102 protein-coding genes, 5 tRNA genes and 1 pseudogene (2 of these 108 cut by a window edge) are annotated in these 115,343 nt (G+C 53.3%); 76 read left to right on the forward strand and 32 right to left on the reverse strand.

Translation table 11 applies throughout. The features are described from left to right. Window positions 1-226, forward strand: partial view of an HtaA domain-containing protein gene (locus N24_RS02745; protein WP_096454122.1) — the final stretch only. 653 nt of this gene lie to the left of the window's left edge; only the last 226 of its 879 coding nucleotides appear in the window; the start codon falls outside the window, past its left edge; the stop codon is at window positions 224-226. Next, on the forward strand, window positions 227-1,090 hold the full coding sequence (locus N24_RS02750; RefSeq protein ID WP_096454124.1) for an HtaA domain-containing protein: 864 nt from the start codon (window positions 227-229) through the stop codon (window positions 1,088-1,090). A 105-nt stretch (window positions 1,091-1,195) separates the two neighbouring features. On the opposite strand, the gene N24_RS02755 is transcribed toward N24_RS02750, so the two are convergent. The 3 genes from N24_RS02755 to N24_RS02765 form a co-directional block, all read right to left on the reverse strand. Continuing rightward, a complete protein-coding gene (locus tag N24_RS02755; RefSeq protein ID WP_096454126.1) occupies window positions 1,196-2,002 on the reverse strand; it encodes an LmeA family phospholipid-binding protein in 807 nt (268 codons plus the stop codon). Window positions 2,003-2,324: 322 nt separating this feature from the next. After that, the gene (locus tag N24_RS02760) at window positions 2,325-3,140 is read right to left on the reverse strand and encodes a methyltransferase domain-containing protein (RefSeq protein WP_096454128.1); all 816 of its coding nucleotides are present in this window, start codon (window positions 3,138-3,140) and stop codon (window positions 2,325-2,327) included. Then, complete coding sequence (locus tag N24_RS02765; protein ID WP_096454130.1) at window positions 3,141-3,644, reverse strand: DUF2505 domain-containing protein; 504 nt, start codon at window positions 3,642-3,644, stop codon at window positions 3,141-3,143. A gap of 24 nt (window positions 3,645-3,668) precedes the next feature. On the opposite strand from N24_RS02765, the gene N24_RS02770 reads away from it, so the two are divergent. Continuing rightward, window positions 3,669-4,775 (forward strand): UDP-N-acetylmuramate dehydrogenase, encoded by a 1,107-nt coding sequence (locus N24_RS02770; protein WP_096454132.1) that lies wholly within the window; start codon window positions 3,669-3,671, stop codon window positions 4,773-4,775. Next, entirely contained in the window at window positions 4,768-5,415 is a 648-nt protein-coding gene (locus N24_RS02775; protein ID WP_096454134.1) for a DUF1801 domain-containing protein, read from the forward strand. Before N24_RS02770 ends, N24_RS02775 begins: the two co-directional genes overlap by 8 nt. A gap of 275 nt (window positions 5,416-5,690) precedes the next feature. Here the strand turns inward: N24_RS02775 and N24_RS02780 are convergent, their stop codons facing one another. Further along, the gene (locus tag N24_RS02780) at window positions 5,691-7,397 is read right to left on the reverse strand and encodes a long-chain-fatty-acid--CoA ligase (RefSeq protein ID WP_096454136.1); all 1,707 of its coding nucleotides are present in this window, start codon (window positions 7,395-7,397) and stop codon (window positions 5,691-5,693) included. Between the two features lie 89 nt (window positions 7,398-7,486). Here N24_RS02780 and mshA point away from each other — a divergent pair, with 89 nt between their 5' ends. The 5 genes from mshA to N24_RS02815 all read left to right on the forward strand — a co-directional run bounded on the left by mshA (window position 7,487) and on the right by N24_RS02815 (window position 12,971). Next, window positions 7,487-8,767, forward strand: a complete 1,281-nt coding sequence (mshA, locus tag N24_RS02785) for a D-inositol-3-phosphate glycosyltransferase (protein ID WP_096454138.1) — start codon at window positions 7,487-7,489, stop codon at window positions 8,765-8,767. An 18-nt stretch (window positions 8,768-8,785) separates the two neighbouring features. Beyond that, a complete protein-coding gene (locus tag N24_RS02790; protein ID WP_096454140.1) occupies window positions 8,786-9,532 on the forward strand; it encodes a phosphoglyceromutase in 747 nt (248 codons plus the stop codon). Between the two features lie 10 nt (window positions 9,533-9,542). Next, entirely contained in the window at window positions 9,543-10,781 is a 1,239-nt protein-coding gene (locus N24_RS02795; RefSeq protein WP_167382004.1) for a sensor histidine kinase, read from the forward strand. Then, window positions 10,781-11,479, forward strand: a complete 699-nt coding sequence (locus N24_RS02800) for a response regulator transcription factor (protein ID WP_096454144.1) — start codon at window positions 10,781-10,783, stop codon at window positions 11,477-11,479. Before N24_RS02795 ends, N24_RS02800 begins: the two co-directional genes overlap by 1 nt. Before the next feature lie 610 nt (window positions 11,480-12,089). Continuing rightward, on the forward strand, window positions 12,090-12,971 hold the full coding sequence (locus N24_RS02815; RefSeq protein WP_096454150.1) for a hypothetical protein: 882 nt from the start codon (window positions 12,090-12,092) through the stop codon (window positions 12,969-12,971). Here N24_RS02815 and N24_RS02820 read toward each other — a convergent pair. Together N24_RS02820 and N24_RS02825 are read right to left on the reverse strand one after the other, a co-directional pair. Further along, window positions 12,964-15,534 carry an ABC transporter permease gene (locus tag N24_RS02820; RefSeq protein ID WP_096454152.1) on the reverse strand — a complete coding sequence of 857 codons (2,571 nt, stop codon included), beginning with the start codon at window positions 15,532-15,534 and terminating at the stop codon, window positions 12,964-12,966. The two genes, N24_RS02815 and N24_RS02820, sit on opposite strands and share 8 nt — an antisense overlap. Before the next feature lie 117 nt (window positions 15,535-15,651). Next, window positions 15,652-16,557, reverse strand: a complete 906-nt coding sequence (locus N24_RS02825; RefSeq protein WP_096454154.1) for a hypothetical protein — start codon at window positions 16,555-16,557, stop codon at window positions 15,652-15,654. Between the two features lie 33 nt (window positions 16,558-16,590). On the opposite strand from N24_RS02825, the gene N24_RS02830 reads away from it, so the two are divergent. The 5 genes from N24_RS02830 to N24_RS02850 all read left to right on the forward strand — a co-directional run bounded on the left by N24_RS02830 (window position 16,591) and on the right by N24_RS02850 (window position 20,114). Further along, window positions 16,591-17,520, forward strand: coding sequence for a Ppx/GppA phosphatase family protein (locus N24_RS02830; protein WP_096454156.1), 930 nt, complete (start codon window positions 16,591-16,593; stop codon window positions 17,518-17,520). Between the two features lie 27 nt (window positions 17,521-17,547). Continuing rightward, window positions 17,548-18,375, forward strand: coding sequence for a hypothetical protein (locus N24_RS02835; RefSeq protein WP_096454158.1), 828 nt, complete (start codon window positions 17,548-17,550; stop codon window positions 18,373-18,375). Between the two features lie 61 nt (window positions 18,376-18,436). Next, window positions 18,437-19,249 (forward strand): pyrroline-5-carboxylate reductase, encoded by an 813-nt coding sequence (proC, locus tag N24_RS02840; protein ID WP_167382005.1) that lies wholly within the window; start codon window positions 18,437-18,439, stop codon window positions 19,247-19,249. Window positions 19,250-19,498: 249 nt separating this feature from the next. After that, entirely contained in the window at window positions 19,499-19,690 is a 192-nt protein-coding gene (locus N24_RS02845) for a helix-turn-helix domain-containing protein (protein WP_003855509.1), read from the forward strand. 322 nt (window positions 19,691-20,012) lie between these two features. After that, entirely contained in the window at window positions 20,013-20,114 is a 102-nt protein-coding gene (locus N24_RS02850; protein WP_003855542.1) for a 30S ribosomal protein bS22, read from the forward strand. Window positions 20,115-20,339: 225 nt separating this feature from the next. Here the strand turns inward: N24_RS02850 and N24_RS02855 are convergent, their stop codons facing one another. Together N24_RS02855 and N24_RS02860 are read right to left on the reverse strand one after the other, a co-directional pair. After that, window positions 20,340-22,139: an IS30 family transposase gene (locus N24_RS02855; RefSeq protein ID WP_096454162.1), complete on the reverse strand. Its 1,800-nt coding sequence runs from the start codon at window positions 22,137-22,139 to the stop codon at window positions 20,340-20,342. A gap of 129 nt (window positions 22,140-22,268) precedes the next feature. Further along, window positions 22,269-23,336: an HAD-IB family hydrolase gene (locus N24_RS02860; protein ID WP_096454164.1), complete on the reverse strand. Its 1,068-nt coding sequence runs from the start codon at window positions 23,334-23,336 to the stop codon at window positions 22,269-22,271. Window positions 23,337-23,504: 168 nt separating this feature from the next. On the opposite strand from N24_RS02860, the gene N24_RS02865 reads away from it, so the two are divergent. From N24_RS02865 to N24_RS02880, 4 genes are all read left to right on the forward strand, one after another. Beyond that, a complete protein-coding gene (locus N24_RS02865) occupies window positions 23,505-23,741 on the forward strand; it encodes a glutaredoxin family protein (RefSeq protein WP_167382006.1) in 237 nt (78 codons plus the stop codon). Between the two features lie 88 nt (window positions 23,742-23,829). Beyond that, window positions 23,830-25,221 (forward strand): glutamyl-tRNA reductase, encoded by a 1,392-nt coding sequence (locus N24_RS02870; protein ID WP_231911058.1) that lies wholly within the window; start codon window positions 23,830-23,832, stop codon window positions 25,219-25,221. 1 nt (window position 25,222) lies between these two features. Next, window positions 25,223-26,131, forward strand: a complete 909-nt coding sequence (gene hemC / locus N24_RS02875) for a hydroxymethylbilane synthase (protein WP_096454170.1) — start codon at window positions 25,223-25,225, stop codon at window positions 26,129-26,131. Between the two features lie 135 nt (window positions 26,132-26,266). Next, the gene (locus tag N24_RS02880; RefSeq protein ID WP_231910844.1) at window positions 26,267-26,620 is read left to right on the forward strand and encodes a hypothetical protein; all 354 of its coding nucleotides are present in this window, start codon (window positions 26,267-26,269) and stop codon (window positions 26,618-26,620) included. Between the two features lie 689 nt (window positions 26,621-27,309). Here N24_RS02880 and N24_RS02885 read toward each other — a convergent pair. Beyond that, window positions 27,310-28,194 (reverse strand): LysR family transcriptional regulator, encoded by an 885-nt coding sequence (locus N24_RS02885; protein WP_096454172.1) that lies wholly within the window; start codon window positions 28,192-28,194, stop codon window positions 27,310-27,312. Window positions 28,195-28,467: 273 nt separating this feature from the next. Between N24_RS02885 and N24_RS02890 the strand changes: the two genes are divergently transcribed. From N24_RS02890 to N24_RS02905, 4 genes are read left to right on the forward strand one after another with little or no spacing between them, the layout of a single operon-like run. Beyond that, window positions 28,468-29,889, forward strand: a complete 1,422-nt coding sequence (locus N24_RS02890) for an MFS transporter (RefSeq protein WP_096454174.1) — start codon at window positions 28,468-28,470, stop codon at window positions 29,887-29,889. Then, window positions 29,889-31,745, forward strand: coding sequence for a dehydroshikimate dehydratase QsuB (gene qsuB / locus N24_RS02895; RefSeq protein WP_096454176.1), 1,857 nt, complete (start codon window positions 29,889-29,891; stop codon window positions 31,743-31,745). The genes N24_RS02890 and qsuB overlap by 1 nt, the downstream gene beginning before the upstream one ends. Before the next feature lie 60 nt (window positions 31,746-31,805). Next, entirely contained in the window at window positions 31,806-32,237 is a 432-nt protein-coding gene (aroQ, locus tag N24_RS02900; RefSeq protein WP_096454178.1) for a type II 3-dehydroquinate dehydratase, read from the forward strand. A gap of 20 nt (window positions 32,238-32,257) precedes the next feature. Next, a complete protein-coding gene (locus N24_RS02905; protein ID WP_096454180.1) occupies window positions 32,258-33,109 on the forward strand; it encodes a quinate/shikimate dehydrogenase (NAD+) in 852 nt (283 codons plus the stop codon). 4 nt (window positions 33,110-33,113) lie between these two features. Here the strand turns inward: N24_RS02905 and N24_RS02910 are convergent, their stop codons facing one another. The 4 genes from N24_RS02910 to N24_RS02925 all read right to left on the reverse strand — a co-directional run bounded on the left by N24_RS02910 (window position 33,114) and on the right by N24_RS02925 (window position 37,548). Further along, window positions 33,114-33,389 (reverse strand): ribosomal protein bL12, encoded by a 276-nt coding sequence (locus tag N24_RS02910; protein WP_096454182.1) that lies wholly within the window; start codon window positions 33,387-33,389, stop codon window positions 33,114-33,116. Window positions 33,390-33,815: 426 nt separating this feature from the next. Beyond that, window positions 33,816-34,856 carry an ABC transporter ATP-binding protein gene (locus tag N24_RS02915; RefSeq protein WP_096454184.1) on the reverse strand — a complete coding sequence of 347 codons (1,041 nt, stop codon included), beginning with the start codon at window positions 34,854-34,856 and terminating at the stop codon, window positions 33,816-33,818. Continuing rightward, a complete protein-coding gene (locus N24_RS02920; protein ID WP_167382007.1) occupies window positions 34,857-36,464 on the reverse strand; it encodes an ABC transporter permease in 1,608 nt (535 codons plus the stop codon). Between the two features lie 7 nt (window positions 36,465-36,471). Continuing rightward, complete coding sequence (locus tag N24_RS02925; protein WP_096454186.1) at window positions 36,472-37,548, reverse strand: ABC transporter substrate-binding protein; 1,077 nt, start codon at window positions 37,546-37,548, stop codon at window positions 36,472-36,474. A 697-nt stretch (window positions 37,549-38,245) separates the two neighbouring features. Here N24_RS02925 and N24_RS02930 point away from each other — a divergent pair. The 19 genes from N24_RS02930 to N24_RS03020 all read left to right on the forward strand — a co-directional run bounded on the left by N24_RS02930 (window position 38,246) and on the right by N24_RS03020 (window position 60,004). Further along, entirely contained in the window at window positions 38,246-40,030 is a 1,785-nt protein-coding gene (locus tag N24_RS02930; protein ID WP_096454188.1) for a bifunctional uroporphyrinogen-III C-methyltransferase/uroporphyrinogen-III synthase, read from the forward strand. 25 nt (window positions 40,031-40,055) lie between these two features. After that, entirely contained in the window at window positions 40,056-40,481 is a 426-nt protein-coding gene (locus N24_RS02935) for a DUF3806 domain-containing protein (protein WP_167382008.1), read from the forward strand. Window positions 40,482-40,559: 78 nt separating this feature from the next. Then, entirely contained in the window at window positions 40,560-41,579 is a 1,020-nt protein-coding gene (gene hemB / locus N24_RS02940) for a porphobilinogen synthase (RefSeq protein WP_096454192.1), read from the forward strand. 30 nt (window positions 41,580-41,609) lie between these two features. Next, entirely contained in the window at window positions 41,610-42,194 is a 585-nt protein-coding gene (locus N24_RS02945) for a hypothetical protein (RefSeq protein WP_096454194.1), read from the forward strand. Between the two features lie 35 nt (window positions 42,195-42,229). Then, window positions 42,230-42,742 carry a hypothetical protein gene (locus tag N24_RS02950; protein WP_096454196.1) on the forward strand — a complete coding sequence of 171 codons (513 nt, stop codon included), beginning with the start codon at window positions 42,230-42,232 and terminating at the stop codon, window positions 42,740-42,742. A gap of 72 nt (window positions 42,743-42,814) precedes the next feature. Then, the gene (locus tag N24_RS02955; protein WP_096454198.1) at window positions 42,815-45,451 is read left to right on the forward strand and encodes a heavy metal translocating P-type ATPase; all 2,637 of its coding nucleotides are present in this window, start codon (window positions 42,815-42,817) and stop codon (window positions 45,449-45,451) included. Between the two features lie 122 nt (window positions 45,452-45,573). Next, window positions 45,574-46,650 carry a uroporphyrinogen decarboxylase gene (hemE, locus tag N24_RS02960; RefSeq protein WP_167382009.1) on the forward strand — a complete coding sequence of 359 codons (1,077 nt, stop codon included), beginning with the start codon at window positions 45,574-45,576 and terminating at the stop codon, window positions 46,648-46,650. Between the two features lie 15 nt (window positions 46,651-46,665). Continuing rightward, window positions 46,666-48,048, forward strand: a complete 1,383-nt coding sequence (locus tag N24_RS02965; protein WP_096454202.1) for a protoporphyrinogen oxidase — start codon at window positions 46,666-46,668, stop codon at window positions 48,046-48,048. Window positions 48,049-48,146: 98 nt separating this feature from the next. Beyond that, the gene (gene hemL / locus N24_RS02970) at window positions 48,147-49,460 is read left to right on the forward strand and encodes a glutamate-1-semialdehyde 2,1-aminomutase (protein WP_167382010.1); all 1,314 of its coding nucleotides are present in this window, start codon (window positions 48,147-48,149) and stop codon (window positions 49,458-49,460) included. Further along, window positions 49,457-50,065 (forward strand): histidine phosphatase family protein, encoded by a 609-nt coding sequence (locus tag N24_RS02975; protein WP_096454206.1) that lies wholly within the window; start codon window positions 49,457-49,459, stop codon window positions 50,063-50,065. Before hemL ends, N24_RS02975 begins: the two co-directional genes overlap by 4 nt. A gap of 6 nt (window positions 50,066-50,071) precedes the next feature. After that, a complete protein-coding gene (locus N24_RS02980) occupies window positions 50,072-50,695 on the forward strand; it encodes a TlpA family protein disulfide reductase (RefSeq protein ID WP_096454208.1) in 624 nt (207 codons plus the stop codon). After that, a complete protein-coding gene (locus N24_RS02985) occupies window positions 50,696-51,502 on the forward strand; it encodes a cytochrome c biogenesis CcdA family protein (protein ID WP_096454210.1) in 807 nt (268 codons plus the stop codon). A gap of 33 nt (window positions 51,503-51,535) precedes the next feature. Continuing rightward, window positions 51,536-53,161, forward strand: coding sequence for a cytochrome c biogenesis protein ResB (locus N24_RS02990; RefSeq protein WP_096454212.1), 1,626 nt, complete (start codon window positions 51,536-51,538; stop codon window positions 53,159-53,161). A 60-nt stretch (window positions 53,162-53,221) separates the two neighbouring features. Then, window positions 53,222-54,220: a c-type cytochrome biogenesis protein CcsB gene (ccsB, locus tag N24_RS02995; protein ID WP_167382159.1), complete on the forward strand. Its 999-nt coding sequence runs from the start codon at window positions 53,222-53,224 to the stop codon at window positions 54,218-54,220. Window positions 54,221-55,193: 973 nt separating this feature from the next. Continuing rightward, a complete protein-coding gene (locus N24_RS03000; RefSeq protein WP_096454216.1) occupies window positions 55,194-55,997 on the forward strand; it encodes an ABC transporter permease in 804 nt (267 codons plus the stop codon). Between the two features lie 34 nt (window positions 55,998-56,031). Further along, window positions 56,032-57,069: an ABC transporter substrate-binding protein gene (locus N24_RS03005; protein ID WP_096454218.1), complete on the forward strand. Its 1,038-nt coding sequence runs from the start codon at window positions 56,032-56,034 to the stop codon at window positions 57,067-57,069. Between the two features lie 7 nt (window positions 57,070-57,076). Beyond that, complete coding sequence (locus N24_RS03010) at window positions 57,077-57,856, forward strand: ABC transporter ATP-binding protein (protein WP_167382011.1); 780 nt, start codon at window positions 57,077-57,079, stop codon at window positions 57,854-57,856. Between the two features lie 33 nt (window positions 57,857-57,889). After that, the gene (locus tag N24_RS16320; protein ID WP_167382012.1) at window positions 57,890-59,536 is read left to right on the forward strand and encodes an aminopeptidase P family N-terminal domain-containing protein; all 1,647 of its coding nucleotides are present in this window, start codon (window positions 57,890-57,892) and stop codon (window positions 59,534-59,536) included. A gap of 9 nt (window positions 59,537-59,545) precedes the next feature. Continuing rightward, window positions 59,546-60,004, forward strand: coding sequence for a RidA family protein (locus N24_RS03020; protein WP_096454220.1), 459 nt, complete (start codon window positions 59,546-59,548; stop codon window positions 60,002-60,004). Window positions 60,005-60,012: 8 nt separating this feature from the next. Here N24_RS03020 and N24_RS03025 read toward each other — a convergent pair whose 3' ends face one another. Then, window positions 60,013-60,366: an ArsR/SmtB family transcription factor gene (locus N24_RS03025; protein WP_096454222.1), complete on the reverse strand. Its 354-nt coding sequence runs from the start codon at window positions 60,364-60,366 to the stop codon at window positions 60,013-60,015. 89 nt (window positions 60,367-60,455) lie between these two features. Beyond that, the gene (locus N24_RS03030) at window positions 60,456-60,761 is read right to left on the reverse strand and encodes a hypothetical protein (RefSeq protein ID WP_096454224.1); all 306 of its coding nucleotides are present in this window, start codon (window positions 60,759-60,761) and stop codon (window positions 60,456-60,458) included. Between the two features lie 94 nt (window positions 60,762-60,855). On the opposite strand from N24_RS03030, the gene N24_RS03035 reads away from it, so the two are divergent. Beyond that, on the forward strand, window positions 60,856-61,191 hold the full coding sequence (locus tag N24_RS03035; protein WP_231910846.1) for a DUF4229 domain-containing protein: 336 nt from the start codon (window positions 60,856-60,858) through the stop codon (window positions 61,189-61,191). 35 nt (window positions 61,192-61,226) lie between these two features. Here the strand turns inward: N24_RS03035 and N24_RS03040 are convergent, their stop codons facing one another. Continuing rightward, complete coding sequence (locus tag N24_RS03040) at window positions 61,227-62,123, reverse strand: 1,4-dihydroxy-2-naphthoate polyprenyltransferase (protein WP_096454226.1); 897 nt, start codon at window positions 62,121-62,123, stop codon at window positions 61,227-61,229. 178 nt (window positions 62,124-62,301) lie between these two features. Between N24_RS03040 and N24_RS03045 the strand changes: the two genes are divergently transcribed. Then, the gene (locus N24_RS03045; RefSeq protein WP_096454228.1) at window positions 62,302-63,168 is read left to right on the forward strand and encodes a glycosyltransferase; all 867 of its coding nucleotides are present in this window, start codon (window positions 62,302-62,304) and stop codon (window positions 63,166-63,168) included. On the opposite strand, the gene menE is transcribed toward N24_RS03045, so the two are convergent. From menE to N24_RS03100, 11 genes are all read right to left on the reverse strand, one after another. Continuing rightward, on the reverse strand, window positions 63,165-64,295 hold the full coding sequence (gene menE / locus N24_RS03050) for an o-succinylbenzoate--CoA ligase (protein ID WP_096454230.1): 1,131 nt from the start codon (window positions 64,293-64,295) through the stop codon (window positions 63,165-63,167). The two genes, N24_RS03045 and menE, sit on opposite strands and share 4 nt — an antisense overlap. 60 nt (window positions 64,296-64,355) lie before the next feature. After that, entirely contained in the window at window positions 64,356-64,763 is a 408-nt protein-coding gene (locus tag N24_RS03055) for a DoxX family protein (protein ID WP_096454232.1), read from the reverse strand. Between the two features lie 84 nt (window positions 64,764-64,847). Continuing rightward, window positions 64,848-66,410, reverse strand: a complete 1,563-nt coding sequence (locus tag N24_RS03060; protein WP_096454234.1) for an aldehyde dehydrogenase (NADP(+)) — start codon at window positions 66,408-66,410, stop codon at window positions 64,848-64,850. Continuing rightward, on the reverse strand, window positions 66,407-67,357 hold the full coding sequence (locus tag N24_RS03065; protein WP_096454236.1) for a 5-dehydro-4-deoxyglucarate dehydratase: 951 nt from the start codon (window positions 67,355-67,357) through the stop codon (window positions 66,407-66,409). The genes N24_RS03060 and N24_RS03065 overlap by 4 nt, the downstream gene beginning before the upstream one ends. Before the next feature lie 93 nt (window positions 67,358-67,450). Continuing rightward, window positions 67,451-68,332 carry a LysR family transcriptional regulator gene (locus N24_RS03070; protein ID WP_096454238.1) on the reverse strand — a complete coding sequence of 294 codons (882 nt, stop codon included), beginning with the start codon at window positions 68,330-68,332 and terminating at the stop codon, window positions 67,451-67,453. A 15-nt stretch (window positions 68,333-68,347) separates the two neighbouring features. Continuing rightward, window positions 68,348-68,665 (reverse strand): DUF3349 domain-containing protein, encoded by a 318-nt coding sequence (locus N24_RS03075; protein WP_096459650.1) that lies wholly within the window; start codon window positions 68,663-68,665, stop codon window positions 68,348-68,350. 86 nt (window positions 68,666-68,751) lie between these two features. Further along, the gene (locus tag N24_RS03080) at window positions 68,752-69,504 is read right to left on the reverse strand and encodes an amidohydrolase family protein (RefSeq protein ID WP_096454240.1); all 753 of its coding nucleotides are present in this window, start codon (window positions 69,502-69,504) and stop codon (window positions 68,752-68,754) included. A 3-nt stretch (window positions 69,505-69,507) separates the two neighbouring features. Continuing rightward, window positions 69,508-69,927 carry a thioesterase family protein gene (locus tag N24_RS03085; protein ID WP_096454242.1) on the reverse strand — a complete coding sequence of 140 codons (420 nt, stop codon included), beginning with the start codon at window positions 69,925-69,927 and terminating at the stop codon, window positions 69,508-69,510. Further along, complete coding sequence (locus tag N24_RS03090; protein WP_096459653.1) at window positions 69,924-70,505, reverse strand: TetR/AcrR family transcriptional regulator; 582 nt, start codon at window positions 70,503-70,505, stop codon at window positions 69,924-69,926. Before N24_RS03090 ends, N24_RS03085 begins: the two co-directional genes overlap by 4 nt. A gap of 133 nt (window positions 70,506-70,638) precedes the next feature. Beyond that, window positions 70,639-70,902, reverse strand: coding sequence for a hypothetical protein (locus N24_RS03095; protein WP_096454244.1), 264 nt, complete (start codon window positions 70,900-70,902; stop codon window positions 70,639-70,641). Next, window positions 70,902-72,128: an inorganic phosphate transporter gene (locus N24_RS03100; protein WP_096454246.1), complete on the reverse strand. Its 1,227-nt coding sequence runs from the start codon at window positions 72,126-72,128 to the stop codon at window positions 70,902-70,904. Before N24_RS03100 ends, N24_RS03095 begins: the two co-directional genes overlap by 1 nt. A gap of 408 nt (window positions 72,129-72,536) precedes the next feature. Here N24_RS03100 and N24_RS16195 point away from each other — a divergent pair, with 408 nt between their 5' ends. Next, window positions 72,537-72,692: a hypothetical protein gene (locus tag N24_RS16195; RefSeq protein ID WP_157736389.1), complete on the forward strand. Its 156-nt coding sequence runs from the start codon at window positions 72,537-72,539 to the stop codon at window positions 72,690-72,692. 206 nt (window positions 72,693-72,898) lie between these two features. Here the strand turns inward: N24_RS16195 and N24_RS03105 are convergent, their stop codons facing one another. After that, a complete protein-coding gene (locus N24_RS03105) occupies window positions 72,899-73,858 on the reverse strand; it encodes a 1,4-dihydroxy-2-naphthoyl-CoA synthase (RefSeq protein ID WP_096454248.1) in 960 nt (319 codons plus the stop codon). An 11-nt stretch (window positions 73,859-73,869) separates the two neighbouring features. Beyond that, a complete protein-coding gene (locus N24_RS03110) occupies window positions 73,870-74,151 on the reverse strand; it encodes a 4a-hydroxytetrahydrobiopterin dehydratase (RefSeq protein WP_096454250.1) in 282 nt (93 codons plus the stop codon). 29 nt (window positions 74,152-74,180) lie between these two features. Here N24_RS03110 and N24_RS03115 point away from each other — a divergent pair, with 29 nt between their 5' ends. The 7 genes and pseudogenes from N24_RS03115 to N24_RS03145 all read left to right on the forward strand — a co-directional run bounded on the left by N24_RS03115 (window position 74,181) and on the right by N24_RS03145 (window position 81,491). Further along, window positions 74,181-74,786 (forward strand): peptidase E, encoded by a 606-nt coding sequence (locus tag N24_RS03115; protein WP_096454252.1) that lies wholly within the window; start codon window positions 74,181-74,183, stop codon window positions 74,784-74,786. Window positions 74,787-74,809: 23 nt separating this feature from the next. Then, complete coding sequence (locus tag N24_RS03120; RefSeq protein WP_096454254.1) at window positions 74,810-75,826, forward strand: o-succinylbenzoate synthase; 1,017 nt, start codon at window positions 74,810-74,812, stop codon at window positions 75,824-75,826. A 10-nt stretch (window positions 75,827-75,836) separates the two neighbouring features. Further along, the gene (gene menD, locus N24_RS03125) at window positions 75,837-77,468 is read left to right on the forward strand and encodes a 2-succinyl-5-enolpyruvyl-6-hydroxy-3-cyclohexene-1-carboxylic-acid synthase (protein WP_096454256.1); all 1,632 of its coding nucleotides are present in this window, start codon (window positions 75,837-75,839) and stop codon (window positions 77,466-77,468) included. Further along, on the forward strand, window positions 77,469-77,900 hold the full coding sequence (locus N24_RS03130) for a DUF3592 domain-containing protein (protein WP_096454258.1): 432 nt from the start codon (window positions 77,469-77,471) through the stop codon (window positions 77,898-77,900). Between the two features lie 126 nt (window positions 77,901-78,026). Beyond that, the gene (locus tag N24_RS03135) at window positions 78,027-79,274 is read left to right on the forward strand and encodes a glycosyltransferase family 4 protein (protein WP_096454260.1); all 1,248 of its coding nucleotides are present in this window, start codon (window positions 78,027-78,029) and stop codon (window positions 79,272-79,274) included. Window positions 79,275-79,465: 191 nt separating this feature from the next. Next, window positions 79,466-80,768 (forward strand): annotated as a pseudogene (locus N24_RS03140) (amino acid permease). A 36-nt stretch (window positions 80,769-80,804) separates the two neighbouring features. Continuing rightward, window positions 80,805-81,491: a demethylmenaquinone methyltransferase gene (locus N24_RS03145; protein ID WP_096454262.1), complete on the forward strand. Its 687-nt coding sequence runs from the start codon at window positions 80,805-80,807 to the stop codon at window positions 81,489-81,491. Here N24_RS03145 and N24_RS03150 read toward each other — a convergent pair. Next, on the reverse strand, window positions 81,488-82,753 hold the full coding sequence (locus N24_RS03150; protein ID WP_096454264.1) for a geranylgeranyl reductase family protein: 1,266 nt from the start codon (window positions 82,751-82,753) through the stop codon (window positions 81,488-81,490). The two genes, N24_RS03145 and N24_RS03150, sit on opposite strands and share 4 nt — an antisense overlap. Before the next feature lie 142 nt (window positions 82,754-82,895). Here N24_RS03150 and N24_RS03155 point away from each other — a divergent pair, with 142 nt between their 5' ends. The 11 genes from N24_RS03155 to rplA all read left to right on the forward strand — a co-directional run bounded on the left by N24_RS03155 (window position 82,896) and on the right by rplA (window position 90,404). Then, window positions 82,896-83,948 carry a polyprenyl synthetase family protein gene (locus N24_RS03155; RefSeq protein ID WP_096454266.1) on the forward strand — a complete coding sequence of 351 codons (1,053 nt, stop codon included), beginning with the start codon at window positions 82,896-82,898 and terminating at the stop codon, window positions 83,946-83,948. Between the two features lie 85 nt (window positions 83,949-84,033). Continuing rightward, a tRNA-Tyr gene (locus N24_RS03160) sits at window positions 84,034-84,116 on the forward strand. Window positions 84,117-84,297: 181 nt separating this feature from the next. Beyond that, a complete protein-coding gene (locus N24_RS03165; RefSeq protein ID WP_157736390.1) occupies window positions 84,298-86,097 on the forward strand; it encodes an IS30 family transposase in 1,800 nt (599 codons plus the stop codon). A gap of 411 nt (window positions 86,098-86,508) precedes the next feature. Next, window positions 86,509-86,581, forward strand: a tRNA-Thr gene (locus tag N24_RS03170). 212 nt (window positions 86,582-86,793) lie between these two features. Then, window positions 86,794-86,866: transfer RNA gene (locus N24_RS03175), tRNA-Thr, on the forward strand. A gap of 37 nt (window positions 86,867-86,903) precedes the next feature. Next, a tRNA-Met gene (locus N24_RS03180) sits at window positions 86,904-86,975 on the forward strand. Between the two features lie 96 nt (window positions 86,976-87,071). Continuing rightward, window positions 87,072-87,144: transfer RNA gene (locus N24_RS03185), tRNA-Trp, on the forward strand. A 262-nt stretch (window positions 87,145-87,406) separates the two neighbouring features. Further along, on the forward strand, window positions 87,407-87,739 hold the full coding sequence (gene secE, locus N24_RS03190; protein WP_096454270.1) for a preprotein translocase subunit SecE: 333 nt from the start codon (window positions 87,407-87,409) through the stop codon (window positions 87,737-87,739). 219 nt (window positions 87,740-87,958) lie between these two features. Then, on the forward strand, window positions 87,959-88,864 hold the full coding sequence (gene nusG / locus N24_RS03195) for a transcription termination/antitermination protein NusG (protein ID WP_096454272.1): 906 nt from the start codon (window positions 87,959-87,961) through the stop codon (window positions 88,862-88,864). Between the two features lie 267 nt (window positions 88,865-89,131). Continuing rightward, window positions 89,132-89,566, forward strand: coding sequence for a 50S ribosomal protein L11 (rplK, locus tag N24_RS03200; RefSeq protein ID WP_096454274.1), 435 nt, complete (start codon window positions 89,132-89,134; stop codon window positions 89,564-89,566). Between the two features lie 127 nt (window positions 89,567-89,693). Continuing rightward, window positions 89,694-90,404, forward strand: coding sequence for a 50S ribosomal protein L1 (rplA, locus tag N24_RS03205; protein ID WP_096454276.1), 711 nt, complete (start codon window positions 89,694-89,696; stop codon window positions 90,402-90,404). A gap of 46 nt (window positions 90,405-90,450) precedes the next feature. Here the strand turns inward: rplA and N24_RS03210 are convergent, their stop codons facing one another. Continuing rightward, entirely contained in the window at window positions 90,451-91,965 is a 1,515-nt protein-coding gene (locus N24_RS03210) for a PucR family transcriptional regulator (RefSeq protein WP_096454278.1), read from the reverse strand. A gap of 143 nt (window positions 91,966-92,108) precedes the next feature. Here N24_RS03210 and gabT point away from each other — a divergent pair, with 143 nt between their 5' ends. The 11 genes from gabT (at window position 92,109) to N24_RS03270 (ending at window position 110,804) form a co-directional block, all read left to right on the forward strand. Continuing rightward, window positions 92,109-93,455, forward strand: a complete 1,347-nt coding sequence (gene gabT, locus N24_RS03215) for a 4-aminobutyrate--2-oxoglutarate transaminase (RefSeq protein WP_096459656.1) — start codon at window positions 92,109-92,111, stop codon at window positions 93,453-93,455. A 1-nt stretch (window position 93,456) separates the two neighbouring features. Then, on the forward strand, window positions 93,457-94,818 hold the full coding sequence (locus N24_RS03220) for an NAD-dependent succinate-semialdehyde dehydrogenase (protein ID WP_096454280.1): 1,362 nt from the start codon (window positions 93,457-93,459) through the stop codon (window positions 94,816-94,818). 48 nt (window positions 94,819-94,866) lie between these two features. Next, window positions 94,867-96,111, forward strand: coding sequence for an aromatic amino acid transport family protein (locus tag N24_RS03225; protein ID WP_096454282.1), 1,245 nt, complete (start codon window positions 94,867-94,869; stop codon window positions 96,109-96,111). Between the two features lie 714 nt (window positions 96,112-96,825). Further along, complete coding sequence (locus tag N24_RS03230) at window positions 96,826-98,259, forward strand: phytoene desaturase family protein (RefSeq protein ID WP_096454284.1); 1,434 nt, start codon at window positions 96,826-96,828, stop codon at window positions 98,257-98,259. 10 nt (window positions 98,260-98,269) lie between these two features. Then, the gene (locus N24_RS03235) at window positions 98,270-98,875 is read left to right on the forward strand and encodes an SIMPL domain-containing protein (protein ID WP_096454286.1); all 606 of its coding nucleotides are present in this window, start codon (window positions 98,270-98,272) and stop codon (window positions 98,873-98,875) included. A gap of 298 nt (window positions 98,876-99,173) precedes the next feature. Continuing rightward, the gene (gene rplJ, locus N24_RS03240; RefSeq protein WP_096454288.1) at window positions 99,174-99,689 is read left to right on the forward strand and encodes a 50S ribosomal protein L10; all 516 of its coding nucleotides are present in this window, start codon (window positions 99,174-99,176) and stop codon (window positions 99,687-99,689) included. 76 nt (window positions 99,690-99,765) lie between these two features. Continuing rightward, a complete protein-coding gene (rplL, locus tag N24_RS03245; protein WP_003854210.1) occupies window positions 99,766-100,152 on the forward strand; it encodes a 50S ribosomal protein L7/L12 in 387 nt (128 codons plus the stop codon). A 538-nt stretch (window positions 100,153-100,690) separates the two neighbouring features. Beyond that, a complete protein-coding gene (locus N24_RS03250) occupies window positions 100,691-101,665 on the forward strand; it encodes a DUF3068 domain-containing protein (RefSeq protein WP_167382013.1) in 975 nt (324 codons plus the stop codon). 402 nt (window positions 101,666-102,067) lie between these two features. Continuing rightward, a complete protein-coding gene (rpoB, locus tag N24_RS03255) occupies window positions 102,068-105,565 on the forward strand; it encodes a DNA-directed RNA polymerase subunit beta (RefSeq protein ID WP_167382014.1) in 3,498 nt (1,165 codons plus the stop codon). A gap of 82 nt (window positions 105,566-105,647) precedes the next feature. After that, complete coding sequence (locus tag N24_RS03260; RefSeq protein WP_096454292.1) at window positions 105,648-109,649, forward strand: DNA-directed RNA polymerase subunit beta'; 4,002 nt, start codon at window positions 105,648-105,650, stop codon at window positions 109,647-109,649. 372 nt (window positions 109,650-110,021) lie between these two features. Next, a complete protein-coding gene (locus N24_RS03270) occupies window positions 110,022-110,804 on the forward strand; it encodes a helix-turn-helix domain-containing protein (RefSeq protein WP_096454296.1) in 783 nt (260 codons plus the stop codon). 418 nt (window positions 110,805-111,222) lie between these two features. Here N24_RS03270 and N24_RS03275 read toward each other — a convergent pair whose 3' ends face one another. Further along, the gene (locus tag N24_RS03275; protein WP_096454298.1) at window positions 111,223-111,918 is read right to left on the reverse strand and encodes a DUF1707 SHOCT-like domain-containing protein; all 696 of its coding nucleotides are present in this window, start codon (window positions 111,916-111,918) and stop codon (window positions 111,223-111,225) included. A 333-nt stretch (window positions 111,919-112,251) separates the two neighbouring features. Between N24_RS03275 and rpsL the strand changes: the two genes are divergently transcribed. The 3 genes from rpsL to fusA form a co-directional block, all read left to right on the forward strand. Next, window positions 112,252-112,620: a 30S ribosomal protein S12 gene (rpsL, locus tag N24_RS03280; protein ID WP_053544129.1), complete on the forward strand. Its 369-nt coding sequence runs from the start codon at window positions 112,252-112,254 to the stop codon at window positions 112,618-112,620. Between the two features lie 6 nt (window positions 112,621-112,626). Further along, on the forward strand, window positions 112,627-113,094 hold the full coding sequence (gene rpsG, locus N24_RS03285) for a 30S ribosomal protein S7 (protein ID WP_096454300.1): 468 nt from the start codon (window positions 112,627-112,629) through the stop codon (window positions 113,092-113,094). Between the two features lie 344 nt (window positions 113,095-113,438). Then, window positions 113,439-115,343 carry the 5' portion of an elongation factor G gene (gene fusA / locus N24_RS03290; protein WP_096454302.1) on the forward strand. The gene runs 225 nt beyond the window's last position, so only the first 1,905 of its 2,130 coding nucleotides appear in the window; its start codon is at window positions 113,439-113,441; the stop codon falls past the right edge of the window.

A 115,343-nucleotide genomic window follows, 5' to 3' on the forward strand; every position in this document is an offset into this window, starting at 1 on the left:
CACCTTGAACCTCACCAATGAGGTTGTTTGTGACGCACCTGAAGAGCCAGAAGAGCCAACTGATCCTGAAGAGCCAACCGATCCTGAAGAGCCAGGCGAGCCAAGCAACGGCAGCAGCAACGGTGGCATCCTCGGAATCCTGGGAATCCTTGCAGCACTGGGTGGCGTTGGCGCAGTTGTGTACAACTACCTGGTCTCCACCGGAGTTATTGCAGCGTTCAAGTAAATGAATCGCTTTTCTAACGCCTTATTAGCAGCCTCTGTCGCGGGGGCTGCTTTGGCCATTCCAGCAGCAACCGCGACTGCAGCAGAAGATGCTGTATGTTCCTACACTGGTCAGGTAGATTGGAACGTCCGTGATTCCTTCAACAGCTACCTTTTGGGAAATATCGCTAATGGCAGTGCCTACAAGCATAAGGGCGGACTGGATGTTCGGGACGGCGTCCAAACTGACGGACATGCCCGCACCCCGAGCTTAAGCTGGCCTGTTGATTCAGTGACCCCAACAGAGGTCTCTACCACAGGTGGGGTGCACTGGACTGGGCACAACCTGTACAACGGCGACGATGTCACTCAGGTACCAGACAACTTCACTTTGGATCTAGACTTCTCCAACGTGACGGTCGAAGTCGATGGCACTTCGGGTCGATTGTTGGTGGATTACGTCTCCAGGGAATACATCGACACTAAGACTCTTGGTGATTTCCAATCGGGTGAACAAGCTGAGCTGGGCACTATTTCCTTTGCCAAAGCCCCTGATTTCACCTTAAGTTCCGTTAACGTCACAGGTGATGTGTCGTTGACTGCTGCGGGTGTCAGTGTTTTCGGTGGCTTCTATGGTTCAGGGGAGCAGTTGGCTCCTTTGACACTGAATCTGACTGCACTAGATGGATGTGGAACCACTCCAGATCCAGAAGAGCCAGAAGAACCAGGCAACCCCATCGAGCCGGACCCTGCAGGATCATCTACTGATGTAAGCAGCAGTAACTTTACTGATCTTCTCACTCAGGTGCTCTCCATTGGTTCCATGATCGGAATGGTGGGCTTGATAGGCACCATCATCAACTACTTCATTCAAAGCTTCGTTTAAAAATGATGGTTGATAGAGTTCGTTAACTCACTGATCAAATAATAATGTCGTTGCCCTCCAAGTGATTGGAAGGCAACGACATTCTATTTAGGGGGGCAGCTTAACCTACTGGACTGATTCCAACGTCTGGACGTTAATCTTCTCACCAGTCAAAGTGACGTTGATGCCACCGTCTGCAACGTCGATGGTTTGGATCTGTAGGCCGCCGGCTACTTCTTGGATGGAAGACTGCACAGCGTCGGTAAGCATTTGGCTTACTTCATCCGGAAGCCCGAATCCGAACAGTTGGGAATCTATCACCTCAAAGGCGAGCTGGCCGTTGAGGATGATGGGGCGAAGTGAGGCACGTGCTGCGCCGTCGGTGAATTCCACATCAACTGATTGGTTTTCAGCGTTGGAGGTGACATCGGTGATCTTCACTAGTTCCTGGATCAGTTGAGATGCCAGACCTGCAGATTCGCCGTTTCCAGCAGCAGCTTGGGACATTTGTTGCTGGACAGTTGCCAGGATGAAATCATCAGGGGCGAAGGTTGTCAGAGTGAGGTGATCGGCAACGGGATTGTTGCGGTCACTGATATCTAAGTCCTGTAACTGCACGGTTGCTTCGGGGGTGCCGTCGATGGTGGGGACATCGCCTTGGTTGGTGATGTTTAAGGTGTCTGGGGTGTTGATTGTGACTTCACTGATGTTGCCTTGAACAATGCCCAAGAGCAATGGGGAAGCGCCGAAGCTGATGGAAGGTTCTTCCGTCGCGGAGATTCCTTGGTTGGAAGCTTGCGCTTGGAATTCATCCTTCAGTTGCTTGCCGATCATATAACGCAGCCCAAACTCTGCCACCAGTACGAGAAGTAGCAGAATCACCACGATGGTGAGTAGGACTTTGGGTAACGCAGATTTTTTTGATTTAGCCACGTAAACCAGTGTCCCTCATTGCTGTGGTGTTGGAAAGTTGCAAACCGGCAAAAACACCTAAAAGCTTCCTGAGAGCTAAAAAGGGAGCTAAAAAGGAAACCTCCTTATGCGCCGTTTAAGCGATCGAATTTCTCAGCCATACATTTGTACCACCCGGTGTGGAAAAGGCTCTTAGAAGCGATTCTGGAAGGGCACTTTTTCAAAGTACCAAGTGAGATTTCACGCAATGCCGAAAGAAACCAAACACACGTGCCAAAGATTCCTGAAAAGCCAAAATTTTGTCATGTCAGTCCGGTTTGTAGAAATCCCTAACCCCCAAAACCTAAGGCGCCACGATCTCCCACGGCACTGTCAGTAAACTATCGCCCACACGTCGCCTTGATACTGTGATGGGCCAACCTTGGTCGATGAGCATGGCGCGCGCTTTTTCCCAGCGTACGCGTGGTCCGTAGGGTTCCCATCCGGCGCAGTGGTCCCAGGCAAGGTCTGCGGCGGACAATAAAGAGTGGATTTTTTCACCGGGCACGTTGCGGTGGATAAGGATTTTTGGGAGTCGTTCTGCCACATCAGATGGTGTGGAAATTCCCCAGGGGTCCCAGGCGAGGGTGAGTTCTTGTGGGCCGTCGGAATTAAGGGTGATCCAGGTGCATCGTTTGCCGATTTCATCGCAGGTGCCTTCGAAAAACAGGCCACCAGGAGCTAATCGGGAGGTGACGGTGTCCCAGGCTGCTTCAACTTGGTCGACGTCGTATTGGCGGAGCACGTTGAAGGCTCGCACGAGTTGGGGTTGGTATCCGGCTAGTTCAAATCCGCCGAGTTCAAAGGACACGCCTTGTTGGGGTTTGAGGACTCGTTCGGGGTTGATTTCTAGGCCGATGACGCGTATGTCGGGTGCTAGGCGGTGGAGCCATCGTCCCCATTCGACGGTGGTGGTGTGGCTGGCGCCGTAGCCGACGTCTAAGGCGAGGGAGGAGGCGTCGAGAAGCGTTTTTATTTTGGGGTGGTGAAAGCACCACCGATCGAAGCGCCTGAGGCGATTTACACCGGTGGTGCCGCGGGTGATCACGCCGATTGGCTTCTGCTTTCCGTTTGCGTTTAGGCGGAAAGAGGCGCGCAGATTGTGGGCGTGATCAGCCATTTAGAGGTTCTCGGAGATCCACTTTTCGGTGAGAGCGCCTTCGTTTGCGAAGAGCTCGCCAAGTGCATCCGCAACCTTTGGCTCGATTGCAGGGCCCATGAATGGGATGTTCACGGAAACTTCGTTGCTGTAGTCGAAGGTGGTGGAAGCGTCGTCGCCGTTGATTGCGATGGTGCCCTTGAAATCAACAGGGGTGCCCTTGACGTCTGCGTTGTATTCGACGGTTGCTGCGTTGTTGGTGAGCGCAGGAACGTTGAGTACTCGCTTGACTTTGAGTGCCTGGCTGATCATTGCGCGCACTGCCTCTGGGAGGACCTCGAGTGGGAGGACTTCAAAAAGGGTTGCGGTTGCGCCGCCGTCAGCTGCGGTGAACTCGTTGACTTCGCCCGCTTCGGGGGAGAGGTTTGCTGCGATGTATGCCCAATAAGCTTCGGTGGTGAGTGCTTCGTGCACCTTGCCCACGGGCTGATTGATCGTAATGGTGTTTTCTGTACGCGTTGCCATGAGGATAAGACTACCGTTAGTAGGGTGTTGGATTCATCGCTAGCCCAGGAAATCGCCGCGATCGACGGCGTCGAACTCGATTCAGATGTCACTTTCGCCGATCTGACGACCCTACGCATCGGCGGAAAACCCCGCGCGGCCGTACGTTGCCAGACCACGCAGGCGCTGGTCAGCGCCATAAAATTGCTTGACGACGCCTCCCTCCCCCTCCTCATCGTCGGCGGTGGGTCTAACCTTGTGGTTGCTGATGGCGAACTCGATGTCATTGCCGTGATTATCGAAACCGATGACGTCTCCTTAAACCTTTCCACCGGCTTACTTACCGCCGATGCAGGCGCTGTTTGGGACGATGTTGTCCAACTTTCGGTGGATGCTGGCCTTGGTGGAATTGAATGCCTCTCCGGAATCCCAGGCTCCGCCGGTGCCACCCCCGTCCAAAACGTCGGCGCCTACGGAACGGAAGTGTCCGATGTGCTCACCCGCGTCCAGCTTCTCGATCGCACCACCCACCAAACCTCCTGGGTTGATGCCTCTGAACTTGAGCTGTCCTACCGCTATTCAAATCTCAAATTCACCAACCGTGCAGTCGTATTGGCGATCGAACTCCAATTACTCACCGATGGATTGTCCGCGCCGCTGCGGTTTGGTGAGTTGGGGCGTCGATTAGCAATTTCCAAGGACGAGCCCCACCCACGACGACCCGTCCGCATCGTCCGCGACACCGTGCTTGAGCTGCGCCGCACAAAAGGCATGGTCATCGAGCACACCGACCACGACACCTGGTCCGCCGGCTCGTTTTTCACCAACCCGATCGTCGACCCAGCCGTGGCAGACGCGGTTTTCGACACCGTCGGCGAACCCACCATGCCCCGTTTCCCCGCAGACAACGGCAAAGAGAAACTCTCCGCAGCCTGGCTCATCGAACGCGCAGGTTTCAAAAAAGGCCACCCAGGTAATGGAGCAAAAGCCTCTTTGAGCACCAAGCACACCCTCGCGCTGACCAACAGAGGCGACGCCACCGCCGCCGACCTCGTTGCATTAGCCAAAGGAATCCGCGACGGCGTCTTCAAAGCCTTTGGGGTAACCCTTGTTCCCGAACCCGTGTGGATTGGACTGAGCATCGATGACTAAATTCTCCGAAATTCCCGGCACCGCAACCCCTTTGCACAGAGCATTGGAAGGCGCTGGCTACCCGGACTTGGAATCCCTCAACGGCGTCCCTTACAAAACCCTTATCGCGTTACATGGTGTGGGAAAAACTGGGCTTGGCAGAATCCAGGTAGCTTTGGAATCTCGTGGCCTTTCATTAGGGGAAGAAACCAAAGGAGCTACCATCACCGCAGGTCACACTGGAAAAGTGGCCTCGGATATCAAAACTCACATCACGGATGTTGACCCTGTGGCCTATGTGGATGGGTTAGAGGGCAGGCGGGTTGCTCATGGGCATTTGCTGTTGTCGATTTTCGGCAGAGTTACCGGCGCGGAACCTAAAATGTGGGGACCTTCCATGATTGGATACGGCGAAGTCCACTATGTTTCCCACACAGGTAGGGAAGGGGATTGGTTCCAGTGCGGTTTCAGTCCCGCGAAAGCGAAAATTTCCCTGTATGGCCTGAAAGACACTCCGGGTGGTGAGGAATTGTTGCAGAAACTTGGAAAGTACACCGAAGGTAAGGGATGTGTGTACATCAATAAGCCGGAGGACATCGATCTGGAGGTTTTGGAGGCCATGATCGCCGAGTCATGGGCTGGGCAAAATCTAACCCCTTAAAGGGCGTGCCAATTCACCATTTTTCAGCACTTACTCTCCAGAAATGGTGAATCCGCACGATTTTGAGGCCTAAAAGTGTGCCAATTCAACATTTTCCAGTGCTTCCCCTACAAAAATGGTGAATCCTAACCATAGGTCCTGTCTGAATTCACACCAGTCCCACTGGCCCCAAAAAGAAAACCCCTCAGAATCGCTTCTAAGGGGCTAACTAACGTTCAGCCAAGCAAGTACCTATTTAAAGGATTCAACCTCTTAAATGGGCGCTCACAAAGAATTTACTTGCCAAGCTTCTTTAACAACTCCGCCTGCACTTCCCGGCGCCTAATCTTGCCCATCTGATCCCTTGGCATCTCCTCAAAGTGGTAGAAAGTGCGCGGAACTTTGTATCGGGTGAGGTTTTCGCGGGCGAATTCCTTTAAACCATCAGGATCTAACGCAGCGCCTTCTTTTAAGGTGATGGCAGCTACGACATTTTCAGAACCGTCTTCGCGGGGGATGCCAACGACTGCGGAATCTTCAATATCGGGGTGCTCCGCCAGGACTTCTTCAACTTCTGCGGGGTACACGTTGAAACCACCGGTGATGATGACTTCCTTGATGCGGGCAACGAGGCGGATGAAGCCATCTTCTTCCATTACTCCGACGTCACCTGTGCGGTACCACTCGCCGTGGAAACTGTTCTTGGTGGCTTCTTCCTGGTTGAGGTAGCCCTTGAACACCTGTGGGCCTTTAATGAGGACTTCGCCCTCAGTGCCGTCTGGCATGGTTTCGTCGAGGTTTTCTGGGTTGGCGATGCGCACAATGGTGTCGGGGAATGGGATTCCAACGTAGCCTTGGCGGCGGTGATCGCTCATTGGGTTGCCGACGATAATCGGGGAGGTTTCGGTAAGTCCGTACCCTTCAACGAGGCGGCCACCGGTGTGCTTTTCCCAGCGTTCAACGGTGCGCTGTGAAAGAGTGGATGCGCCAGAAAAAGCGTTGCGAACTCCCTTGATGGGAATACCTTCGGATTCGGAGGCGTCGACGATTTTTTCATACAACGTGGGCACACCCGGAAGCCAGGTGGGGGTGTGTTTTTTCATCACGTTCATGATGAGGTCGATGCGTGGGGTTGGCAGCAGCACCATTTCTCCGCCGATGAACACAGAAAGAGTACCCACCATGGTTAGTCCGTATGCGTGGAACATGGGAAGTGCTGCCAGCATGCGTTCTGGCTTGTCACCTAAACCTGGCACCCAGTTTTTTCCTTGCAGAAGGTTGGAAAAGAGGTTGCCGTGGGTTAGTTGTGCACCTTTGGGGCGACCGGTGGTTCCGGAGGTGTAGAGAATCAGTGCAACAGACTCTTTGGTGACGGTTGGTTCTGAAACAACATCTTCGCCTTCGCCTCCCATTGCTGCGCTGGTGAGTGTTTCAAAGGGGACGGTGTTTGGTGCAGCTCCGGAGAGTGCTTCGCGGCTTTTGCGCAGTGCCGGGATGGGAAGTTTCAACGCAAGGCGCTGGATGGGTGGCATCGCGTTGATCATGTTGACGGACACGATGGTTTCCAACTGGGTTTGTCCACGGAGTTTTTCCACGGTTGGAGATGCTTTGTCCCACACGATGGCTACACGCGCGCCGTGATCTTTGAATGGTTCAAGCAGTTCGTGGGCGGTGTAGAGCGGGTTGTGTTCAATAACCACAGCACCGAGTTTGAGTACTGCATAAAACGCCGCGATGTGTTGGGGGCAGTTGGGAAGAATGATGGCTACGTGATCGCCGGGGCGGACACCTAGGGCGCGTAAACCTGCGGCAGTTTTGCGGACTTCTTTGTCCAGCTCTGCGTAGGTTTGGGTGCGCCCAAAAAAGTAGGTGGCTGGTTTATCAGCGTTGATAGCTAGGTTGTTGTCATAAACGTCTAGCAAGGTGGTGTCGCCGTATTCCAATGTATGTGGCGTCCATTCTGGGTAATGCTGGAGCCAAGCTTTGGTTTCGTATGCTGACATGGTGTCCCTTCAACTGCGTTTACTTTAGTGCCTTTTAGTATATAGAGACACCACGCCGCCCACGTCTATGTGCGATCTAGAATGTGGATATGCGCGTAGCAATGATTTCCATGCATACCTCTCCGTTGCAGCAGCCGGGGATTGGTGATTCGGGCGGAATGAATGTTTATATTCTTTCCACTGCAACTGAGCTGGCAAAACAGGGGGTAGAGGTAGATATTTATACTCGTGCCACCAGGCCGTCGCAGGGGGAGATCGTGCAGGTGGCTGATAATTTGCAAGTTATTAATATCGCTGCCGGCCCGTATGAGGGGTTGTCTAAAGAGGAATTACCTACGCAGTTGGCGGCGTTTGCGGGTGGAATGTTGTCGTTTACGCGCCGGGAGAAGGTTTCTTATGATTTGATTCATTCCCATTATTGGCTTTCTGGCCAGGTGGGGTGGTTGATGCGGGATTTGTGGCGGATCCCGCTTATTCATACGGCGCACACGTTGGCGGCTGTGAAGAATTCTTATCGCGATGATGCTGATACTCCGGAGTCGGAGGCGCGGCGTATTTGTGAGCAGCAGTTGGTGGATAATGCCGATGTGTTGGCGGTGAATACGCAGGAAGAGATGCAGGATTTGATGCATCACTATGATGCGGAGCCAGATCGGATTTCGGTGGTGTCTCCTGGGGCGGATATTGAGCTGTACAGCCCTGGAAATGATCGCGCGACGGAGCGATCGCGCCGTGAGTTGGGCATTCCGCTGCATGCCAAAGTGGTGGCGTTTGTGGGAAGGCTGCAGCCGTTTAAGGGCCCGCAGGTGCTGATCAAGGCGGTTGCGGAGTTGTTTGAGCGCGATCCGGAAAGAAATTTGAGGGTGTTGATTTGTGGTGGCCCTTCTGGTCCGAATGCTTCACCGGATACGTATAGGAATTTGGCGCAGGAACTGGGCGTCGAAAAGCGTATTCGCTTTTTAGACCCGCGCCCCCCGAGCGAGCTAGTGACCATTTATCGCGCGGCAGACATCGTGGCCGTGCCAAGTTTTAATGAATCTTTCGGCCTTGTCGCCATGGAGGCTCAAGCCAGCGGCACGCCCGTCATAGCGGCCCGGGTTGGCGGGCTGCCTATAGCGGTCGCGGAGGGCGAGACGGGATTGCTTGTCGACGGCCACTCCCCGCACACCTGGGCCGACGCGCTGGCAACCCTGTTGGATGATGATGAAACGCGCATCAGAATGGGCGAAGACGCCGTAGAACACGCACGAACTTTCTCCTGGGCAGCTACCGCGGCGCAGCTATCGTCGCTGTACAACGAGGCAATTGCCAACGAAAATGTGGATGGTGAAACCCATCACGGGCAAGTAAACGCGCGTCCTGGAACATAAAATGGCAAACTAGTATCTATGACTAACGGAAAACTGATTCTTCTTCGTCACGGTCAGAGCGAATGGAACGCATCCAACCAGTTCACTGGATGGGTCGACGTCAATCTGACCGCACAGGGTGAGGCCGAGGCCAAGCGTGGTGGCGAACTTCTCGTAGAGGCCGGCGTCCTCCCCAGCGTTGTTTACACCTCACTGCTGCGTCGCGCGATCCGCACCGCAAATATTTCACTTGATGCAGCGGACCGCCACTGGATCCCAGTCATCCGCGATTGGCGTTTGAACGAGCGCCACTACGGTGCTCTGCAGGGCTTGGACAAGGCTGAGACCAAGGAAAAGTACGGCGATGACCAGTTCATGGAATGGCGTCGTTCTTATGACACCCCACCACCAGAGCTTGCAGATGACGCAGAGTACTCCCAGGCTAATGACCCTCGTTACGCGGACCTTGATGTAGTTCCACGCACCGAGTGCCTCAAGGACGTTGTGGTTCGTTTCGTTCCTTACTTCGAGGAAGAAATCCTGCCACGCGCCAAGAAGGGCGAAACTGTTCTTATCGCAGCTCACGGCAACTCCCTGCGCGCATTGGTCAAGCACCTTGATGGCATTTCCGACGCCGATATCGCCGAGCTGAATATCCCAACCGGTATTCCACTGGTGTATGAAATCGCAGAAGATGGTTCTGTGGTTAACCCAGGTGGCACCTACCTCGATCCAGAGGCAGCCGCAGCAGGTGCAGCAGCAGTAGCAAACCAGGGTAATAAGTAGTTATTTGTAGGTGAGCACTCTTCTTGCTTTCGTTTTGGGCGTGGTCCTCATGGGCCTCGCCCTACCTGTGTATACGAAAATTAAAGAAAGAATGCGTCGCCACAAATCGGCGGTGACCTTATCTGAAAATCAGGTCACCACCGTCGGCCAAGTCTTACACCTGGCCATTCAAGGTTCCCCAACGGGTATCACGGTTGTTGATCGCACCGGCGACGTCATCTTATCCAACGGCCGCGCCCACGAACTGGGCATTGTCCACGAAAGGTCCGTCGACAGCAATGTCTGGCGCGTTGCCCAGGAAGCCTTCCACGACCAAGAAACCCACTCCTTAGACGTCCACCCAGACCGCAATCCACGGCGCCCGGGTAGTCGCATCACTGCAGTGCAGGCGGTGGTTAAGCCTTTAACGCTTATCGACGATCGCTTCGTGATCATCTACGCCTCCGACGAATCCGAAAACGTGCGCATGGAATCGGCACGCCGAGACTTCGTCGCAAACGTCTCCCACGAACTTAAAACCCCAGTCGGTGGCATGGCACTTCTTGCCGAAGCCCTCATGGAATCCTCCGACGACCCCGAACAAGTCGAATACTTTGGCTCCCGACTGCACCGCGAAGCCCACCGCATGGCCGACATGATCAACGAACTGATCTCACTGTCCAAACTTCAGGGCGCCGAAAGACTCCCCGACATGGAACCAGTCAAAGCCGACGACATCATCGACGAAGCCATCGAACGCACCCAACTTGCCGCCGACAACGCCAACATCGAAATCATCCGCGGCGACCGCACCGGCGTATGGGTAGAAGCCGATCGATCCCTGCTGGTCACAGCACTCGCGAACCTGATCAGCAACGCAATCAACTACTCACCAAAGGCCGTTCCAGTCTCTGTATCCCAAAGCATCCGCAACGATGTTGTGATGATCCGAGTCACCGACCGCGGCATCGGCATCGCACCAGAAGACCAAGCCCGAGTTTTCGAAAGGTTCTTCCGCGTCGACAAAGCCCGCTCCCGCCAAACAGGTGGAACCGGCCTTGGCCTTGCGATAGTTAAACATGTCATGGCCAACCATGGCGGTAGTATTAGTTTGTGGTCACGTCCTGGAACAGGCTCCACATTCACACTTGAGCTCCCCGTATATCACCCAGAGTCCGAGGAACCGGCAGAATCTAAGCAGGGACCTAGTTTGGATTCACCCATTCGCACGACTGCGTCCAAAATAGCTGGGCGCCGAAAGGAAAAATAATGACGACAATCCTGATCGTTGAAGATGAGGAATCGTTAGCAGATCCTTTGGCCTTTCTTCTTCGCAAAGAAGGTTTCAACACCATCATCGCCGGTGATGGCCCAACCGCACTTGTGGAGTTCAGTCGAAACGAAGTCGACATCGTCCTCCTTGACCTCATGCTTCCAGGAATGTCCGGCACCGACGTCTGCAAAGAACTACGCACCGTCTCCAGCGTCCCCGTCATCATGGTCACAGCCCGCGACTCTGAGATCGACAAAGTCGTTGGCCTGGAACTAGGCGCCGACGACTATGTCACCAAACCATATTCCTCCCGCGAACTCATCGCCCGCATTCGCGCAGTCCTGCGCCGCCGTGGAGTTTCCGAAACCGAAACCGAAGACGACCCACTCGACGACCAAATCCTCGAAGGCGGGCGCGTCCGCATGGACGTCGATTCCCACACCGTGACCGTCGACGGCGAACCCGTGAGCATGCCTCTCAAAGAATTCGACCTTTTGGAATACCTCCTGCGCAACGCCGGCCGAGTCCTCACCCGAGGTCAACTCATCGACCGAATCTGGGGCGCCGATTACGTCGGCGACACCAAAACCCTCGATGTCCACGTCAAAAGGTTGCGTTCCAAGATCGAAGAAGAGCCATCTCGCCCTCGTTACCTCGTGACAGTGCGCGGACTGGGCTACAAATTCGAGTTGTAGGCCCTGCGACCAAACCAGGAGACCCAGAAATCATGTTTTTGAAGTTTTTGGGTCTCCTGGTTTGGTGTATCGCGCTGAATACCAAACGTGGAGACCCAACTTTCGGGTTTTGGAGGTTTTTGGGTCTCCTGGTTTGGTCGGGTCGAAAAATCATCCCTGGCCCCAAAAAATCCGACTCGCTGTATGGCCGTTTAACGCACTTTCAGACACGAGCCCAGGGGAATGTACGTTTGAAAAACTCGGCCCTTTAAATGGGCGTTTAGAGCCTCGAAGCTTTTGCATCGAACGGTTGGCTGCACAAGTGGCCCTGCGACCAAACCAGGAGACCCAGAAATCATGTTTTTGAAGTTTTTGGGTCTCCTGGTTTGGTGTATCGCGCTGAATGCCAAACGTGGAGACCCAACTTTCGGGTTTTGGAGGTTTTTGGGTCTCCTGGTTTGGTCGGGTCGAAAAATCATCCCTGGCCCCAAAAAATCCGACTCGCTGTATGGTCGGTTAACGCACTTTCAGACATGAGCCCAGGGGAATGTACGTTTGAAAAACTCGACCCCTTAAAACGGCTTCTAGAGGCTTCGGAACCTTTTGGACGTTTTCGGAGTCTAACTAGAGTATGGACAACAATAACTCATACCTTCGGCCAGTAACCTACGACGATGTTTCCCATGAGTATTCGAAGTGGAAGTTCTACAAAGAGTTCACCAAGATTTCCGGTTCGGTGTATTTGAGGAACGAGCTCGTCGATGACCCCGCTTTAGTCACGCAAGCGCTGCTCAAAAGGTGCCCTGAAGGAGTACTTCGCGGATATGCAGCCCTGAAGCAACGAGGGTACAAACTCCTTGATGATCCCTGGATGCCGATCATTAGCATTTCGGATGAACATCGCTCGAAAAAATCGACATCAAGAGGGAAATTCATCCGGCGCGTGCCACCTAAAGATCTTCGCCACAGCGGAGAAATTAAGCTTGTCAGCGATTCCCAAGCTCTCCTTGATGTGTTTAATCTGCATGAACTCCACAATTTTGAGCGTCAAGTGGCGTTGATCGATCACCTTATTAGGCAGCGTCCTGATTTGAAGCAGGAGATCCACAATGTTCCTGAGCTGGCTAAACATGCACAGGTTGCCAATGAGTTCGCGGAATCGCCACCGGAGTCGTGGTTGAGGGTGAGGTGGCACCAAGCGGGGTATAGAAACTTTATTCCGCAGATTCGTGTGGATTTGGAAGGTCAGTACTTTTATTTGGATTTGGCGGATCCGGTGTTATTTGTGGCGTTGGAATATAACGGCGGGTGGCATTACACGGCGGAGCAGAGGGGGAAGGATTCGTTTCGGAAGAATGCGTTGAAGAATGCGGGGTGGGATGTTTTTGAGGTGACGTCAAAGACTTTGCATAGTAAGTCGGAGTGGGATTTCTTCTTTCAGCAGGTCACGGCGGTGATTCATCGGAAGTATGAACAACGCCGCCGGAGGTTGCCGATGCAGACGGTTAGCTGATTGCTTCGAGTGGTGATATTCGTGAGGCTCGGGCTGCGGGGATGAGTGCTGCGATTCCTCCGATGATGATGGCGGATATCAGCATGAGTCCGATTTGTGTCCACGGGATTTCTACTGGTGCCATGCCTCTGGTTCGTAGGCTGCTGACAATTGCCCAGCCGATGAATGTGCCAAGAAGTAGTCCATGGATTGCGCCGTGGATGGAGAGGATCACGGATTCTAGGGAGATCATGCGGCGGATTTGGTGTCGTTGGATGCCGGTGGCGCGGAGGATGCCGATTTCTCGGGTGCGTTCGCTGATTGAGAGGAATAGTGTGTTGACAATGCCCAGGATCGCGATGATGACCGCCAACGCAAGAAGGCCGTAGATGATGCCTAGTAGTTGGTTGATTTGGGTGCCGAGGCTGCCGCGGAATTCGTCTTTGGATTTTACTTGGACGATGAGGAATGGGGAAACGGCGCTGACGAGGTTGTCGCGGAGTTGATCGTTGTTGGTGGAGCCGTCGCCGTTGATGAAAATTTGGGAGCGGTGGTAGCTGTCGGCGGAGGTGAGTACTCGGTTGGTGGCTGCTGCGTTGACCATGAGGTGTCCGACGAGGCTGGTTTCTGCGTAGATTCCGGTGATGGGGACGCGGATGCCGTCTTCGGAGGCGTATGGGTTGACGGTGACGGTGTCGCCGACTTCGAGGTCGGATTGGTCGGCGTAGGTGGTGGAGATCATCACGCCGGGGGTGTCGCTGGTGAATGCGTTGCCGGAGCGTACTGCGAGGTCTAGGAAGTTGGAGAGGTTGCCGTCGAAGATGGTGGTTGTTTCGTTGTCCCAGCCGTTGACTTGCACACTTCCGGTCATAAGTGTTCCGACTTCGCCGACTCCTTGGGTTTTTTGTACTTCGGGGGCAACGGCGGCCGACATGGAAAGTGATCTGGATCCGCCGGAGGGTTGGCCGGGGACCATGGTGCCGCCGATGCTGTCTAGGACGTAGGGGGATTTGATGGTGGATTCCATGGATCCGAATACGCTGGCGCGGGTGGTGGCGCCGATGACGCCTACGCAGGCGACCAGTCCTACGCTTAGGGTGACGGCGAGTGCGGTGGTTGCCGAGCGTCTGGGGTTACGTAGCGTGTTGCGCTGAGCTAGCTTGCCGACGGATCGAAACGGCAACATTATCGCCACGCCAAGAGTTTTCGAGGTTGCGATAATCAGCGCCGGACCTGACAGTGCGAGTGCGAAAAACACCAACAGTAATCCTGCGCCGATAAAGCCTAGTCGGGGTTCTGTTTTGAATTCATCGCCGTTGACTGCAGACACCAAAGCGCCGGCAATGGTCAGACTGATTCCTAAAGTGCACAGGACAGCGGCGATGAGGAACCTGGCTCGATCTAAAGAGTTGCTGCGTGCATCAGAGGATTCGAATGCTTGGATCGGCGGGAGGTTTCCGGCACGGTGCGCTGGTGAAATCGCGCTTAAGACAGTGGCGGTGACGGCGAAGAGGACGGGGAAGATGAAGGATCCGGGGTTGTAGCTGATGTCGATGGAGGAAAGGGCGTCGCCAAGCTGGTTGAGTACCTGGACCAGCGCGTTGACCACGCCGAAACCTACTGCGATGCCAAGGAAACCGCCGATTAAACCGATAAAGACCGCTTCCATGATCACGGAGAAACCGATCTGGAAGGTGGACACACCAATGGAGCGCAGCAATGCGAATTCTCCGGTGCGTTGGGCAACGATCATGGCGAAAGTATTAGCGATGATGAAACTGCCCACGATCAGTGCAATCGCTGCGAAAGCAAGGAGCACATAGGTCATGAATTCCAGTTGGCGGGCGGTGTCGCCGGTGGTTTGATCGACAATTTGCTCGGGCAGAAGCGGCATGAGGTCGCGGTGTGTTTTGCCGATTCGGTTGCGCACAGCCATGGGATCAGCGCCATCGTGGACTGCGATGGTGATTTGGCTGGCGTGGGTGCCGTTGGTGAATAATTCCAAATAGCGCGATGGGGTAAATCCAACTCCGACCCATCCAGCCACATCGGTGTTGGATTCAAAAACTCCACTTAAGGTGGCATTAAGACGTTCGGTGGGGGTGACAATCGTGATGTCATCACCAATGGATAGCCCTGCCCGTTTGGCTGCCGAAGCGTTAACAACCACCTCGTCGTCGGTGGTGGGGAAGTGGCCGTCGATAAGCGTTGGCTCGGGTGAGACCCACGCGCCTTGTGGGTAGATGGCAAGCGGGTGTGTGCCGGAGCTGCCTGCTTGGAGTGGGTTGCCGGTGGAATCGGTGAGGATGAGCGCGGATTGGCCGGTCATGGTGGTGCCGGATGGCATGCCGGGGCCGTCGCCGATGACGTTGACCGCGCGGACTTCCGGATACTGCTCGATTTCCGCGATGACATCAAACGGGACGCCGTCGGGGTTGTTTTGCTGCGCGATCACGCCCACATCCACGCCCTCGACACCGGCATCAACGATGGAGGAAAATGTGCGCTCCAAAGAATTTGTCAGAAGGAGGGAGCCACACAAAAAAGCGGTGCCAAGCACAACAGATAGCACTGTTAATGCCATGCGCAATTTGTTCGCCACAACACTGCGCCACGTGATGGTGCGCAGCGGCGAATTGAGAAATGCTCTGGCCGCTTTGAAGCCGGTAATAATGTCCTCCTTGATCAACTCCTTAAAAGTTTAACTGCGGGGTGCGACATCATTGTTACGCACCGACGCCGGATGCCGCGCACGCAGGTGCGATGGGATGGCAGATCGCGCCTCCAAATACTCGCATAGCGCCTCATAGGATTCCTTACCCATCAAAGCACGCAGCTCAGCTTCCTGCGTTTTCCACATCGGATCGGCATTGGTATGGCAACGGGGCGCGGTGGTGCAATACCAATCGAAATCCTCGCCGCCCTCACCCCAGCCGCGCCGATTGTATTCGGTGATGGTGGTGCGCAAAATTTCACGCCCGTCCGCGCGTTCCTCCCAGGCCTCCAGGCGGCGCAGGGGAAGCTGCCAACAAACCTCAGGCTTGACGACGGTTAGATCCTCATTTTCGGCCACGCCCCACTGGTGCAACGCACACCCCGCGCCTGTTTCCCAACCTTCACGATTGGCAAAAATACACGCGCCGTTAATCACTGAAGTTTTCAACGCTGGCTCTGGATTTCCATCCTCATCATCAAGCTCATCCCAAGAAAGCCACGGCTCAATATCGGTGCCATCATCGGAGGCTAAAAATGAATCCGTGGACGCTGGACGCAACTGCCAATACTTAGCCGGCATCTTTGACACCGCGTTATATAACTGATCCCGATCTGTTTCATCGGCAAGAAAAGCGCCATGCCCGCAACACCCTACGTCGGAGTTGTCGGCATCAATACCCAAACAATCGGGGGTACCAAAGGTGCAATTCCAATTAGACTCAAGCCATGTTAAATCGATGCTAAATACATGCTCGACATCAGTCGGATCGGTGAATTCATACCATTCACGTGGGAAATCAGGGGACAGTTCCTCCCCCGCACGAATCGACGCCGCCGCCGGTGAAGACTCGGGGAACCCTAAAAAAACTGAAGAAGAATTTGACCGATTCACACTTTGACACCCTAGACCGTCTAACCTTTAAGTGTGAGATTAGGTGTATTAGATGTGGGCAGCAATACTGTCCACCTAGTTGCAGTAGACGCGCGTCCCGGTGGACACCCCACCCCGATGAGCAATTGGCGTACCCCGCTACGCCTCGTTGAGCTTCTTGATGATTCCGGAGCGATCTCCGAAAAAGGCATCAACAAGCTCACCTCTGCCGTCGAGGAAGCCGCAGACCTAGCCAAAACGCTCGGCTGCGCAGAGCTCATGCCATTTGCTACATCGGCAGTCCGCTCCGCCACCAACAGCGAGTCCGTGCTTGACCACGTGGAAAAGGAAACCGGCGTCCGCCTCACCATCCTTTCCGGTGAAGAAGAAGCACGACAAACCTTCCTTGCTGTGCGCCGCTGGTACGGATGGTCCGCAGGGCGCATCACCAACCTCGATATCGGTGGTGGATCACTCGAGCTGTCATCTGGAACAGATGAATCCCCAGATCTGGCGTTCTCGCTTGACCTAGGTGCAGGACGCTTGACCCACAACTGGTTCGACACCGACCCACCAGCACGTAAGAAAATCAACCTGCTGCGCGATTATATCGACGCAGAACTTGCAGAACCCGCCCGCCAAATGCGCACCCTTGGACCCGCACGTTTGGCTGTGGGAACATCGAAAACCTTCCGCACCCTGGCAAGGCTCACCGGTGCTGCACCATCTTCAGCTGGACCACACGTCACCCGAACCCTCACCGCGCCCGGTCTGCGCCAATTGATTGCATTTATCTCACGAATGACAGCCGCCGACCGCGCAGAACTCGAAGGCATCAGCTCTGATCGTTCACACCAAATCGTTGCGGGTGCCTTAGTTGCGGAAGCTGCGATGCGTGCGTTGGATATTGACAAGGTAGAAATTTGTCCATGGGCGCTTCGTGAAGGTGTGATTCTTACCAGAATCGACAAAGGACTCGAGTAACATTTACCCGGAAAGGAGTTGGCGAAAATGAGTGAAGAGAAACTCACAGTCGCTGAGCTGATGGCGCGTGCCGCTAAAGAGGGACGCTCCACTGATGCTCCCCGACGACGCAGGCGCCGCAGTATCGAAGACGGTGGCGTATCCGTTGCTGAGCTGACCGGCTCCATTCCTGCCGTTAAGGAAAAGCCCGCAGAATCCCGGCACTCGAGTGTGCCAATCGATGCACCAGCGCAGCCTGTGGAACCTGAAGAGGAACCACAGGAGGTCGCCGAAGTAGTTGAGGCTCCGGAGACCCCGGAGACCCCGGAGACCCCGGAGGCAGAGGAGGGCGTCGAAAAGCAAGAAGAAGCCCCCGCGCGTCCTGCGCCGAGCAACGATGAAACCATGGTGCTGAGCATCGTGGATGAAAAAGACCCCATCACGTTGACCACGGGTGCTTTCCCTGTGGTGCCGGCAGTGGCCGCGAAGCCGGCGCCAGTTGTGCGTGCCGACAAGGATGCCGATGCGGAAACCGCGGCGCAGGCTGATTTTGCGGACGACGAGCCTGAGGAAAACACCGAAACCACAACCTTTGAGGCTGAGGTTGAAGATGAATCAGAGAACAAAATGTCGGTGTTCTCCATCATCGTGATGGCTATTGTCGGCATCGTGCTAGGCGTTGTGGTGTTCCTCGGCTTTGAAATGCTGTGGGAGCGTCTAAACAAATGGCTCGTGGCTGTTCTTGCGGTCGGTGTGACCCTGGGAATGGTGGGCATTATTCATGCTTTGCGCACCTCACGAGATGGTTTTAGCATGGTGCTGGCAGGAATTGTGGGTCTTGTGATGACCTTCGGACCGCTGGCAATCGTCATGTAATTTGTCATTTGTAGCCCCGCGCTGCTGCACAACTGGGGTGGTTAGTGGCAGTGTGGGAACTATGACAACAATCGCAGTAATCGGTGGCGGACAAATCGGCGAGGCATTGGTCTCTGGTTTGGTCGCGGCCGACATGAATCCACAAAACATTCGAGTTACCAACCGCACAGAAGAGCGCGGGCAAGAGCTTCGTGAGCGCTACGGGATCGTCAACCTAACTGACAACGCACAAGCTGTCGACGAAGCCGACGTGGTCTTTTTGTGCGTGAAGCCGAAGTTTATCGTGGAGGTGCTCTCGGAAATCACCGGCACCCTGGACAATAACTCGGCACACAGCGTGGTGGTCAGCATGGCCGCAGGAATCAGCATCACCACCATGGAAGAAAGCGCATCTGCAGGACTTCCCGTTGTGCGCGTTATGCCTAATACCCCAATGCTGGTTGGTAAAGGAATGTCCACGGTAACCGGTGGGCGCCACGTTGATGATGAACAACTGAAGCTGGTTAAAGAACTTCTAGGCACAGTGGGAGACGTCCTAGAGGTCGCAGAATCAGACATCGATGCCGTGACGGCGATGTCAGGTTCCTCACCCGCATACCTCTTCCTTGTGACAGAAGCGCTCATTGATGCAGGAGTGAACCTAGGCCTACCCCGAGCGACCGCTAAACAGCTCGCTGTGGCCTCATTTGAAGGCGCTGCAACCATGATGAAAGAAACCGGCAAAGAGCCCTCAGAATTGCGCGCAGGCGTTTCCTCCCCCGCAGGCACCACCGTCGCGGCAATTAGAGAACTCGAAGAAAGCGGAATTCGAGGTGCTTTCTACCGAGCAGCCCAAGCCTGCGCCGACCGATCCAAGGAACTTGGGAAACATTAAAAAACGTTATTTGCCCGTTATCGGCCTGTTGTTTGGGGTGAATTTGATGAAATCGTTTTTATTTTCCCACTTCCATGACCTGCGGTTTCACTTTAGAAACTTCCGATAACGGGGGAATCACCCGCGTGTTTAAACAACAATTGTCGCACTATTCACATAAATCACGCTAAGCTGAACCAGGCAAATGCGTGATCGTACTGCGGGAGGGGAAGCCTGCAGCGCGCGAATTGCTGAAGGGTAATGATAAATATGGCAAGAGAAGATAACGGAACCTTCCTGACAGTCGCAGAGGTCGCGGAAATCATGCGCGTATCCAAAATGACTGTCTACCGATTGGTTCACTCCGGAGAACTTCCGGCAGTTCGAGTGGGACGATCATTTCGTGTCCACGAGAAAGCTGTCAACGAGTACTTGGACTCCTCCTTCTACGAGGCTGGCTAAACTCCGAAACAGCAAAAACCTCTCTACGTCACTGTCGGAATAATTTTCCGCGAGTAACGTAGAGAGGTTTTCTTTTTGCCACGCTAACCCGGATGTTGTATGAAACATTCATCAAAGCCCAGGTGTTTTTGGTGCTCAATCGTGTTAAAGGTAAGATAGAAAAATCGTGCCAGCGCACACCCTTGGAAATGCCATCACGGATACTTTTCCGATGGTGTAGCACGCGGGTTAAATTTTTGCTCGCGATCCGAAAGTGCACTTCGGCAAAAAGTGCTGGCAGGTTTTGTACGTACAACATCGATTTTAAGCGAGGGAAACCGTAATGGGTTCTGTCATTAAGAAGCGTCGCAAGCGCATGTCCAAGAAGAAGCACCGCAAGATGCTGCGCCGTACACGTGTCCAGCGTAGAAAATTGGGCAAGTAAGCCTTCTCAAAAACACCGCCTTTCGGGGCGGTGTTTTTTGTCTGTTGGTGTGTTGTGGTCGGGTCTCTTAAGTTCGATACCGCGACTTCGAGACCTTGTTACCGAGACCTTATTACCGAGACCGCAAACTCAATTTCACATGCTCGATTTCAGTCCGATTTCCACCAATAACCGGGTGGTATCGAAGTTGCTAAATTGAGCGCAAGAAATTGAGCACGGGCGCTGTCATTGGGTGGTTGCGACAGTTAATACTTCATTCATTTTCTCATACGGCGTCATCGCGCCTAACACCAACCTCGGTGTGTCGTTGAGTTCATCTTGAACCCACGCGACATGCTCCGGGGTTACCTCACGGAAATCAGTGCCCTTTGGATAAAACCTCCGCCGGATCTCACCATTTGTATTCTCATTGGTCGGACGCTGCCACGGTGAATGAGGATCACAAAAATAAATCCCACATTCTGCAGGATCAATAACTTTACGAGCACTGGCCATTTCCGATCCCTGATCCCAAGTAATCGTGGAAAACTTCCCCGGCATCGACGCAATCATTTCCTGTAATGCACCAACAACCGTGGACGAGGCATGATCATCAGGTAAATGCTTTAACAACGTAAACCGACTTGATCGCTCCACCAGTGTCAACAACGCTGATTGACCCCCTGCACCGATCACTAAATCACCTTCCCAATGCCCTGGAACCCGACGATCATCAGCCTCAGGTGGGCGCGTGGTGATTTCTGCACCGACAACCCAGCCACGCCTATTGCGTAACCCAGCGATCTTGGACCGGGGGCGACGGGTTTTCCCACCACGGATTAACACCTTGTTGGTATTCATTTCGCGTTGGCGTAGTTCTTCTTCAATGATCTCACGCAAGCTACCACGTCCTTGGACATACAAACTTTGATAGATCGCCTCGTGGGAAATATGCATGCTCTTATCATCGGGATAGTCCAGAAGAAGGCGTTGTTCAACACGCTTCGGGGAAAAATATCGCAATAAATACTCCACCACCACATCCCGTAACCGGCCCGGGCGATCAAGTTTCCTTTCCTTTGGTCGTCGTGCTTGTTGCTGGGCGTGGTAGTGAGCGGTTTGTGGGTTATACACCAACTGCTTGATCTCTTGGGTGTCTGGATCTAGGTAGGTGGTGGATCCACGGTTGATTTCTCGTGCGATCACACTATGGTGACGGCCGAGTTTTGTCCCGATCTGCCGGGTGGATAACCTCTCTTTAATCCCTTGGGCGATCACCAGCCGATCGGTACTGCTTAACCGCACCCCGCGGCCTGTTTTTACTCGTGTATCAGGAACCAGACTGAAATCAGCAACAACGTGATCAGCAGTACGCGACGACACAGAATCATTAGAACAACATGATAAGTCAGGCACTTCTGTCGTTGTACACCGTGATTGCGTTGTCGTGGTGGTAGGTGCGGGTGTGTCGCTGCATCTGTGATTACCTTCTCCTTTCTTACCTGGTGGTGTGGGGGTATCGGTTGCTTCTTCGCGGCGTTTGATCGCGGTGTAGATCGTTGACGGGTGAAGCCCAAGTTCCTTGGCCACAGTAACCACTCGTTCACCACGGTTGACCCGAGTAACGGCTTCTGTCGTGGCAGGGCGTTCCGTGGTGTTAGGGATATGCCGATTGGTTTGTGGGTTCAGGACGCGGTGGGGTGCGTTTTTACCGACCGGTAGGTTGTGGCGTTTAAGCGCTAGGTAGATCGTGGATGGGTGGATTCCTAGTTCTTTCGCTACGTTTTTGACTCGTTCACCGCGTTTGACCCTCGCGACTGCTTCTGTGGTTGTGGGGTGTTCGGTGTTTTTCGGGATGTGCCGATTGGTTTGTGGGTTCAGGACGCGGTGGGGTGCGGTCTTGTCCACGGGCAGGCCGTGGCGCTTGAGCGCTAGGTAGATCGTGGATGGGTGGATTCCAAGATCTAGTGCTACGTCTTTTACTCGCTGCCCGTCGGCTATTCGGCGGACCGCCTCCTGGGTTGTGGGTTGTTCTCTGCTGGTCATTGGTGGACACTCCTTTAGGAAGAGGGTGTCGCAACCACCACCTGATATCGCCACGTGAAATCGCTCTTAAGGTATCGAAACCGTGAAATCGAAGTTAAAGTCCCCAAAGGCGCGTCTAGAGGAGTGAGCTTAGTGTTTTCTCCACCTTCGGCGTAATCTCCAGCCGGTCACGCTGAAAGCTGCCGTCACTAGGGCGGGGATGCCGTATGCGCGGGTGGCTTTGCGGATGCTTCGGAAATCTCGTACGTCCCATCCGCGGGTTTCGGCTTCTTTGCGGAGTTTGGAGTCGGGGTTGACTGCGACGGCGGTGCCCACCATGGAGAGCATGGGAAGGTCGTTGATGGAGTCGGAGTAGGCGGTGCAGCGGGTGAGGTCGAGTTTTTCGATGGAGGCAAGCGCTGCGACGGCGTGTCGTTTGCCGGGGCCGTGGAGGATGTCGCCAACAAGCCGGCCGGTAAATACGCCGTCTTTGGCTTCCGCGACGGTGCCGATAGCGCCGGTGAATCCGAGTCGTTGGGCTAAGATTTGGGCGAGTTGTACCGGGGTGGCAGAGACAAGCCAGACTTGGTGGCCTGCGGCGATGTGCATGTCGGCGAGTTGTTTGGTGCCGGGCCACATTTTATCCACCATGCGTTGGTCGACGATTTCTTCGCAGAGATCGATGAGTTCTTGGACGGGGCGGCCTTTGATGAATTCTAGGGCTTGTTCGCGACCTCTAGAGACGTCGTCGGCGTTTTCTGATCCGGTGAGTTTGAACTTTAGTTGTTTCCACGCCACGGGGAGGATTTCTTTGATGGTGAAGAATTTCTTTCGGAACAGCCCTTGGGCGAACACGATGAGGGAGGAGCCTTGGATGAGCGTGTTGTCGACGTCGAAAAATGCAGCTGCTCCGATATCTTGGGGGACATCTGGGTCGGGTGTGCTGACGTGGATGGCTCCGGCGGATTCGATAGCTCCGGTGACGGCATCAATACCTGCGTTGAATTCGTTGAGTTCCATGCCATAGATGGCGGCTACGGCTTGTGTGGCGGCGGCTTCACCTGCTTGGCGTTGTGCTGCATCGTTGATGGGGGCGGCTGCGTGGTCTTCGAAAAATCGACGCAGGTTTCCTCTAGATGCACTCCAACTCGCGAGGAAATCCTCTGGGGTACCGATCGCGGCGTAATCCCAGTCCGGATTTTTTCCTTGAGGGCTCATGAGAATAACAAAAACCTTCCTGGTCCATGAGCGCAAGAGACGCCAAACCAATAATGGATACCTCCATTGAGTATCGTATCCATGGTAAAGCCTTCGGGGCATTAGCGCTCGGGAGGGGTCTTTGAATGTCTTTAGAATGTCTTTGAACGTGAGGAAGTGAGTGTGCCCGTGGGCCATTCTGTGGAGATTATTGTCCGTGATAATTGTGGTTCTTGCACACGTGTGAAGGCTCAGATTTTGCCTGTTGTGGAGGCTGCGGGAATCAAACTTACCGAACGCAATGTTGATCAAGATGCAAGCTTGAAGCTGGAATTTGGTGATCGTGTGCCAGTGATTTTGGTGGACGATGAAGAGTTCGCGTGCTGGGAAGTGGACAACGACGAGTTAGCCAATGCTTTGTTGTGATGTCCGCGAATGAAAGCTACCGTATTTTAATCAACTAGGATTCATCCTTTCGGTGGATCAAAGGCTCCGTTGAAAGTCGGGTGGAATGGTGAGTGTACTCATCGTAGGGATGTCGCACAGGTCTGCTCCTGTAGCGCTTCTTGAACGTCTGAGCATGGATGATTCGGTACGTGGTGAAACAACTCAAGCGCTTTTAGGAAGGGCATCGTTAAGCGAAGCTCTCATTGTCTCTACGTGTAACCGTCTAGAGGTTTACACCGTCACCAGTAGTTTTCACACTGGTGTCAATGATGTGGTGGAGGTTCTGCATGAGGTTAGTGGCGTAGATATTGAAACGCTGCGCGGATATCTTTATGTTCGTTATGCCGACGCAGCTGCAGAACATATGTTGGTGGTTACCTCAGGTTTGGATTCGATGGTTTTGGGGGAGCAGCAGATCATCGGCCAGGTTCGTACGGCGTATCAGGTGGCTAATGAATGCGGTTCGGTGGGGCCAGCGTTGCATTCTTTGACTCAAACGGCGTTGCACACTGGAAAGCGTGTGCATACGGAAACTGCCATTGATGATGCAGGTGCATCGATGGTGTCTTTTGCTGTTGATCGCGCATTAGTGCAGATGGGATTGGATCCAGAAGCAGAAGCACCACTAGCTGGCAAAACTGCATTGGTGTTGGGGGCAGGTGCGATGAGCTCTTTGGCTGCTACCCATCTTGGTCGTGCGGGGATTTCTTCTTTGATCATGGCTAATCGAACCTTGGAACGCGCCGAACGCTTGGCGCAGCATTCAATGGAAGCAGGGGTTCCAGCCCACGTTGTGGACTATGACCAGCGAGCTTCTGTCTACGGCGACGTTGATGTGATTATCTCTGCTACTGGTGCCGGGGAATTTACCGTAAAACCAGCTGATATTCCGGCAGGATCTGAACTGATGCTGATCGATCTCTCCATGCCTCGTGATATTGATGACGCCTGCGCAGATCTGCCCGGTGTTGATTTGGTCAACATCGAACGTCTCCACAAAGTCTCACGTGAAGGTGGGGCAGGGGTAACTCCAAGCGAGCAAGAAGCCCTAAAGATTGTTCGAGAAGAATTAGATTCTTTTACCTCCGAGCAACGCATCAGAGATATTGTTCCGGCGGTGTCAGCACTTCGGAAACAAGCAGCATCTGTGGGCAGCGATGAATTAGATAGACTCCGCATGCGCACTCCTGGAATCTCGGATACAGAGTGGGTGGAGGTGGAGAAAACAGTGAGACGAGTCGTCGATAAGCTTCTTCATGAACCCACTGTGCGCGTGAAGGAACTGGCTGCCCGGTCCGGCAGCATCTCATATGAATCAGCTCTGCAAGAGCTGTTCGGGTTGGATGCGCCTGCGAGCACCGCGGCGCCTGCGACAACGGCGGTCAACGCGTCAGAATTGCCGGATGCGGGTATCGTCGCTGTTGTGAATGCACCTTCTGCCACACAAACGAGGGAATAACATGACCTTAAAAATTGGTACTCGAGGATCAAAGCTAGCCACCACACAAGCTGGCACCATCCGTGATCAGCTGAAATACTTTGGGCGCGATGCGGAGCTGCACATCGTGACCACTCCTGGTGATGTGAATATGTCACCAGTTGAGCGCATCGGTGTCGGCGTTTTTACCCAAGCGCTGCGCGACGTCCTCCACGCGGGTGAATGCGATGTGGCTGTGCATTCCATGAAAGACCTGCCGACCGCCGCAGACCCTCGATTCCACCTGGTCGTGCCAACCCGCGCAGATTCCCGTGAAGCACTCATCGCCCGCGACGGCCTGACCTTGGCGCAACTGCCAGAAGGTGCCAAAGTGGGCACATCCGCGCCGCGACGCATTTCTCAACTCAAGGCAATCCGCCCTGACCTGGAGATTTTGCCACTGCGCGGAAATATCGACACCCGCATGGGCAAAGTCACCTCCGGCGAACTAGACGCCGTCATGCTCGCCTACGCAGGCCTGACCCGCGTGGGCATGCAGGACCGCGCAACCGAAGTTTTCGACGCAGACGTCATCATGCCCGCCCCCGCCCAAGGTGCCCTCGCCATCGAATGCCGCGCCGATGACACCGAAACCGTCCGCGCACTCAACATGCTCATGCACGCCGACACATTTGTCTCCGCAGTCGCAGAACGCACCGTACTCAACCGACTCGAAGCAGGCTGCACCGCACCTGTTGCAGCTCACGCCACCTTAGGCGGATACTCCGGCGACACCATGACCCTTACCGCAGGTGTCTTCGCCCTCGACGGCTCCGACCAACTCGTCTTCACCGCAGAAGGCGACGGCGCCAGGCCAGAAGAGCTCGGCGAACTCGTTGCCCAACAGCTTATCGACGCCGGCGCCCCAGATCTGCTCGGCGAGCGCAGCTAACAAGGCATGTTAGTGGGGTGTCGGTGAATTAATTGGGAATACTTAACTGTCTTGCAGGTATTTGCAGGCGTTACATGCCACAATTGATGAGATCGATTAACCGCCGAAGTGTCGGCAGAAAAGAGCTTGATAGTTGTGGCTGAGTTAAAAATCAATAATCGCGTCGTGACCGTACATTTGTCATGGTGGGAGAAATTGAGCGCCCGGCGCAGTCACGTGAGGATTCCTCGGAAAGCTATCCGCAAAATCGAAGTTGTAGACAACATCATCGACTCCGTCGATCACCCCATCAAACGTGCTGGTAGATTGCGTATCCCCGGCGTATTTGTGGCCGGTACCCACGCGCATGTCAATGAAACTGAATTCAGCATGTGCCGCAAAAACGCGCCGGGCTTGGTCATCGAGTTGGAAAATATCAGCATCAATCGCATCGTTATCTCCACACCTCACGCCCACCGTTATGCCGATGAACTAATGGTTGTTGCTTAGGTTCCTAGTTTGAGGGTGATCGTGAAAGGGTGATTTCACGTGGTCGACTTCGCGTTTTCCTAGTGAAGTCGGGGTGTGAGAAGTCGCCCTTTTGGAAGGGCGCATCTGAATTGGCGACACGATGTTGACCTAAAGCGCTTGGTTGTCCTACGAATCACTGGCAGACCAAACCAGGAGACCCAGGATCAGGATATTTGAAGATTTCGGGTCTCCTGGTTTGGTGGATCACGCTGAATGCCAAACCAGGAGACCCAGAATCAGGATTTGAGGGGAAAGTGGGTCTCCTGGTTTGGTCGGGCTTGATTTTTGCCCTTCGCTTCGATTGGTAATACCTCCCCAGGAGCGCTTCTGAGGGGTTTTCATGGCATCGTCTATACAAATGCTTATGTGAAAAACTCGAGGTCTTAAACGGGCGATAAATGCCTCAAATTGATTTTGGTCATTCGCTGCCATAAACCCCTAGTGTTGGCTTGATTTTAAAAACCAGACAGGTGTGCCAAGATTTCGATTTTTAAGATTCTTTGTCACGCCAGTCTGGCTTCCGCAGCCTGGGCTAAAAATTGCCTAAAAGGCCCTAGAAAAGTGCCTCTCTAAAATCGCTTTTAAGCCCCTTTCGGTGCTTGGATGGTGTAAATGCTCATTCCGAAAATCTGATCGCTTAAAAGGCTTACAAATGATTTGATCGCATATTAGATTGCGTCGATGAATTTTTGGATTAAATCTCTGACTGCTGGGGAGGGTTGGGGGTTCCATGTGATCCAAGTTCGAACAATAAGGTCATTTCCGGAGGCGTCTTCGGCTTCGAGGGGGACCCACCGCCAGCTGGGGAAGTTTGTGCGGGCGGATTCTTCTGTTGTGAGGGCAACATCTGCTTTGACGAGGTCTGCGATAAGTGAGCTGTATTGGCCAAATTTCCGGAAGATCCAGGTGGCGTTGACTCCGGCGGCGAGCATGGCGTTTTTAAGAATTTCTTCTTGGATTCGGACTTCGCCGCGGGAGTGGGCCAGCACGCGTAGTCCTTCGAGGTCAAAGAGTGTTGCGTTGTCTCTGCCTACGAGCTGTTGGTGAAGTTCGGAATCGCATCTGATGACGATGCCTAGTTCTTGTTTGTGTACCAGGGTGGTGGCGAAAGCCTCGCTTTGGCGGCGGCAAAGGGCTATGTCTAATTCTCGTTGTTTGAGTAGTTTTAGCTGATCGTCGGTGGGGGATTCGATCAGTGAGATGCGAATTTCTGGGCCTAAATCAATTAGTTGTGTGCGTAGCCAATCGATGGGGATTCCGGGTGGGACGCCGATTTTGATGCTGGTTATGAGGTGTTCGCCTGATTGGATTTCATCGACGACCGATTGCATTCTGCTGAGAGTGCGTAGTGCTTCTTCGTGGAGGATTTCGCCGGCTTTGGTGAGGGATACGCCTCGGGAGTGGCGTTCGAAAAGTGGTGCTCCGACTGATTTTTCTAAGGCGGAAATTTGTCGACTTAGTGCGGGTTGGGAAATTAATAATTCTTCAGCAGCGCGGTTGATTTGGCCGTGTTGGGCTACGGCGATGAAGAATTCGAGCTGGTTGAGATGCATGTGGGTCAACTCCTCCTGGTGGTATACGTGAAGTGGATATCACGATTAACTTTTATGCATTTGTACTATAGGTCACAGAAGCTTAGAGTTCTCGGAAAGGGTCATACAACCACCCCTTCTGGGAAGTTCAAAGTAGGGACGCCGACACAATCGGCAGAATTTAAGACTTCAAACAAATTCAGAAAAATTAAAACGGTTTAATTACCAGCCCCTAGCTGGCAGCACATGTTGCAGACAACGAGCAGCCAGTATCTTCAATGAACAGGATCTACGATGAGCGAACAACTTCAGGGTGTAACGCACTCCGAGACGACTCCGGGCAAGACGCCTAAGCGAGCAGCACTGTCCAGCTGGATTGGCTCTGCTCTTGAATACTACGATTTCGCCGTTTATGGAACGGCGGCGGCGTTGGTGCTCAACCACCTCTTCTTCCCAGCAGACACTTCACCAGGTATCGCCATCTTGGCGGCAATGGGTACCGTGGGTGTTGCTTATGTGGTGCGCCCACTTGGTGCACTGATCATGGGTCCTTTGGGTGACCGATACGGACGTAAATTTGTCCTCATGCTGTGCCTTTTCCTCATCGGTGCTTCCACTTTCGCAGTGGGTTCTTTGCCTACCTTCGAACAGGCCGGTTACCTGGCGCCTGCACTTTTGGTGCTGTGCCGTGTGATTCAGGGACTTTCTGCTTCAGGTGAGCAGTCCAGTGCGATCTCCGTGTCTCTTGAGCACGCTGATGAGCACCGACGCGCGCTGACTGCCAGCTGGACTCTGCATGGAACTCAGTTTGGTACGTTGCTTGCTACCGCAGTCTTCATTCCATTTACCTTGTTCCTCAGCGAAGATGCGCTGATGTCATGGGGTTGGCGCGTACCATTCTGGCTGTCCGCTGTGGTTGTTTTGGTTGCTTTCCTTATTCGTCGTGGACTTCAGGAGCCACCAGCTTTCCGTGAGAACAAGGAAGCTGTTGCAGGTGGACCATCTCCACTGGCTATGACCTTGCGCTACCACAAGGCTGCGGTTGCTCGCGTTGCTGTTGCTGCGATGATCAACTCTGTCAACGTTGTGTTCACCGTGTGGGCTTTGTCTTTTGCTACCAACATTGTTGGTCTGGATCGTTCAACAGTGCTGTTGGTTCCAGTTGTGGCTAACTTGGTTGCCCTGATTGCGATTCCTCTGTCTGGCATGTTGGCTGACCGCATTGGTCGTCGCCCAGTGTTTATTATCGGTGCCGTTGGTGCTGGTTTGGCAATGAATGGTTACCTTGGTGCTATTTACGCCGGTAACTGGACCATGATCTTCTTCATGGGTGTCTTGATGTCCGGTCTGCTGTACTCCATGGGTAACGCAGTGTGGCCATCGTTCTACGCAGAGATGTTCCCAACTTCTGTTCGCGTTACCGGACTGGCACTTGGAACCCAGATTGGTTTCGCAGTATCTGGTGGTTTCGTCCCAGTTATCGCATCTGCGCTTGCAGGTGAGCAGGGTGATCAGTGGGTTAAGGTCGCAATCTTCGTTGGCGTTACTTGTGTGATCTCCGCGCTGGTGGCAATGACCGCGAAGGAAACCAAGTCACTGACCTTGGATGAGATCGATGCTTTGCACACCGCCCGCAGTGAAGCCGCTGACTTGGCTGCTGGTGCAGCAGCCACCACCGCTCAGACCGTACAGAAAGAAAAGGAAGCTTTGCACTAATGCGTACATCCGTTGCCACAGTTTGTTTGTCTGGAACGTTAGCTGAAAAGCTTCGTGCTGCAGCAGATGCTGGATTTGATGGCGTAGAAATCTTCGAGCAAGACTTGGTGGTTTCGCCTCATTCAGCAGAGCAGATTCGTCAGCGTGCGCAGGATTTGGGATTAACCCTGGATCTTTTCCAACCGTTTCGTGATTTCGAAGGTGTTGAAGAAGAAGAGTTCCAAAAGAACCTGCACCGCTTGGAAGCAAAATTCCAACTGATGAACAGGCTGGGCATCGAGATGATTTTGTTGTGCTCCAATGTGGGCACAGCAACCATTAATGATGATGACCTTTTTGTCGAGCAGCTTCGCCGTGCAGGTGACTTAGCTGCCAAGTACAACGTCAAGATTGCTTATGAAGCGTTGGCGTGGGGAAAGTTCGTCAACGATTTTGAGCACGCACATGCCATCGTGGAAAAAGTTAACCATGATTGCGTGGGCACCTGCTTGGATACGTTCCATATTCTTTCACGCGGTTGGGCAACCGATGCTGTGGAAAATATTCCGGCAGAAAAAATCTTCTTTGTGCAGCTTGCTGATGCACCAAAGCTGGCCATGGATATTTTGTCCTGGTCGCGTCACCACCGAGTATTCCCTGGCGAAGGCGACTTTGACCTGGTGAAATTCATGGTTCACCTAGCCAAGACTGGTTATGATGGCCCAATTTCCCTGGAAATCTTCAACGATTCTTTCCGCAAGGCAGAGGTAGGACGCACTGCCATTGATGGGCTGCGTTCACTGCGCTGGTTGGAAGATCAAACCTGGCACGCACTAAACCCAGAGGATCGCCCCAGTGCCCTGGAATTACAGGCACTTCCAGAAGTCGCAGAACCAGCAGGGGTGGATTTCTTAGAGATCGCCACTGGACGCTTGGGTGAAACCATTCGAGTTCTCCACCAGTTGGGATTCCGCCTTGGTGGACATCACTGCAGCAAGCAGGACTACCAAGTGTGGACTCAAGGTGATGTTCGCATTGTGGTGTGTGACCGTGGAGCCACGGGTGCACCAACCACGATTTCCGCAATGGGCTTTGATACCCCTGACCCGGAGGCTGCTCACGCACGAGCTGAATTACTACGTGCAAAGACCATTGATCGCCCTCACATTGATGGCGAGGTGGATCTCAAGGGGGTCTATGCGCCGGATGGCGTAGAGCTCTTTTTCGCAGGCCCGAGCCCCGATGGATTCCCCGAGTGGCTGCCGGAGTTCGGCGTCGATAAGCAAGAAACTGGTTTGATAAACGGGATTGACCACGTCAATTTCGCACAACCGTGGCAGCATTTCGACGAAGCCGTGCTGTTTTACACCGCGCTGATGGCGTTGGAAACTGTGCGCGAGGATGAGTTCCCGAGCCCCATTGGTTTGGTGCGTAACCAGGTGATGCGTTCGCCGAATGATGCTGTGCGCTTACTGCTCAGCGTCGCCCCAGAAGACGGTGAGCAGGGCGATTTCCTCAACGCGGCCTACCCAGAGCACATTGCGTTGGCAACCGATGACATCGTCGCGGTAGCTCAGCGAGCACGCAAACGCGGATTGGATTTCCTGCCTGTGCCTGAGAATTACTATGACGATGTGCAGGCACGATTCGATCTTCCGGAGGAATTCTTGGACACGCTCAAGGAAAACAACCTGCTGTATGACCGCGATGAGCACGGCGAATTCCTCCACTTTTATACCCGCACGCTGGGCACATTGTTCTTCGAGGTGGTTGAGCGCCGCGGCGGTTTCGCGGGCTGGGGCGAAACTAACGCGCCGGTGCGGTTGGCAGCGCAGTATCGTGAAGTGCGGGACCTCGAGCGGGGCATCCCAAGCTAAACCCCGAGCTGAACCCGAGCTCCCGAATCCAACCCACGCAACACTTAAAGGAACCTTAAGATGTCTGGAAAAATTCTCCTTCTCAACGGCCCCAACCTCAACATGTTGGGCAAGCGCGAGCCTGAAATTTATGGACACGACACGTTGGAAGACGTCGTCGCGCTTGTTACTGCAGAAGCCGCAAAGCACGGACTTGAGGTGGAGGCGCTGCAAAGCAACCACGAAGGTGAGCTCATTGATGCGCTGCACAAAGCCCGCGGCACCCACATTGGTTGTGTGCTCAACCCTGCGGGGCTGACTCACACCTCGGTGGCATTGCTCGATGCGGTGAAGGCTTCTGAGCTTCCTACCGTTGAGGTGCACATTTCCAATCCGCATGCGCGTGAAGAGTTCCGCCATCATTCCTTCATTTCCCTAGCTGCGGTTTCCGTGATCGCTGGCGCAGGCATCCAGGGCTACCGCTATGCGGTGGATATCCTGGCAAATCTTTAAAAACTAGAAAGTCTTAAAATATGCACAACACTATTCTTCTTGGCCTGATCGGAGAGGGCCTCGATCTCTCCCGCACCCCCGCAATGCACGAGGCGGAGGGTCTCGCGCAGGGGCGTGCGACGGTGTACAGGCGCATCGATACGCTCGGGGTGCGCGCTTCCGGGCGTGATTTAAAGACGCTTCTCGACGCCGCCATCTCTCTTGGCTTCAACGGCCTCAACATCACCCACCCGTACAAACAAGCAGTGCTCCCACTGCTTGATGAAGTCTCTGAGCAGGCAACTCAATTGGGCGCAGTCAACACTGTGGTCATTGATGCCGAAGGCCGTACCACTGGTCACAACACCGATGTTTCTGGTTTTGGCCGTGGCATGGAAGAAGGACTTTCCAACGCAAAGTTGGATTCTGTTGTGCAGGTTGGTGCAGGCGGAGTGGGCAACGCGGTAGCATATGCCCTGGTCACCCACGGTGTGCAAAAACTACAGGTCGCTGACTTGGATACTTCCCGAGCACAAGCACTTGCTGACGTTATCAACGACGCTGTCGGCCGCGAAGCAGTCGTAGGTGTAGATGCCCGCGGAATCGAAGACGTCATCGCCGCAGCCGACGGTGTTGTTAACGCAACCCCGATGGGAATGACAGCTCACCCAGGCACCGCCTTTGACGTTAGTTGCCTAACCAAGGACCACTGGGTTGGCGATGTCGTGTATATGCCTATCGAAACCGAACTTCTCAAGGCCGCACGCGCCCTGGGCTGCGAAACCTTGGACGGCACCCGCATGGCAATCCACCAGGCTGTCGACGCCTTCCGGCTCTTCACCGGCCTTGAGCCAAACGTAGAGCGCATGCGAGAGACATTCCTGTCCCTCTAAGGAACTAGTAATATTTCGACGCTTCGACCGTTTCCTTCGCTTCCTTCAACCCTGCCCCGGTAAGTTCACGGTGACGTTTGATCGCCGCGATCTTCTTACCCTGCTGCAGGAGCGCCACAACTTCAGGATGCAACCCTGATTGTGGTCTTTGCAGCGAAAGTGGAGTCGAAGAATCACCCCCTAGCTGAGCAATGATCTGATCTTGCTCAGCTAGTCTGCGTTCAAGGGCAGCAACGCGGGCTTCCAGGGCACTTAAGTTTACGTCTTTTCTGCCAAACATGGCCCCCACAATAGTGCCGGTTAGAGCTTGCGGCCTGGGTCGCGTTAAAAATGTGGCTAGTGAGGCGGATGTGACGCTTGGGAGTTGTGCTCTGCTTATGGTCGTGGTGATTCAATGCCGTCGGATGGCCGACCACTGGAAAACCAAACCAGGAGACCCAAAAATCGGTTTTACGTGCTTTTTGGGTCGCCTGGTTTGGTTGTCGCGCTAAATACCAAACCAGGAGACCCAACTTTCAGGTTTTTGAGAATTTTGGGTCGCCTGGTTTGGTCGGGCTTGAAAATTGGTCTTGAACTGCAAAGATCATACCTCCCCAGGAGCGCTTTTAAGAGGGTTTTGGAGGCTTGCCCATACAAATACTCATTCGAAAAGCTCGACCCCTTAAACGGGCTGCAAACGAGTTTCCCCACCTCCGGCCCCGGACCCCTAAAACGCTCGGTACACCAACGGATTACGCACCATCAGCTGGATTGTTTCCCCAATTTTTGGCACCTGGCCGGAAATGGATAGTCGGAAATTGTGCCCACTTTGAGTCGTTGCAGTGACAGAATAGGACGTCACCTGGAAGAGCACCGACGTGATTTCTGCGTGCACCGAGCTACCACCGATGCTCAACGATTGTGGCGGGATCGCAATATCAACGCCGTCACCTTCCGCCACCTCATCGATCGCTTGCACCGCGCTTAGATCCCACGATAAATCCAGCTCCGCGCACACCACTTTTCCGCCTTTGATCGTGCCGCTGAGGACGGTTGCGTCTGCGATGAATCGGGCAACATCGGCGGTTGCGGGAGCAGAAAGCAGCTCGGCGGGGGTGGCTACCTGATGGATTCTGCCGTCGCCAAGCATAACGATTCGGTCTGCGATGGAGATGGCTTCAGCGCGATCGTGAGTCACATGCACTGTGGTGAGGCCTTCGCGCCGGGTCAAACTGACAAGTTCGCGTCGTAAAGCATCGCGCAAAGGCTCGTCGAGGGCGGAGAGGGCCTCGTCGAGAAGCAGCACTGTAGGGTCCGCGATAATCGCGCGCGCAAGCGCCACACGCTGCCTTTGCCCGCCGGAAAGGCTGGCAGGTTTGCGCCTGCCGAACCCCTCAAGCCCAACTAGGGCAAGCGTGCGTTCAACGCGCTTGCTTATCGACGCCCCCTTCTCTCCCTTTCGTGCCAGCGGATATCCCACATTCTTAGCCACCGACATATGTGGCCACACTGCATGCTGCTGGAAAACCATCCCCATCCCGCGGCGTTCAGGTGGCACATGAGTCATGTTTTGGCCACCAATATACACATTTCCGCTACTTGGCTGCACAAACCCAGCTAGAGTGCGCAACATCGTGGTTTTACCAGACCCTGATGGGCCGATGAGCACCACAAACTCCTCCGGATTGATCTCTAAATTAATGTCTCGCAGCCCAAAAGATCCGTCGCGAAAACGCACGCTGAGATCACGCAAATTAATCGAAGACACTTAAAACTCCTTCTGGCTGCGTACCGTCAGCGTGAGCGCGACGATACCTAGAATCGCAAACATCAACGACAACGCTGACGCCTGGTTGTAATTGCCCGCCTGCTGCAGATTAAACACCTGCACACCCAAAGTGGTGGTACCCGGCGCGATCAGCAAGATGGACACGGTTAATTCGCGGACTGCAGTGACAGCGACGAGCACTGCGCCTGCGAAAGCTGCGGGTATGGCCATTGCTGCGGTGGTGTCCATGATTGATTTGAGCCTGCCTGCACCACTGATTCGTGCTGCTTCCTCGATTGCTTCTGGGGCTTGACTGAGGGGGCCGCGCACTGCTTGGACAACAAGGGCGGTAAATGCACATACATAAGCACCCAAAATCACCCAGGGTGTGTTGTAGAGATCGGTGTACCTGCCCAAAATGAGCCACCCCACGCCGATGATCATTCCAGGCAATGCAGTGGGGAGAAGCACCAGAAGGGTTAAAGGTACGTTGGCAAAGTGGGTGGTTCTGGTGATCAACACGCCAATTAGCCAGCCCAGCACGCCGCAGATAAGGGCTGCGCCGAGAGAGAGCATGAGTGAGTTGCTGAAACCTTCAATGACTCGAGGATTGTTCAATGCGGCTGCAAAGTTGTTCAGCGTGATGGTGTTTAGAGTAAAAGGCACGCCGGGGGCGGGGAGGAGTGCCCGGTAAGCGAGTCCTAACAGCGGGGCAGCGGTGATCACAAGCGCGATGATCCAGGTGAGCGCGCTGACTGGAATGCGGGATTGTTTAAGTTCAAAGCGATACGATTGCCCAGCATCCTGCAGTTTTGAAGAGGCATACAAAGACACCACATAGTCTGCCGTGACAGCCGCGATGCCTAAAAACAACAACACGATGCCAATGGTGGAGACCACCTGCAAAGGGTTACTGACCGTGCCTGATTCCATGAATCGATAAATCATGGTGGCTAGGGTTTCAAAACGTGCCGGGGACCCAAGCAACGCAGGAATACCGAAATCGGCCAAATTGGCCACTGCAGTGAGGGTAAAGGCTGATAACAACGCTGGTTTGAGCAGCGGCACAGTAATGGTGCGTAACACGGTGAAAGTGTGTGCCCCAGAGATCCGGGCTGCTTGTTCCAAATCTCCCGGAAGTTGCCTTAATGCTGCAGAGACAATGATGTACACCGTGGGGTAGGAATGCACGATCAACAAAAATGTCACGCCATCAGCGCCGTAAATATCCCACACGTCCGTGCCAAAGAAACGGTTGATTCCTTGATTTCTTCCAAATAACTGCAGCCATGCAATTGCCCCAATAAAAGGTGGAATCAGCAGCGGAGACAGCAGAAACAACCGCAGAGCAGTGCGGCCAAAAACATTCGTGCGATCCAAAGTAAGGGCCATTAAAGTGCCAACGACGGTGGCACCCAACGCAGAAAGAAATGTGGTGTAGGTGGAATTCCACAAAGCTTGGCCCAAGCCGGAATCTAAAAGCGTGGGAAGTTGATTACCACCTAATGCCAAGCCCACCACTAATGCCAACGGGGTGATAAACACACCCGCGACAATCAGCCACACTCCAAGGCGCATCAATGATAAAGCTGGCTGAGTTAACTGCATGAGAAAACTAGTTCATTGCATTTTGGAAGAACTCAACAGCAGCCGCCTTATCAGCGGTAACAACCTCAAGATCAGGGGTCATTAACTCAATATCTGCCAATTCAGGGGTGCCTTCTGGAGTTCCAACATCTTCTCGAACTGGTAGATAAGCCTGCTCAATAGCGATTTCCTGGCCCTCGGCAGACAGGAGGAAGTTGATGTAGCGCTGTGCTGCTTCCTTCTTATCTGAATCAGCAAACACGCCTGCAGGCTCAGTGATATAAGGAGAACCTTCAGAGGCGTAGATGGTGTCGATCGGGGAGCCCGCAGCTGCCAGATCTCGCACCAAATAATCCACCACAATGCCCACTGGGTGTCCGCCGCCGGCAATTTCCTGGGAAGCAGGGCCATTGGATTGAGCGATCATGGGTTGGTTTTCACCTAGTGCTGTGATCCAATCTTCACCCAACGCAGGATCGTTCTTCCACACAGAAGCATTAAACGCAGCAGCGCCAGACACTGCAGGATCCGGCATGACCAACTGGCCGGCATATTTAGGATCAGTCAGATCAGCCCACGAGGTCGGCAGCTCCGCCTGATCGATAGCTTCCGTGTTATATGCAATCACGGTAGGAATAATGCGCGTACCTACATAAAAGTTCTCCGCATCCAATGCCTCGTCGATGACGCTTGAAGTATCCACATCACTGAGTTCTGCAAGATCACCTTGTGCTGCATAAGACTCAAACGTTGCGGCATCAGCAGCCCACAGCACATCAGCTTCCACAGAACCAGAAGCCTTTTCGGCCTCAATACGAGCAGTTAGATCACCAGTACCTGCCCGGTACACCTCGACCTTGATATCCGGGTTTGCCATCATGAAGGCCCGATTGATCTCATCGACTTTTTCCTCCGGCTCAGAGGTGTACGCCGTGATGGTGATTGCATCCCCTGTTGCATCCCCAGTTGAATCCGCCGAAGCATTCCCAGTCGCATCTGCTGAGGTGTCTGCTGAGGGTTCAGAACAAGCCACGAGTAAAGCTGCAGAAGCGCCGAGAGCTAAAACAGTGGTGGCAGTGCGCTTTAAAGTCTGCTTTAAAGACATGAACGATCAAGCCCTTCTAGGAAGTCAGAGGTAAGAAACTTCATTTTTACACGTGGAACGACATTTCGCAGGACTTATGAAATAGGTCTTGGTTTCGGGGCACCGTGGGGGCACCGTGCTGGGCGGCAAGTTGGGCAGAACTCCACAGGACTCCACAGTCGAGGAAAACTGATCAATGAGCCGTGAGAGAATTGCCCAATTAAGGGGTGAGATATGTGGGTAGGAAAAATTACTTTTTGTGCCACTTGTGGAACGTGAAAAAGTGGCATCATTGAATCTTGCCGAACCGCCCATATGGTGCACGAAGAGGATTGCTCAGGTCAATAAAAGGGGACCTAATTACTAGGTGAAAAATGCTGTTTGGTAAAAGCGGGAACACAAGCGGTTTTTCAAAAAGGGTGTGCCTCAATTATCGTGTATATACCACACGGTAAACACCTGTTGAGAGGGTGGTCGGTTTTATGCCACCACAGTTTTTTCCGGAAGCTTTCCCAAAAGCGCGCCTGGTTTGAACAACCTTCCAATATTAAAGGTGTGAATATTGTGCGCCGACCAGTTATGTCCTCATCCGACAGCGGTCAGTGTGCTGCATTTGAAACGACGTGGATAATTCCGGATCGACTCTGATTCGGCTTTTTTCATGGTTTTTGATGGAGCACGTTGGTCGTTTTCGAGACAAGTACTAGAAAAGATATTGATGACTATCGCCCATAAGCCAGAGACGGCTGAAACTACCGGGATCGAGACCAACCAGGTTTCCGAAACCATCGGGGTTGAATCACTCACGCACGGAAACTTACGTTCTGTTTCATCAACTGAGGGACAAACGGAAGAGTTACTTCCGGGTAAAGTCATTTTTGTTGGGGCCGGGCCCGGTAACCCTGATCTTCTTACTGTGCGTGCCCGTGAAGTCTTGGGCAATACGGTTCGTACGATTACTGATGAGCAGGTTTTAGAAGGCGTTCGTGCTTTTGTGGCAACTGAAATTCCTGTGCCGGAGGATAAGCTTCAGGCTGCGGAAGATGAGTATGAGCGCATCTGCATTGAGGCTAAAGAAAACGGTGCTCGTCGTAAGCCTGCACGCCCAGCACCACCAACGGCTGCAGAAATTACTGAGGTTGCTGATGCAACTCCCGCCCAAATCGTGGAACTTGTCCAGGAAGCTCTCGCACACGGCGGCGATGTTATTCGTCTTGTTACCGGTAACCCTTTAAGCAGCGATACCACCTTGGCGGAGATCTCTGCGGTGTCTGAAGCAGGTATGGAGTTCCAGGTTGTGCCAGGTATGTCCTTGCCAGCTACGGTTCCTGCTTTTGCGGGCATCGCATTGGGTTCGACGTACACCGAAACCGATGTCAATGGCCAGGATTTGGATTGGGATCAGCTAGCAAGTGCACCTCAGCCATTGGTGCTGCAGGCTCGCATGCAGGATCTTTCCCGCATTGCTGAGGAGCTTAAGGCGCGAAACATGCCTGCTGATACTCCAGTATCTGTCACAGCCAATGGCACCACGCGTCTGCAGCGCACCTATGACACCACTCTTGGTTTGCTGCACAAGCTTGATGCAGAACTTAATGGACCGTTGGTGGTCACCTTGGGTAAGGGCGTTGACGATCGCTCCAAGTATTCCTGGTGGGAAAACCGCGCGCTGTACGGCTGGCGTGTGCTTGTGCCTCGCGCAAAAGAGCAGGCAGCATCCATGTCCGAGCGCCTAAGTAGCCACGGCGCGATCCCGCAGGAAGTACCCACGATCTCCGTTGAACCGCCACGCAACCCGGCGCAAATGGAACGCGCCATCAAAGGCATCGTGGAGGGGCGCTACCAGTGGGTCGTGCTCACCAGCGTGAACGCTGTCAAAGCAGTGTGGGAGAAAATCACCGAATTCGGGCTCGATTCCCGTTCCTTTGCTGGCGTGCGCATCGCCGCAGTCGGCGAAAAAACGGCCGCTGAGATCCGCGCGCTCGGCATCACGCCGGAGCTTCTGCCTGCACGAACCAGGCAAAATGCACAAGGGCTTGTCGACGTCTTCCCCGAATATTTCGAAGAACTCGACCCCGTTGGACGAGTCCTCTTGCCGCGCGCAGATATCGCCACCGACGTGCTTGTTGATGGCCTCACCAACCTTGGTTGGGAAGTTGAAGATGTGGTGGCATACCGCACTGTTCGTGCAGCACCTCCAAGTGCCGATATCCGCGACATGATCAAAACGGGCGGTTTTGATGCAGTAGCTTTCACCTCATCATCAACCGTGAAGAACTTGGTGGGCATTGCCGGTAAACCACACCAGCGCACCATCGTCGCATGCATTGGACCCATGACGGCAGCAACTGCTGAAGAACTGGGACTTCGCGTTGATGTGATGCCAGAGATAGCCGAAGTACCTGAACTGATCGATGCGTTGGCGGAACATGTGGCGGATCTGCGCGCTAAAGGCGAGCTGCCGCCGCCGAGGAAGAAACGCAGGCGTCGAAAAGCGTCTTAAAAGGTTTTTCACTAGGGTGTTGTCCATGGACATCCAGCAGCTAGACGCCGAAACAACAGCATGGAAAGACAGCCTCCTGCGCACAGCACAGGAGGCTGGTTTTCATTTTGAGCCACCCAAACTTTATGAAGATTTTGAGACCATGGTGGAGCAATACAAACAAGCAGCTGCAGAAGACCCCAATATTGATGTCACTGATATTCAACAAATGTGGGGCATCGTGGTCGGCGAGTACCTGCGGGAAAAAATGGGCATGGACTGGGTGATTATCACCGATGATTACGGCACAGACCTGGCGATTTTAGCCACAGCACCCAACGGAAACCATGTGTATTCCTGCCCGATTATTGTGGTGGGCAAGCGCTTTTCACCTGAATATGAGCCCGGCCAATTAGAGTTTTTCTGCAATCAATTTATGGCTACGTCACTTGCCCAACTGCAAGGGAAATAAAGCGGAAGTGGTCGTGTCCACCGTGGGCTCTATGATTGAACAAGGACTACAAAATATCATCGAGCAAAGGCTATAACCATGAGCACTTCTTCTGAATACTCCCATGCCCTGATCCGCCGGCCACGCCGTTTACGCAGCAACCCTGCCATGCGGGAATTAGTCGCAGAAACCGCACTGCGCCCAGCGGATCTTATTCTGCCCATGTTTTTTGCAGACGGAATCACCGAAGCACGTGAGATTTCTTCGATGCCGGGTGTATATCAGCACACGCAAGATTCGTTGCTGCGGGCTGCCCATGAGGCGTTAGATGCAGGTGTGCGTTGCATCGACCTTTTTGGTGTTCCAGTAGATGCTGATAAGGATTTCAATGGTTCCCAAGCATGGTCTGAAACAGGTGTATTGAACCGTGCCCTTGCTTTGCTACGCAAGGAATTCGGCGATGACCTGCTGATTATGGCTGATACCTGCCTTGATGAGTTCACTGATCATGGGCACTGCGGCGTAGTTACGAAAGATCGCCGCGGAAATGCTGTTGTGGATAATGATGCAACGCTGCCTTTATATCAACAGATGGCTGTTGCCCAGGCTCGCGCCGGTGCACATATCGTGAGCCCTTCTGGCATGATGGACGGCCAAATCGCTGCCATCCGTGCTGCACTAGATGAGGAAGGCTTCCAAGATGTCGCCATTATGGCGTACTCGGCAAAATATGCCTCAGCCTTTTTCGGGCCTTTCCGCGAAGCCGTGGGCTCATCACTTCAGGGCGATCGACGCACTTACCAGCAAGACCCAGCCAACCTGCGGGAATCTCTACTCGAGGCAGAGCTGGATATTGCAGAAGGCGCGGACTTCATCATGGTTAAACCTGCATTGCCATACCTCGATGTATTAACCCGCATCGCCGATACCTCACCAGTGCCAGTTGCTGCCTACCAAGTTTCAGGTGAGTACGCGATGATTCAGGCAGCTGGCCGAAACGGCTGGGTCGATTTAGATGCTGTGATGATGGAATCGCTAACCTCCATCAAACGCGCTGGTGCTGACCAAATCCTGACGTATTTTGCTGTCGACGCCGCCCGCGCGTTACGCAACGCGTAAAAAGAACAATCTGACAATAGTAGGACTCCCATGAGCATGCTCCCCAATCTTTCTCCTAAGAAATCTTCCCCCGCACCTTCTGCGTCTTCACAAGGAGGTAACGCAAATAAAAAGGAAGACACCGTCAAGCTGCTTCTGCAAATGTGGGCCCTCATGATCGGTTTGGAGCTAGTACACCAAATCCTTAATGTGGTGATGAGCTTTCTAGATCCAACTTCCTTGCGGGCGGTAGCCAAAGAACAAGCAGAATCCCAAGGACTTTCCGACTCGATAGTTAATGCCACAGTCGTGGTGGCCATCTTGGTCATGGGATTTTTCAACCTCATCGTGGTTGCCATTTTGTCCTGGATGATCGTCATGGTGAAAAACCGCTCTAAACGTCTTCCCACAGCATTCTTGCTGCTCACGATCTTCAGCATTTTCTTCATCTTAAGAGTGCTCATGCTGTTTTTCTCCTCGCCTGGTGGGACAGACGTTCCAATGGCACTATTTGCAATTGATGGCTGTGTACAAATTCTTGTTGGCGTTAGCGCTGGTGTGGCCTATGCACTTTCCCGCACGGAGCAGCCGGTGAAAATGCTCAGCGAGTACGCCCCTGATGATGCAAAGCGTTAAATAACTTTTCTACAAACGACGGAGATTTCACCTCAATGCCCAGCATGTTTCCATCACCCGCAACCGGCGGAGATGACATCAACCGCCGCCCACTTAATGAACCCCAGGCGGATGAACACACTATTCCCACCGTGTTGAAAGTGGTGTTCTGGATGCTATTTGCCACAGCAGCCTTCATGATCTTTAGTGGCTTGGTGATGTACACCGCAGGCTATACCGGGCCGGAAGATGTAGAAGAAAGCTACAAAGATGTTGTGGTTAACAACCAGAAATTCATCGGTGGCATCAACGCTTTTGCCGGTATCGTGATCGCGGCTTTAACCTCGCAGCTACCTCGGGGTGGTAAGAACCCACGCCGCATTCTGCTGGGAATCGTTCTATTAGTGGTGCTAACTGATCTATTATCCTTTGCCACCCGTGCTGGCGGTTTTGCGTTGGCCGTTATCGCAGTTTTGTTGGCCCTGGAAGCACTGTTGATGTTCCGACCATCGATTAATGCGCACATTGAACGCAACCACATGGCGCGCGTGATGGGCCGTAAGTCGTAGCATTTTTAGCCGCTGTGAGCCTTATACTGTGGGGACATTAAAAGAGACTCTTTCAACCCAAGAAGGTTTAACGTGAGTACACCGGATTCTTCCTCGGTGGATAAAGCAGTAGACACCGCTATTACCGATGCCAAAACAGCGGCGTTAAAAGCGGGCGTCGGGTTGAACCGACCCGAGACTTCAGAAGAAGAGGAAGATTTTGATTCAGGGATTAAAATCTCACTTGCTTTTGAACTAGAAGGTCTCAGCAACGCACCATCGCTAATGGCTGTGGAAAAAGCTTTGGAACATATTCCAGGTGTTTCTGCTGATCTGATTTACCCTTCACAAACTGCGTGGATTACAGCAACAGATCGCGTTCATCCCGACACCTTGGTTGATGTCTTCGCACAGTTTGGCATCAAAGCTCATCTTTCCAATTCCTCCCTGCTGCGCAGGCACCAACAATTAAGCGCAGAGGTAAATAGGGAAGCGCGCATTGATCGTTATCGTTCCCGGATGGCGTCGAAAAGGACCTCACCCAGGGTGCGTAGGCATAACCGTGAAGAAATGATGCATGCAGTGCGTGCCCGGGAAAGCGGTTGGTTTAACCGCAAACGTCATATGCCTTCCCAACCAGAAGATCCGTTAAGCGGAGATGTGCTGTTTACCGCACGAGCACTAATCACCCCGATGCGGTTGTGGGTGTCGTTGCCTTTTGCACTGATTGTGGTGACGTTGTCACTCAACCCAACGTGGCAGTTTGATTATTGGCAGTGGTTGTCGGCGGTGTTATCGATACCGGTAGTGGTGTGGGGTGCTTGGCCATTTCACCGTGCCGCAGCAGGAGGTATTCGTCGAGGTATTTCCGCGCTTGATGCTACAAGCTCGGTGGCGATTGTCAGCGCATATTTGTGGTCAATTGCTATGTTGCTGTTTGAAACCCCAGGCCATAAGGAGTGGCGCTCCCATCCTGCCTGGTTTGCTTTTGATCACGGCACCTTAACCAAAAACGAGATCTACTTTGATGTGGCCTGCGGAATCACCGTGCTGTTGCTTGCCGGTAGGTTGCTTACACGAAGGCGCAGCGAATCAAGCCTGCTTGCAGAGTTGGGGCGCCTGCAGATTGATCCGCAGCGCATAGTAACTGTGGTGCGTAAACACCGATTAAAGCGCGTTGTGCAGGAGCTTAACATTCCTGTCCAAGAAGTCCGCGTTAATGACGATGTCAAAGTGCCAGCCAGTACCACCATCCCGGTTGATGGCACAGTGATCGGCGGTGGTACAAGGATCGCAGCCAGCATCATCATGGGCCAAGACCAGCGTGATGTAAAAGTAAATGACAAAGTCTATGCCGGTAGTTTCAATATTGAATCTGAAATTAAAGTCCGTGTAATAAGAACCGGTCACCGCACCCGCATTGCCGCGTTGCACCGTTGGGTTAAAGAAGCCACCTTGCGAGAAAACCGGCACAACAGAGCCGCTATCCGTTCTGCTGGAAACCTAGTGCCCATCACATTCACATTGGCCGTGGTGGACTTTTGCCTGTGGGCGTTGATCTCTGGGAATATCAACGCAGCATTTACCACCACCTTGGCTGTTCTAGCGTGCGTGGCGCCGGTAGCGCTAGCACTTTCAGCTCCCCTGGCAACGAGGAACTCCATTGAAGCTGCCGCTAGGCACGGAATTTTGGTGCGCTCTGGTGAAATTTTCCGAGTGCTAGATGACGTAGATACCGCAGTGTTTAACCGCCTAGGAACCCTTACCGATGGGGAAATGACAGTGGAAACCGTCACTGCGGACAAGGGCGAAGACCCAGAACTAGTACTGCGTGTCGCTGGTGCCCTAGCCATGGAATCCCACCATGCGATTTCTAAAGCACTGGTCAAAGCCTCCCGTGAAGCACGCGATACGGGTGCCGGTGGTGAAGACGTCCCACACTGGATTGAAGTAGGCAACGTGGAAATCACCGAAGAAGGTGCCTTCCTTGCCACCATCGAGCTTCCAATTTTCAAACCCTCAGGGGAGAAAGTTATGCGCTCGGTGGAAGCAATGCTGTGGCGCCCTAGATCAATGACAGAAGTCCGCGAACATTTAAGCCCCCGATTGGTGGCAGCAGCAACCTCAGGCGGTGCGCCGTTGATCGTGAGATGGAAAGGCAAAGACCGTGGCGTGATTACCTTAAATGATCACGTTCGTGCAGATGCCTCCGATGCGATTGTTGCCATTGAAGAACAAGGTATTGAAACCATGATGCTGTCACGAGATACATATCCAGTGGCGCGTCGATATGCGGACAGCTTAGGTATTACCCACGTCTTGGCCGGCATCGCGCCGGGTAAAAAGCCCCAGGTCGTCCGCGCAGTACACACCCGCGGATCCACCGTTGCCATGATTGGTGATGGCTCTGTCTTGGATTCTTTGAAAGTCGCGGACGTCGGCGTACTGATGGGTGTGGATCGTCCCTCTGAACTGCGTGATGATTCCGATGACCCTGCAGCTGATGTGGTGGTCATGCGGGAAGAAGTTATGAGCGTGCCAACGCTGTTTAAATTAGCACGCCGATACGCCAAATTAGTCAATGGAAACATTGCCCTGGCCTGGATTTATAACGGTATAGCCATGGTTTTTGCCGTATCGGGTCTACTGCATCCCATGGCAGCGACAGTAGCCATGCTGGCATCGTCACTGCTGATTGAATGGCGCTCGGGCAGGGCGCGACGATTTTAGCCAAGCCCCAACCAAGCCCCAACCAAGCCCCAACCAAGTATCATCCCTTTTATTGATTCCAGCTCCGTATTTAGGTGTGGCTTCTTTTCCTAAATTGGGGTGAATGGGGCAAGATTGAGCTCATGTCCGCACTTACTGTTCCAGCAGCGCGTCGCACGCTTATCAACGCGCCTATTCTTGATGCCACACTTGGCAAAACTCCGACTCGTACCCCGGTGTGGTTTATGCGCCAAGCAGGTAGATCTTTGCCTGAATACAAAAAAGTCCGCGAGGGAATCAGCATGTTGGATTCCTGTTTCATGCCAGAGCTGTTAGCTGAGATCACTTTGCAGCCGGTGCGCCGTCACGATGTTGATGCTGCGATTTTGTTCTCTGACATTGTGGTGCCCTTGCGTGCCGCAGGTGTTGGTGTGGAAATCGTGGCGGGTCGTGGACCTGTTTTGGAAGCACCAGTTCGCAGCCGTGAAGATGTAGCCAATTTGCCCATCCTGGAAGGCGGCATCCCTGAGGTCGAGCAGGGCATTGGCATTATCTTGGAAGAACTTTCTGATTCCCAAGCCTTGATTGGTTTTGCTGGTGCACCGTTTACGTTGGCTAGTTATTTGGTTGAGGGCGGTCCTTCTAAAAACCACGAGAAAACTAAAGCCATGATGCATGGTGATCCAGAAACCTGGCATGCATTGATGGCGCGTTTGGTGCCAACCATTGTGAACTCTTTGAAGTCACAGATCGATGCCGGTATTGATGCGATGCAGCTTTTTGATTCCTGGGCAGGTTTCCTCACCGAGCGTGATTACACCGAATTCGTCTTGCCATATTCCACTGCAATTTTGAACGAGATCGCACAGTATCAATTACCACGCATTCATTTCGGTGTCGGAACCGGCGAGATCTTGGGCGCGATGAGTAAAGCTGGCTCAGAGGTCATGGGTGTGGATTGGCGAGTGCCGCTGGATAAGGCAGCACAGCGCATTGCTGCGGTGTCGGGTCCGAAGGTATTGCAAGGTAACCTCGATCCTGCGTTGTTGTTTGCAGGTCGTGCACCTTTGACTAAGGAAATTGAGCGCATCAAGGCGGAAGCTCAAACCGCAATTGATGCAGGTCATGCAACAGGGCATATCTTTAACCTTGGTCATGGTGTGCTGCCTAATACGGTGGCGGAGGATATTACTGAAGCCGTCGCCATTATTCATTCTTAAATTAAGAGGAGTTTCATGCGTTTTGCCATCATCGGTGCAGGCCTTGCGGGGCTAACTGCTGCTTATGAGATCCACAAAGCTGACCCATCTGCCGTAATCGATGTGTTGGAGGCAGGCGAGCGCATTGGCGGCAAACTTTTTACTGTGCCGTTTGCCTCAGGCCCAACAGATATTGGTGCCGAGGCATTCTTAGCTGCACGCAGTGATGCCGTGGAGTTTTTCACTGAACTGGGCTTGGCTGATTCTTTGGTCAGCCCGTCGGAGGCAAAGTCCCAGTATTACGCGGGTGGCAAGCTGCACGAGTTCCCAGCAGGCGGCGTCATGGGCATCCCAGCCGAGGCCCCAACAGAAGCCCCAGAAGCCCCAGCAGACACAGACCACCCCTTCGACTGGACCCCCGGCCAAGATATTTCCGTAGGGGAGTTGGTACGCCGCCAATACGGCGATGAGATTGTGGATACTGTTGTCTCTTCGCTGCTTGGCGGGGTGTATTCCTCCACGGCTGATGATTTGGGTGTGCGTGCCTCCGTACCCGCCCTTGCTGCAGCGCTTGATCAGTTGGCTGAGGCTGGTGAGCAAGTAACTCTGTCCGCTGCGGTTAAGACGGTGCAAGCCCAACGCGAAGCCACGAAAGGTACCTCCGAAACCTCCGGAACCTCCGAAACCCGCCCCGTTTTCCAAACCTTCAAGGGCGGCTACGCGGAATTGTATGAGGCCTTGGCAGAGCAGTGCGGTGCTGATATCCACCTAGATAGTTTCGTTTCCGCCATCACGAAAAACGCCGAAGGCTTCACCATTAAGGGCGGCGGCGAAGGCACTTATGACAAGGTGATCTTGGCTGTTCCGGCTCCAACTGCAGCGGTGTTGCTGCGTGATGTCGCACCGGATGCAGCGCCACATTTGCGCGCAATTAAGTTGGCGTCTTCAGCGATCGTCGGCATGCGTTTTGATTCCAGCGACGGCCTGCCTGATAACTCGGGCGTGCTGGTTGCTGTTAATGAGCCAGGCATTACGGCAAAGGCCTTCACGTTTTCGTCGAAGAAGTGGCCTCACCTCGAAAGTCGCGGGGGCGCGCTGGTCCGCGCGTCGTTCGGCAGGCTAGGCGATGAGGCGTCGGCACGCATGGACGAGGATTTGCTTGTCGACGCCGCCCTCGACGATCTCCTCACCATCACCGGATTCGATGGTCGAGCTGCAGGATTGAGTGAAATTTTTGTGCAGCGTTGGTTTGGCGGGCTCCCAGCGTATGGAGTTGATCACATTGCTACCGTCGCGGCCGCTCGTGCAGAGATCGCACACGTGCCTGGAATTGAAGCGATCGGCGCTTGGGCTGGGGGAGTGGGCGTTCCGGCAGTTATTGCAGATGCCCAGGCAGCAGTGCATAGGCTCATCAAGTAGCCACCAAATAAGTTTATTGACCACCCCAATCGCCGTTGAGAGTTTGTAAAGTTCGACTGTCAACGGGCTGGATTGGCTTCACAGATTGAATTAATACAATGACGCACATGACATCGTCCAATACGGCTCAATCCGCTAAGTGGTTTGAAAAGGCTTTGAAGTTGACACCTGGTGGTGTTAATTCTCCGGTTCGCGCTTTCGGTTCAGTCGGTGGACAAACTCGATTCATTGACAAAGCCCACGGCTCCACACTGATCGATGTGGACGGCAATAGTTACGTTGACCTGGTCTGTTCTTGGGGGCCGATGCTCATGGGGCATGCACACCCAGAGGTTGTCGAGGCTGTTCAAAAAGCTGTGGTTGATGGCCTGTCGTTCGGCGCGCCCACCATCGGTGAAGTGGAATTAGCTGAAGAGATTGTCAAGCGTACGTCTGTGGAGGAAGTCCGCCTGGTTAACTCCGGCACTGAGGCCACGATGTCTGCAGTCCGTCTGGCGCGCGGGTACACCCAGCGTTCGAAAATTTTGAAGTTTGAAGGCTGCTACCACGGACACGTCGATGCGTTGTTAGCGTCAGCCGGTTCTGGTGTGGCCACTTTCGCGTTGCCTGATTCCCCTGGCATTACTGGTGCTCAGACGGCAGATACTATCGTTGTTCCCTACAACGATATTGAGGCCGTGCGCAATGCTTTTGCCGAGTACCCAGGACAAATCGCCTGCATCATCGCGGAAGCCGCTGGCGGAAACATGGGCACTGTTGCCCCACAAGATAACTTCAATGACAAACTGCTGGCGATCGCCCACGCAGACGGCGCGCTGTTGATCCTCGATGAGGTCATGACCGGTTTCCGCACCTCCTACCGCGGCTGGTTCGGCGTGGATAAAGTTGCCGCTGACCTGGTCACTTTCGGCAAAGTTGTTTCCGGAGGCCTGCCTGCCGCAGCATTCGGCGGCAAGGCAGAGATCATGAATATGCTGGCCCCTCAGGGCCCCGTCTACCAAGCAGGCACACTGTCCGGCAACCCGGTTGCGGTTGCAGCTGGTCGGGCGTCGTTAAAGCTTGCCGACGAATCCCTCTACTCAACGATCAACGCCAACGCGGATCGTCTCCACGGGTTGATTTCTGATGCATTAAGTAAAGAAGGCGTAGCCCACCACATTCAGCGTGCCTCAAATATGCTGTCTATCCGTTTCGCAGAAGGCGAAGGCCATAACTTCACTGATATGAAGGCAGCCGATACCTTCCGTTTTGCTCCGTTTTTCCACACACTTCTAGACAACGGTGTCTACGCTCCACCGAGTGTGTTTGAGACCTGGTTTGTATCTTCAGCGTTAAGCGACGATGATTTCTCCAAGATCGAGCAAGCACTTAAACCTGCAGCACGCGCAGCAGCAGAAGCGAAGGCATCATGACACAAACCATCGTTCACCTCGTCCGCCACGGCGAGGTGTATAACCCAGAAAAAATCCTGTACGGGCGCATGCCTGGCTACCACCTTTCATCCAGAGGACGCAGCCAAGCAGCTCGCACCGCAGCATCATTTGAAGGCCACGATGTCACCTACTTGGCTGCATCTCCTTTGCAGCGGGTCCAGGAAACTTCTGAACCTTTTGTCAAAGTAACTGGCCTTGAGCTAATTACTGATGATGATCTTCTAGAAGCCGGCAACCGCTTTGAGGGTCTGCGCACCAAAGGATGGCGTTCCCAACTGTGGAACCCTGTGCGTTGGCCACTGATGATAAACCCCACGCTGCCTAGCTGGGGTGAGCACTACACCGACATTCTAGAAAGAATGATGGCGGCTGTGGAACGTGCTCGGGTGGCAGCGAAAGGGCATGAAGCAATCCTGGTGACTCACCAATTACCGATTGTGTGTGTACAGCGCCATGCTCGCGGACAAAGCTTGTCCCACAACCCAGCAACCAGGCAATGCGATCTCGCTTCGGTGACTTCTTTGGTGTTCCAAGATGATCAGATTGCCCAAGTCCACTACAACGAACCAGCTCAGGAGATTTGATCAACCGTGCGTTTGACCAAACTAGCAGCAACAATCGGCTGCGTAACGCTCAGCGGATTAGCGCTAGTAGCCTGCAGCAGCGACAATACCGCCGGTACTGATGCTGTTGCTGTCGGTGGAACTTTCCAATTCCATTCCCCCGATGGAAAGATGGAAATCTTCTACGACGAGGCAGATCGTCAACAACTCCCCGATATCGGTGGGGATTCCCTCATGGATGAGGGCACGGAAATTAATCTTTCTGATTTTGAAAACCAAGTGGTAGTACTCAACGCCTGGGGTCAGTGGTGCGCACCGTGCCGTTCGGAGTCTGATGATCTACAAATCATCCACGAAGAACTCCAAGCAGCAGGTAATGGCGACACCCCAGGTGGCACCGTGCTGGGTATCAATGTTCGTGATTATTCACGTGAGATTGCCCAAGACTTTGTCAATGACAACGGCCTTGACTACCCCAGCATTTACGATCCACCTTTTATGACCGCAGCACAGCTCGGCGGTGTGCCAGCCTCGGTTATTCCAACCACCATCGTGCTGGATAAACAACACCGCCCAGCAGCAGTGTTCCTCCGCGAAGTCACCTCCCAAGACATCTTGGATGTTGCATTGCCATTGGTAGATGAGGCCTAAATGTCTGAGATTGTGGTTGCCCAAAGCATCGGCCAGCAATTTGCTGATGTCGCAGCTTCCGGGCCACTATTACTGGGCATCCTGGCTGCAGCTCTAGCCGGATTAGTGTCATTTGCCAGCCCTTGTGTGGTGCCGTTGGTACCGGGATATATCTCTTACCTCGCCGGTGTTGTCGGTGGGGAAGTGGAATACAGTGCGCAGGGCACCAAAGTGAAAACTAAACGTTTCGCAGTCGGTGGCGCAGCCTTGATGTTCATCCTGGGATTTACCGTGGTGTTCGTCTTGGCCACCGTCAGTGTCTTTGGTGCAATCAGCGTGCTCACACTTAACGCCGATACTCTCATGCGTATTGGTGGTGTGGTCACCATCATCATGGGCATCGTGTTCATGGGCTTTATCCCAGGGCTGCAAAAAGATACCCGCATGGCACCAAAACGATGGACCACCTGGTTGGGTGCACCGCTTCTAGGTGGCGTGTTCGCACTGGGATGGACACCGTGCCTGGGGCCCACCTTGGCTGCCATTATCTCCATTTCTGCAGGTACCGAAGGCATGACTGCTGCCCGTGGCGTGATCTTGATCGTGGGCTACTGCCTTGGGTTGGGCTTGCCGTTCCTGCTGATCGCCTTAGGTTCTAGCAAGGCGCTCACCGGTGTGAACTGGCTGCGCAAACACTCGCGTACTTTGCAGATCATCGGCGGTGTGCTTTTGATCTTGGTCGGAGTAGCGTTGCTCTCTGGCTCATGGGCAATTTTTATCAACTGGGTGCGCCAATGGACCGTTGAATACGGCGCAACACTGCTTTAAACAAGACATAGTAGGAAGAGAATCGGCACGACAATGCTCAAAACAGTCAAGCTGTATGCACGGAAAGCGTGGAACTGGCTCACCAGCATGCGCACAGCACTGGCGTTGCTGTTTCTTTTGGCGATCGCAGCGATCCCCGGAGCACTGCTCCCGCAGCGTTCGCTTAATGAATCAAATGTCATCGAATACATCGAGAACAACGGCAAATTAGCTGAGTTCTACGACAAGATTCAGCTTTTCGACGTCTTTTCCTCCACCTGGTTTACCGCCATCTACATGCTTTTGCTGATCTCCTTGGTCGGCTGTATTCTCCCTCGAAGCTGGGAGCACTACAAAGCAATGCGCGCACCCGTGGTGCGGGCGCCGAGGAACCTCGCACGCTTGGCGCACAGCGGCGAGGGGGTCGTCGAAAAGCGTGAAGAAGACGTTGAAAAAGACGTCCGTAAACTTCTTAAAGGCTGGAAAATTACAGAATATTCCGCCGAGGAAGACCGCGCGGGAGTGCGTTCGATTTCTGCGGAAAAAGGTTATATCCGCGAATTTTTCAACCTGGTCTTCCACTTAGGCATCGTCGGCATGATCGTGACCGCCGGTTTGGGGCGACTGTTTTACTACGAGGGCCATGTCATTGTGGTGACCGACGGCGATCAAAACCAGCAGAACTCCGTGTTCTGCAACACCGCCACCGCCAACTACGATTCCTTCCGCGCCGGCGCTAACTTCGACGGCACCGGGCTGACCACGTTCTGCTTCGAGGCGCATGATTTCTCCGCAGATTACCTTGCCAACGGCCAGGCAGAAATGTTCCGCTCCAATATTTCCTATGCGGTAGGCGACGACATTCAAAACGACCCAGAGACCTGGGAAGATTACGAACTCCGCGTCAACCACCCACTCCGCATTGAAGGCGACCGCGTCTACCTCCAAGGCCACGGTTTCGCCCCAACGTTTACCGTGACCTGGCCAAATGGCGAAACCCGCACCCAGACCGTGCAGTGGCGACCAGACGATCCGACTTACTTCCTCTCCTCTGGCGTGGTGCGTTTCGATCCACCAGCTGGCATGTACCCGGATCTTTACGAACGCCGCCAAAACCAGCTGGCCATCCAGGGACTTTTCGCACCAACCGCGCAATGGGAAGGTGAAAACAATGAACTGTTGACCTCGTCTTATCCTGCGATGCGCGACCCAGCAGTTGCGATTGATATCTACCGCGGCGACAACGGCCTCGACACCGGCATCGGACAATCCCTGTTCAGCCTGGACTCCAGCCTCATGCACAGCGGCGTGCTGCAAAAAATCGAGCGCGTCAACCTCCAAGTCGGCGACACCGTCACGCTTGACGATGGCACCACCGTCTCCTTCGACGGCGCCTCCGAATTCGCCAACTACCAAATCAGCCGCGACCCAACACAAAACTGGGTGCTGGTGACCACCGTGATTTCACTGGTCTCCCTGGTTGGATCCCTGATGGTTCGACGCCGTCGCATTTGGGTACGACTCTATCCACAAGAAAACGGCACCACCCGAGTGGAAACCGGCGGACTAGCCCGCACCGACCGCGCAGGCTGGGGTAGTGAATACGACAAGTTCCACCGCGATCTGTTGGGTCTGAAGGAGGACGATGAAGACGAAGAATACTTCGACCACAGCGACTAAAAACCTACAAAAACAACACTAAGAGCAGTTCTTACACAGAATAAGGTTGGAAAAATCATGATGCCCGTCAACCAAACGTATGCGCAGTTCTCCGACACTGCCTTCGTATCGGCGTATATCATCTACGTTCTGGCGCTAATCCTTTCCCTTGTCTACTACGTTAAACAACAAGGCATTATCGACGCCCACCGCGAGCAAAAACGCGTGAGCGAACTCGTGGGCACGGGCGGCAGCGCGGACCTTCCCGATGATATCGCCGACGGCGTGCTTGCCGACGACGACCTCACCCAACGCGAAGAAAGCGCCCGCAAACTAGCCAACATGACCCAATCCCTCATGTGGCTTGGCGTCATGGTCCACCTAGTGTCTGTAGTGATGCGCGCACTTTCTGCCAGCCGATTCCCCTTTGGCAACCTGTACGAATACATCCTCGTGGTCACACTATTCGCCATGATTGGTGCTGTACTAATCCTGCAGCGACCACAATTCCGCGTCATCTGGCCATGGATCCTCACCCCGATGCTGGCACTGCTTTTCTACGGTGGAACCCAGCTCTATTCCGATGCAGCACCTGTTGTCCCAGCTCTGCAGTCCTTCTGGTTCCCGATCCACGTTTCCTCAGTATCCATCGGTGCGTCCATCGGTATCGTCTCCGGCATTGCCTCCTTGCTATACCTGCTGCGCATGTGGCAGCCAAAGGGTAAAGAGCACGGCTTCTTCGGTGCGGTGGCAAAACCACTTCCATCCGGAAAAACCCTGGATAACCTGGCATACAAAACCGCCATCTGGACAGTTCCAATCTTCGGACTCGGCATCATCCTGGGAGCTATCTGGGCCGAAGCAGCATGGGGTCGCTTCTGGGGTTGGGATCCTAAAGAGACAGTTTCCTTCATTACCTGGGTTCTTTACGCCGGCTACCTGCACGCACGTGCTACTGCTGGTTGGCGAAATACCAACGCAGCATGGATCAATATCCTCGCGTTAGCGACAATGATTTTCAATCTTTTCTTCATCAACATGGTGGTCTCTGGCCTGCACTCCTACGCTGGACTGAACTAATCCATTGAGGTTTTAGACCCGGCTGTGCTCTTTGATTGAGTACGGCCGGGTTTTTGCATGCTTCGAGTGCGGTGTATCCCGGGAGGGCCCGGGAGGGCCTCGGTGACCAAACTGGGAGACCCAGGATCCCCCAAAACTCAGATTCTGGGTCTCCTGGTTTGGTGAATCGCGCTGTACGCCAAACTGGGAGACCCAACTTTCGGGTTTGAGGGGAAAGTGGGTCTCCTGGTTTGGTCGGGTTGGTCTTTTGGTCTCTAACTCTAAAGGTCATACCTCCCTAGAAGCGTTTTTAAGAGGTTTTTAGACACTTCGGCATGCAATTACTCATGCGAAAAATTCGGGGCTTTAAACGGGCGATAAATCAGTTGGGGATTACGGGGAGGTTTCTACTGCGATTCTGGCCAAGGTTTTTCGGTCGAGTTATTTGCAGGCTGTTTAAGCGCTCGATTTCTTGGAATGGGTGTTCGTATCAAATGAGTGCTGAAAGGCGCTTAAAAGCGATTCTAGGAGGGTGCTTTTTTCGGGCTCCAACGTGAAATTTTGAGTACCACCACCAGACACCAAACATACGTGACAAAGATTCTTAAAATTAGGAAATCTTGGCACACCTGTTTGGTTTGTTCTTGGTTTGTTCTGAGCTAAACCAAACTCAGATGACAAAATTTGCGAAAAATTGAAAATCTTGGCACACCAGTTTGGTTTTTAGTGTGGGGCCGCATGTTCGTCGATGTGGGGTTGGGCACATTGGAATAGTTGGATGCAACTGTTAATACCTATTAACCAGCAGAAATTAGAATAATGCCCATTGGGTATTAAAGCATGCGGAAAAGGTGTTGGACGTGCATTGAAAGCACTCTGTAACGTGATCCATATCGCAATCGAGAGCGCTACCCATCACATCACTTGCACCGAGGAGATCTGCATCATGACCACATCGGAACTTCAGCCCCCAGCTGAACTAAGGAGACAAACAATGACAAGCGCTGCCACTGAAGCAGTTGTAAAAAAGCCACTGATTCCCCGCAGTTCGCTTGTCATAGCAATCAAAGCAATTATCGGAATCACGGGTTTATTTGTTGCGTGGGAATTAATCGTATTAATCACCAACCCACCTCGATTCCTGCTTGTCGGACCAAGCGCCGCGTTTGCAGAGTTATTTAACAGGCCCGGCTATTTCGCATCCAATGCGTGGGTGACTTTGCAGGAAGCACTCGCTGGTTTCGTGCTCGGTACTGCACTTGGAGTGTTGTGCGGAGCTGCGCTTCACTATTTCCCAGCGGTTCGTACTTTTCTTTACCCAGCGTTAGTGGCGATCGATACGATCCCAAAGGTCGCGCTAGCACCACTGTTTATCGTGTGGTTTGGATTCGGATTTGAGTCCAAGGTCTTTGTGGCAATGGCGATCGCGTTCTTCCCGCTAGTTATCAATACTTTTGATGGATTATCGTCCGTGCCTCATGAGCTGAAAGAGCTGGCTCGAATCAACAAGGCGACCACGTGGCAGCGATTGACCAAGATCGAATTCATTTATGCCGTGCCGTCGATATTCTCCGGCATGAAGATCTCTATTTCCCTGGCTGTCGGAGGTGCTGTGGTTGGTGAGTTCATTTCAGGATCAAAGGGTCTTGGTTATGTGATTTTGTTGGCCAACAGCCAGGTTGATTTGGCCAGCATGTTCGCTGCATTTATCGTGCTAGCCGCAATTTCTCTCACACTGTTTTATGTGGTGGATCTGGCTGCTAAACGCCTTGTGCCGTGGAAAACCTACGCAAAATAATCACCTCACTTGATTTACGACACAAGGAAAAGTAATGAACAAGAAAAAGATTGCTGCTTTTACTGCGGCACTTGCGGTGACAATTCCTCTGGTGAGTTCCTGTTCTTCTGGCTCTAGTGGAGATTCCGTGGACATCATGATGGATGTGGGATATCTGCCCAAGCATGCGCCGTTTTTCGCAGCGGTGGCACAAGGTTTTTTTGATGAAGAAGACCTTGATGTATCGCTCATGCCGGGATCTGGTTCCAATAACACGGTGACTTCTGTGGAAACGGGAAGGGTATTTGCTGGATTCGCCGATTTCGGTGTGACAGTGATGAACCAGGGTAGGGGAGCAGAGGTTCGCCAAGTAAATCTCCTTCAGGCAAGATCCGCGTATGCAGCGGTTGCTGATAAAGCCAGCGGCATTGAAAGTTGGGAAGATCTCAAAGGTAAAACGGTCGCCACCGAAGGTGCTGGGGCAATGGTGTCTATGTGGCCCTATGCATTGAATCAGTTGGGATATTCCGAAAGCGATATCAATGTTGTGCACGCATCGAGTGAATCTAAAATTCCTGGACTTTTGGCTCATCAATGGGATGCCAACCTTGCACTGGCGGTCTCTGATGCTCCAGCTCTAGCAGCATTGGGGATTGAGCCTGTGGTGCTGAACTGGGCGGATATCGGAATTTCCCTGTATGGCAACGGGATGGTGGTGTCCAACGAGACTATTGAAAATGAGCCAGAGAAGCTGGAGCGTTTCAACCGAGCTTTGCAAAAGGGATTTTTGTGGGCGTGTGAAAACCCAGAGCAAACATATAAGGATTTCAATGCTGAAGTTCAAGGGTATGAGGAATCAACCATCCTCCTTGCGTTGGAAGAACAGTGCGCACTGAATTGGCAAAGCGAAACCACCACTGAGCCTTTTGGGGCCATGAGTGATGAGGGTGTGCAGCAAATGATCGATATTGCGCAGGAATACCTCGGAATGGATCCGTCGGTGAGTATTACGCCGGATCAGGTTTATACCAATGATTTCATCACCCCAATTACACAAGGCACTGTCATTGCAGCGCCAACCCAAGAGAAATAGGACCAATATGTCTACTACAAGTGCAATTTCAGTCAAAAATGTTGGAGTTACGTTTCATTCCAGAGACGGAGCCGAAAACAAAGTGCTGGAAGGCGTGGACTTCGATGTTGCGCCGGGAGAGTTTGTCTCCATCGTGGGGCAGTCGGGAAGTGGAAAAACCACGCTGCTGAAAACAATTTCTGGCTTGCAGCAAGCAACCGCGGGTGAGGTGTTGGTCAATGGAAAACCCATCGCGGAGCAGGTGGAAGATATCGCAATGGTTTTCCAAGCGCCGGTGCTGTTGCCGTGGCGCAATAATTTGAACAACGTGTTGTTGCCGCTGGAGTTTAGGGGATCGCGGACGAAGGAATCGATGGATCGCGCGTATCAGCTACTGGAGATGGCGGGTCTAAAAGGTAAAGAAACTCGCTACTCCTATGAGTTGAGTGGCGGTATGCAGCAGCGAGTAGCTATTTGTCGAGCACTTGTGTCGAACCCAAAGTTGTTGCTGATGGATGAACCTTTCGGTGCTCTCGATGCGATGACCAGGGATTCTATGAACTTTGAGTTGCAGAAGATTTGGATGCGTGAAAAGTGCAGCGTCCTTTTTGTCACGCACAGCATTTCTGAAGCGGTGTGGCTTGGGGATCGCGTGATCATCGTCGGTGATCGTCCAGGGCACATTGTTGCTGATATCAAGATCGATATTCCACGCCCTCGCGCCAAGGAGCATCGATTCTCTGATGTGTTTTCAGATTACGTTGCAGAGATCGAATCCTTCATCGGCGTGACCGCAGGCATTAGCTAAACCACAATTACTTTATTTGAAAGGCACAGTTTCATGCACCTTAGTTCCAACCCAGCACAGTTGAAAGAACTCTTTGGCCTCGATGCACAAAAGAGTTTGCTGTTTTCCGCGATTCGTCTTGATTCGCATCCGCTTGTGGCACCGATTATCGCCACAATAAAAGATCAGGATCCGATTTTGTTGGTTCGCCAACAGGAGCAGGGCAATATTTTCTCCAGCGGGGTACCACGCGACAAGATCCGCTTCTACGCGCCATGGGTCACCATCGATGACGCGCCGCTCGAAGGCATTGAGGCGGCAAGTTCCTTGCCGGAACTGATTAAAGAGCTTGCCGACGCCACCCCCGTCTGTTTCTCACCCGACATCGCGTATGCACACTATCTTGCAGCGCAAGACCACGTGCAAATCGCTGTGGAATCACTTGCCCCGAAAGCGATCGATGTGGTGGAAGTGGAGAAGGGGAGCGTCGAAAAGCGTTTTGAAAGCTGGCGGCGCGCCGGCGTGGAGGAAGCCAAAAAGCTTATTCGCGGCATCGCTCATCTAGAGGGCCTGGAGGCGGAATTAGACCAGGTCGGCGCGGATAGCCGATTCGAGTTGCTGCAGGAAATTGCAACGCAGCATGGGTTGGATGCGATCTATGTGGCCTCCCCGCCGAATTTCTCGGAAATTACAGGACTGGCAGCCGCCGACGGGGCTTCTGTCCTGTGGAGTGCAGATACCCAATCAGTTTTCTTGTTCCTACCCCAAGGCACGACCGCCCCTGAAGGATCACAACCCGTTGGCTCATTCGGCTCTGTCAGTGAAGCTGTCGCGGTGCTGATCGGCGAAGACAAAGCAGTCGGAGTGGAAGAGGAATTCATTGGCACCGCCCTTGCGCTGAGCCTGACAGAAGGTGAAATCGTTCCAATCCAACAAGAACTTGGGCACTGGCGTGACGTCCGTGATCACGAAGATCTGCCATTCCAAATAATTGCAGCGCGCACCAGCGTGACAACCATGGAAAACACGTTGACCTGGACAAACAAACGGCTTGAACGCGGTGAAGAGTTCACTGAGCTGGATATTTATGCCCACTACCTTGAAGAATTGGAAGACTACGCGCTGCAATTTACCTTCGATGTTGAGCCGTATTTTACTAACCTGCACTCATCCAACAGAATGCTTTTCCCCGGTCCTCCTGTAGATTTCCCCATCAACGCAGAAACCAGGTGCATTCAGCTTGATGCCGGTGTGGCAGTGAAAAAGGATGGGGTGGTGCTGGGAACCTCCGATATGGCGCGGTCTTTGCCACGTACAGCCGCAGGCCAAGAAGCCTACGATTACTTCTTTAAAGTTGTCCGTGAAGGAATCATCGGACAGCTTCGACCAGGCGTAATTTGCGCCGATGTCCATGAAGCCACACTTGATTATCTAGCACCACAACTGCCCCGGATGATCGATATTGGAATGCTGGGTGCGGATACCGACTTCAACACCATTTACCGCAAACGCAATGTTGGACACCTCATGGGCAAACAAGAATCCTTTGCCAACGAGCTTCGACCAGGTTATAAACACATTCTCCACCACGGATCATATGGTGCGGCAGAAATCCCGTGGCGATACAACGGCGTGGCCATCGGCACGGAAGATCTTTGGTACATCGGCAAAGACAAAACCTACATTCTAAGCCAACGCTAAGGAGCCCTCATGACAGATTTTGCCACGCACCTTCACAGCTTAGGCATTGAATTACCTGATCTGCCTGCGCCTGCATACTCGTATGTGCCATTTAGCCGCCACGGTGACACGTTGTATCTTTCGGGGCAAATTTCCAGAAATGCAGCGGGAGATATCTTGGAGGGGCGAGTTGGTGAAGACGCCTCCATCGAAGATGGCATTTATGCCGCCGAAGTTGCCACCATCAACCTTTTAGCGCGGATCCAACAAGCCATCGGGCTGGACAACGTTGCTCAAATACTCAAGCTCAACGTGTGGGTCAACAGCACGGATGAGTTTATTCAACAACCACTAGTTGCCGATGGCGCATCACAACTTTTAGAAAAAGTATTCGGTGAAGCCGGCAAACACGCACGAACTGCGTTGCCCACGCACACTCTTCCCCAAGGAGCATTAGTGGAACTAGACGCCGTGGTGGCTATTAAGTAGTTAAAAACCTAGCGGGCGAAAATTTCAGCAACCGTGTCCACATGTGCGGCATGGATGCTGAAATATGCCCACTTTCCACATTGCTCACGGGTAACCAAATTGGCCGAAATGAGCTTTTTCATGTGGTGGGTTACCGTAGGTGCCGAGATCTTTAACGTCCGTGCCAGCGCATTTGCGCTCACCCGCGCATTTTTAGTGGTGTAAATCAGATACAAAATTTCCAAGCGAGTGGTATCGCCCAACGCCTTATAAAAATCGCTGGCGTTTTCGGCGATGTCCGTGATCCTGCGGGGTACGGATTTTAGGGGCGCAAAACGTGGCTCGGAAACGCTGTCTGCGCGAGAGGGGATAACGGAGGTCATTCACTCAATATATAGGTATGGCAAGCCTAAGTGAATTGATTCGGTGGATTGTATGCATCACACCCAATTAAAGGGGTAGTTTTGGGCGCTTAAGAATCCTCTGTGGGTTTTTCGTCAGGGCCTTCCTTTGGCTCCTCCGGTGTGGCGTAGCGTTCCCTGGCACGTTTGAGACGCTCTTCCTCTTCTTGCAAGGCTGCTTCTTCTGCACGACGACGCTTAAACCGGTTCTTCTCAATATTCCACAAGAACTCTTCATCATCGTCTGGGCCTTTTACCTGACGAGGTGCCTGGCCCTGATTAACTCCCGCATTGCGCCTCCATGTGGATGGTTTGAACGCCTTCCACAGCAAGACAATTGCGACGATAACCAAAATAATCAGCAAAAGCCTACCCACTTCAACTCTCCTTAAATATTTCCTTCAACCTCCCACAATACGGCAACTTTGCAGCATTCTTGGGTATCGGGAGGTATTGAGTAGGGTTGAATATGTGAGTGAGTCCAATAGCCCCAACCCCCAGGCACACCAAGCGCCAGAATTAGATCCAGAACTACAAAAAGCAGCCCGCAAAAATGTCCTCATTTATGGTCTTGCGCGACTGCTGCTTTTCGGAGTGCTCACCTTGATTATTCACGGCTTAGCTCTACTTATTAGCGCACCAGTGCCGCTCGTGATGTCCGCGATGCTAGCCCTCATTGTGGCTTTCCCGCTGTCCATGCTGATCTTTAGCAAACAGCGCAGCAATGCCACCTTGGCGGTATCTCAGTGGGATGCTCAACGCAAGGCTCATAAGGAATGGGTCCGAAACGAATTGGCGGATCGTTAAGGGGATTGCTTTAGGTTTTGGCGTCGAAAAGCGAATTAGCTCAACGCCAAGGCCAGGCCGGTCAGCACGGCCCACAACGCCATGGAGCGCCCCGTAGCGCCGATAACGGGAATCAGATCCTTGCCCGTGGCATGAGCACGGATCGGCTTCGCAGCTTTTAAAGCCAGCGGGAAAACAATGATCGCGATGAGCGCCGGCCAGGCAACAAACGCCAAGCAAATCGACATGATAAACGGCGTGGAAATCAACGCAAGAAACAGCCTGCGTGCACCAGCATCCCCCAAGCGGACAGCGAGAGTGATCTTTCCAGACTCACGATCCGTTGGGATATCACGGATATTGTTAGCCAAATTCACCCCAGCAGACATGGAACCCACACCGACTGCAGCTGCCACACCAACCCAACTCACAAAACCCGCCTGGGTGAATTGCGTACCCAACACCGCAACCAAACCAAAGAAAACAAACACCGCGACCTCACCCAACCCGCGGTACCCATAAGGATTCTTACCACCGGTGTAAAACCACGCACCCAGCACACAGATGATTCCGATGATGATCAGCCACCATGCGCTCAAAAGGCTCAGTGCGGTGCCGGCAATCCCTGCCACACCAAAAGAGATAAATGCAGCAGCCTTCACCTTCTTCGGTGCAGCCAAGCCAGAACCAGTAAGGCGCAGCGGGCCGGTGCGATCCTCATCAGTGCCACGAATACCATCTGAATAATCGTTGGCGTAATTCACACCGATGATCAAAGCCCACGCCACTATCAACGCCAGCAGGGCCTTCCACCACACAAAACCACCATGAAACGCTGCAACGCCAGAACCAGCAATAACCGGAGCAAAAGCATTAGCCCAGGTATGTGGGCGAGCGCCTTGAATCCAATCAGAAAAAGTTGCAGAAGTTGGTTGAGGTTCGGTGTGAGACATAGTATCTATCTTTCCCCATCAACCATGTGATTGTGCAATCAGTGGCTTTTGTGGAGGGGTTTTGCAAAAGGGTCTGTCTTTTCAGAGTCAGTCGGGCAGACGGTGTCATGGAATGAAACGCTATTGTGAAATAAGCGGATAAGTTTCATAGTCAATCGAGGAGGAGTCGCAGTAGTTTATGTGGGTTGGTTATGCGGTTCGGCAGATCGCCAGCGTTTTCCTTACTCTTTTGCGGATGCTGCCATTGGCAGTACGAAATCGAGTATCCAGGGGTCAAATCCCGAAAACCGGCGACGTAGTGATTTCACTGACCACCCATGGGAAAAGAATCAACCACGTTCACTTCACCATTGAATCCATAGCGCGCGGACATATCAAAGCACCAATTGTGCTGTGGCTGGACAAGCAAGATTTTGACAGTACGTGGCCTGCGACGATGAACCGCCTTGTTGATCGCGGCCTCCAAGTACGGTGCAGCGACGGATCCTATGGGCCGCACACTAAATATTGGAACCAATTCCGCGAAGTCCACGGAACCGGAGTGCGCGTCGCCACGGTAGATGATGACATGATCTACCCCGAGTGGTTCCTGCAGCGTCTGCTATTTATCGGCGATCTGCGCATGGATGCGGTTGTCGCCTACCGGGCGCACAGAATTGAGCTTCGCGACGAGCACCTGCTCCCTTACGTTAAATGGAGCCCCGCAGACACTTCTAAAGCATCATTTTTGCACTTCGCCACTGGTGTCTCTGGTGTGTTATATCCGGTGACGTTTATCGATTATGTGGTGTCCCAAGGCGATGTTTTCCTGCAAACCTGCAAACGTGCCGACGATGTGTGGCTCCATGCCTGTGCACTTCGTTCAGATCACCCAATTCGCCAGGTCTATGCACAACCCCGCCACTTCGCTGTCGTTCCCACCACCCAGGTTGGTGCCCTAGTTGTAGGCAACACACTCATGGGCGGAAATGATGAGCAGATCGCCAAAGTTTATACAGACGAAGATGTGGCAAAACTTGTAGAAGCCAGCAAGAGGGAAGACTAAAACAGCTTTTGAATAGCGCGTCTATCTGCTTTTCCAGGACCAATGCTTGGAAGAGTCTCGAGGTGTTTTAAGCGCTTGGGCAGTTGCCAACGGGGGAGATCATCGAGGCCCTCGATTACTTCTGACGGCGAAATTGAGCCGGAATACACAGCCACAATTGCTTGTCCTAGGCGGGGATCTGGAATGCCCACCACACAAGCCGCAGTTACTCCTTTGATATCTGCAATGGCTCGCTCGAGTACTTCTGGGTGAAGCTTTAATCCACCGGAATCGATGATCGCATCAACTCGGCCAGTAACAGACAAAATGCCATCTCGTAGCTCGCCGGCATCGGAAGTGGTGAACCAGCCTTCGTTGGCAAAATCGGGATGATTGGGGGCGTTTCGATACCCCTGGGCGATCATGGGGCCACCGAGTTCAATGCGATCGTTTCGGAGCCGGACTTTTGCACTAGGAATCGGTTTTCCGCCATAGATGCAGCCGCCAGACGTTTCTGAGGAACCGTAAGTGGTAACAATGCTGATTCCCAGTTTTTTCGCTGAGGTTAGAGCTTGCTTGGACAGGGCTGCGCCGCCGACGAGGATGGCGTCGAACAGCTTTAAAGCCTCAATACCAGGCAGGGAATTCATGGCCTTGAGCAGCTGCATGGGGGTTAAAGAGGTGTAGATTCGGTCACCGGTGTTTTTTAATTCTGCGGCAGCTGTGGCGAAATCGTCGATATGAAAGCCTGTGCTTAAATCGATTGCCAATGGCTCGACACCTGCGATCAGGCTGCGGATTAACACCTGCATTCCGGCAATGTGGTGCGCTGGCATGGCAAGCAACCACTGGCCTTCACCACCTAGGAATTGGTGTGTGGCATCGGCGGAGCTCACCAGATTCAGTGGAGTTAATTGTGCACCTTTTGGAGTGCCAGTAGAACCAGAAGTGGCCATCACCAAAGCGATCGAAGGATCGATGGTGTGGCCAACATGTTGGGAATCGCGCAATAACTGTGCCCGGTTTTTATCCTGGGATGGAATAGGGAGGAAAGTTTTCTTTCCTGCGATAGCGTCCTCGAGATCTTTCAAAATCGTTGTGGGATGTGCAAGATCTACAGGTAATGCTTCGAGGACGCGGGTATTCATAGTTTGTGATTCTAGTGGGCTTTTGATCAGTCTAAAGAGTCGAGCCCGGGTTTTGATGTTCTATGCTTTGCGCTTTGCCAGAGCAGCGTCGATGCTCCATGCGCCTGCACCGGCTGCGATAAGCAGAAGTGCACCTGCACCGATTGCACCAACGAGCTCCCAGCCATTGTTGCTGACAAAGATGCCGGAGGATACGTGTGCAAATAGTGCTGCAAGAAGCATGTCAAGTGCCACGATAGCGCCCACGATGCGAGTAAACGCTCCTAGGATAATCAGGATTCCGCCGACAAGTTCAATCAGGGCAGCAAGGATGGCTGCGAAACCTGCAGCAGGGATACCAAGGGATCCGAAGAAGCCGGTGACTCCTTCGAGTCCTGTGATAGCAAATTTGTCCCAGCCGTGGGCGATCAAGATGACGCCGAGGAGGATGCGGGCGAGGAGGAAGGAAATTTCTTTGATTGTTGACATGGGCACTAAAGCTAGATGGAATTAGTTTCCGTGTCAACTATTGGGATTGGGTCGGAAGTTTCTGGCAAATATAAAGGCCAGCTATTAACGATCTATTTCCCGAGGTACAGCCCATTTATTCGGATCGGAAACGGGATCTGGAAGAAGCTCGGCGGGGAAAGATTGATAAGAAATCGGGCGCATAAATCTCTCGATTGCCAGGGTTCCAACACTTGTAGATTGCGCATTGGACGTAGCAGGGAATGGACCTCCGTGGATAACCGCATGCCCAACTTCCACTCCAGTTGGCCAGCCTCCGAAAAGAATGCGGCCCGCAAGGTCTTCCAAAAGGGGGATAAGTTGGGTCACTTCCCCAAAATCATCCTGGGATGAATGGATCGTGGCGGTTAGTTGTCCTTCGAGAACCAATGCTGCTTCGTGCAGTTGTTCCGGGGAGTCATAGCGAACAATCAGTGATGCAGCACCGAAAATTTCCTCCTGCAACACAGCATTATTCAGCAAGGTTTGAATGTCGCTTTCAAACACCACCGGCCCTGGCGCATTTTCACCAGCCCCAGGTTTACCGTGGGCACGAATGCCAACACCGGGTTGCTTTTCTAGGTTGTCCACTCCGCGCTGCCAGGCCTCGGCAATGCCCTTGGTGAGCATGGTTTGCCCCGTTGTGCCAGCAAACTCGGAGGCTACGAGCTGCACAAAGGCATCACCTGCAACTCCTCGGGGGACAAACACCAAACCAGGCTTTGTGCACAATTGCCCCGAACTGCCAGTGATCGATGCAGTAAAAGCTGCAGCTAAAGATGTCGAAGATTCCAAATCTGCAAGCGCGCCGGGAAAAACAAACACAGGATTTGTGGCACTCATTTCCGCAAAAACCGGCACGGGCACCGGCCTGTTGAACGCCGTGTGCATCAACGCCAGGCCACCCTGCCGCGATCCTGTAAAACCGATCGCCTGAATTGCCGGATCGGCCGCCAATTCTTGACCAATTTCCACCCCACGCCCGTAGACAAGATTAAACACACCAGCATCAAGCCCATGCTTTTCGACGGCGCCGAGCACCGCTTGCCCTACGAGCTCAGCGGTTCCAGGGTGCGCATTATGTGCTTTGAAAACCACAGGGCAACCCGCTGCCAACGCAGATGCAGTATCTCCACCTGCGGTAGAAAATGCGAGGGGAAAGTTGCTCGCGCCGAATACAGCAACAGGGCCCAACGGAATGTGGCGTTGTCTAAGGTCAACGCGGGGTCCACGTTCGATACGGACTCGGTGGAATTCTCCACTTTTCACCGTGGTGGCAAAAAGCCTGAGTTGATTGCTGGTTCGCGCGACTTCACCAGTCAACCGAGCTGGCGTTAGACCTGTTTCCAGGCTTGCGCGTTGCACAATCTCCTCAGTTAGAGCATCGATATTATCTGCGATGGAGTTAAGGAAATCAGCCCTAAGCTCAGGTGATGTAAGACGGTAGCTTTGAAAAGCTCTTTTGGCAGCAGTTGTGGCTTTTCGTAATTGTGCACTGCTGGCCAAGGAATAGGAAGGCTCTAAGCGGGCGTTTGTCCGGGGATCAAAACCAGTAATTTCTCCATTTGTTCCTGGGATCCAGGTGCCGTCGATAAGCGAACATCCATGCAATGCTGTTGCGGTGATCATGCTTTCACCTCTACTGGTAGTCGGTAAGAACCCGCGCCTGATGTTTCTAGAAGCTCAGTCAAATCAGCAATGTCTTGATCAGACAAATTGCGTAGTGGTGGTCGAACACTGCCGACATTTCGCCCGACTGCCTTGAGTCCACCCTTGACGATGGACACTCCAAAGCCTTGAGCACGGTCGCGGATATCTAGGTAGGGCAGCACGAAATCGCTGAGCTTCTTCTTTACTGCAGCACTGTCTTGGGCTCGGACATCGGCATAAAAAGCAAGGGCGAAATCTGGAATGAAGTTGAACATGGCAGAGGAGTAGGTGCTCATACCCATTTGAAGAAGGGGCAGGGCAAACGTCTCTGCTGTTGGCAAACCGCCGAGGTAGAAGAGGCGATCTCCACACAGGGTGGTGATTTTTGCTAGGTGTTCAATGTTTCCAGTGCCGTCTTTGAAACCAATGAAGTTGGGGTAGCGCTCAGATAGTCGGGCGATAACTTCAGGGGAGTAGATGGCATTGGCACGGTTGTACACAATCACGCCCAAGGAAGTGGATTCACATACTGCTGCAGCATGGTTGTAGAGGCCTTCGGCATCGCATTCGGTCAGGTAAGGCGGAAGCAGTAAAAGCCCTTCCGCTCCGGCTGCTTCTGCACCTTGTGCATTCGCAATGGCAGTTTTGGTGGATCCCGTAGCTGATCCTAGGACAGGTACGTCCGGGTGCGAGGCTTGGACTGCCAATTGGGTGACGCGGTGGTTTTCTTCAACGGTGAGACTGAAACCTTCACCGGTGCCGCCGGCTGCGAAAAGCCCAGCAACAGGATAACTGGACTGCCATTCGATGTGTTCGGCGTAGGCAGAATCATCCACTTCAAGGTCATCGCGGAAAGCGGTGGCGGGGAATGAGAGTAGTCCATCTTTAAGATGATCTGCCAAATCTTGGGGAGAAAAGCGTGCCATGGGGGCTCCTTAGGTGAGTGATCTATAAGACACTTTGGAGTCTAAGACGCGCCCGTGATACCTGTCCAAGATTAGTTTGGCATGTTGAAATACTTAAAAGGTATCGTCGATATTTTGGATAAACTTCCTCACTGCAGGATTATCATTTGTGATGGAATAAATAACCTGAAGTTCTGCTAAACCTGCAGGTAAATCATAAAAACTTCGGAACTCTACACCGTGATAATTGAGCTTTTTCGCAGATTCGGGAACAAGCGCAACACCTAATCCTGATGCCACCAAACTCACCATTGTGGTGATCTGGCTGAGCGTATGTTGCACTTGTGCATCATGAATCGTGAAGTTTCTAATGACAATGTCATAGAGGTACTTTGCCTTCGTAGGGGAATGCTGCAACAACGGCACCCCAGTGAGATGTTTACGCAACAGCGGACGATCCTCACTCAATAATGGATGACCCTTGGGAGCTGCAAGAACTAAAGAGTCTGCTTGCAAACGCCGAGTTTTAAGACCATCAACTGGGGAACTAAGGCGCCCAATACCTAAATCCAAAAGTCCTGACTCTAAAGCCGCAACCTGTTCGGTGGATACCATCTCAAACAGATCGACACTGACACCCGGCATCTTTTCATGTAGCCGATTCAACGTTGGGCCAAGGATAGAAAAGCCAGCAGCAGCGGTATATCCGATGTTGAGTTGTCCCCACATGCCAGAACTTGCCAACCGTGCACGTTCTGCCGCTTTTTCTGTGGAATTTAAAATCAGGCGAGCATCTTTCAAAAATGCCAGACCCGCAGTTGTGAGTTCCACTTTGCGGTTATCGCGATCCAGCAGCGTTGCACCAACAATCTTTTCCAGTTTTTGGATCTGACGGCTAAGTGGCGGCTGAGTCATCGATAACTCGGCAGCTGCTTTGCCGAAATGTAGGTGATTAGCCACGGCTACGAAACAGCGCAGCTGCTCTAGAGTGAACAAGAAGACTCCAAGTAATTAGTCGTGAGTTGGGAAGCCCTCAGCTTTAAGTTTCTTTTGGATGCGATCAATATCTTCTGTCTCCGGTGGCTGGCTATGCACATGGGTGATCAGCTTGCCGATCTTTTCACGGGTAATCGGCTTGTCATGGAGCCCATTGTTTTCGCCTTCTTCGATGAGAAGATCAGCCAGTTCATTGAGATCTTCTTCCGTAAGCTCTCGTTCCAAAACATAGAACAAGGCAAAAGTATCGTGGCGTGGCACCCCGGATGGATAACCCTGGCGGAGCCAGTTGAGTGCTCGCTGGGCAAAGTTTGGGCTGTCATTTTTGGGCATGGAAATAATTTTAGGCTGATCGGAAATGAAAATCATTGAAATGCCCTTTTCCGGATTATTTGAAAGGGGCACCTGCGGTCTAGTGGTTACTGTTCGTTGAGATAAAACGCAGCAGCATTGTTCCAAAACACATTGTCCACGTGTTCTTCACCGACGGTCTCGGCAATGAGGTCAAGATCTGCATCCTCAAAGGGGCGCTTAGCTCGGGTGGATGGAAGGTCAGTGCCGATCATTAATGCTGTGGGATCCACAGCCATGATTGCTTTCATAGTCTCAGCAGGATCGAGCTCAACTCGGCCGAATCCTGTTGCTTTAACTTTGATTCCGTTTTCCACCAGGCGGAGTAAAGCAGGAAGTCCATCGCGGTGCATACCTAGGTGATCAATGCTTACTGCAGGAAGTGAAATAAGCGTTGATTCCAACTCGTCTAATTCGCGAGCATCGACATAGAGTTCGGTATGCCACCCAGCTAAATCATGGACTCTACGTGCTAAAGATTCCAGATCATCAAGACCTGCGGAACCGCCACGCTTTAGATTGAAACGCACGGCCCTAATTCCCGCGGAATCAAGATCAAGAATGTCCTGATCTGTTGTATCTGCGGGGATTTGGGTAACACCAACATATCCAGGGCCTAGAGCTGCTAAGGCATCTTTGAGGTAGCCTTGGTCAAAAGCTTGGAAAGATCCAGAAACTACAGCTCCACCAGCAACATTGAGTCCTTCAACGCGCTGTGTGTAATCGTCAACGGTGAAAGGATCCGGGAGAAACCCATTGTTTTCAATAACCGGGTGGTTTGGATCGATGATGTGGAAGTGGGTATCAAAAAGCTTCGGTATGGTTTAGTTGTCCTTTGGGGATTGTGGAAGTCGGGACACAAATTTCTCGCGGTTTACTACGCCACGCTGGTGTGTTCCGGTGCTGATGGTGGCAAACTCGTCAGCTGCAGTGATGTTGAAAGTAACGGCACGACGGTTGATTTCAGCGACCTCAACATCGATGGTGACTGTGGATCCTGGCACGGTTGGTGAGGCGTGGGAGAAGTTCACATGGGTGCCCAGTGAGATTTCGTCGTCGTCTAAATGTGGGCGCAGAAGTTCCATGCATGCCCACTCAATGATGCCGACCATGTATCCAGTCGCCAATACATCTGGCATCGATTCAAAGTCAGATGCCTCTGGTAGGAGATTGGGAACCGTACGGTTTGCAGGCACCGTGTAGGTCATCTGGTGGGTTAGACCGGTAGTTAGTGTGTCTTTCATGATTTGTCTCCTGGAGTAATTCGTCGAAGGTTAATTAGTTCGCTCGCAGCTTGTTTTGCATCCACAATTCCGGTGATCTCGCCGGTGGTGATAACTCGCACGTTCGCGCCGTCGATAAGCAATGAAAAGAAGGAGCCGCACTCTGTGGGGCTTTCCAGACCATCTTGAGCGGCAAGCTCGATGAGCTTTTGGCGAATCCATGTTTTGTAGTCTGCGATAACCACGCGGGCGGGATGCTCAGGGTCGGGGAGTTCTGCTGCAGCGTTGGTGAACGGGCAACCGCGGAAACCTGGCTTTGCATGCCCGGCGATAAAACGATCAAACAGCGCGAGCACACGACTATCTGTATCGGCTGGCACGTTGTTGAGGTATTCCGTGATCTCCCGTTTTCTGGTGTCGCTGCGGCGTTGCAAAACTGCGGCGACCAGGCCAGCTTTAGTGCCGAACTGGGCGTACAGCGTCGGTTTTGACACTCCGGATTCTGCCACAACCCGGTCGACTCCGATCGCGCCGATTCCTTCTGAGTAAAACAATCGTGTGGCTACAGTGAGGAGTTTTTCTCCGCTTGTCGAGTACATGACGATCATATTAACTTACAGGTCTGTAAAGTATTGAGGATCTGGAAAAGAAATTTTGGAAACACCTCAGAAATGACAAAAGCCAGGCTTTCTTTGTGAAAACCTGGCTTTCATGAACCGTGCTGAACGTTAATTACCCTTCAGTGCCGAAAATATCTAGGCCGGCATACTGGTAAATGGTGCCCTTGGTGATCCAGAGGATACCGGCAACAATGGCAATCACAATGACGGCGAAGCAAATGGTGGAAGCGAATTTTCCAAAGACATTAGTGCCCTCAGATGAGGTGCCGTGGGCAAAACGAATCCCTAGCGCGAACAATGCTGGAAGACCCGCTCCAAGCAAAATGCCGACGAGGGTGACATCAACAAGGCTTCCGAAAAGCGTAGCGAAGTTCATTATTTGGTTACCTCATTCTCATTGCTTTGAAGATCAGTTTTTGGGGCGGCAGCAGGCTCCACACCATTTGTTTCATCATCCCAATCAGCATTCACATTGCTTGGATCTACAGGAGCCCTGCGGGAACGAGCGAAAATGTAGCCAGATAGGGAAAGAAGAATTGCGAAAGCAACAAGCACACCGAGAAGATCAGAGCTGATAAGACCAATGCCGTGTGCTACCCACCAGCAGAAAATGCCCACAATTGCTGAAGCTGGAAGGGTGATTAACCAAGCCATCGCCATGCGGCCAGCTACCGACCAGCGCACAGATGCGCCCTTACGGCCAATTCCGGTTCCCATGATGGAACCAGTAGCAACGTGTGTAGTGGACAGTGCCATACCAAAGTGGGATGAGGTCAAGATGATAGCTGCAGAAGACGTCTCAGCTGCCATGCCCTGAGGGGAATCAATTTCCACCAAACCTTTTCCAAGGGTACGGATAACGCGCCATCCACCCATGTAAGTACCAATGGCAATTGCTAAAGCACAGGTGGCTTTAACCCAGAACGGGATATCTGCTGCCGCGCCGAGGTGACCAGTAGCAACCAAAGAAAGGAAGATGACACCCATAGTTTTTTGAGCATCGTTGGTTCCGTGAGCTAGCGAAACCAAAGAGGCGGAACCGATCTGGCCCCAACGGAAATACCGGTTCTTTTCCTCATCCGCCACGGCTTTAGTGATGCCGTACACCGCGAAAGTACCGATTGCTGCAACGAGACCTGCGACAACTGGAGCGGCTAGTGCTGGCAGGATCATCTTGGACAACACGCCTTCCCAGACAACGCCACCGAAACCGAGTGAGGCGATTGCCGCGCCGATGAGGCCGCCGAACAGTGCGTGGGAAGAACTAGAAGGAATACCAAGAAGCCAGGTGAGAAGGTTCCAAACGATGGCACCGATAAGACCGGCAAAGACAACGAGCAGAAGTTGGTGGGAATCCCATGCGTTGCTCAAATCGAACTGGTCAAGATCCACAATGCCCTTGGCCACGGTACTTGCAACCTCAACAGAAAGGAAAGCACCCACAAGGTTGAGTAAGGCAGAAAGCGCCACCGCAATCTTTGGTTTTAGTGCGCCAGTGGCAATTGATGTTGCCATTGCGTTGCCGGTGTCATGGAATCCGTTTGTGAAATCGAAGGCCAAGGCCGTCACGATAACAATCAATAAAATAATCAGCTCGGTCACGACTTGGAAGTATGCCCTATAACGTGGCTAAACCAAACGCCGATTTTGTTTTTCGGTAGCGCTAATTGTCGGGTTTTGGTTTTCTGCCCCCGAAATTGGGGGGAGTTGCTGTACTGGGTCTAATTCGATCGTTGGTTTCGACCAACAAGCAACGTGCGGTTTTATAGCGATTGGCCGGTTGAAATGACAAAACTTATCTGGAAAGTAAAAACCTTAAATAAAGGAACCAACAAGATGAACTCTTGGTGAATTCTTTTTATCGTAGGTCACAATGGTCCAAAATCGGCTGATTTTCTAGTGCGCCCAGCATGCGTAAAGTCCTAAAGTTGTCCAGCCTTATTGGATACGGTTTTATCTGCGTGAATGGGTGATTGCATTGCCTGTAAGTCCGCTTTACCCTCGGGTCACGTGGCTGAACTGCTTTATCGAAAGAATATGCGAAAATTTGTCCCGGAATGCAGGCAAAACAGCATTCCGGAACGAATTTTTGCACGAAGCGTGCTAATTGATGCAAAAATTCGTTCGATTCTAATGGGGCGCCTGCCGGTGGTGACGAAAATTTGATCAGTAAACTTGCAGCTTTCACAACTGTCACATTCGTCCCATTGGTTCCCAAAGTGGGCACTCCCTAGAACTGCCCCTAAGCGCCCAAATGAGCTCAATCCATACAAACACTCATTTGCAAGACTCTGGCCCCTTAAATCGCCTGCTATTGCGAAAATTCCAGGCCCACTCTAACCCCCAGTAGCAAGGGGGGTTAGCAAAAGCCCTTAGTAGTAGTAAGGGAATTCATTCCAGTTGGGTTCACGCTTTTCTAGGAAAGAGTCGCGACCTTCCACAGCCTCATCTGTCATATAAGCCAGGCGGGTGGCTTCACCGGCAAAGACTTGTTGCCCCATCAGGCCGTCGTCGGTGAGGTTGAATGCGAATTTCAGCATGCGTTGTGCGGTGGGGGATTTGGTGTTGATTTCGCGTGCTGCTTGGATGGCTTCTTTTTCCAGATCGGCGTGATCGGCAACGATGTTGACGGCACCCATTTCCTGCATGCGCTTCGCATCGTAGGTGCGTCCTAAGAAGAAGATTTCGCGGGCGTTTTTCTGTCCGACCATTTTGGCAAGGTAGGCGGAGCCGTAGCCAGCGTCGAAGGAGCCGACATCAGCGTCAGTTTGTTTGAAGCGTGCTTCTTGGCGGGATGCGATGGTGAGGTCGCACACCACGTGCAGGGAGTGTCCACCGCCGGCAGCCCAGCCGTTGACAACTGCGATGACAACTTTGGGCATGGTGCGGATTAGTCGCTGGACTTCCAGGATGTGGAGGCGGCCGCCTTCGACTTTGGTGCGTGCGGTATCCACGGTGGATACATCGGCGGTGGCGTCGTCGTGTGCGTGCTCGGTGGCGTATTGGTAACCGGAACGGCCGCGGATGCGTTGGTCGCCACCCGAGCAAAATGCCCAGCCACCATCTTTTTTGCTGGGGCCGTTGCCGGTGAGCAGGATGGTTCCCACGTCTGGGGTGCGTCGAGCATGATCGAGTGCTTGGTAGAGCTCGTCGACGGTGTGTGGTCTAAAGGCGTTGCGTACTTCTGGGCGGTCGAAGGCGATGCGTACGATGCCGTCAGCGCGGGTGGTGCCCACGTGGCGGTGGTAGGTGATGTCGGTGAATTCTTCAAAACCAGGGACGATGGCCCATTGGGTGGGGTCAAAGGGGTTGTCGGTGCTGTAGTTGCTCATAGTGTTCAACCTTAAGCCTTGGCTGAAATCTCTAAAGCTTTAGCGTGGGCGTCAATGATGTTGGCAAGTGAAACATCACGGTCGGTTATTTCACCAACGTCGTGGCTGGTGAGGGTGATTTCTACGAAACCATAGGTGAGGAGGATATCGGGGTGGTGGTTGGCTTCTTCAGCAGAGGCGCCGATGAGGTTGACAAATTTTAAGCCGGTGGCGAAGTTTTCGGTGTTGAAATGCGCAGTGAGCTTTGCGTTTTCAGAGGACCAGTGTGGGGAGACGTCGAAAAGCGAATTCATGGCCCCATCTTGCCTTAAACTTGGCAAGCATGCGCTTGCTACTGACTTCGTTTGGCCATGATCATGTGCGGGATTTCGTGCAGGGCACGGTTGCGTATATTCCTGATGCGACCAGGCTTTTTGCCGATAGCCCCGAGTTTGCTCCCTTCGTGGAAACGGAGCGAAATATGTTGCGCGAATATGGCTTAAATATTCGTGAGCTGTCGATCGCGACGTCAACTCCGGAGGAAGTCGACCGCGTGCTCAGCGCGGTTGATGGGGTTTATGTGGCTGGTGGGGAAACTTTTGATCTGCTGTGGCTGCTGCGTTCCACGGGCAATGATGAGGTGCTGATTAAGCATGTTCGTGCTGGTCTGCCGTATATCGGTACCAGTGCAGGCACAGTGATTGCAGGGCCATCCATTGAGCCAGTCAGTCTTTTGGATAGCCCCGATGTCGCGCCTGAATTAAGCGATTTCTCAGGCTTAGCCCTCTGCGACCACGTCGTCATCCCCCACGCCGGTGGCACGATCCCACAGTTTCCCATCGATGTGTTCGCCGAAACCGTGCGCACCTACGGCGCTGACTTCCCGCTCGTGCTGCTTAAAGACGGACAAGCGCTGCTTATCGACGACCACGGCACACACCTTATTTAAGGAACTATTTAAGATTAGATTCCATGATCACCCCAACTGTTGATGAGATTCTTGACCGCGCGCACGTGGTGTCGCTGCCGATGCGTGTGAAATTTCGTGGGGTAACCACGAGGGAAGCACTGTTGATTCAAGGTCCACAAGGGTGGGGTGAATTTGCGCCTTTTTTAGAATATGGCCCCCAGGAATCAGCTAGTTGGTTGAAATCAGGCATTGAAGCAGCGTGGGAAGGTTTTCCTGCGCCGTTGCGTGATCGCGTGGAAGTCAATGCCACCATTCCGGCAGTGCCAGCAAACCAGGTCGCCGAGGTGCTTGAGCGTTTCCCGGGCTGTCGCACCATCAAAGTAAAAGTTGCAGAACCAGGCCAAAACTTGGCTGATGATATCGCGCGTGTCAATGCAGTTCGTGAAGCACGACCCGGCGCGATCATTCGTGTTGATGCTAATTGTGGGTGGAGTGTTGAGCAGGCTGTGGAGGCAGCGCAAGCGTTGGCTCCGTTGGATTATGTAGAGCAGCCGTGTAAAACGGTGGAGGAATTGGCGCAGGTGCGCATGACGTTGCAGCGGCGCGGACTTTTTGTGCGCGTCGCAGCTGATGAGTCGATCAGGAAATCTGATGATCCTTATCGGGTTGCCAAGTTGCGTGCGGCTGATGTTGCTGTGGTGAAGGTGGCTCCTTTGGGTGGGGTGAAAAGGGTGCTTGAGGTGGCTGCGCATTTGCGGGCGCGCACCATGGATATCACCGTAGCAAGTGCGTTGGACACGGTTGTGGGGATGAATGCTGGGTTAGCCGCGGTAGCTGCATTGCCCAAGCTTGATGATGATGACTTGATTGATGTACCACCTGCAGCGGCAGGGCTTGCTACTTCGCAGTTGTTTGTTGAGGATGTGGCGACCCCGCATGCAATTGTTGATGGGTTTATGGAAACTCGCGTGATTGACCCAGAAATTGATCGCCTGGAAACTCTTGCTGCCAGCGCAGATAGGCGTGATTGGTGGTTTAAGCGTGTGCGTGAATCGTATGGTTACTTAGGAACAATCTAGACTATTGGGCATGTCCAGCACGCCAGCTCAAGATCTTGCCCGCGCCGTCCTCAATTCGCTTGCACCGCACGTTACTGATGTGGTGTTATGCCCAGGTTCAAGAAACTCACCGTTGTCGCTTGAGGTGCTGGCGCGTAGGGACATACGCGTCCATGTGCGTATCGACGAGCGCAGCGCCTCATTTTTGGCGTTGTCTCTAGCGCGTGCTCAGGCTCGCCCGGTGGCGGTGGTGATGACGTCTGGCACAGCGGTTGCTAATTGTCTTCCTGCTGTTGAAGAAGCAGCTCATGCGCATATCCCGCTGATTGTGTTATCGGCAGATCGACCAGCTCATTTGGTGGGAACGGGTGCGAGCCAAACGATCACGCAGGATGGCATCTTTGGCGGAAATGCTCCAACCGTTAGTGTCTCTGAACTTGAACACGTATCGCTTATTGAGCACGAGTTGGGTGAGGGGGCTTCTCAGCGACCTCGTCATTTCAACATTGCGCTCGATGTTCCTCTCGTGTCAGCGGAATTACCTGAAATTCACGGCGATAGCTTAGGCGCAAAGTGGACCCACCGCTGGATTAATCACGGTGAAGTAGAAGTAGACCTGGGTGAAAACACGCTCGTTATCGCCGGTGATGAGGCCTGGGAGGTAGAGGGCTTAGAAGATGTTCCCACCATTGCTGAGCCTACGGCACCAAAACCGTACAACCCGGTGCACCCGCTAGCTGCTGAGATCTTGTTGAAGGAACAGGTTTCCGCAGAAGGTTACGTGGTTAATACTCGTCCAGATCATGTCATTGTGGTGGGGCATCCAACCTTGCACCGTGGTGTGATCAAGTTGCTGAGCGATCCAGGAATTAAGTTGACTGTGCTGTCTCGCACGTCAACCATCACTGATCCTGCACGCCATGCCACCGCCGTGGGAAGTTCGGTAAAAGTAAGCGGCACCCAAGATAAACAGTGGCTAAAAATTTGTTCTGCTGCATCAGAATTGGCTGCAGAAGGTGTCCGTGATGTGCTGGAGCAAGAAGAATTCGGCTTTACTGGCCTGCATGTTGCTGCTGCCGTGGCAGATACCTTAGGCACAGGGGACACACTGTTTGCTGCCGCATCCAACCCAATCCGAGATTTATCATTTGTCGGTATGCCTTTTGATGGCGTTGATACTTTCTCCCCACGAGGAACCGCAGGTATTGACGGCTCAGTATCCCAAGCCATCGGCACCGCCCTTGCGGTGCAATCACGCCACCCTGATGAAATCCGCGCACCGCGCACCGTAGCACTGCTGGGCGATCTCGCCTTCCTTCACGATGTCGGTGGTCTCCTCATCGGCCCTGATGAACCCCGGCCAGAAAACCTCACCATCGTGGTCTCCAACGACAATGGTGGCGGCATCTTTGAGCTGCTGGAAACCGGCGCAGAAGGACTTCGAACCAACTTCGAACGCGCTTTTGGCACCCCACATGATGCGTCCATCGGTGATCTGTGTGCAGGCTACGGAGTAGCGCACCGCGAAGTAGATAACCTTCAAGACCTCATCCTGGCACTCGTAGACACCACCGAGGTATCCGGTTTTTATGTCATCGAAGCAACCACCAGGCGTGATACCCGCCGCGCACAACAACAAGCATTAAATGCAAAGGTGCGCTAAATGGAGCTATTCCAAGTCAGACGCCGCTTGCAACAGCTGCTGATTGTTCTCTATGTAGCTTCCATGCTGGGTGCCTGCTCCATGGTCATTGGGCCTTTTCTTAACGATCGCACCATTGAAAGCAACTCCGGTCGGGCTCTTGCCCAGGTCACTAACGTGGGCAGTTTCCGCACCACGGTCGATTTCCAGGATGAAAACGGCATTTACCACTCCCCAGCAACTGGTTTGCTGTATCCCACCGGTCTTGGACAAGGCCAGCGTGTGTGGGTTAATTACGCCAAATCAGACCCAGATTTGGTGAAGGTAGAAGGCCGTGAATGGACACTATCTATAATCCCGGCATTAAGTGTTGGAGCTGTCGCAACTGGAGTATGGGCAGTATTATGGCTGGGAGTTGGGAGAATCGGAAGACGGTCTGAAAACTCCCAATAGTAAAGATCGCCCCGGGAGGCATTCACCTGGATGTAACCGGAAAGATCTCAATACTTCAATAAAGTTCTCAATAAAGCCATGTTCGGTTAACTGCGATGTAGGCATGATGTGGAGATAATTAAGCCCATGCGGGTAGCAATTGTTGCAGAGTCGTTCCTTCCAAACGTCAACGGAGTCACCAACTCGGTGCTCCGTGTTTTAGAGCATTTGAAAGCCAATGGCCATGAAGCGCTTGTTATCGCGCCGGGTGCCCGAGATTTTGAAGAAGAAATCGGTCACTACTTGGGCTTTGAAATCGTGCGTGTGCCCACTGTCAGGGTGCCGTTGATTGATTCTTTGCCCATCGGCGTGCCATTACCGTCAGTCACCACAGTGTTACGGGACTACAACCCAGATATCATCCACCTGGCTTCACCCTTTGTGCTTGGTGGGGCAGCAGCATTTGCGGCACGGCAACTGCGGATCCCAGCGATTGCTATTTACCAAACAGATGTTGCCGGGTTCTCTCAGCGCTACCATTTAGCACCGCTAGCTACCGCTAGTTGGGAGTGGATCAAAACGATTCACAACATGTGCCAACGTACCCTTGCCCCATCATCAATGAGCATTGATGAACTCCGGGACCACGGCATTAATGATATTTTCCACTGGGCCAGGGGAGTGGACTCTGCACGTTTTCACCCTTCCAAGCGTTCTGCAGCTCTTCGCCGTTCCTGGGACCCCACAGGTAAAAAGAAAGTTGTGGGTTTTGTCGGGCGACTTGCCTCCGAAAAGGGCGTGGAACGTCTAGCTGGGTTATCTGGACGTAAAGATATTCAGCTGGTTATCGTCGGCGATGGCCCAGAAGCCAAGTACCTACAGCACATGATGCCGGACGCAATCTTCACTGGAGCACTCGGCGGGGAAGAACTAGCACGCACCTATGCATCACTTGATCTTTTCGTGCACCCAGGTGAGTTTGAAACGTTCTGCCAAGCCATCCAAGAAGCCCAAGCATCCGGTGTGCCAACAATTGGTCCGCGCGCTGGTGGCCCCATTGATTTGATCAATGAGGGCGTTAACGGCCTACTGTTGGATGTTGTTGATTTCAAAGAAACCCTTCCAGCTGCTGCGGAATGGATCTTGGATGAATCCCGCCACGCCAGCATGTGTGCCGCTGCGTGGGAAGGCGTGAAAGATAAAACATGGGAAGCCCTATGTGAGCAGCTTTTGCAGCACTATGCCGATGTTATTTCTTTGTCTAAGCGCATCCCATTGACCTTTTTTGGCCCAAGTGCAGAAGTAGCAAAACTTCCACTGTGGATGGCACGTGCTTTAGGAGTACGCACCGGATCCAGCACCGGATCCAGCACCAGCGCTGGCATCAAGGCTTAACTTCAACATCGTCTTGCCAGGGGAGTAGGATTAGCGCCCATTAACGCTACATGTCCTTACAATCCCTAAGGAGCAAGACCATTTCTGATTCAACAGTGCAGGAGCATGACGAGCCACACTTAAAACGTGGCTTGAGCAACCGCCACCTTCAACTCATCGCCATCGGCGGAGCTATCGGAACGGGTCTGTTCATGGGATCCGGCAAAACCATCTCCGTGGCAGGACCATCCGTGGTGTTGGTCTACGCGATTATTGGTTTTATGCTCTTTTTTTGTCATGCGCGCCATGGGGGAGCTGCTGCTGGCCAATCTAAATTACAAATCTTTGCGCGATGCTGTCTCAGATATTTTGGGTCCTGGTGCAGGTTTTGTCACCGGCTGGACATATTGGTTTTGCTGGATTGCCACAGGCATGGCAGATATCGTTGCGATCACCGGATACACCCAATATTGGTGGCCTGAAATCCCATTGTGGCTTCCCGGAGTGCTCACCATTGCGTTGCTCTTTGCTCTGAATTTAGCTGCGGTGCGACTTTTTGGTGAGATGGAGTTTTGGTTTGCCATCATCAAGATTGTGGCTATCGTGGCCTTGATTGCCGTGGGCTTGTTTATGGTGATCACAGCTTTTGAATCACCATCGGGCAGTACTGCGCAGTTTAGTAATCTGATTGAACATGGTGGATTCTTCCCCAACGGCATTACTGGATTTTTAGCTGGTTTTCAGATCGCTATCTTTGCTTTCGTTGGTGTGGAATTAGCAGGCACGGCTGCTGCGGAAACTGAAAACCCAACGAAAACTTTGCCTAGAGCTATTAACTCAATTCCAATCCGCATCGTGGTGTTTTATGTTTTGGCGTTGGCTGTGATCATGATGGTTACACCGTGGAACCAGGTCAGTGCTGACAACAGTCCCTTTGTGCAGATGTTCGCTTTGGCGGGTATTCCGGCTGCGGCGGGAATCATTAACTTTGTGGTGATCACTTCAGCGGCATCATCTGCCAATAGTGGTATTTTCTCCACCTCACGCATGCTGTATGGCTTGTCTTTGGAAGGTGCTGCCCCAAAGCGGTGGAGCAAGCTATCGAAGAGTTTGGTTCCCGCTCGCGGTTTAACATTTTCTGTAATTTGTTTGATTCCGGCAGTTGGTTTGTTGTACGCAGGCGGCACAGTCATTGAGGCATTTACGCTGATCACCACCGTATCGTCAGTGTTGTTTATGGTGGTGTGGTCCTATATTTTGGTCGCCTACATCGTCTACCGACGCACCCAACCTGAACTTCATGAACAATCAGTGTTTAAAATGCCCGGCGGTGTGGTCATGGCTGTTGTGGTCCTGGTCTTTTTCGCAGCCATGTTGGTGGTGCTGTCTCTGGAAGCAGACACACGCGCAGCGTTGATTGCAACGCCTGTGTGGTTTGTGATTTTAGGTATTGGTTGGTTTGCCATTGGTGGCGCCAAGGGTGCACAGCGCCGCAGCCAAATAACATCCCGCTAGCTGGCTTAGCCACGTACCTGAGTTAGACTCGGTGGCGTGGCTAAGGCAGATTTAGACAAGGACCCCTTCGATGTGGCATCAATGTTTGATGCCGTCGGAAAAAATTATGATCTCACCAACACGGTGCTTTCCTTTGGTCAGGATCGGGTGTGGCGCAAACGTACCCGCCAGCGCCTGGATTTAAAACCCGGGGAGAAGGTACTTGATCTTGCTGCAGGAACAGCTGTTTCCACAGTTGAGCTAGCTAAGTCCGGCGCATTTTGTGTGGCGTGTGATTTCTCCCAGGGCATGCTTGCAGCTGGTAAAGACAGAGACGTGTCCAAAGTTGTTGGCGATGGCATGCGGTTGCCGTTTGCTGATAACAGCTTCGATGCCGTGACCATCTCTTATGGGTTGCGCAATATCCATGATTTCCGCGCCGGGCTACGGGAAATGGCACGTGTGACCAAACCAGGTGGGCGTCTAACAGTCGCGGAGTTTTCTACCCCGGTGATCCCGGTGTTCGGCACCGTGTACAAGGAATACTTGATGCGTTTGCTACCGCAGGTAGCCCGCGCAGTGTCTTCAAATCCGGAGGCGTATATCTACCTAGCGGATTCTATTCGCGCATGGCCTAGCCAGGCTGAACTTGCCCGCGAAATCAACCAAAACGGTTGGCAGGATTGCGGATGGCAAAACCTTACCTTCGGCATTGTGGCTTTGCACTCCGCGATTAAACCCTAAAGGGTGGAATCCCACAGCGGGGAGCCTTTGCGCGCCCAACTGACTAAGGATCCAGACGCCTGCCAACCCCGGGCAAGTAAGTCTTTGTCCTCCTCTGTAATCAGGTTTCCCATCAACCGTGCTGCCGCCGGCATGATTGCTTTTTGCAACGGACCCCGAAAAGCCAACGGGCCTGCAAATGGCAAAAATTGCGGGTAGGTCAGCAGCCGGGCAGCGGTACGCGCCAGCATAAACGTCTCACCATAAGCCTGCCGCAGCAGATCCGGCCACAGCAGCGTCAGATCGCGCTTGGGGGTAGCAACAAGCGTTTCGACGGCCATCGCCGCCGTTTCCAGGCCATAGTCAATGCCTTCACCGTTCAGCGGATTCACGCATGCAGCGGAATCACCAATCAGCATCCAGTTCGCGCCTGCCACATTCGACACCGCGCCACCCATAGGCAGCAGGGCAGAGGCAACGTCGAGCTCTGGCCCTAGTTGCCATGCTTTACGACGCTGACCCGCATAGAAACTCAACAATTTCTTTGTATTAATCTTCGCTGGTCGAGCATCTGTGGATAACGCACCACACCCGAGATTCACCTTGCCGTTGCCAAGCGGGAAAATCCAGCCATATCCCGGTTGGACCACACCATCTTCATCACGAAGTTCCAGATGGGAATGGATCCACGGTTCATCAGATAGGGGAGTCTCACAATAAGCACGGGCAGCGATGCCATACACCTCATCCCGGTGCCACTGCCTGCCCAGCTTTTTACCGAAAGGTGAGCGCACACCATCGGCAATAATCACATGCTTGGCTTTCACGGTTTTTTCTTCACCTGCGTGATTAATCACCACGCCTTCCAAGAAATTCCCCCTCAAAATGGGGTCTTCGGCAGTAGCATTTTCCCACGTGGTTACTTCCCGCTGCGACTTAGCCAACTGGAACAGCAAATTATCAAACTCCATCCGCGACATCGCGGAGCCCTTATTAGTGAAATAAGTCTCCGGCCACGGTGCTTCCACCGAGCCGCCAAAACCATGAAGTTTTAGGCCTTTGTTGAAGTAATCGCCGGTGACTTGATCTGCAACACCTAAGAGTTCTAGCTGGTGAATGGCACGAGGGGTTAGACCATCGCCGCAAGTTTTATCGCGCGGGAAGGAGGAGGCGTCGATAAGCAATGTTTGAAGCCCAGCCCTGGCCGCATGGACGGCGGCACTGGCGCCTGATGGGCCTGCCCCGATAATCAACACATCAAAAGTTGTAGACACGCACTCCATTGTTTCAGGCGTAAGAGCCAGAAGACTAACCCAAGGTGCTTCAAAGGCCTTCCGTCGACTACGGTTAAACGAAAAGCTTTTTGTCCATTTCACTGGATTCATCGAAATTGAATCCACAGTCGATCACCAAAGGTAGCGATGAATGAGTAGCGGCCGAACCGTTCCAACCCGTTCCCACGGGCTCGGAAAAGAAGGTGTATCCACCAAAGGAGCATCTCAGGTCGAGTTTGGTGATCCCGAGCTAACGGCCAGGATCAACGACGCAATGGTGCAGGTGGAAAACCTTCTGCACAAAGAACTATCCTCCGGGGAAGACTTCCTGGTGGACAAAGTCATGCACCTCACACGAGCTGGTGGCAAACGATTCCGCCCGATGTTTGCACTATTAGCCTCCGAATTCGGCGACAAACCGCTTAGTGAAAACGTCATCAAAGCAGCCGTCGTCGTTGAGATCACCCACCTGGCCACCCTCTACCACGACGATGTCATGGATGAAGCCACCATGCGCCGAGGCGTCCCAAGCGCCAACGCACGATGGGACAACTCGGTTGCGATCCTTGCCGGTGACATCCTGCTTGCCCATGCATCCCGCATCATGAGCCAACTCGGCACCGAAACTGTTGCGCACTTCGCCGAAACCTTCGGAGAGCTCGTCACCGGACAAATGCGCGAAACCGTAGGTCCCCGAGACACCGATCCAATTGAGCACTACAACAACGTCATCCGTGAAAAAACCGGCGTGCTCATTGCTTCTGCAGGATTCCTTGGCTCCATGCATGCCGACGCAAAACCTGAATACGTCGATGCTCTAAAAAACTTCGGTGCTGCCATCGGCATGATCTTTCAAATCGTCGACGACATCATCGACATCTTCTCCGAAACCCACGAATCCGGAAAAACACCCGGCACCGACCTTCGAGAAGGCGTATTCACCCTCCCAGTGCTCTACGCACTGCGCGAAGACACCCCCGTTGGCTCCGAGCTTAGAGACATACTCACCGGCCCCATCGACGACGACGCAACCGTCGAACACGTCCTAGAACTGCTCTCCCAATCCACAGGACGCCAATCAGCCCTCAACGAGGTCTACCGCTACATGGACATCGCCAACGCGGAACTAGACCGCCTCCCCGACAGCACCGTCAAAGAGGCTCTTCGCGAACTTGCAACATTCACCGTCAAACGCGTCGGATAGCGTTGAGTTTTGCCCGTTAACCTGCCGATTTGCATTCAAGGTGGGGTCTCATAGTAAAGTATGAGGCGCACCAAATGAGGTGCCCGCCAGATTGCCCGAGCGGCCAATGGGAGCGGACTGTAAATCCGTCGGCTTGCGCCTACGTAGGTTCGAATCCTACATCTGGCACAAACACCCGCTGTACTTTCTTCAAGAAAGTGCAGCGGGTTTTTGCATGCGCAGGTTCGTGGGGGATTCTCGGGGTCGGAGTCTTAAGTTCGATTTCACGGTTTCGATTTCTCATTTTCAATTCCTTGAGGCGATATCAGGTGGTGGTTGCGACACCCTCTTCCTAAAGGAGTGTCCACCAATGACCAGCAGAGAACAACCCACAACCCAGGAGGCGGTCCGCCGAGTAGCCGACGGGCAGCGAGTAAAAGACGTAGCAGTAGATCTTGGGATCCACCCATCCACGATCTACCTAGCGCTCAAGCGCCACGGCCTGCCCGTGGACAAGACCGCACCCCACCGCGTCCTGAACCCACAAACCAATCGGCACATCCCGAAAAACACCGAACACCCCACAACCACAGAAGCAGTCGCGAGGGTCAAACGCGGTGAACGAGTCAAAAACGTAGCGAAAGAACTAGGAATCCACCCATCCACGATCTACCTAGCGCTTAAGCGCCACAACCTACCGGTCGGGAAAAACGCACCCCACCGCGTCCTGAACCCACAAACCAATCGGCATATCCCTAACACCACGGAACGCCCTGCCACGACAGAAGCCGTTACTCGGGTCAACCGTGGTGAACGAGTGGTTGCTGTGGCCAAGGAACTTGGGCTTCACCCGTCAACGATCTACACCGCGATCAAACGCCGCAAAGAAGTAACCGATACCCCCACACCACCGGGTAAGAAAGGAGAAGGTAATCACAGATGCAGCGACACACCCGCACCTACCACCACGACAACGCAATCACGGTGTACAACGACAGAAGTGCCTGATTCATCATGTTGTTCTAATGATTCTGTGTCGTCGCGTACTGCTGATCACGTTGTTGCTGATTTCAGTCTGGTTCCTGATACACGAGTAAAAACAGGCCGCGGGGTGCGATTAAGCAGTACCGATCGGCTGGTGATCGCCCAAGGGATTAAAGAGGGGTTATCCACCCGGCAGATCGGGACAAAACTCGGCCGTCACCATAGTGTGATCGCACGAGAAATCAACCGTGGATCCACCACCTACCTAGATCCAGACACCCAAGAGATCAAGCAGTTGGTGTATAACCCACAAACCGCTCACTACCACGCCCAGCAACAAGCACGACGACCAAAGGAAAGGAAACTTGATCGCCCGGGCCGGTTACGGGATGTGGTGGTGGAGTATTTATTGCGATATTTTTCCCCGAAGCGTGTTGAACAACGCCTTCTTCTGGACTATCCCGATGATAAGAGCATGCATATTTCCCACGAGGCGATCTATCAAAGTTTGTATGTCCAAGGACGTGGTAGCTTGCGTGAGATCATTGAAGAAGAACTACGCCAACGCGGAATGAATACCAACAAGGTGTTAATCCGTGGTGGGAAAACCCGTCGACCCCGGTCCAAGATCGCTGGGTTACGCAATAGGCGTGGTTGGGTTGTCGGTGCAGAAATCACCACGCGCCCACCTGAGGCTGATGATCGTCGGGTTCCAGGGCATTGGGAAGGTGATTTAGTGATCGGTGCAGGGGGTCAATCAGCGTTGTTGACACTGGTGGAGCGATCAAGTCGGTTTACGTTGTTAAAGCATTTACCTGATGATCATGCCTCGTCCACGGTTGTTGGTGCATTACAGGAAATGATTGCGTCGATGCCGGGGAAGTTTTCCACGATTACTTGGGATCAGGGATCGGAAATGGCTAGTGCTCGTAAAGTTATTGATCCTGCAGAATGTGGGATTTATTTTTGTGATCCTCATTCACCGTGGCAGCGTCCGACCAATGAGAATACAAATGGTGAGATCCGGCGGAGGTTTTATCCAAAGGGCACTGATTTCCGTGAGGTAACCCCGGAGCATGTCGCGTGGGTTCAAGATGAATTAAACGACACACCGAGGTTGGTGTTAGGCGCGATGACGCCGTATGAGAAAATGAATGAAGTATTAACTGTCGCAACCACCCAATGACAGCGCCTGAGCTCAATTTCATAAATTCGATTTCCCTCGGTTTTGGGTGACTTTCCTAGCGGTCTCGAAGGTAAGAAATTGAGTACGAGATATTGAATGTGTGATCTCGAAGTTAAAGCAGCCAGGGTGTAGCTTCAGAGGGTCTACAGGGCGACTTCACGGTGACGACTTCACGCGCTCAACTTCTTATCGGACGACATCGCTACGAAATCGGCCCACCACCCAGCGAAGTCGCCCATAAGAACACGTTTTTTAGCACCACGTTTGCTGGGAACTAACCTCGGTGCGTATAAAGTGATTTGAAGTGTTCAAAACATGGCCTTTGACCTGTGATTTTGTGTTTTTAAAACTTCAGGCTAATCTACATAGGACTTCAGCGAAACACAGCTTGCTGTTTTTGAAGAAGCAGACGCCCCCTTAGCTCAGTCGGCAGAGCGTTTCCATGGTAAGGAAAAGGTCAACAGTTCGATTCTGTTAGGGGGCTCTTTTTGCATTTCTGGGTATTTTTTACAGCCGCTCTAAGATCAGGGTGTTGCCGGTGAAAAGCCGAAACCGGTACCAACATGCAAAACCTTCTAAGAAAACCTGTGGCTTCCTGCAGATTTGTGTTGCAGTATCAGTTCGGGTTAAAGTTCTTAAGGCTTCAACGGAGCGCAGCGGTAGTTTTCTACAGGTTGTGTTTCCTAAGAGGTTGACGCCCCCTTAGCTCAGTCGGCAGAGCGTTTCCATGGTAAGGAAAAGGTCAACAGTTCGATTCTGTTAGGGGGCTCTGTTGCTTTAATCTTGAAAGAGATGTTTAGCAATGTGGCGGTGTAGCTCAGTGGTAGAGCAAGCGACTCATAATCGCTGTGTCGCGAGTTCAATTCTCGCCATCGCTACCGCGGATGAGGCCGCTTCTAACTGCAAATTTTTTGAGGTTGGAAGCGGTGTTTTCGCAAATTGACGGGCTGATGGTAACATTGCCTGTGCTCCATAGGGGCGTAGCTCAATTGGCAGAGCAACGGTCTCCAAAACCGTAGGTTGCAGGTTCGATTCCTGTCGCCCCTGCAATATTTTCACCCTTGATCTGGTTGAACACTAAAACCAGGTCAAGGGTGTTTTGCTGTTTCCGGTGAATCTCCCACTTGATTCCCACAATTGGGGTGAAGAGGCCTGAATGTGCCCCACTCAATAGTCAACTTATATTGCACGGCTTCGCGGGATTAATGTACTCTCAAAGGTTGAACACAGGGCTGCGATTGTGCTGGATCAAATGTCTGCACGAAAAATTGTTATCGCCCCTGGATGAGAAGTGATTTTGAGGAGTGCTGTGAGCGACGAGCAGAATTCTGGCGTAGGCGGAACGTCTCGCCCAACGGGTAAACGCCAGCTGTCGGGTGCTTCCACTATTTCGACTTCCTCTTATGAGGCTAAGCAGGTTTCTGCGCCGAAGAAGTCTGATTCTGATTCCAAGCCAGGTGGCGGTGTTGTCTCCTTCTTGCCTGAGGTAGTGGGGGAGGTCCGTAAGGTTATTTGGCCTACTGCGCGTCAGATGGTTGTTTATACGCTTGTTGTATTGGGTTTCTTGATTGTTTTGACCGCGTTGGTTTCGGGTGTGGATTTCCTGGCTGGTCTTGGAGTTGAGAAGATTCTGACTCCGTAGGTAGGATGTGTAACATCTTTTTTGAAAAGTCCCGCTGGTTCCGTGAAGGAGCCGGCGGGATAATTTGTTGCCCCGGTGGTTGGTTTGGGGCAGTGGATGTAATTGGTTGTTTGTCGCAGTAGCATGGGACGAAAAGCTTTTAGGTGGCATGTTGCATCCCCTGCTTTGGCTGGTTTTGCTGGGTTGATGGTCGATAGATAGGTTTGGAGAACACGCATTATGAGCGATGAGAACAACAACGAGTTTGATTTTGGTGCGAGCTTTAGTGATGAGTTTGCAGAGGCAGAGCAGGAGCTCACCACTGAAGGCCTCGAGGAAAACGCTGAGGCAAGTACCGAAGTAGACACTGAGGCAAGTACCGAAGTAGAAACCGAAGACAACGCTGCAGAGGCAACCCCTGCAGAAGAAGAAGCTGATGCAGATAGCCTCGCTCAGGCAGCTGCTGCACTTGGTGATACCGATGAGCAGGATGCGGATGCAGAGTACAAGGCTCGTTTGCGTAAGTTCACCCGTGAGCTGAAGAAGCAGCCTGGTGTTTGGTACATCATTCAGTGCTACTCCGGCTATGAGAACAAGGTGAAGGCTAACCTTGATATGCGTGCTCAGACCCTTGAGGTTGAGGATGACATTTTTGAGGTTGTTGTTCCTATTGAGCAGGTCACTGAAATCCGTGACGGTAAGCGCAAGCTGGTTAAGCGTAAGTTGCTGCCAGGTTATGTTTTGGTCCGCATGGATATGAATGACCGCGTGTGGTCTGTTGTTCGCGATACTCCTGGTGTGACCAGCTTCGTGGGTAATGAGGGCAATGCAACTCCGGTGAAGCACCGTGATGTGGCTAAGTTCTTGATGCCTCAGGAGCAGGCTGTTGTAACCGGCGAGGCCGCTGCTGCTGCTAATGAAGGCGAGCAGGTTGTGGCAATGCCTACTGATGCTAAGAAGCCACAGGTTGCTGTTGATTTCCAGGTTGGTGAAGCAGTGACCATTTTGACGGGTGCTTTCGCTTCAGTTTCTGCCACGATTTCTTCTATCGATCCTGAGTTGCAGAAGCTGGAAGTTTTGGTGTCCATCTTCGGTCGTGAAACCCCAGTTGATCTCAGCTTCGACCAGGTGGAGAAGGTTAGCTAATAGCTCGACCCACACAATTAAACCCCGCGCTTTCCTTGGCTTTGGAAAGTGCGGGGTTTTGCGTGTACAGTAGACAATCGCGTGTTTTCTAAACGTATTAAACATGCTCACAATCATTCATCCCCGGTGGCCCGGTTACGCAGCGATCAACCTAAAAGATCAAACTAAATGATCAACACAAGTTGTAGCGGGACCGAGCATCCGGACGGCTATTGGTGGGGTTTCATCGTCCCAGTGGTAGTCGGTAACAAGGAAGCAGGTTAAACGATGGCTCCTAAAAAGAAGAAGGTCACTGGCCTCATCAAGCTTCAGATCCAGGCGGGACAGGCAAACCCTGCTCCTCCAGTTGGCCCAGCACTTGGTGCTCACGGTGTCAACATCATGGAATTCTGCAAGGCTTACAACGCTGCGACTGAAAACCAGCGCGGCAACGTTGTTCCTGTTGAGATCACCGTTTATGAAGACCGTTCATTCGACTTCAAGCTGAAGACTCCTCCAGCTGCAAAGCTTCTGCTGAAGGCTGCTGGCCTGCAGAAGGGCTCCGGCGTTCCTCACACCCAGAAGGTCGGTAAGGTTTCCATGGCTCAGGTTCGTGAGATCGCTGAGACCAAGAAGGAAGACCTCAACGCACGCGACATCGACGCTGCTGCGAAGATCATCGCTGGTACTGCTCGTTCCATGGGCATCACCGTCGAGGACTAAAGGCTTTTAAGCCAAAGTCGGTGGCTAAACCTCAACGAATAGCCACCAACTATTTTCACTAAATTTTTATGTGGCAGGGCCAGCTCCGGCCCGTTAAACCACAAAATTCCATGAAAGGGAATTTCTAATGAGCAAGAAGTCAAAGGCTTACCGCGAGGCCGCTGAGAAGATCGACGCTGGTCGCATCTACTCCCCACTCGAGGCTGCAAACCTGGTCAAGGAGACCTCCTCCAAGAACTACGACGCTTCCGTCGACGTTGCTATCCGCCTGGGTGTTGACCCACGTAAGGCTGATCAGCTTGTTCGCGGCACCGTCTCCCTGCCACACGGCACTGGTAAGACCGTTCGCGTTGCTGTGTTCGCACAGGGCGAGAAGGCTACCGAGGCTGAGGCTGCTGGCGCTGACTTCGTTGGCACCGATGAGCTCGTTGAGAAGATCCAGGGCGGCTGGACCGACTTCGACGTTGCTATTGCAACCCCAGATCAGATGGCTAAGATCGGCCGTATCGCTCGTGTCTTGGGCCCACGTGGTTTGATGCCTAACCCTAAGACCGGCACCGTAACCAACGATGTTGCTAAGGCAATCGAAGAGGTTAAGGGCGGCAAGATTTCCTTCCGCGTTGACAAGGCTTCCAACCTGCACGCTGCAATCGGCAAGGCTTCTTTCGATGCTAAGGCATTGGCTGAGAACTACGGCGCACTGCTGGATGAGATCATCCGCATCAAGCCTTCTTCCTCCAAGGGCATCTACATCAAGCGCGTTACCCTGTCTTCCACCACCGGTCCTGGTGTTGAGGTTGACACTCACGTAACCAAGAACTACGCAGCAGAAGCTTAAAGCTTCTTCCCGCGTTTAGGGCCCCATGCTTTGCATGGGGTCTTTTTCATTGCTTGTCGACGCCAACCTCCTTCGTTGCAATAACCAACAGCAACTCGGCTCTGGTCAGTGGGTCGTGGAGGTTTATTTCACAGATCTCTTCGATGCGGGTCATCCGGGTGCGCACGGTGTGCCGGTGAATTCCCAGTTCTTTAGCGGTTTCACCAATATGTCCACCGTGTTGGGTGAAAGCAACAAGGGTGGGGGCGAGCTCTGTGTGGTTGGTGTGATCGTGGTCTAGAAGTCGGTCGTAGGTGTCGCGGGATCGGCTTTTGAGGATGCGGCGGAGTTCTGGATTATTGAGCCACAGCAAGCTGGCGTCGCGGGGTTCGGCATGAGTGCCAAGGGGGAGGCTTTTGGCTGTGGTGGTGAGTTCGCGGATGAGTTTTTTATCAATTTTTTCCACTTGGGTGGGTAGACCAATACAAAGTCGAATTCCGGTGGTGGCAGCCCCAAAAAGTTGCACGATGTTTTCTACACTCCGGCTGCCGCGGAGGAAAAGGAGTTCGGTGGAATCATCAAGTTTGAGATGAGCTAGCGCGCGTTCTTGTTTATAAAGTGCTGCTGCGACTTGGGAAAGGGCTTTTTTCACCGGCTGTGGGGTGTTGCCGGTGATTATGATCGGGCGGATATTGCCTGATGCGTCGGTGATGTCAGCGAATACCCGGTGAATGGTGGCTGGGTCGTCGGTGCGTCCAAGAAGGAGAGAGATGGCTAGTGATTTCACTTCTATTTCTCGGTGGCGCATGGCTTCGGGGCGTTGGAGCAAGATATCGGCAAGACCTGCGCAGTGTCGGATGAGGGCGCGGTGTTGATCGGTGGGGCGGGTGGACATTTGCACAGACAACACGTGGTGTCGATCGCCATATCTGGTCATGCGGTGGATTAGTCCATAGGTGTTGTTTTCTGTAAAAGCCTTGCTGGATCCTAGGATGCGATTGTGTGTTTGGGGGACTGCATCCAAGGAATCGGTGGTGGTGGAACTTGCCACACGGCCATCGCTGTCTACGATAGCCACGGCTCCGTTGAGAAATTCTGCGGTGTATCGGCAGAGCGCGTCGATTCCTCCAGAAATGGCAATAGAGTTGAGGCGTTCTTGTTCTATAAGGAGTTCTTGTTGGAGGCGTCCTGCACGCCGGGTTTGTTCATCACGCACGGCTGAGGTGATGGAGATGAACGGGATTTCGCGGGGGACTTCAAAGAGGCCGAGGCCAAGGTGGTGGGAGGCGTCGATAAGCGTTTGAGGAACCTGTGGGAAGGTGAGGCCTGAGCCGAACCCGATGGCGATGACCCCTGCGGCGGCGAGTCTGTGCGCCCATGCACGCAGGTTTTCGGGTGTGTCGGCGAATGCGATACCAACGGATAAGACCACGCTGTTGGGGCTGATGAAGTCGGTGGGGTCTACGAGCTCGCTGATTTGGATGACGTCAAATGGTGCGGCGGTGGGGAGGATTTCGCGGAGTTTGAGCTGGCCTTGGCTGTACAGCCATCTCAAATCAAGGCTTGCTGTTTGTGTGTCCATGGCCCTTTTAACTCCTGTCAATTATCCCAACTGGCGAAATATTTCAGGTAAGTTCGCCATGATGGATATATTAACGCGGTGGGGCGGAAAGGAATACTCATCACCAAGGAAAATCTTTGTATCCCACCTCACAGGAGAACACCGTGGAAGATCTCTCATACCGCATCCCGCAGTCGCGCACCTTTGCTGAGCACGTGCCAGGGCCGAAGTCGAAAGCACTGGATGAGCGTCGACAAGCATCTGTAGCGCGTGCACTCGCCCCGGGCCTGCCTGGATACGTGGTGGACGCAGACGGCGGCGTGCTCGCAGATGCAGACGGAAACCGCTTCATCGACCTGGCATCCGGAATCGCGGTGACCACCGTCGGAGCCTCCAATGCTGAGGTTGCGAGGGCAGTCGGTGAGGCCGCAGCTCGCTTCACCCACACCTGTTTCATGGTCTCACCATATGAGTCCTACGTGGCTATGGCTGAAAAGCTCAACGAGCTCACCCCAGGCGAACACGACAAAAAGAGCGCACTGTTTAACTCCGGCGCCGAAGCCGTAGAAAACGCCGTCAAAGTTGCCCGCGCCTACACAGGCAAGGGTGCGGTCGTGGTTTTTGACAACGCGTACCACGGACGGACCAACTTGACCATGGCCATGACCGCAAAGAACCGCCCCTACAAATCCGGTTTCGGACCGCTGGCCCCAGATGTGTACCGTGCGCCGATGTCCTATCCGCTGCGCGATGGACTAACTGGCCCAGAAGCCGCTGAACGTGCAATCGGGGTTATTGAATCCCAGGTCGGCGCCGAAAACCTCGCCTGCGTCGTTATCGAACCAATCCAAGGCGAAGGCGGATTCATCGTCCCAGCCCCAGGTTTCCTCACCGCAATTTCCACCTGGTGCCGCGACAACGACGTGGTCTTTATCGCCGATGAAATCCAATCCGGCTTCCTGCGCACCGGCGACTGGTTTGCCAGCGAAGCAGAAGGCGTTGTGCCAGACCTCATCACCACCGCCAAAGGCATCGCCGGCGGAATGCCGCTATCCGCAGTTACTGGCCGCGCAGAAATCATGGACGCCCCCGGCCCCGGTGCCCTCGGCGGCACATATGGCGGAAACCCCGTGGCCTGCGCAGCGGCACTCGCCGCCATCGACGTCATGGAACAGGCCTCATTAAAAACCCGAGCCCGCGACATTGAAGCCATCATCCGCGAAGAGTTTGAGGAGCTCAGCAGCTTCCCAGAGGTCGCAGAAATCCGCGGCCGGGGAGCCATGATGGCCATTGAGCTTATCGACGCCACCGGCCACCCCAACGCCCCGCTCACCGCCGCAGTGGCTGCGCGCGCAAAATCCGAAGGTGTGCTGATCCTGACCTGCGGAACCGACGGCAACGTTATCCGACTTCTCCCACCACTTGTGATCTCAGAAGACACCCTGCGTGATGGCCTTAAAGTGTTGGTCGCTGCACTAGAGCGTGAAACCGCGCACCAGAAGGTGGGCTAAAGTGTCTTTAACCTTCCCAGTAATTAATCCCAGTGACGGCTCCACCATCACCGAGCTAGAAAACCACGATTCGACACAGTGGATGTCCGCGCTCACTGATGCGGTTGATGCAGGACCTTCATGGGCTGCAAAAACTCCCCGCGAACGATCTGTGGTGCTCACCGCGATCTTTGAAATACTTACTGAACACGCCCAGGAAATCGCGGAAATCATCCACCTTGAAGCTGGCAAATCGGTTGCGGAAGCACTCGGTGAAGTAGCGTACGGCGCAGAGTATTTCCGCTGGTTTGCAGAAGAAGCAGTGCGGCTTCCCGGACGTTTTGGCCAATCACCAAGCGGGGCTGGACATATCGCGGTTACCCGAGCTCCTGTTGGACCGGTACTTGCGATTACTCCCTGGAATTTCCCCATCGCAATGGCAACCCGCAAAATTGCGCCAGCTCTTGCAGCCGGATGCCCAGTTATTGTGAAACCGGCATCGGAAACCCCACTAACCATGGTCAAAGTCGGCGAGCTCATCGCGGAAGTTTTTGAAAAGTTTGATATCCCGCCAGGGCTTATGTCCATCATCACCACCACGCGCGATGCCGAATTATCATCCGAACTCATGGCAGACCCACGCCTAGCCAAAGTCACCTTCACCGGTTCCACCAATGTTGGCCGCATCCTGGTCCGCCAGTCTTCCGAGCGACTGCTGCGCACCTCCATGGAACTTGGCGGAAACGCAGCATTTGTTATCGATGAAGCAGCCGACCTTGACGAAGCCGTTGCCGGCGCGATCGCTGCAAAACTACGCAACGCAGGCCAAGTATGCATCGCGGCTAACCGATTCCTCGTTCATGAATCAATAGCTGATGAGTTCACCTCGAAGCTTTCCACCGCCATGAACAACACCGCAATCGGCCCAGTAATTTCTGCTAAACAACGAGACCGCATCGCAACCCTTGTTGATGAAGCCATCACAGACGGTGCCCGCCTAATCACCGGTGGGGAAGTCCCCGCAGGCCCAGGATTCTTCTACCCAGCAACAGTGCTTGCTAACGTCCCAGCACACTCCCGGATCCTCCACGAAGAAATCTTTGGACCTGTAGCAACGATTACCACCTTCACTGACCTTGCTGACGGTGTTGCTCAAGCAAACTCCACCGAATTCGGCCTCGCAGCCTACGGATTCAGCAACAATGTGAAAGCAGCCCAGTACATGGCTGAAAACCTGGAAGCAGGAATGATCGGCATCAACCGCGGTGCCATCTCTGATCCAGCAGCACCATTCGGTGGCATCGGACAATCCGGCTTCGGCAGAGAAGGCGGAACCGAAGGAATCGAAGAGTACCTCTCAGTGCGTTACCTCGCCTTACCGTGACTTACCGTGACTTAAAAAATTCCCGGTAAAAACCTTCGAAGGAAAAACATGACTACTGAATCAATAGCAGCCCAGAACGTGGCAAGCACGGCTGGTTCTGAGCCTAAGACTGGGAAGAAGTACCTTAGCGTTGCCCAAGGCGTTGCCCTTATCTACGGAACCAACATCGGTGCCGGAGTACTCAGCCTCCCATACGCTGCACGCAACGGAGGATTCCTTGCCTTAGTGGTGGCCTTGCTTATCGCAGGAACCCTCACCACCATCTCCATGCTCTACATCGCTGAAGTATCACTGCGCACCAAAAAGCCACTTCAGCTATCAGGTTTGGCAGAAAAATACCTAGGACAAACAGGACGATGGCTCGTCTTTGTTGCCATTGTGGTCAACAGCGTGGGAGCGTTGATTGCCTATGCATCAGGTTCTGGAACCTTGATTGCTAACCTCACTGGACTCCCACCCATCATCGGCACTTTGGGATTTTTTATCCTAGGAACGCTGATCATGTGGAAAGGTCTACACACAGCAAGTTTTGTTGAAGCCTTAATCACCACAGGCATGGCCACCATCATCTTGGTACTGTGCGCGTGGACTGCTTTCGGCCCTGGTATTTCAGCCGAAAACCTCATTGTGTTCCACCCATTTTTCATCGTCCCAATCATGAACTTGGCTGTGTTTACCTTCTTGGCACAGTATGTCGTCCCTGAAATCGCCCGAGGCGTCAACCCAGCCACTCCAAAAGCAGTACCGCGCGCGATCATCATTGGCATGGTGGCAACCGGAGTGACATTAGCAGCTGTACCATTCGCGGCACTAGGACTCTTGGGTACCAGCGTGAGTGAAGTTGTCACCATTTCCTGGGGCGAAGCACTAGGACCCGTGGCGTACTACATGGCCAATGCATTCGCGCTGCTGGCAATGTTCACCTCATTTATTGCCATCGGTTTTACTGCAATGCGTAATGTTCTAGATATCGGTCACTGGCCTGAATACGGGTGGCAGCGATCCGTCGCTGTTGGTTTAACAGTGCTTCCACCACTAGCAATTTCCCTGGCCGGACTCGGTGGATTCGTAGCAGCACTAAGTTACGCAGGTGGATTCGCCGGAGCGATCATGTCCATCATCCCAGTGATGTTGTTGCGAAACTCTCGGAAAAATGGCGACCAAGAACCAGTGTGGAAAGCAACCTGGCAGGCACATCCCATTTTCCAGATCGCACTAATCGTGGTGTACTCCCTGGCCTTTGTGTATTCGGTGCTTGCGATCGTTGGTTTGGTGCCCGCGGGCTGGGCATAACCAGAGGTCCTCGAAGGCGCCAATTGTGCTCAAAGCATTTAGAGCGTGTTTAAAGCCCCGAGTTTTTCACATGAACTTATGCATGCGCTTGAGCTTGAAAATCTGTTAGAAGCGCTTCTGGGGAGGTGTTACCTTTGGGGTTGGGGGCCAAAATTTGAGCTCGACCAAACTGGGAGACCCAGAATCTGCAAAAATCCGGATGTTGGGTCTCTGTGTTTGGTATTCAGCGTGATACACCAAACCAGGAGACCCAAAAACTTCGGCAAAGTGATTTCTGGGTCTCCTGGTTTGGTTCGTGTTCTCTGCTCGAGGCGGTACTCGAATACTCAAATCATCACCCGGCGTTTAGTGATTTGATTGGCGCAATCTCTGTACATCATCGTATTTGACCAAATCCATAGGTTGTCCGGAAGTCTCTTGGTCTCCAGATCAATTTTGCTGGTTTGAAAATTTGCTCTGCTGACCAAAAACCTTTTCCCAACCCATTCCTTGGTCTCCAGATGAAATGAGGCACAAAAACTGCCATGACGGACCTTAAAAAGTGACCCCACAAAATCGCCTCTAAAGCCCTGACAGACCTCAAGTGATATAAATACTCATTCTTAAAATTCAGTCGCTTAAAACGCCTGTGGGAGCCGAAAGCCCCGGAGGGCCCAATAAATACAGGTGCCCCGAGTTGAAACGCATTGTAGAAAACCCTGTAGCGTAAATGGTGTGAACTTCGGGGAAGCAAACACACAGGCCACAAACACACAAAAGGATCGACACGCAGTAGTTGTAGGCTCGGGGCCGAATGGATTGACTGCAGCTGCAGTGTTGGCAAAAGCTGGATGGCGGGTGGATGTTTATGAAGCCGGAGCACATCCAGGAGGGGCAGCGCGTTCAACAGATGTGCTGGGGGAGGGGACGATTACTGATTTGGGTGCTGCTGGGCATCCATTCGGAGTCGCAAGCCCCGCGTTTCATTATTTGGGCCTTGAAGATTATGGCTTGGAGTGGGCGTATTCTCGCTTTGCGATGGCACACCCCCTAGACGGAGGTCGGGCAGGGCTGCTGGAAAATTCTGTTGCGGCAACAAGTGAGAGACTAAAAGCGGATGCTCGGCATTGGAAAATGCTGCACCAAACGTTCACCAACCATATTGATCAGCATCTGGCCAATGTTTTAGGTCCTGTGTTGAAGTGGCCAAAACATCCTTTCCGCTTGGCGCAGTTTGGCCTACCAGCACTTTTTCCAGCGAAAACCCTGGTGAATGCTGCATTTGAAACTGAGGAAGCACGATCGTTGTTTGTGGGATCAGCAGCGCATTCGGTGGCACCTCCTGATAAACCAATGACGGCTGCGTTTGGAATACTGTTTGGTGCATTGGGGATGTCGAGGGGATGGCCAGTAGCAGTTGGCGGAAGCGGTAGCATTGCGAATGCTTTGGTGAAAGTTATTGAAAGCCACGGCGGGCAGATCCATTGCAATGCGCCAGTTGATTCTCTGCAAGATTTTCAAGCAGCCGATGCCGTAATTTTGAACCAGACTCCATCGCAGGTGTTAAAGCTCAAAGGTGCTGACCTGTATGCGCGCACTGCCAGGCGGATGAAAACGTGGAAGCACGGCCCAAGTTCCTTCAAAGTGGATTACCTGCTTGATGGCCCCATCCCATGGACGAATCCTGAGGTTGGTCAAGCCACCACCGTGCATGTATGCGGAAATTCAGATGAAGTAGCTTTCGCGGAATCTGAAGTCGCAGCGGGTCGTATGCCCCAACGGCCGTTTGTTATTTTGTGCCAGCAACAAGTGGCGGATCCTACGCGCGCTCGGGAGGGGCACCACGTTGTGTGGGCGTACGCGCATGTGCCGGAGGGGTTCGTCGATAAGCGTGCTTCTTTATTAATCACTGACCAGATTGAACGCTTCGCGCCGGGATTTCGGGACCGGATTGTGCATTCGGTGGAGACTAATGCGCAGGACTTGGAAGCGTGGAATCGCAATCTGGTGGGCGGAGATATCACGGCCGGGTCGGCATTGATTCGCCGAATGCCGGCAAAAATCGGCGAGAAAACTTACATGGCCTCAGCGTCCAATGCTCCCGGCGGGGGAGTCCACGGCATGCCCGGCTGGTGGGCGGCGCGAGCTGTTTTGGCAGATCACAGCTAGAATTGCCGCCATGGAGCCCACCGTTCAAGCAAGCGCGCGCCACACTATCCACGCCACCGCCGACACCTGGCGCATCCGCCTTAGCGCCTCGGCCCACGCGCATCCCAACGACGCGTATGCGCGCCGGGCTGAGGCAATTGCCACTATAAGCAGTGTGCTTATCGACGTCCCCCTCTTCGGCGAACGCCTTAATGAATCCACAGCATACGACGGCCAGATTAATGCCGAATGGAATGGAGAGGTCACCGGTACTGATGTGGAGATCGCGCGTGAGATTATCTCTAGGCTCGCAGCAGTACCGGATGTCCAAGTTGATGGACCGACATGGTCTTTGAGTGACTCTGCGGCCTTAGAGGCTTCTGCGAGAGCACTCGAAGGCGCAGCTGAAACCGCAAAGAACACCGCAGTCACCATCGCGGAATCATTGGGCGGAAATTTAGGGAAACTACTCAACGCAACCACTGAAACTCACAGCGCAACACCCGCGCCGGTGCGTGTTGAAATGATGGCAGCCAGATCCGCCCAACCACCGCGCACACTCGAGCTTAAACTTGCACCCTCGGATGTAGAAGTCACCGAAAAAATCACCGTGACCTTTGAATTCGTTGCAGAATAAAGTGCGATTTGGTATTTGGCGCGAACCTGCTCTAAAGTAACAGATCGAAGTTTGAACGATCAGCCTTGCCGCTGATCGAGCTCAAGGTTCACCGAAGACCGTAGGTCATCCGCATGACGGATCGAAGGCTTCCTACCCTTAGGAACGGCCCACGCAGGAGACACTTGAACGCCTTAGATTCCTTTTGTGGAATGTATAGCGCCCTGTGCTCTTGCACGGGGCTTTTCTCATTGGTTTATTGACCGTGTGAAAGCTCCGCGGATCAGTAGATTACACATAAGAGGAAGGAGGCGAAGTAATGGCAAACCCAAAGAACGAAGCAGCTCTGGCAGAGCTTAAGGCACGTTTCGCTGAGACCGACACCGTCGTTCTCACCGAGTACCGCGGCCTGTCCGTGGCTCAGACCACCGAACTGCGTAAGGCACTGGGCTTCGATGTCCAGTACTCCGTCGCCAAGAACACCCTTGTTAAGATCGCCGCTAACGAAGCTGGCGTCGAGGGCCTTGATGATCTCCTGACCGGTCCAACCGCTGTTGCCTTCATCAAGGGCGAGGCAGTTGACGCCGCAAAGGTGCTGAAGAAATTCGGCGAAGAAAACAAGGCATTCGTAGTCAAGGGTGGCTACATGGATGGCAACGCGCTGACCGCTGAACAGGTCAACGCAATTGCCGAGCTGGACAACCGCGAGACCACTCTTGCGAAGCTTGCCGGCGCCATGAAGGGCAGCTTGGCAAAGGCCGCAGGCCTGTTCAACGCTCCTGCTTCCCAGGTCGCACGCCTCGCCGTTGCGCTCCAGGACAAGAAGGACGCATAAGTCGCCACCAGGCGCACCGTTTTACCCCAAACTTTTTCGAGCGTGCTAAACGCTCAACAACAGGAAGGATGCCACCATGGCTAAGCTCACCAAAGACGAGCTCATCGAGGCTTTCAAGGAAATGACCCTCATCGAGCTCTCCGAGTTCGTTAAGGAATTCGAAGAGGTCTTCGACGTAACCGCAGCTGCTCCAGTTGCTGTTGCTGCTGCAGGCGCTGCAGGCGGCGAAGCTGCTGCTGCAGAAGAGAAGGACGAGTTCGACGTCGTTCTCGAAGACGCAGGCGCAAAGAAGATCGGCGTCATCAAGGCTGTCCGCGAGCTCGTCTCCGGCCTGGGCCTGAAGGAAGCAAAGGAGCTCGTTGAGGGCGCACCTAAGGCTATCCTCGAAGGCGCAAACAAGGACGACGCTGAGGCTGCAAAGGCTAAGCTCGAAGAGGCTGGCGCAAAGGTCACCCTTAAGTAAGAACTTTCTTACACCTTTTCAAAACCCCACACCCTGGACTCGATCCAGGGGTGGGGTTTTGTGCTGTTTGGGGCTCTTTTGGGTGGCTTTGGGGCTTTAAGTTCGATTTCACGATTTCGAGTTCTCGTGCGCAATACCTTGAACTCAATTTCTCAAGCTCAATTTCCCGCGGATTTGGGTGACTTTCCTAGCGGTTTCGAACTTAAGAAATTGAGTACGAGAAATTGAATGTGTGATCTCGAAGTTAAGAAGGTGGAAACCCTCCTGACCGAGAGTTGTAGAAGTGCTATAGGGCGACTTCACGGTAGCGACTTCTCGTGCTCAACTTCTTAACGGGCGACTTCACTACGAAATCCGCCCAAGGCCGAGGGAAGTCGCCCAACGCGAAGTCGCCCGTTAAGAAGTCGACACCGAGAACCCTCAGTTAAAGGAAACCCAACCCCAGACACTCCTCAAACAGTCCTGAATGCCTCCGTGAGGAAGATGTAGCGCACCGCCGATACCAATTGGTGGCGGGTGCTCCGGTAACATCGTCCGCATGCTGCCTAAATCCAGGATTTTCTCCGCAATCTTGCTCGGAATTGGTGTGGCACTTGTGGTCTGGGGTCTGGTGGCTCCGCGCTTTGTGCACGCTGATGGCCGTTTGCCTCTTGATTTGGAGGCGACGACGTATGTTCTTCATGATGCTGATGCTCAGACCACGATTAATTCTGATCCGTTGGCTGGTGTGGTGACTACGCCGGTGACTCGTCAGTTGCATTTTGAGGTGATGGATCCGGCGAGTGCTGATGAGGCCACGATTCGGATTGGTGATTCAATGTTGCGGGGTAATCCGGATACTCAGGGTTTTGAGCAGGAACGTTTGTTGTCGGCGTCGGTGTCGAGTTTCCGCATTGATCGCACCTCTGGTGAGGTTTTGTCTGATATTGCGCTGACTAATCAGTTGGCAAGCCCCACGGTGCAGTATTCGGTGGATGGCATTTGGTTGAAGTTCCCAACGGATGCGCAGGAGACTACGTATAACGTGGTGGATCCGGTGCTGAGGTCGGCGGTGCCGGCGGATTTTGTGGAGTCCACGGAGATTGATGGCCGTGAAGTGCTGCATTACCGCCAGGTGATTGATAATGCGAATGTGGCGGAGTATTTCGCGGATGCTAACAACACCACCACCTTGACTAAAGAGGATGGCGGCACCACGACGGGGTATTTCTATCACAATGTGACTCGTGATTTTTGGGTGGATCAGCGCACTGGTTTGGTTGTTGATTTGGCTGAGAATGTGGATGATTTCTACGGCGACCGCAATGGCGAGAAGTACCAACAGAAATTGCTTTTCGACGCCTCCCTCGACGATGCCGCAGTGTCCGCGCTGGTGGCACAGGCCGAAAGCATCCCAGATGGGGATGTGAGTAAAGTCGCAAATACCGTGGGTATTGTGATCGGTGCGGTATTGGCTCTTGTGGGCCTGGCCGGGTGTTTTGGGGCGTTTGGGAAGAGGCGTCGACAAGCTTAATCTGCTGTTCAAGTAGATTTTTCCTGTTTCGAATTGCAGAAACCCCGGGGTTGTTTGCTAGGGTGCCGTGTAGAAGGGATCACGCAGATTTCTGGGAAACGCGCCCGTGTGGGATGTTCTAATATCACGTGGAGCACCAGATGGAAAATCTCCCCTTTACTTTCGCGCGCGATTGGTATACTCTGAGTCGTTGCGTTGGAATTCGTGACTCTTTTTCGTTCCAGAAGCGCCAAGACCTTGATCAAGGTGGTTGAAAAAACCGATTTGACAAGGTCATTCAGTGCTATCTGGAGTCGTTTAGGGGGGAGCGGGTTCCTCAGCAGACCAATTGCTCAAAAATACCAGCGGTGTTGATTCGCACTTAAAGGCCTTGACCAGCCTGGTGCAAATTGCCCGCGTGAGGTGCTGGAAGGACCCATCTTGGCAGTCTCCCGCCAGACCAAGTCAGTCGTCGATATTCCCGGTGCACCGCAGCGTTATTCTTTCGCGAAGGTGTCCGCACCCATTGAGGTGCCCGGGCTACTAGATCTTCAACTGGATTCCTACTCCTGGCTGATTGGTACGCCTGAGTGGCGTGCTCGTCAGAAGGAAGAATTCGGTGAGGGAGCCCGCGTAACCAGCGGCCTTGAGAACATTCTCGAGGAGCTCTCCCCAATCCAGGATTACTCTGGAAACATGTCCTTGAGCCTTTCGGAGCCACGCTTCGAAGACGTCAAAAACACTATTGACGAGGCCAAAGAGAAGGACATCAACTACGCGGCACCACTGTATGTGACCGCGGAGTTCGTCAACAACACCACCGGTGAAATCAAGTCTCAGACTGTCTTCATCGGCGATTTCCCAATGATGACGGACAAGGGAACGTTCATCATCAACGGAACCGAACGTGTTGTGGTCAGCCAGCTCGTCCGTTCCCCGGGCGTGTATTTTGACCAGACCATCGATAAGTCAACTGAGCGCCCATTGCACGCAGTGAAGGTTATTCCTTCCCGTGGTGCATGGTTGGAGTTTGACGTCGATAAGCGCGATTCGGTCGGTGTTCGTATTGACCGCAAGCGTCGTCAGCCAGTCACCGTGCTGCTGAAGGCTCTTGGTTGGACCACTGAGCAGATCACCGAGCGTTTCGGTTTCTCTGAAATCATGATGTCCACCCTCGAGTCCGATGGTGTAGCAAACACCGATGAGGCATTGCTGGAGATCTACCGCAAGCAGCGTCCAGGCGAGCAGCCTACCCGCGACCTTGCGCAGTCCCTCCTGGACAACAGCTTCTTCCGTGCAAAGCGTTATGATCTGGCTCGCGTTGGTCGTTACAAGATCAACCGCAAGCTCGGCCTTGGTGGCGACCACGATGGTTTGATGACTCTGACTGAAGAGGACATCGCAACCACCATCGAGTACCTGGTGCGTCTGCACGCAGGTGAGCGCGTCATGACTTCTCCAAATGGTGAAGAAATCCCAGTCGAGACCGATGACATCGACCACTTTGGTAACCGTCGTTTGCGTACCGTAGGCGAACTGATCCAGAACCAGGTCCGTGTTGGTCTGTCCCGCATGGAGCGCGTTGTTCGTGAGCGTATGACCACCCAGGATGCGGAGTCTATTACTCCTACTTCCTTGATCAACGTTCGTCCTGTCTCTGCAGCGATCCGTGAGTTCTTCGGAACTTCCCAGCTGTCTCAGTTCATGGACCAGAACAACTCTTTGTCTGGTTTGACTCACAAGCGTCGTTTGTCGGCTCTCGGCCCGGGTGGTCTGTCCCGTGAGCGCGCCGGCATCGAGGTTCGAGACGTTCACCCATCTCACTACGGCCGCATGTGCCCAATTGAGACTCCGGAAGGTCCAAACATTGGCCTGATCGGTTCCTTGGCTTCTTACGCGCGAGTGAACCCATTCGGTTTCATTGAGACCCCTTACCGTCGCATCATCGATGGCAAGCTGACCGACCAGATCGACTACCTCACCGCTGATGAGGAAGACCGCTTCGTTGTTGCGCAGGCAAACACGCACTACGACGAAGAGGGCAACATCACCGATGAGACCGTCACTGTTCGTCTGAAGGATGGCGATATCGCCATGGTTAACCGCACCGCGGTTGATTACATGGACGTTTCCCCACGTCAGATGGTTTCTGTTGGTACCGCGATGATTCCATTCCTGGAGCACGATGATGCTAACCGTGCACTGATGGGCGCGAACATGCAGAAGCAGGCTGTGCCACTGGTTCGTGCCGAGGCTCCTTTCGTGGGCACCGGTATGGAACAGCGCGCAGCATACGACGCCGGCGACCTGGTAATCACCCCAGTTGCAGGTGTGGTAGAAAACGTTTCCGCTGACTTCATCACCATCATGGCTGATGACGGCAAGCGCGAAACCTACCTGTTGCGTAAGTTCCAGCGCACCAACCAGGGCACCAGCTACAACCAGAAGCCTTTGGTTAACTTGGGTGACCGCGTTGAAGCTGGCCAGGTTATTGCTGATGGTCCAGGTACCTTCAACGGTGAAATGTCCCTTGGCCGTAACCTGCTGGTTGCGTTCATGCCATGGGAAGGCCACAACTACGAGGATGCGATCATCCTCAACCAAAACATTGTGGAGCAGGACATTTTGACCTCGATCCACATCGAGGAGCACGAGATCGATGCCCGCGACACCAAGCTTGGTGCCGAGGAAATCACCCGCGACATCCCTAACGTTTCTGAAGAAGTCCTCAAGGACCTCGACGAGCGCGGTATTGTTCGCATCGGTGCTGATGTTCGTGACGGCGATATTCTGGTCGGTAAGGTCACCCCTAAGGGCGAGACCGAGCTGACTCCAGAGGAGCGCTTGCTGCGCGCAATCTTCGGTGAGAAGGCCCGCGAAGTTCGCGATACCTCCATGAAGGTTCCTCACGGCGAGACCGGCAAGGTCATTGGCGTGCGTCACTTCTCCCGCGAGGATGATGACGATCTCGCTCCTGGCGTCAACGAGATGATCCGCATCTACGTTGCTCAGAAGCGTAAGATCCAGGACGGCGATAAGCTCGCTGGTCGCCACGGTAACAAGGGTGTTGTCGGTAAGATCCTGCCTCAGGAAGATATGCCATTCCTTCCAGACGGCACTCCAATCGACATCATCTTGAACACCCACGGTGTGCCACGTCGTATGAACATCGGTCAGGTTCTTGAGACCCACCTTGGCTGGCTGGCATCTGCTGGTTGGTCCGTGGATCCTGAGGATCCAAAGAACGCAGAGCTGGTGAAGACCCTGCCTAAGGACCTTCTTGAGGTTCCTGCTGGATCTCTCACAGCAACCCCTGTGTTCGACGGTGCGTCAAACGAAGAGCTCGCAGGCCTGCTTGCCAATTCACGTCCGAACCGCGACGGCGACGTCATGGTCAACGAGGACGGAAAAGCAACGCTTATCGACGGCCGCTCCGGTGAGCCTTACCCGTACCCGGTCTCCATCGGCTACATGTACATGCTGAAGCTGCACCACCTTGTCGACGAGAAGATCCACGCCCGTTCCACCGGCCCTTACTCCATGATTACCCAGCAGCCACTGGGTGGTAAGGCACAGTTCGGTGGACAGCGTTTCGGCGAAATGGAGGTGTGGGCAATGCAGGCATACGGCGCTGCCTACACACTTCAGGAGCTGTTGACCATCAAGTCCGATGACGTGGTTGGCCGTGTCAAGGTCTATGAAGCAATTGTGAAGGGCGAGAACATCCCGGATCCAGGTATTCCTGAGTCCTTCAAGGTTCTCCTCAAGGAGCTCCAGTCCTTGTGCCTGAACGTGGAGGTTCTCTCCGCAGACGGCACACCAATGGAGCTCGCGGGTGACGACGACGACTTCGATCAGGCAGGCGCCTCACTTGGCATCAACCTGTCCCGTGACGAGCGTTCCGACGCCGACACCGCATAGCAGATCAGAAAACAACCGCTAGAAATCAAGCCATACATCCCCCGGACATCAACAAATGTTCTGGGGGGAAAGGGAGTTTTACGTGCTCGACGTAAACGTCTTCGATGAGCTCCGCATCGGCCTGGCCACCGCCGACGACATCCGCCGTTGGTCTAAAGGTGAGGTCAAGAAACCGGAGACCATCAACTACCGAACCCTCAAGCCTGAGAAGGACGGTCTGTTCTGCGAGCGTATCTTCGGTCCAACTCGCGACTGGGAGTGCGCCTGCGGCAAGTACAAGCGTGTCCGCTACAAGGGCATCATCTGTGAACGCTGTGGCGTTGAGGTCACCAAGTCCAAGGTGCGCCGTGAGCGCATGGGACACATTGAGCTCGCTGCACCAGTAACCCACATTTGGTACTTCAAGGGTGTTCCATCACGCCTCGGCTACCTTTTGGACCTTGCTCCAAAGGACCTTGACCTGATCATCTACTTCGGTGCCAACATCATCACCAGTGTTGATGAAGAGGCACGCCACAGCGACCAGACCACTTTGGAAGCAGAAATGCTTCTGGAGAAGAAGGACGTTGAGGCAGATGCAGAGTCAGAGATCGCTGAGCGTGCTGAAAAGCTCGAAGAGGATCTTGCTGAACTCGAGGCGGCTGGCGCTAAGGCCGATGCTCGCCGCAAGGTTCAGGCTGCAGCCGATAAGGAAATGCAGCACATCCGTGAGCGTGCACAGCGCGAAATCGATCGTCTCGATGAGGTCTGGCAGACCTTCATCAAGCTTGCTCCAAAGCAGATGATCCGCGATGAGAAGCTCTACGATGAACTGATCGACCGCTACGAGGATTACTTCACCGGCGGAATGGGTGCAGAGTCCATCGAGGCTTTGATCAACAACTTCGACCTCGACGCTGAGGCTGAAGAACTGCGCGACATCATCAACAATGGCAAGGGCCAGAAGAAGATGCGTGCCTTGAAGCGCCTCAAGGTTGTTGCAGCCTTCCAGCGCTCCGGTAATGATCCAGCCGGCATGGTTCTCAACGCGATCCCAGTGATCCCACCAGAGCTTCGCCCAATGGTTCAGCTTGACGGTGGACGCTTTGCAACCTCCGACTTGAACGACCTCTACCGTCGTGTGATCAACCGCAACAACCGCCTCAAGCGCATGATTGAGCTCGGTGCACCTGAGATCATCGTGAACAACGAAAAGCGCATGCTGCAGGAATCTGTGGATGCACTATTCGACAACGGTCGTCGTGGTCGTCCAGTTACCGGACCTGGTAACCGTCCTTTGAAGTCTCTTTCTGACTTGCTGAAGGGCAAGCAGGGTCGTTTCCGTCAGAACCTTCTGGGTAAGCGTGTTGACTACTCTGGTCGTTCCGTAATTATCGTTGGTCCTCAGCTGCGTCTCCACGAATGCGGTCTGCCTAAGCTGATGGCACTTGAGCTCTTCAAGCCTTTCGTGATGAAGCGCCTGGTGGAAAACGAGTACGCACAGAACATCAAGTCTGCAAAGCGCATGGTTGAACGTCAGCGCCCTGAGGTGTGGGACGTCCTCGAAGAGGCCATCTCTGAGCACCCAGTGATGCTGAACCGTGCACCAACCCTGCACCGCTTGGGTATTCAGGCTTTCGAGCCTGTGCTTGTTGAGGGTAAGGCTATTCAGCTGCACCCACTTGCTTGTGAAGCTTTCAACGCTGACTTCGACGGTGACCAGATGGCAGTTCACCTGCCACTGTCCGCCGAGGCTCAGGCTGAAGCTCGCGTGCTGATGCTTGCATCCAACAACATTTTGTCCCCAGCATCCGGTAAGCCTTTGGCTATGCCACGTCTGGACATGGTGACCGGTCTGTACTACCTGACTCTGGAGAAGTCCGCAGAGGAATTCGGTGGACAGGGCGCTTACCAGCCAGCAGATGAAAACGGTCCTGAAAAGGGCGTGTACTCCTCACTGGCAGAAGGCATCATGGCTTATGACCGTGGCGTACTCGGCCTGCAGGCTCCTGTACGTATCCGTTTGGATCACCTGCGCCCACCTGCAGAGGTGGAAGCAGAGCAGTTCCCAGATGGATGGAACCAGGGTGAAACTTGGCTTGCTCACACCACCTTGGGTCGTGTGATGTTCAATGAGATCCTGCCTTGGAACTACCCATACCTTGAGGGCGTTATGGTCCGTAAGGGTGGCGGCTCCGACAAGATCATGCTTGGTGATGTGGTCAACGACCTCGCTGCTAAGTACCCAATGATCACCGTGGCTCAGACCATGGACAAGATGAAGGACGCTGGTTTCTACTGGGCAACCCGTTCCGGTGTCACCATCGCTATGTCTGACGTTTTGGTTCTTCCTAACAAGGAAGAAATGCTGGACCGCTACGAGGACTCTGCACGCCAGATCGAAGTTAAGTACAACCGCGGTAAGCTCACCAGCCGTGAGCGCTACGACCGTCTGGTCGAGCTGTGGAAGGACGCAACCGACGAGGTTGGACAGGCTGTCGAGGATCTGTACCCAGACGACAACCCAATTCCAATGATCGTGAAGTCCGGTGCTGCCGGTAACATGCGTCAGATCTGGACCCTTGCAGGTATGAAGGGCATGGTTGTGAACTCAAAGGGTGATTACATCACCCGTCCTATCAAGACTTCCTTCCGTGAAGGCTTGACAGTTCTTGAGTACTTCAACAACTCCCACGGTTCCCGTAAGGGCCTGGCCGATACCGCGCTGCGTACTGCAGACTCCGGTTACCTGACCCGTCGTCTTGTTGACGTCGCTCAGGATGTCATCGTTCGTGTTGAGGACTGTGGCACCCGCCAGGGTGTTCGCGTTCCTGTCGCTGCTGAAGTTTTGGATGCAACCGGTGCTGTCACCGGCTACACCCGCCATGACCTGATCGAGACTTCTGTTTCCGGTCGTGTTCTGGCAGGCGATGCAACCAACGCTGCAGGCGAGGTCATCCTTGCCGCTGGTACTGACCTGACCGAGCTCAACATTGACCTTCTTGTTGAGGCTGGTATCCAGCACGTTAAGGTTCGCTCCGTGCTTACCTGCCAGACCCCAACTGGTGTTTGCGCTAAGTGCTACGGCAAGTCCATGGCATCTGGCCAGCAGGTTGATATCGGAGAGGCTGTCGGTATTGTTGCTGCACAGTCCATTGGTGAGCCTGGTACCCAGCTGACCATGCGTACCTTCCACCAGGGTGGTGTCGGTGGCGATATTACCGGCGGTCTGCCTCGTGTTCAGGAGCTGTTCGAGGCACGTGTTCCTAAGAACTGTGCACCAATTGCTTCTGTCGATGGTGTTATCCACCTTGAGGATGAAGGCAACTTCTACACCTTGACCATCGTTCCTGACGATGGCTCGGACAACGTTGTCTACGAGAAGCTGTCCAAGCGACAGGGTCTTGCATCCACTCGCGTGGCTATGGAGTCCAACGCTGGTGCATTCATCGAGCGCACCTTGACCGAAGGTGACCGTGTCACCGTTGGTCAGCGTCTGCTTCGTGGTGCAGCGGATCCACATGATGTGCTTGAGATCCTCGGCCGTCGTGGTGTGGAGCAGCACCTCATTGATGAGGTTCAGGCTGTTTACCGTGCACAGGGTGTGGCCATCCACGACAAGCACATCGAGATCATCATTCGACAGATGCTGCGTCGCGGTACCGTCATTGAGTCCGGTTCCACCGAGTTCCTTCCAGGTTCTTTGGTTGACCTCTCTGAGGCGAAGCTGGCTAACTCTGAGGCAATCGGTGCGGGCGGTCAGCCTGCAGAGCTGCGTTCTGAGATCATGGGTATCACCAAGGCCTCTCTCGCAACTGAGTCTTGGCTGTCTGCAGCGTCCTTCCAGGAGACCACTCGTGTCCTGACTGATGCTGCTATCAACAAGCGCTCCGATAAGCTCATTGGTCTGAAGGAGAACGTGATCATCGGTAAGCTGATCCCAGCTGGTACCGGCATTTCCCGTTACCGCAACATCTCCATCAAGCCAACCGAGGCTGCACGCAACGCCGCATACTCGATCCCAACTTATGGTGAGTCGATTTACGGTGATGATGGATTCGGTGAATTCACCGGCGCATCCGTCCCATTGGATGAGGCTTTCTAGAGCAAGGAAGCTTATTCCAGCACAGCATTAATTGGTCGCTGAAAAGTTGAGACCCTGCTGCTACTTATTACAAGTAGTGGCAGGGTCTCTTTTCTTTCTTATACACAGTCGTGGGGAATAAATTCCTTAACCCCCAGAATCTTAGGTGGAACTGCAGTTCAGGCCTAGTTTTATAGGTATGTGGAAGTTATCTATCGGAATCGCAATTGGTGCACTATTGTTCGGGCTTGGACTGTGGGGTATCCACTTTGAAAACCCAGCAATTTCAATCACAGGGTGGGTCGGAACGTTCGCGTCGTTTGCTGTGTGGTTTTGGGTTGTTTGGTGGGCAGCGGTGGGAAATATAAAAAGCCCACTTTAAGATCAAGATGTATGGAAGATCAGCTCAAGCAGGAAGTTAAAGATTTCCTCACCACGCGCCGTGCGCGAATTACTCCGGCGGCTGCTGGGCTAGAAACACAGCCGTGGAGTGATCGTCGTGTCCCAGGACTTCGGCGGGAAGAAGTAGCGCGTTTGGCTGGGATTTCTTTGGAGTACTACATCCGGTTTGAGCGCGGAAACCTTAAAGGCGCATCAACTCAGATTCTGCAGTCATTGGCTAAAGCCCTCCAGTTGAGCCCGATTGAGCAAGAACACTTGATTAACCTGGCATATCGCGCCGATCATCCTCGTAACCTGCAGGAGCTCGAGCACCCCAAGGCACCCCTGCAGGAGATCGTTGATGCGATCACCCACAATCCTGCGTGGATCCGCAATGAGCATATGGACATCGTGGCCACCAACCAGCTGTGCGCGGAACTCTACACCCCAATTTTTCATGACTTGCCGGATCGCCCCAACACCGCCAGGCATTGTTTCATCGGCGCTAGCGCCACAGATTTCTGGGTCGATCGTGACCAGTTCAGCGCTGAGTTCGCGGCCAAACTACGCCTCGAGTACGCTAGGCGCCCCAGCGCGCCAGGTTTAAAAGAGCTTATCGACGAACTCCACCACAAAAGTCCCGTCTTCCGCGAGAACTGGGCGTCTGCTGATGTTACGTCCTTCGGCTCAGGAATCAAACGTTTTAAGCATCCAACGATGGGGGAGCGTTCCTACAATTATGAAACGTTTAATCTCAACAGCTCACCGGGATATGTGTTGAGCATCTACTTTTAGAATCCAAGCTGGTCGGCGGAAACCGATTGCATACTTTAACTTCGAGATCTTAACTACAATTTCGCATATTCGATACCAGTTGGGTTTTAGTTCAAATCCGACTGAAATCGGTGTTAAGAAATTGAGCTTGAGGTATCGGTAATGCGGTATCGGACTTAAGGAATCGCACTTTAGTGACCGGCACGCTCAGAGGCTTTTTAAAGCGTCGAAAATCCGCGACGAGCATTGGTATGGCTACGACTACTAAAGGGGCTTAGAAGCGATTCTGGAGCCTCATGATTTTTAGGGGTAGGCACTAAAAATCGTGCCACGCAAATGAGACCAAACATGCGTGCCAAGATCTCGAGTTTTCGTAAAATTTTGGCACATATGTTTAGTCGGTAAGGGAAAGGTGGGGAGGGGAGCGTCGAAAAGCGTTTTAATCGCGCTTCTTGGTGACTACAGTGACCCCGCCCATGAAGGCCACGCCCTTGACGCGAAGGGTGGGCGCGTTTTTGGGTAGGCGCGCGGGATTGAGCGCACCGGATTTATCTACTGATTGCTCAAATCCGCCGAGGATGCCGATGCCATCGCAGACCACAATGACGCCTTCTGGGACCAGGATCTCGATGCCGCCCATCATCGTGTATGCGTTGATTTGAATGTGGTCGCTTTCGAAGAAGGCGTCTCGTAGATCGATTTGATTGCCTCCCATGAATGCTACAGATGTGTGCTCATTAGGTACGTGCCATTCACCTTTGCGCACGGATGCGCCCAGAAAAGAAACTGAAGCTTTGGAACCGCCGGGATTTCCCGTGATGCGACTGCGCACATAATTGACTGGGTCGGAAGCATTGGGCGTAGCTGGAGTGGTGGATTGGTAGGGCGCAGGGACGTAAGAGGCACCGGGGAACTGTTGCCCGAGCAGACTGTGGGGGTTGTCATTGACATCTGAGATCAGTGCAATCAAACTGTCTAAATGGCGGGCATTCCAGGCTTTTGCTGAGCGGTCTTCAAATTCCTGTAAGGTGAGTTGACCTCGGGAAACGGCTGCAGAAAGTTCATCGACAACCTGATTTCTATTGATGTCTGTCGCGAGCTTTCTGATTGGTTCGTTTCCGGTTGGCTCAGTCATGTGTCCCATTGTAGACATCCCCGCCAATATCAATTTGGTGTTTTTAGCTGCCGCCTGATAGTGTGAACGGCTGAGTCCCACTCTTGTAGTTGGGAACTGACGGCACCTCGCACTCATGCGCGGTATCGCCCCTGGTTTTCCGGGACGCGGTGGCGCTTGTTTGCATTTGATTAGGTTGTTCGTGACATGTTTGGTCGGGCCCCAAAAAGAGCCCCCTTTTTTGCGTGTCTGGACATCTTTTCAAATCTTTCGCCATCGACAAAGCTTTAGCCTTCGTGTTCGTCCCCGGGCGTCACGTCAGCAAAAAGAACAACTCCGAAATAAGGATGGTTCATGCCAACTATTCAGCAGCTGGTCCGCAAGGGCCGCCACGATAAGACCGCTAAGGTGGCTACCGCGGCACTGAAGGGTTCCCCTCAGCGTCGTGGCGTATGCACCCGTGTGTACACCACCACTCCTAAGAAGCCTAACTCTGCTCTTCGTAAGGTTGCCCGTGTGCGCCTTACCTCCGGCATCGAGGTTTCCGCTTACATCCCTGGTGAGGGCCACAACCTGCAGGAGCACTCCATGGTGCTCGTTCGCGGTGGTCGTGTTAAGGACCTCCCAGGTGTCCGTTACAAGATCGTCCGTGGCGCACTGGATACCCAGGGTGTTAAGGACCGCAAGCAGGCTCGTTCCCGCTACGGCGCGAAGAGGGGATAATTAAAAATGCGTAAATCAGCAGCTCCTAAGCGTCCAGTAGTTCAGGATCCCGTATACAAGTCTGAGCTTGTTACTCAGCTCGTAAACAAGATCCTCATCGGTGGCAAGAAGTCCACCGCAGAGCGCATCGTCTACGGTGCACTCGAGATCTGCCGTGAGAAGACCGGCACCGAGCCAGTTGGAACCCTCGAGAAGGCTCTGGGCAACGTTCGCCCTGACCTTGAGGTTCGTTCCCGCCGTGTTGGTGGCGCAACCTACCAGGTTCCAGTCGATGTTCGCCCAGACCGTGCGAACACCCTGGCACTGCGTTGGTTGGTAACCTTCACCCGTCAGCGTCGTGAGAACACGATGATCGAGCGTCTCGCAAACGAGATTCTGGATGCAGCTAACGGCCTTGGTGCTTCCGTGAAGCGTCGTGAGGACACTCACAAGATGGCTGAGGCTAACCGCGCCTTCGCTCACTACCGCTGGTAGTACAACACGACATGAATGCCCAATCACCTTTAAGATTTACGCCTGCCGGCGCACTTCATACTTGAATAAACTGGCAGCCCGCGTTTTTCTTGGTGACTGGGCTTTTAGTCTCATTAGTGCAGTTCACAGCAGTGCACTTGAAAAATTGAATCGTTGTTTAGGCAACGTGTTACTAAAAAATCTACTTATCTTGCCTTGAGCTACTGCCTTAAACGCAAGTTAGTGGCAAAATGTAACAAGAGAATTATCCGTAGGTGACAAGCCTTTCAAACACCCGGGCATCTGTAATAGATGCCCAGGTATTGATAGGTGAATTACCGTAAACAACAAGTTGGGGTACCACTGTGGCACAAGAAGTGCTTAAGGATCTAAACAAGGTCCGCAACATCGGCATCATGGCGCACATCGATGCTGGTAAGACCACGACCACCGAACGCATCCTCTTCTACACCGGCATTAACCGTAAGGTCGGCGAGACCCACGACGGTGGCGCAACCACCGACTGGATGGAGCAGGAGAAGGAACGCGGCATCACCATTACCTCCGCTGCGGTTACCTGTTTCTGGGACAACAACCAGGTCAACATCATTGACACCCCTGGTCACGTTGACTTCACCGTTGAGGTTGAGCGTTCCCTCCGCGTGCTTGACGGCGCAGTTGCTGTGTTCGACGGCAAGGAAGGCGTTGAGCCACAGTCCGAGCAGGTCTGGCGTCAGGCTACCAAGTACGACGTTCCACGTATCTGCTTCGTGAACAAGATGGACAAGCTCGGTGCTGATTTCTACTTCACCGTTGGCACCATCGAGGACCGCCTGGGTGCAAAGCCATTGGTTATGCAGCTTCCAATCGGTGCTGAGGACAACTTCGACGGCGTCATCGACCTTCTTGAAATGAAGGCTTTGACCTGGCGTGGAGTTACCCCAATTGGTACCGAAGCTACCGTTGAGGAAATCCCAGCAGACCTCGCAGACCGTGCAGCTGAGTACCGTGAGAAGCTTCTCGAGACCGTTGCAGAGTCCGATGAAGAGCTCATGGAGAAGTACTTCGGCGGCGAAGAGCTGACCATCCCAGAGATCAAGGCAGCTATCCGCAAGATGGTTGTTAACTCTGAGATCTACCCTGTTTACTGTGGCACCGCCTACAAGAACAAGGGCATCCAGCCACTGCTCGACGCTGTTGTTGATTACCTGCCATCTCCACTGGACCTCGGCGAGACCAAGGGCACTGACGTTAAGGATCCTGAGAAGGTTCTGACCCGTAAGCCTTCCGATGATGAGCCACTGTCTGCACTTGCATTCAAGATTGCTGCTCACCCATTCTTCGGTAAGCTGACCTTCGTTCGTCTGTACTCCGGCAAGGTTGAGCCAGGCGAGCAGGTTCTTAACTCCACCAAGAACAAGAAGGAACGCATCGGTAAGCTGTTCCAGATGCACGCCAACAAGGAAAACCCTGTTGAGGTTGCACACGCTGGTAACATCTACGCGTTCATCGGTCTGAAGGACACCACCACTGGTGACACCCTTTGTGATGCAGCAAACCCAATCATTCTTGAGTCCATGGACTTCCCGGATCCAGTTATCAAGGTTGCTATTGAGCCTAAGACCAAGTCTGACCAGGAGAAGCTCGGCGTAGCTATCCAGAAGCTTGCTGAAGAGGATCCAACCTTCACCGTTCAGCTGGACGAAGAGTCTGGCCAGACCGTCATCGGCGGCATGGGTGAGCTCCACCTCGACGTTCTTGTTGACCGCATGAAGCGCGAGTTCAAGGTTGAGGCAAACATCGGTGACCCACAGGTTGCATACCGTGAGACCATCCGTAAGTCGGTTGAGTCCCTCAGCTACACCCACAAGAAGCAGACTGGTGGTTCCGGTCAGTTCGCTAAGGTCATCATCTCCATTGAGCCTTACGCACCTGCAGCAGAAGAACTGGAAGAGGGCGAGTCCGCAATCTACAAGTTTGAGAACGCTGTTACCGGTGGTCGTGTTCCTAAGGAATACATCCCATCCGTTGACGCTGGTATCCAGGACGCAATGCAGTACGGTTATCTCGCTGGTTACCCACTGGTGAACGTCAAGGCAACCCTTGAAGACGGCGCTTACCACGACGTTGACTCCTCTGAAATGGCCTTCAAGCTCGCCGGTTCCCAGGCGTTCAAGGAAGCTGTTGCAAAGGCAAAGCCAGTTCTTCTTGAGCCAATCATGTCCGTCGAAATCACCACTCCTGAGGAGTACATGGGTGAAGTCATCGGT

It is taken from the genome of Corynebacterium suranareeae, assembly GCF_002355155.1.
Classification (GTDB): Bacteria; Actinomycetota; Actinomycetes; order Mycobacteriales; family Mycobacteriaceae; genus Corynebacterium; species Corynebacterium suranareeae.

Coding starts and splice junctions, on each gene's coding strand:
- N24_RS02750 (WP_096454124.1), top strand. CDS start 227: ATGAATCGCTTTTCTAACGCCTTATTAGCAGCCTCTGTCGCGGGGGCT.
- N24_RS02760 (WP_096454128.1), bottom strand. CDS start 3,140: ATGGCTGATCACGCCCACAATCTGCGCGCCTCTTTCCGCCTAAACGCA.
- N24_RS02765 (WP_096454130.1), bottom strand. CDS start 3,644: ATGGCAACGCGTACAGAAAACACCATTACGATCAATCAGCCCGTGGGC.
- N24_RS02775 (WP_096454134.1), top strand. CDS start 4,768: ATGACTAAATTCTCCGAAATTCCCGGCACCGCAACCCCTTTGCACAGA.
- N24_RS02780 (WP_096454136.1), bottom strand. CDS start 7,397: ATGTCAGCATACGAAACCAAAGCTTGGCTCCAGCATTACCCAGAATGG.
- mshA (WP_096454138.1), top strand. CDS start 7,487: ATGCGCGTAGCAATGATTTCCATGCATACCTCTCCGTTGCAGCAGCCG.
- N24_RS02790 (WP_096454140.1), top strand. CDS start 8,786: ATGACTAACGGAAAACTGATTCTTCTTCGTCACGGTCAGAGCGAATGG.
- N24_RS02800 (WP_096454144.1), top strand. CDS start 10,781: ATGACGACAATCCTGATCGTTGAAGATGAGGAATCGTTAGCAGATCCT.
- N24_RS02815 (WP_096454150.1), top strand. CDS start 12,090: ATGGACAACAATAACTCATACCTTCGGCCAGTAACCTACGACGATGTT.
- N24_RS02820 (WP_096454152.1), bottom strand. CDS start 15,534: ATGGCATTAACAGTGCTATCTGTTGTGCTTGGCACCGCTTTTTTGTGT.
- N24_RS02835 (WP_096454158.1), top strand. CDS start 17,548: ATGAGTGAAGAGAAACTCACAGTCGCTGAGCTGATGGCGCGTGCCGCT.
- proC (WP_167382005.1), top strand. CDS start 18,437: ATGACAACAATCGCAGTAATCGGTGGCGGACAAATCGGCGAGGCATTG.
- N24_RS02845 (WP_003855509.1), top strand. CDS start 19,499: ATGGCAAGAGAAGATAACGGAACCTTCCTGACAGTCGCAGAGGTCGCG.
- N24_RS02850 (WP_003855542.1), top strand. CDS start 20,013: ATGGGTTCTGTCATTAAGAAGCGTCGCAAGCGCATGTCCAAGAAGAAG.
- N24_RS02855 (WP_096454162.1), bottom strand. CDS start 22,139: ATGACCAGCAGAGAACAACCCACAACCCAGGAGGCGGTCCGCCGAATA.
- N24_RS02860 (WP_096454164.1), bottom strand. CDS start 23,336: ATGAGCCCTCAAGGAAAAAATCCGGACTGGGATTACGCCGCGATCGGT.
- hemC (WP_096454170.1), top strand. CDS start 25,223: ATGACCTTAAAAATTGGTACTCGAGGATCAAAGCTAGCCACCACACAA.
- N24_RS02885 (WP_096454172.1), bottom strand. CDS start 28,194: ATGCATCTCAACCAGCTCGAATTCTTCATCGCCGTAGCCCAACACGGC.
- N24_RS02890 (WP_096454174.1), top strand. CDS start 28,468: ATGAGCGAACAACTTCAGGGTGTAACGCACTCCGAGACGACTCCGGGC.
- qsuB (WP_096454176.1), top strand. CDS start 29,889: ATGCGTACATCCGTTGCCACAGTTTGTTTGTCTGGAACGTTAGCTGAA.
- aroQ (WP_096454178.1), top strand. CDS start 31,806: ATGTCTGGAAAAATTCTCCTTCTCAACGGCCCCAACCTCAACATGTTG.
- N24_RS02905 (WP_096454180.1), top strand. CDS start 32,258: ATGCACAACACTATTCTTCTTGGCCTGATCGGAGAGGGCCTCGATCTC.
- N24_RS02910 (WP_096454182.1), bottom strand. CDS start 33,389: ATGTTTGGCAGAAAAGACGTAAACTTAAGTGCCCTGGAAGCCCGCGTT.
- N24_RS02920 (WP_167382007.1), bottom strand. CDS start 36,464: ATGCAGTTAACTCAGCCAGCTTTATCATTGATGCGCCTTGGAGTGTGG.
- N24_RS02925 (WP_096454186.1), bottom strand. CDS start 37,548: ATGTCTTTAAAGCAGACTTTAAAGCGCACTGCCACCACTGTTTTAGCT.
- N24_RS02930 (WP_096454188.1), top strand. CDS start 38,246: ATGACTATCGCCCATAAGCCAGAGACGGCTGAAACTACCGGGATCGAG.
- N24_RS02935 (WP_167382008.1), top strand. CDS start 40,056: ATGGACATCCAGCAGCTAGACGCCGAAACAACAGCATGGAAAGACAGC.
- hemB (WP_096454192.1), top strand. CDS start 40,560: ATGAGCACTTCTTCTGAATACTCCCATGCCCTGATCCGCCGGCCACGC.
- N24_RS02945 (WP_096454194.1), top strand. CDS start 41,610: ATGAGCATGCTCCCCAATCTTTCTCCTAAGAAATCTTCCCCCGCACCT.
- N24_RS02950 (WP_096454196.1), top strand. CDS start 42,230: ATGCCCAGCATGTTTCCATCACCCGCAACCGGCGGAGATGACATCAAC.
- hemE (WP_167382009.1), top strand. CDS start 45,574: ATGTCCGCACTTACTGTTCCAGCAGCGCGTCGCACGCTTATCAACGCG.
- N24_RS02965 (WP_096454202.1), top strand. CDS start 46,666: ATGCGTTTTGCCATCATCGGTGCAGGCCTTGCGGGGCTAACTGCTGCT.
- hemL (WP_167382010.1), top strand. CDS start 48,147: ATGACGCACATGACATCGTCCAATACGGCTCAATCCGCTAAGTGGTTT.
- N24_RS02975 (WP_096454206.1), top strand. CDS start 49,457: ATGACACAAACCATCGTTCACCTCGTCCGCCACGGCGAGGTGTATAAC.
- N24_RS02985 (WP_096454210.1), top strand. CDS start 50,696: ATGTCTGAGATTGTGGTTGCCCAAAGCATCGGCCAGCAATTTGCTGAT.
- N24_RS02990 (WP_096454212.1), top strand. CDS start 51,536: ATGCTCAAAACAGTCAAGCTGTATGCACGGAAAGCGTGGAACTGGCTC.
- ccsB (WP_167382159.1), top strand. CDS start 53,222: ATGCCCGTCAACCAAACGTATGCGCAGTTCTCCGACACTGCCTTCGTA.
- N24_RS03000 (WP_096454216.1), top strand. CDS start 55,194: ATGACAAGCGCTGCCACTGAAGCAGTTGTAAAAAAGCCACTGATTCCC.
- N24_RS03005 (WP_096454218.1), top strand. CDS start 56,032: ATGAACAAGAAAAAGATTGCTGCTTTTACTGCGGCACTTGCGGTGACA.
- N24_RS03010 (WP_167382011.1), top strand. CDS start 57,077: ATGTCTACTACAAGTGCAATTTCAGTCAAAAATGTTGGAGTTACGTTT.
- N24_RS16320 (WP_167382012.1), top strand. CDS start 57,890: ATGCACCTTAGTTCCAACCCAGCACAGTTGAAAGAACTCTTTGGCCTC.
- N24_RS03020 (WP_096454220.1), top strand. CDS start 59,546: ATGACAGATTTTGCCACGCACCTTCACAGCTTAGGCATTGAATTACCT.
- N24_RS03025 (WP_096454222.1), bottom strand. CDS start 60,366: ATGACCTCCGTTATCCCCTCTCGCGCAGACAGCGTTTCCGAGCCACGT.
- N24_RS03040 (WP_096454226.1), bottom strand. CDS start 62,123: ATGTCTCACACCGAACCTCAACCAACTTCTGCAACTTTTTCTGATTGG.
- N24_RS03045 (WP_096454228.1), top strand. CDS start 62,302: ATGTGGGTTGGTTATGCGGTTCGGCAGATCGCCAGCGTTTTCCTTACT.
- menE (WP_096454230.1), bottom strand. CDS start 64,295: ATGAATACCCGCGTCCTCGAAGCATTACCTGTAGATCTTGCACATCCC.
- N24_RS03055 (WP_096454232.1), bottom strand. CDS start 64,763: ATGTCAACAATCAAAGAAATTTCCTTCCTCCTCGCCCGCATCCTCCTC.
- N24_RS03060 (WP_096454234.1), bottom strand. CDS start 66,410: ATGATCACCGCAACAGCATTGCATGGATGTTCGCTTATCGACGGCACC.
- N24_RS03065 (WP_096454236.1), bottom strand. CDS start 67,357: ATGGCACGCTTTTCTCCCCAAGATTTGGCAGATCATCTTAAAGATGGA.
- N24_RS03075 (WP_096459650.1), bottom strand. CDS start 68,665: ATGCCCAAAAATGACAGCCCAAACTTTGCCCAGCGAGCACTCAACTGG.
- N24_RS03085 (WP_096454242.1), bottom strand. CDS start 69,927: ATGAAAGACACACTAACTACCGGTCTAACCCACCAGATGACCTACACG.
- N24_RS03090 (WP_096459653.1), bottom strand. CDS start 70,505: ATGTACTCGACAAGCGGAGAAAAACTCCTCACTGTAGCCACACGATTG.
- N24_RS03095 (WP_096454244.1), bottom strand. CDS start 70,902: ATGAACTTCGCTACGCTTTTCGGAAGCCTTGTTGATGTCACCCTCGTC.
- N24_RS03105 (WP_096454248.1), bottom strand. CDS start 73,858: ATGAGCAACTACAGCACCGACAACCCCTTTGACCCCACCCAATGGGCC.
- N24_RS03110 (WP_096454250.1), bottom strand. CDS start 74,151: ATGAATTCGCTTTTCGACGTCTCCCCACACTGGTCCTCTGAAAACGCA.
- N24_RS03115 (WP_096454252.1), top strand. CDS start 74,181: ATGCGCTTGCTACTGACTTCGTTTGGCCATGATCATGTGCGGGATTTC.
- N24_RS03120 (WP_096454254.1), top strand. CDS start 74,810: ATGATCACCCCAACTGTTGATGAGATTCTTGACCGCGCGCACGTGGTG.
- menD (WP_096454256.1), top strand. CDS start 75,837: ATGTCCAGCACGCCAGCTCAAGATCTTGCCCGCGCCGTCCTCAATTCG.
- N24_RS03130 (WP_096454258.1), top strand. CDS start 77,469: ATGGAGCTATTCCAAGTCAGACGCCGCTTGCAACAGCTGCTGATTGTT.
- N24_RS03135 (WP_096454260.1), top strand. CDS start 78,027: ATGCGGGTAGCAATTGTTGCAGAGTCGTTCCTTCCAAACGTCAACGGA.
- N24_RS03150 (WP_096454264.1), bottom strand. CDS start 82,753: ATGGAGTGCGTGTCTACAACTTTTGATGTGTTGATTATCGGGGCAGGC.
- N24_RS03155 (WP_096454266.1), top strand. CDS start 82,896: ATGAGTAGCGGCCGAACCGTTCCAACCCGTTCCCACGGGCTCGGAAAA.
- N24_RS03165 (WP_157736390.1), top strand. CDS start 84,298: ATGACCAGCAGAGAACAACCCACAACCCAGGAGGCGGTCCGCCGAGTA.
- nusG (WP_096454272.1), top strand. CDS start 87,959: ATGAGCGATGAGAACAACAACGAGTTTGATTTTGGTGCGAGCTTTAGT.
- rplK (WP_096454274.1), top strand. CDS start 89,132: ATGGCTCCTAAAAAGAAGAAGGTCACTGGCCTCATCAAGCTTCAGATC.
- rplA (WP_096454276.1), top strand. CDS start 89,694: ATGAGCAAGAAGTCAAAGGCTTACCGCGAGGCCGCTGAGAAGATCGAC.
- N24_RS03210 (WP_096454278.1), bottom strand. CDS start 91,965: ATGGACACACAAACAGCAAGCCTTGATTTGAGATGGCTGTACAGCCAA.
- N24_RS03225 (WP_096454282.1), top strand. CDS start 94,867: ATGACTACTGAATCAATAGCAGCCCAGAACGTGGCAAGCACGGCTGGT.
- N24_RS03235 (WP_096454286.1), top strand. CDS start 98,270: ATGGAGCCCACCGTTCAAGCAAGCGCGCGCCACACTATCCACGCCACC.
- rplJ (WP_096454288.1), top strand. CDS start 99,174: ATGGCAAACCCAAAGAACGAAGCAGCTCTGGCAGAGCTTAAGGCACGT.
- rplL (WP_003854210.1), top strand. CDS start 99,766: ATGGCTAAGCTCACCAAAGACGAGCTCATCGAGGCTTTCAAGGAAATG.
- N24_RS03250 (WP_167382013.1), top strand. CDS start 100,691: ATGCTGCCTAAATCCAGGATTTTCTCCGCAATCTTGCTCGGAATTGGT.
- N24_RS03270 (WP_096454296.1), top strand. CDS start 110,022: ATGGAAGATCAGCTCAAGCAGGAAGTTAAAGATTTCCTCACCACGCGC.
- N24_RS03275 (WP_096454298.1), bottom strand. CDS start 111,918: ATGACTGAGCCAACCGGAAACGAACCAATCAGAAAGCTCGCGACAGAC.
- rpsL (WP_053544129.1), top strand. CDS start 112,252: ATGCCAACTATTCAGCAGCTGGTCCGCAAGGGCCGCCACGATAAGACC.
- rpsG (WP_096454300.1), top strand. CDS start 112,627: ATGCGTAAATCAGCAGCTCCTAAGCGTCCAGTAGTTCAGGATCCCGTA.